General features: G+C 45.7%; 129 protein-coding genes (1 of these 129 running past the window's edge). 84 read left to right on the forward strand and 45 right to left on the reverse strand.

Features of this window, described 5'->3' with window-relative positions; all coding sequences use genetic code 11:
- Positions 1-264 carry the 5' end (the start) of a LysE family translocator gene (locus tag F9L33_RS08815; protein WP_152142386.1) on the reverse strand. It extends 339 nt beyond the left edge of the window, so the window shows 264 of its 603 coding nt (coding positions 1-264); it begins with the start codon at positions 262-264; the stop codon falls past the left edge of the window.
- Positions 261-620 carry an MmcQ/YjbR family DNA-binding protein gene (locus tag F9L33_RS08820; RefSeq protein ID WP_152142387.1) on the reverse strand — a complete coding sequence of 120 codons (360 nt, stop codon included), beginning with the start codon at positions 618-620 and terminating at the stop codon, positions 261-263. Before F9L33_RS08820 ends, F9L33_RS08815 begins: the two co-directional genes overlap by 4 nt.
- Positions 621-728: 108 nt before the next feature.
- Between F9L33_RS08820 and F9L33_RS08825 the strand changes: the two genes are divergently transcribed.
- Complete coding sequence (locus F9L33_RS08825; protein ID WP_152142388.1) at positions 729-1,817, forward strand: NADH:flavin oxidoreductase/NADH oxidase; 1,089 nt, start codon at positions 729-731, stop codon at positions 1,815-1,817.
- Here F9L33_RS08825 and F9L33_RS08830 read toward each other — a convergent pair.
- The 3 genes from F9L33_RS08830 to F9L33_RS08840 all read right to left on the reverse strand — a co-directional run bounded on the left by F9L33_RS08830 (position 1,814) and on the right by F9L33_RS08840 (position 4,377).
- Positions 1,814-2,263: a MarR family winged helix-turn-helix transcriptional regulator gene (locus F9L33_RS08830; RefSeq protein WP_152142389.1), complete on the reverse strand. Its 450-nt coding sequence runs from the start codon at positions 2,261-2,263 to the stop codon at positions 1,814-1,816. The genes F9L33_RS08825 and F9L33_RS08830 overlap by 4 nt on opposite strands.
- Before the next feature lie 129 nt (positions 2,264-2,392).
- The gene (locus F9L33_RS08835; RefSeq protein ID WP_152142390.1) at positions 2,393-3,928 is read right to left on the reverse strand and encodes a sodium:alanine symporter family protein; all 1,536 of its coding nucleotides are present in this window, start codon (positions 3,926-3,928) and stop codon (positions 2,393-2,395) included.
- Between the two features lie 11 nt (positions 3,929-3,939).
- On the reverse strand, positions 3,940-4,377 hold the full coding sequence (locus F9L33_RS08840) for a universal stress protein (RefSeq protein WP_152142391.1): 438 nt from the start codon (positions 4,375-4,377) through the stop codon (positions 3,940-3,942).
- Positions 4,378-4,590: 213 nt separating this feature from the next.
- Here F9L33_RS08840 and F9L33_RS08845 point away from each other — a divergent pair, with 213 nt between their 5' ends.
- Entirely contained in the window at positions 4,591-5,076 is a 486-nt protein-coding gene (locus F9L33_RS08845; RefSeq protein WP_152142392.1) for an Lrp/AsnC family transcriptional regulator, read from the forward strand.
- On the opposite strand, the gene F9L33_RS08850 is transcribed toward F9L33_RS08845, so the two are convergent.
- A complete protein-coding gene (locus F9L33_RS08850) occupies positions 5,073-5,516 on the reverse strand; it encodes a tRNA (cytidine(34)-2'-O)-methyltransferase (protein WP_152142393.1) in 444 nt (147 codons plus the stop codon). The genes F9L33_RS08845 and F9L33_RS08850 overlap by 4 nt on opposite strands.
- Positions 5,517-5,660: 144 nt before the next feature.
- Here F9L33_RS08850 and petA point away from each other — a divergent pair, with 144 nt between their 5' ends.
- The 5 genes from petA (at position 5,661) to F9L33_RS08875 (ending at position 10,350) form a co-directional block, all read left to right on the forward strand.
- Positions 5,661-6,221, forward strand: coding sequence for a ubiquinol-cytochrome c reductase iron-sulfur subunit (gene petA / locus F9L33_RS08855; RefSeq protein WP_370452099.1), 561 nt, complete (start codon positions 5,661-5,663; stop codon positions 6,219-6,221).
- A gap of 11 nt (positions 6,222-6,232) precedes the next feature.
- Positions 6,233-7,594 carry a cytochrome b N-terminal domain-containing protein gene (locus F9L33_RS08860; RefSeq protein ID WP_152142395.1) on the forward strand — a complete coding sequence of 454 codons (1,362 nt, stop codon included), beginning with the start codon at positions 6,233-6,235 and terminating at the stop codon, positions 7,592-7,594.
- 21 nt (positions 7,595-7,615) lie between these two features.
- Positions 7,616-8,404, forward strand: a complete 789-nt coding sequence (locus tag F9L33_RS08865; RefSeq protein WP_152142396.1) for a cytochrome c1 — start codon at positions 7,616-7,618, stop codon at positions 8,402-8,404.
- Positions 8,405-8,552: 148 nt separating this feature from the next.
- Positions 8,553-9,653, forward strand: coding sequence for a chorismate synthase (aroC, locus tag F9L33_RS08870; RefSeq protein ID WP_152142397.1), 1,101 nt, complete (start codon positions 8,553-8,555; stop codon positions 9,651-9,653).
- Between the two features lie 70 nt (positions 9,654-9,723).
- Positions 9,724-10,350, forward strand: coding sequence for a LysE family translocator (locus F9L33_RS08875; RefSeq protein WP_152142398.1), 627 nt, complete (start codon positions 9,724-9,726; stop codon positions 10,348-10,350).
- 70 nt (positions 10,351-10,420) lie between these two features.
- Here the strand turns inward: F9L33_RS08875 and F9L33_RS08880 are convergent, their stop codons facing one another.
- From F9L33_RS08880 to F9L33_RS08890, 3 genes are all read right to left on the reverse strand, one after another.
- The gene (locus tag F9L33_RS08880) at positions 10,421-10,711 is read right to left on the reverse strand and encodes an HU family DNA-binding protein (RefSeq protein WP_152142399.1); all 291 of its coding nucleotides are present in this window, start codon (positions 10,709-10,711) and stop codon (positions 10,421-10,423) included.
- A gap of 236 nt (positions 10,712-10,947) precedes the next feature.
- The gene (locus tag F9L33_RS08885; RefSeq protein ID WP_152142400.1) at positions 10,948-11,796 is read right to left on the reverse strand and encodes a caspase family protein; all 849 of its coding nucleotides are present in this window, start codon (positions 11,794-11,796) and stop codon (positions 10,948-10,950) included.
- A gap of 5 nt (positions 11,797-11,801) precedes the next feature.
- Positions 11,802-12,467 carry an OmpA family protein gene (locus F9L33_RS08890; RefSeq protein ID WP_152142401.1) on the reverse strand — a complete coding sequence of 222 codons (666 nt, stop codon included), beginning with the start codon at positions 12,465-12,467 and terminating at the stop codon, positions 11,802-11,804.
- Positions 12,468-12,635: 168 nt separating this feature from the next.
- Between F9L33_RS08890 and F9L33_RS08895 the strand changes: the two genes are divergently transcribed.
- From F9L33_RS08895 to F9L33_RS08925, 7 genes are all read left to right on the forward strand, one after another.
- Positions 12,636-13,775, forward strand: coding sequence for an acyltransferase (locus F9L33_RS08895; RefSeq protein WP_152142402.1), 1,140 nt, complete (start codon positions 12,636-12,638; stop codon positions 13,773-13,775).
- On the forward strand, positions 13,775-14,122 hold the full coding sequence (locus F9L33_RS08900) for an STAS domain-containing protein (protein ID WP_152142534.1): 348 nt from the start codon (positions 13,775-13,777) through the stop codon (positions 14,120-14,122). Before F9L33_RS08895 ends, F9L33_RS08900 begins: the two co-directional genes overlap by 1 nt.
- 57 nt (positions 14,123-14,179) lie before the next feature.
- A complete protein-coding gene (locus F9L33_RS08905) occupies positions 14,180-14,572 on the forward strand; it encodes an ATP-binding protein (RefSeq protein ID WP_193222005.1) in 393 nt (130 codons plus the stop codon).
- 114 nt (positions 14,573-14,686) lie between these two features.
- The gene (locus F9L33_RS08910; RefSeq protein ID WP_226804048.1) at positions 14,687-16,498 is read left to right on the forward strand and encodes a DUF3131 domain-containing protein; all 1,812 of its coding nucleotides are present in this window, start codon (positions 14,687-14,689) and stop codon (positions 16,496-16,498) included.
- Complete coding sequence (locus F9L33_RS08915) at positions 16,495-17,880, forward strand: hypothetical protein (protein WP_152142404.1); 1,386 nt, start codon at positions 16,495-16,497, stop codon at positions 17,878-17,880. Before F9L33_RS08910 ends, F9L33_RS08915 begins: the two co-directional genes overlap by 4 nt.
- A 19-nt stretch (positions 17,881-17,899) precedes the next feature.
- On the forward strand, positions 17,900-19,816 hold the full coding sequence (locus F9L33_RS08920) for an ATP-binding cassette domain-containing protein (RefSeq protein WP_152142405.1): 1,917 nt from the start codon (positions 17,900-17,902) through the stop codon (positions 19,814-19,816).
- Positions 19,817-21,172 (forward strand): biotin/lipoyl-binding protein, encoded by a 1,356-nt coding sequence (locus F9L33_RS08925; protein WP_152142406.1) that lies wholly within the window; start codon positions 19,817-19,819, stop codon positions 21,170-21,172.
- Here F9L33_RS08925 and cbiB read toward each other — a convergent pair.
- The 3 genes from cbiB to F9L33_RS08940 are packed head-to-tail and all read right to left on the reverse strand — an operon-like array spanning position 21,150 to position 23,394.
- The gene (gene cbiB, locus F9L33_RS08930) at positions 21,150-22,067 is read right to left on the reverse strand and encodes an adenosylcobinamide-phosphate synthase CbiB (protein WP_152142407.1); all 918 of its coding nucleotides are present in this window, start codon (positions 22,065-22,067) and stop codon (positions 21,150-21,152) included. The genes F9L33_RS08925 and cbiB overlap by 23 nt on opposite strands.
- A complete protein-coding gene (locus tag F9L33_RS08935) occupies positions 22,064-23,020 on the reverse strand; it encodes a threonine-phosphate decarboxylase (protein ID WP_152142408.1) in 957 nt (318 codons plus the stop codon). Before F9L33_RS08935 ends, cbiB begins: the two co-directional genes overlap by 4 nt.
- On the reverse strand, positions 23,017-23,394 hold the full coding sequence (locus F9L33_RS08940; protein WP_152142409.1) for a DUF1636 domain-containing protein: 378 nt from the start codon (positions 23,392-23,394) through the stop codon (positions 23,017-23,019). The genes F9L33_RS08935 and F9L33_RS08940 overlap by 4 nt, the downstream gene beginning before the upstream one ends.
- Before the next feature lie 144 nt (positions 23,395-23,538).
- Between F9L33_RS08940 and F9L33_RS08945 the strand changes: the two genes are divergently transcribed.
- Positions 23,539-23,904: a response regulator gene (locus tag F9L33_RS08945; RefSeq protein WP_152142410.1), complete on the forward strand. Its 366-nt coding sequence runs from the start codon at positions 23,539-23,541 to the stop codon at positions 23,902-23,904.
- Here F9L33_RS08945 and F9L33_RS08950 read toward each other — a convergent pair.
- Positions 23,901-24,872, reverse strand: a complete 972-nt coding sequence (locus F9L33_RS08950; RefSeq protein ID WP_152142411.1) for a glutathione S-transferase family protein — start codon at positions 24,870-24,872, stop codon at positions 23,901-23,903. The two genes, F9L33_RS08945 and F9L33_RS08950, sit on opposite strands and share 4 nt — an antisense overlap.
- Before the next feature lie 217 nt (positions 24,873-25,089).
- On the opposite strand from F9L33_RS08950, the gene F9L33_RS08955 reads away from it, so the two are divergent.
- The 11 genes from F9L33_RS08955 (at position 25,090) to F9L33_RS09005 (ending at position 35,153) form a co-directional block, all read left to right on the forward strand.
- Positions 25,090-25,386: a DUF6732 family protein gene (locus F9L33_RS08955; RefSeq protein ID WP_226804050.1), complete on the forward strand. Its 297-nt coding sequence runs from the start codon at positions 25,090-25,092 to the stop codon at positions 25,384-25,386.
- Entirely contained in the window at positions 25,383-26,492 is a 1,110-nt protein-coding gene (locus F9L33_RS08960; protein ID WP_152142413.1) for a sirohydrochlorin chelatase, read from the forward strand. Before F9L33_RS08955 ends, F9L33_RS08960 begins: the two co-directional genes overlap by 4 nt.
- Positions 26,489-27,154, forward strand: coding sequence for a precorrin-8X methylmutase (locus F9L33_RS08965; RefSeq protein ID WP_370452100.1), 666 nt, complete (start codon positions 26,489-26,491; stop codon positions 27,152-27,154). Before F9L33_RS08960 ends, F9L33_RS08965 begins: the two co-directional genes overlap by 4 nt.
- Positions 27,151-28,350 (forward strand): precorrin-6y C5,15-methyltransferase (decarboxylating) subunit CbiE, encoded by a 1,200-nt coding sequence (gene cbiE, locus F9L33_RS08970; protein ID WP_152142414.1) that lies wholly within the window; start codon positions 27,151-27,153, stop codon positions 28,348-28,350. Before F9L33_RS08965 ends, cbiE begins: the two co-directional genes overlap by 4 nt.
- Positions 28,347-29,048 (forward strand): precorrin-2 C(20)-methyltransferase, encoded by a 702-nt coding sequence (cobI, locus tag F9L33_RS08975; protein WP_152142415.1) that lies wholly within the window; start codon positions 28,347-28,349, stop codon positions 29,046-29,048. The genes cbiE and cobI overlap by 4 nt, the downstream gene beginning before the upstream one ends.
- Positions 29,039-30,838 carry a precorrin-3B C(17)-methyltransferase gene (cobJ, locus tag F9L33_RS08980; RefSeq protein ID WP_152142416.1) on the forward strand — a complete coding sequence of 600 codons (1,800 nt, stop codon included), beginning with the start codon at positions 29,039-29,041 and terminating at the stop codon, positions 30,836-30,838. Before cobI ends, cobJ begins: the two co-directional genes overlap by 10 nt.
- Entirely contained in the window at positions 30,835-31,626 is a 792-nt protein-coding gene (cobM, locus tag F9L33_RS08985) for a precorrin-4 C(11)-methyltransferase (RefSeq protein ID WP_152142417.1), read from the forward strand. The genes cobJ and cobM overlap by 4 nt, the downstream gene beginning before the upstream one ends.
- A 159-nt stretch (positions 31,627-31,785) precedes the next feature.
- Positions 31,786-32,130, forward strand: coding sequence for a hypothetical protein (locus F9L33_RS08990; RefSeq protein ID WP_152142418.1), 345 nt, complete (start codon positions 31,786-31,788; stop codon positions 32,128-32,130).
- Between the two features lie 178 nt (positions 32,131-32,308).
- Positions 32,309-33,310: an N-acetyltransferase DgcN gene (dgcN, locus tag F9L33_RS08995; protein WP_152142419.1), complete on the forward strand. Its 1,002-nt coding sequence runs from the start codon at positions 32,309-32,311 to the stop codon at positions 33,308-33,310.
- Positions 33,311-33,319: 9 nt separating this feature from the next.
- Positions 33,320-34,297: an N-acetyl-D-Glu racemase DgcA gene (gene dgcA, locus F9L33_RS09000; protein ID WP_370452101.1), complete on the forward strand. Its 978-nt coding sequence runs from the start codon at positions 33,320-33,322 to the stop codon at positions 34,295-34,297.
- A gap of 4 nt (positions 34,298-34,301) precedes the next feature.
- Complete coding sequence (locus F9L33_RS09005; RefSeq protein ID WP_152142420.1) at positions 34,302-35,153, forward strand: D-amino-acid transaminase; 852 nt, start codon at positions 34,302-34,304, stop codon at positions 35,151-35,153.
- Between the two features lie 58 nt (positions 35,154-35,211).
- Here F9L33_RS09005 and F9L33_RS09010 read toward each other — a convergent pair whose 3' ends face one another.
- A complete protein-coding gene (locus F9L33_RS09010) occupies positions 35,212-35,502 on the reverse strand; it encodes a DUF1244 domain-containing protein (RefSeq protein WP_152142421.1) in 291 nt (96 codons plus the stop codon).
- 1 nt (position 35,503) lies between these two features.
- Entirely contained in the window at positions 35,504-36,256 is a 753-nt protein-coding gene (locus tag F9L33_RS09015) for an N-formylglutamate amidohydrolase (protein WP_370452102.1), read from the reverse strand.
- Between the two features lie 130 nt (positions 36,257-36,386).
- Here F9L33_RS09015 and pyk point away from each other — a divergent pair, with 130 nt between their 5' ends.
- From pyk to F9L33_RS09055, 8 genes are all read left to right on the forward strand, one after another.
- Positions 36,387-37,838 (forward strand): pyruvate kinase, encoded by a 1,452-nt coding sequence (gene pyk / locus F9L33_RS09020; RefSeq protein WP_152142422.1) that lies wholly within the window; start codon positions 36,387-36,389, stop codon positions 37,836-37,838.
- A gap of 15 nt (positions 37,839-37,853) precedes the next feature.
- Complete coding sequence (locus tag F9L33_RS09025; protein ID WP_152142423.1) at positions 37,854-38,078, forward strand: hypothetical protein; 225 nt, start codon at positions 37,854-37,856, stop codon at positions 38,076-38,078.
- Between the two features lie 113 nt (positions 38,079-38,191).
- Positions 38,192-38,392, forward strand: a complete 201-nt coding sequence (rpmI, locus tag F9L33_RS09030; protein WP_152142424.1) for a 50S ribosomal protein L35 — start codon at positions 38,192-38,194, stop codon at positions 38,390-38,392.
- A gap of 12 nt (positions 38,393-38,404) precedes the next feature.
- Entirely contained in the window at positions 38,405-38,764 is a 360-nt protein-coding gene (gene rplT / locus F9L33_RS09035) for a 50S ribosomal protein L20 (RefSeq protein ID WP_152142425.1), read from the forward strand.
- 188 nt (positions 38,765-38,952) lie between these two features.
- Positions 38,953-40,026: a phenylalanine--tRNA ligase subunit alpha gene (pheS, locus tag F9L33_RS09040; RefSeq protein ID WP_152142539.1), complete on the forward strand. Its 1,074-nt coding sequence runs from the start codon at positions 38,953-38,955 to the stop codon at positions 40,024-40,026.
- A complete protein-coding gene (pheT, locus tag F9L33_RS09045) occupies positions 40,023-42,437 on the forward strand; it encodes a phenylalanine--tRNA ligase subunit beta (RefSeq protein WP_152142426.1) in 2,415 nt (804 codons plus the stop codon). Before pheS ends, pheT begins: the two co-directional genes overlap by 4 nt.
- Before the next feature lie 95 nt (positions 42,438-42,532).
- Positions 42,533-44,140, forward strand: coding sequence for a GMC family oxidoreductase (locus tag F9L33_RS09050; protein ID WP_152142427.1), 1,608 nt, complete (start codon positions 42,533-42,535; stop codon positions 44,138-44,140).
- Between the two features lie 32 nt (positions 44,141-44,172).
- The gene (locus F9L33_RS09055) at positions 44,173-44,622 is read left to right on the forward strand and encodes a YtoQ family protein (protein WP_152142428.1); all 450 of its coding nucleotides are present in this window, start codon (positions 44,173-44,175) and stop codon (positions 44,620-44,622) included.
- Here F9L33_RS09055 and F9L33_RS09060 read toward each other — a convergent pair whose 3' ends face one another.
- Entirely contained in the window at positions 44,623-45,324 is a 702-nt protein-coding gene (locus tag F9L33_RS09060) for a glutathione S-transferase N-terminal domain-containing protein (protein WP_152142429.1), read from the reverse strand.
- Between the two features lie 160 nt (positions 45,325-45,484).
- Here F9L33_RS09060 and mscL point away from each other — a divergent pair, with 160 nt between their 5' ends.
- Positions 45,485-45,871, forward strand: a complete 387-nt coding sequence (mscL, locus tag F9L33_RS09065) for a large conductance mechanosensitive channel protein MscL (protein ID WP_152142430.1) — start codon at positions 45,485-45,487, stop codon at positions 45,869-45,871.
- A gap of 52 nt (positions 45,872-45,923) precedes the next feature.
- Here the strand turns inward: mscL and ald are convergent, their stop codons facing one another.
- On the reverse strand, positions 45,924-47,042 hold the full coding sequence (ald, locus tag F9L33_RS09070) for an alanine dehydrogenase (protein ID WP_152142431.1): 1,119 nt from the start codon (positions 47,040-47,042) through the stop codon (positions 45,924-45,926).
- Positions 47,043-47,186: 144 nt separating this feature from the next.
- Here ald and F9L33_RS09075 point away from each other — a divergent pair, with 144 nt between their 5' ends.
- Positions 47,187-47,645, forward strand: coding sequence for an Lrp/AsnC family transcriptional regulator (locus F9L33_RS09075; RefSeq protein WP_152142432.1), 459 nt, complete (start codon positions 47,187-47,189; stop codon positions 47,643-47,645).
- On the opposite strand, the gene F9L33_RS09080 is transcribed toward F9L33_RS09075, so the two are convergent.
- Together F9L33_RS09080 and F9L33_RS09085 are read right to left on the reverse strand one after the other, a co-directional pair.
- Complete coding sequence (locus F9L33_RS09080; RefSeq protein WP_226804052.1) at positions 47,642-47,971, reverse strand: AzlD domain-containing protein; 330 nt, start codon at positions 47,969-47,971, stop codon at positions 47,642-47,644. The two genes, F9L33_RS09075 and F9L33_RS09080, sit on opposite strands and share 4 nt — an antisense overlap.
- Complete coding sequence (locus F9L33_RS09085; RefSeq protein WP_152142433.1) at positions 47,968-48,681, reverse strand: AzlC family ABC transporter permease; 714 nt, start codon at positions 48,679-48,681, stop codon at positions 47,968-47,970. Before F9L33_RS09085 ends, F9L33_RS09080 begins: the two co-directional genes overlap by 4 nt.
- Positions 48,682-48,784: 103 nt before the next feature.
- Between F9L33_RS09085 and F9L33_RS09090 the strand changes: the two genes are divergently transcribed.
- Genes F9L33_RS09090 through glp form a run of 4 tightly spaced genes read left to right on the forward strand, consistent with a single transcriptional unit; the run spans position 48,785 to position 51,985 of the window.
- Entirely contained in the window at positions 48,785-49,606 is an 822-nt protein-coding gene (locus F9L33_RS09090; RefSeq protein ID WP_193222009.1) for a formate dehydrogenase accessory sulfurtransferase FdhD, read from the forward strand.
- Positions 49,603-50,226 (forward strand): molybdenum cofactor guanylyltransferase MobA, encoded by a 624-nt coding sequence (gene mobA, locus F9L33_RS09095; RefSeq protein WP_152142434.1) that lies wholly within the window; start codon positions 49,603-49,605, stop codon positions 50,224-50,226. The genes F9L33_RS09090 and mobA overlap by 4 nt, the downstream gene beginning before the upstream one ends.
- Positions 50,223-50,720 carry a molybdopterin-guanine dinucleotide biosynthesis protein B gene (gene mobB, locus F9L33_RS09100; protein ID WP_152142435.1) on the forward strand — a complete coding sequence of 166 codons (498 nt, stop codon included), beginning with the start codon at positions 50,223-50,225 and terminating at the stop codon, positions 50,718-50,720. The genes mobA and mobB overlap by 4 nt, the downstream gene beginning before the upstream one ends.
- On the forward strand, positions 50,720-51,985 hold the full coding sequence (gene glp / locus F9L33_RS09105; RefSeq protein WP_152142436.1) for a gephyrin-like molybdotransferase Glp: 1,266 nt from the start codon (positions 50,720-50,722) through the stop codon (positions 51,983-51,985). Before mobB ends, glp begins: the two co-directional genes overlap by 1 nt.
- Here glp and F9L33_RS09110 read toward each other — a convergent pair.
- Both F9L33_RS09110 and greA read right to left on the reverse strand, forming a co-directional pair.
- Positions 51,982-52,986: a hypothetical protein gene (locus tag F9L33_RS09110; protein ID WP_152142437.1), complete on the reverse strand. Its 1,005-nt coding sequence runs from the start codon at positions 52,984-52,986 to the stop codon at positions 51,982-51,984. The genes glp and F9L33_RS09110 overlap by 4 nt on opposite strands.
- Before the next feature lie 35 nt (positions 52,987-53,021).
- Positions 53,022-53,492: a transcription elongation factor GreA gene (greA, locus tag F9L33_RS09115; protein ID WP_152142438.1), complete on the reverse strand. Its 471-nt coding sequence runs from the start codon at positions 53,490-53,492 to the stop codon at positions 53,022-53,024.
- A gap of 207 nt (positions 53,493-53,699) precedes the next feature.
- Between greA and F9L33_RS09120 the strand changes: the two genes are divergently transcribed.
- The 3 genes from F9L33_RS09120 (at position 53,700) to F9L33_RS09130 (ending at position 57,970) form a co-directional block, all read left to right on the forward strand.
- Positions 53,700-55,355, forward strand: a complete 1,656-nt coding sequence (locus tag F9L33_RS09120; protein ID WP_152142439.1) for an electron transfer flavoprotein-ubiquinone oxidoreductase — start codon at positions 53,700-53,702, stop codon at positions 55,353-55,355.
- Positions 55,356-55,467: 112 nt separating this feature from the next.
- Complete coding sequence (locus tag F9L33_RS09125) at positions 55,468-57,159, forward strand: tetratricopeptide repeat protein (protein WP_152142440.1); 1,692 nt, start codon at positions 55,468-55,470, stop codon at positions 57,157-57,159.
- Positions 57,149-57,970: a 4-(cytidine 5'-diphospho)-2-C-methyl-D-erythritol kinase gene (locus tag F9L33_RS09130; protein WP_152142441.1), complete on the forward strand. Its 822-nt coding sequence runs from the start codon at positions 57,149-57,151 to the stop codon at positions 57,968-57,970. Before F9L33_RS09125 ends, F9L33_RS09130 begins: the two co-directional genes overlap by 11 nt.
- Here F9L33_RS09130 and F9L33_RS09135 read toward each other — a convergent pair.
- On the reverse strand, positions 57,967-58,905 hold the full coding sequence (locus tag F9L33_RS09135) for a polyprenyl synthetase family protein (protein WP_152142542.1): 939 nt from the start codon (positions 58,903-58,905) through the stop codon (positions 57,967-57,969). The two genes, F9L33_RS09130 and F9L33_RS09135, sit on opposite strands and share 4 nt — an antisense overlap.
- 113 nt (positions 58,906-59,018) lie before the next feature.
- On the opposite strand from F9L33_RS09135, the gene F9L33_RS09140 reads away from it, so the two are divergent.
- The 3 genes from F9L33_RS09140 to F9L33_RS09150 all read left to right on the forward strand — a co-directional run bounded on the left by F9L33_RS09140 (position 59,019) and on the right by F9L33_RS09150 (position 60,243).
- Positions 59,019-59,240 carry a DUF2007 domain-containing protein gene (locus F9L33_RS09140; RefSeq protein WP_152142442.1) on the forward strand — a complete coding sequence of 74 codons (222 nt, stop codon included), beginning with the start codon at positions 59,019-59,021 and terminating at the stop codon, positions 59,238-59,240.
- Positions 59,237-59,998, forward strand: coding sequence for a tRNA1(Val) (adenine(37)-N6)-methyltransferase (locus F9L33_RS09145; RefSeq protein ID WP_152142443.1), 762 nt, complete (start codon positions 59,237-59,239; stop codon positions 59,996-59,998). Before F9L33_RS09140 ends, F9L33_RS09145 begins: the two co-directional genes overlap by 4 nt.
- An 80-nt stretch (positions 59,999-60,078) precedes the next feature.
- Positions 60,079-60,243, forward strand: a complete 165-nt coding sequence (locus F9L33_RS09150) for a YdcH family protein (protein ID WP_152142444.1) — start codon at positions 60,079-60,081, stop codon at positions 60,241-60,243.
- A gap of 71 nt (positions 60,244-60,314) precedes the next feature.
- Here the strand turns inward: F9L33_RS09150 and F9L33_RS09155 are convergent, their stop codons facing one another.
- Complete coding sequence (locus F9L33_RS09155) at positions 60,315-61,142, reverse strand: EAL domain-containing protein (RefSeq protein ID WP_370452106.1); 828 nt, start codon at positions 61,140-61,142, stop codon at positions 60,315-60,317.
- Between the two features lie 148 nt (positions 61,143-61,290).
- Here F9L33_RS09155 and F9L33_RS09160 point away from each other — a divergent pair, with 148 nt between their 5' ends.
- A complete protein-coding gene (locus F9L33_RS09160; RefSeq protein ID WP_152142446.1) occupies positions 61,291-61,863 on the forward strand; it encodes a DNA-3-methyladenine glycosylase I in 573 nt (190 codons plus the stop codon).
- A gap of 130 nt (positions 61,864-61,993) precedes the next feature.
- Complete coding sequence (locus F9L33_RS09165) at positions 61,994-63,211, forward strand: multidrug effflux MFS transporter (RefSeq protein ID WP_152142447.1); 1,218 nt, start codon at positions 61,994-61,996, stop codon at positions 63,209-63,211.
- An 86-nt stretch (positions 63,212-63,297) separates the two neighbouring features.
- Here the strand turns inward: F9L33_RS09165 and F9L33_RS09170 are convergent, their stop codons facing one another.
- On the reverse strand, positions 63,298-63,870 hold the full coding sequence (locus tag F9L33_RS09170; RefSeq protein ID WP_152142448.1) for a TlpA disulfide reductase family protein: 573 nt from the start codon (positions 63,868-63,870) through the stop codon (positions 63,298-63,300).
- Between the two features lie 29 nt (positions 63,871-63,899).
- On the opposite strand from F9L33_RS09170, the gene argH reads away from it, so the two are divergent.
- From argH to F9L33_RS09190, 5 genes are read left to right on the forward strand one after another with little or no spacing between them, the layout of a single operon-like run.
- On the forward strand, positions 63,900-65,294 hold the full coding sequence (argH, locus tag F9L33_RS09175; protein WP_152142449.1) for an argininosuccinate lyase: 1,395 nt from the start codon (positions 63,900-63,902) through the stop codon (positions 65,292-65,294).
- Positions 65,294-65,395, forward strand: coding sequence for a lipoprotein (locus F9L33_RS15900; RefSeq protein WP_226804054.1), 102 nt, complete (start codon positions 65,294-65,296; stop codon positions 65,393-65,395). The genes argH and F9L33_RS15900 overlap by 1 nt, the downstream gene beginning before the upstream one ends.
- A gap of 4 nt (positions 65,396-65,399) precedes the next feature.
- Positions 65,400-65,714 (forward strand): DUF2834 domain-containing protein, encoded by a 315-nt coding sequence (locus F9L33_RS09180; RefSeq protein ID WP_152142450.1) that lies wholly within the window; start codon positions 65,400-65,402, stop codon positions 65,712-65,714.
- A gap of 6 nt (positions 65,715-65,720) precedes the next feature.
- Positions 65,721-66,986 (forward strand): diaminopimelate decarboxylase, encoded by a 1,266-nt coding sequence (lysA, locus tag F9L33_RS09185; protein WP_152142451.1) that lies wholly within the window; start codon positions 65,721-65,723, stop codon positions 66,984-66,986.
- Between the two features lie 35 nt (positions 66,987-67,021).
- Positions 67,022-69,589, forward strand: a complete 2,568-nt coding sequence (locus tag F9L33_RS09190; RefSeq protein WP_152142452.1) for a TIGR02302 family protein — start codon at positions 67,022-67,024, stop codon at positions 69,587-69,589.
- 7 nt (positions 69,590-69,596) lie between these two features.
- Here F9L33_RS09190 and F9L33_RS09195 read toward each other — a convergent pair whose 3' ends face one another.
- Positions 69,597-71,000 carry a zinc-ribbon domain-containing protein gene (locus F9L33_RS09195; protein ID WP_152142453.1) on the reverse strand — a complete coding sequence of 468 codons (1,404 nt, stop codon included), beginning with the start codon at positions 70,998-71,000 and terminating at the stop codon, positions 69,597-69,599.
- Between the two features lie 160 nt (positions 71,001-71,160).
- Between F9L33_RS09195 and F9L33_RS09200 the strand changes: the two genes are divergently transcribed.
- Genes F9L33_RS09200 through F9L33_RS09215 form a run of 4 tightly spaced genes read left to right on the forward strand, consistent with a single transcriptional unit; the run spans position 71,161 to position 74,098 of the window.
- Positions 71,161-71,838, forward strand: a complete 678-nt coding sequence (locus F9L33_RS09200; RefSeq protein ID WP_152142454.1) for a cell division ATP-binding protein FtsE — start codon at positions 71,161-71,163, stop codon at positions 71,836-71,838.
- A gap of 38 nt (positions 71,839-71,876) precedes the next feature.
- Positions 71,877-72,749, forward strand: coding sequence for an ABC transporter permease (locus tag F9L33_RS09205; protein WP_152142543.1), 873 nt, complete (start codon positions 71,877-71,879; stop codon positions 72,747-72,749).
- 1 nt (position 72,750) lies between these two features.
- Positions 72,751-73,485, forward strand: a complete 735-nt coding sequence (locus tag F9L33_RS09210; protein ID WP_152142455.1) for a 1-acyl-sn-glycerol-3-phosphate acyltransferase — start codon at positions 72,751-72,753, stop codon at positions 73,483-73,485.
- A gap of 4 nt (positions 73,486-73,489) precedes the next feature.
- Positions 73,490-74,098 carry a pyridoxamine 5'-phosphate oxidase family protein gene (locus F9L33_RS09215; protein WP_152142456.1) on the forward strand — a complete coding sequence of 203 codons (609 nt, stop codon included), beginning with the start codon at positions 73,490-73,492 and terminating at the stop codon, positions 74,096-74,098.
- Positions 74,099-74,131: 33 nt separating this feature from the next.
- Here F9L33_RS09215 and F9L33_RS09220 read toward each other — a convergent pair whose 3' ends face one another.
- From F9L33_RS09220 to F9L33_RS09235, 4 genes are all read right to left on the reverse strand, one after another.
- Entirely contained in the window at positions 74,132-74,992 is an 861-nt protein-coding gene (locus tag F9L33_RS09220; RefSeq protein ID WP_152142457.1) for a DUF2189 domain-containing protein, read from the reverse strand.
- A gap of 225 nt (positions 74,993-75,217) precedes the next feature.
- On the reverse strand, positions 75,218-76,183 hold the full coding sequence (locus F9L33_RS09225; protein WP_152142458.1) for an acetyl-CoA carboxylase carboxyltransferase subunit alpha: 966 nt from the start codon (positions 76,181-76,183) through the stop codon (positions 75,218-75,220).
- A gap of 66 nt (positions 76,184-76,249) precedes the next feature.
- Positions 76,250-76,726, reverse strand: coding sequence for a murein L,D-transpeptidase family protein (locus tag F9L33_RS09230; protein ID WP_226804055.1), 477 nt, complete (start codon positions 76,724-76,726; stop codon positions 76,250-76,252).
- A 62-nt stretch (positions 76,727-76,788) separates the two neighbouring features.
- Positions 76,789-77,958 carry a MalY/PatB family protein gene (locus F9L33_RS09235; RefSeq protein ID WP_152142460.1) on the reverse strand — a complete coding sequence of 390 codons (1,170 nt, stop codon included), beginning with the start codon at positions 77,956-77,958 and terminating at the stop codon, positions 76,789-76,791.
- 122 nt (positions 77,959-78,080) lie between these two features.
- Here F9L33_RS09235 and def (F9L33_RS09240) point away from each other — a divergent pair, with 122 nt between their 5' ends.
- Genes def (F9L33_RS09240) through fmt form a run of 3 tightly spaced genes read left to right on the forward strand, consistent with a single transcriptional unit; the run spans position 78,081 to position 80,014 of the window.
- Positions 78,081-78,596: a peptide deformylase gene (def, locus tag F9L33_RS09240; RefSeq protein ID WP_152142461.1), complete on the forward strand. Its 516-nt coding sequence runs from the start codon at positions 78,081-78,083 to the stop codon at positions 78,594-78,596.
- A complete protein-coding gene (gene def / locus F9L33_RS09245) occupies positions 78,596-79,102 on the forward strand; it encodes a peptide deformylase (protein ID WP_152142462.1) in 507 nt (168 codons plus the stop codon). Before def (F9L33_RS09240) ends, def (F9L33_RS09245) begins: the two co-directional genes overlap by 1 nt.
- A 3-nt stretch (positions 79,103-79,105) precedes the next feature.
- Positions 79,106-80,014, forward strand: a complete 909-nt coding sequence (gene fmt, locus F9L33_RS09250) for a methionyl-tRNA formyltransferase (protein WP_152142463.1) — start codon at positions 79,106-79,108, stop codon at positions 80,012-80,014.
- Here fmt and F9L33_RS09255 read toward each other — a convergent pair.
- On the reverse strand, positions 80,011-80,574 hold the full coding sequence (locus tag F9L33_RS09255; protein WP_152142464.1) for a TetR/AcrR family transcriptional regulator: 564 nt from the start codon (positions 80,572-80,574) through the stop codon (positions 80,011-80,013). The two genes, fmt and F9L33_RS09255, sit on opposite strands and share 4 nt — an antisense overlap.
- Positions 80,575-80,745: 171 nt before the next feature.
- Between F9L33_RS09255 and F9L33_RS09260 the strand changes: the two genes are divergently transcribed.
- Together F9L33_RS09260 and F9L33_RS09265 are read left to right on the forward strand one after the other, a co-directional pair.
- Entirely contained in the window at positions 80,746-81,219 is a 474-nt protein-coding gene (locus F9L33_RS09260; RefSeq protein WP_152142465.1) for a YHS domain-containing (seleno)protein, read from the forward strand.
- Positions 81,220-81,314: 95 nt separating this feature from the next.
- Entirely contained in the window at positions 81,315-81,560 is a 246-nt protein-coding gene (locus F9L33_RS09265) for a GlsB/YeaQ/YmgE family stress response membrane protein (RefSeq protein ID WP_152142466.1), read from the forward strand.
- Here F9L33_RS09265 and arsH read toward each other — a convergent pair.
- Positions 81,553-82,245: an arsenical resistance protein ArsH gene (gene arsH / locus F9L33_RS09270; RefSeq protein ID WP_152142467.1), complete on the reverse strand. Its 693-nt coding sequence runs from the start codon at positions 82,243-82,245 to the stop codon at positions 81,553-81,555. The two genes, F9L33_RS09265 and arsH, sit on opposite strands and share 8 nt — an antisense overlap.
- Before the next feature lie 142 nt (positions 82,246-82,387).
- Here arsH and F9L33_RS09275 point away from each other — a divergent pair, with 142 nt between their 5' ends.
- A complete protein-coding gene (locus tag F9L33_RS09275) occupies positions 82,388-82,678 on the forward strand; it encodes a DUF1330 domain-containing protein (RefSeq protein WP_152142468.1) in 291 nt (96 codons plus the stop codon).
- Here the strand turns inward: F9L33_RS09275 and F9L33_RS09280 are convergent.
- The 5 genes from F9L33_RS09280 to F9L33_RS09300 all read right to left on the reverse strand — a co-directional run bounded on the left by F9L33_RS09280 (position 82,675) and on the right by F9L33_RS09300 (position 85,690).
- Complete coding sequence (locus tag F9L33_RS09280; protein ID WP_226804065.1) at positions 82,675-83,094, reverse strand: VOC family protein; 420 nt, start codon at positions 83,092-83,094, stop codon at positions 82,675-82,677. The genes F9L33_RS09275 and F9L33_RS09280 overlap by 4 nt on opposite strands.
- Positions 83,024-83,476 carry a ribonuclease HI gene (gene rnhA, locus F9L33_RS09285; protein ID WP_152142469.1) on the reverse strand — a complete coding sequence of 151 codons (453 nt, stop codon included), beginning with the start codon at positions 83,474-83,476 and terminating at the stop codon, positions 83,024-83,026. Before rnhA ends, F9L33_RS09280 begins: the two co-directional genes overlap by 71 nt.
- A complete protein-coding gene (locus tag F9L33_RS09290; RefSeq protein ID WP_152142470.1) occupies positions 83,469-84,059 on the reverse strand; it encodes a class I SAM-dependent methyltransferase in 591 nt (196 codons plus the stop codon). Before F9L33_RS09290 ends, rnhA begins: the two co-directional genes overlap by 8 nt.
- A 4-nt stretch (positions 84,060-84,063) precedes the next feature.
- Complete coding sequence (gene ispH / locus F9L33_RS09295) at positions 84,064-85,011, reverse strand: 4-hydroxy-3-methylbut-2-enyl diphosphate reductase (RefSeq protein WP_152142471.1); 948 nt, start codon at positions 85,009-85,011, stop codon at positions 84,064-84,066.
- Between the two features lie 97 nt (positions 85,012-85,108).
- A complete protein-coding gene (locus F9L33_RS09300) occupies positions 85,109-85,690 on the reverse strand; it encodes an NYN domain-containing protein (RefSeq protein WP_152142472.1) in 582 nt (193 codons plus the stop codon).
- Positions 85,691-85,797: 107 nt separating this feature from the next.
- On the opposite strand from F9L33_RS09300, the gene folK reads away from it, so the two are divergent.
- From folK to F9L33_RS09350, 10 genes are all read left to right on the forward strand, one after another.
- Positions 85,798-86,394 carry a 2-amino-4-hydroxy-6-hydroxymethyldihydropteridine diphosphokinase gene (gene folK / locus F9L33_RS09305; protein WP_152142473.1) on the forward strand — a complete coding sequence of 199 codons (597 nt, stop codon included), beginning with the start codon at positions 85,798-85,800 and terminating at the stop codon, positions 86,392-86,394.
- A gap of 80 nt (positions 86,395-86,474) precedes the next feature.
- Positions 86,475-86,825, forward strand: coding sequence for a DNA-directed RNA polymerase subunit omega (gene rpoZ, locus F9L33_RS09310; RefSeq protein ID WP_152142474.1), 351 nt, complete (start codon positions 86,475-86,477; stop codon positions 86,823-86,825).
- A 55-nt stretch (positions 86,826-86,880) separates the two neighbouring features.
- Complete coding sequence (locus F9L33_RS09315) at positions 86,881-89,046, forward strand: bifunctional (p)ppGpp synthetase/guanosine-3',5'-bis(diphosphate) 3'-pyrophosphohydrolase (protein ID WP_152142475.1); 2,166 nt, start codon at positions 86,881-86,883, stop codon at positions 89,044-89,046.
- 54 nt (positions 89,047-89,100) lie between these two features.
- A complete protein-coding gene (locus F9L33_RS09320) occupies positions 89,101-89,682 on the forward strand; it encodes a DUF2062 domain-containing protein (RefSeq protein WP_226804056.1) in 582 nt (193 codons plus the stop codon).
- Between the two features lie 38 nt (positions 89,683-89,720).
- On the forward strand, positions 89,721-90,467 hold the full coding sequence (locus F9L33_RS09325) for a pyridoxine 5'-phosphate synthase (RefSeq protein WP_152142477.1): 747 nt from the start codon (positions 89,721-89,723) through the stop codon (positions 90,465-90,467).
- A complete protein-coding gene (gene acpS / locus F9L33_RS09330; protein ID WP_152142478.1) occupies positions 90,464-90,865 on the forward strand; it encodes a holo-ACP synthase in 402 nt (133 codons plus the stop codon). The genes F9L33_RS09325 and acpS overlap by 4 nt, the downstream gene beginning before the upstream one ends.
- A gap of 52 nt (positions 90,866-90,917) precedes the next feature.
- Positions 90,918-91,697, forward strand: coding sequence for a signal peptidase I (lepB, locus tag F9L33_RS09335; protein WP_152142479.1), 780 nt, complete (start codon positions 90,918-90,920; stop codon positions 91,695-91,697).
- The gene (rnc, locus tag F9L33_RS09340; RefSeq protein ID WP_152142480.1) at positions 91,694-92,374 is read left to right on the forward strand and encodes a ribonuclease III; all 681 of its coding nucleotides are present in this window, start codon (positions 91,694-91,696) and stop codon (positions 92,372-92,374) included. Before lepB ends, rnc begins: the two co-directional genes overlap by 4 nt.
- Position 92,375: 1 nt before the next feature.
- Positions 92,376-93,290, forward strand: a complete 915-nt coding sequence (gene era, locus F9L33_RS09345; protein ID WP_152142481.1) for a GTPase Era — start codon at positions 92,376-92,378, stop codon at positions 93,288-93,290.
- Positions 93,287-93,616 carry a DUF1491 family protein gene (locus tag F9L33_RS09350; protein WP_152142482.1) on the forward strand — a complete coding sequence of 110 codons (330 nt, stop codon included), beginning with the start codon at positions 93,287-93,289 and terminating at the stop codon, positions 93,614-93,616. Before era ends, F9L33_RS09350 begins: the two co-directional genes overlap by 4 nt.
- A gap of 65 nt (positions 93,617-93,681) precedes the next feature.
- Here F9L33_RS09350 and F9L33_RS09355 read toward each other — a convergent pair whose 3' ends face one another.
- On the reverse strand, positions 93,682-94,062 hold the full coding sequence (locus F9L33_RS09355) for an antitoxin Xre/MbcA/ParS toxin-binding domain-containing protein (protein ID WP_152142483.1): 381 nt from the start codon (positions 94,060-94,062) through the stop codon (positions 93,682-93,684).
- Between the two features lie 463 nt (positions 94,063-94,525).
- Here F9L33_RS09355 and recO point away from each other — a divergent pair, with 463 nt between their 5' ends.
- Positions 94,526-95,263, forward strand: coding sequence for a DNA repair protein RecO (recO, locus tag F9L33_RS09360; protein ID WP_152142484.1), 738 nt, complete (start codon positions 94,526-94,528; stop codon positions 95,261-95,263).
- Here recO and F9L33_RS09365 read toward each other — a convergent pair.
- Together F9L33_RS09365 and F9L33_RS09370 are read right to left on the reverse strand one after the other, a co-directional pair.
- Positions 95,260-95,652: an META domain-containing protein gene (locus tag F9L33_RS09365; protein WP_152142485.1), complete on the reverse strand. Its 393-nt coding sequence runs from the start codon at positions 95,650-95,652 to the stop codon at positions 95,260-95,262. The two genes, recO and F9L33_RS09365, sit on opposite strands and share 4 nt — an antisense overlap.
- Positions 95,653-95,747: 95 nt before the next feature.
- Complete coding sequence (locus tag F9L33_RS09370) at positions 95,748-97,349, reverse strand: phosphoenolpyruvate carboxykinase (RefSeq protein ID WP_152142545.1); 1,602 nt, start codon at positions 97,347-97,349, stop codon at positions 95,748-95,750.
- A gap of 324 nt (positions 97,350-97,673) precedes the next feature.
- On the opposite strand from F9L33_RS09370, the gene F9L33_RS09375 reads away from it, so the two are divergent.
- From F9L33_RS09375 to F9L33_RS09410, 8 genes are all read left to right on the forward strand, one after another.
- Positions 97,674-98,384, forward strand: coding sequence for a response regulator transcription factor (locus F9L33_RS09375; RefSeq protein ID WP_152142486.1), 711 nt, complete (start codon positions 97,674-97,676; stop codon positions 98,382-98,384).
- Positions 98,323-100,041 carry an ATP-binding protein gene (locus F9L33_RS09380; RefSeq protein WP_152142487.1) on the forward strand — a complete coding sequence of 573 codons (1,719 nt, stop codon included), beginning with the start codon at positions 98,323-98,325 and terminating at the stop codon, positions 100,039-100,041. The genes F9L33_RS09375 and F9L33_RS09380 overlap by 62 nt, the downstream gene beginning before the upstream one ends.
- A complete protein-coding gene (locus tag F9L33_RS09385; protein WP_152142488.1) occupies positions 100,038-100,487 on the forward strand; it encodes an HPr kinase/phosphorylase in 450 nt (149 codons plus the stop codon). Before F9L33_RS09380 ends, F9L33_RS09385 begins: the two co-directional genes overlap by 4 nt.
- Positions 100,484-101,353: an RNase adapter RapZ gene (rapZ, locus tag F9L33_RS09390; protein ID WP_152142489.1), complete on the forward strand. Its 870-nt coding sequence runs from the start codon at positions 100,484-100,486 to the stop codon at positions 101,351-101,353. The genes F9L33_RS09385 and rapZ overlap by 4 nt, the downstream gene beginning before the upstream one ends.
- Before the next feature lie 25 nt (positions 101,354-101,378).
- The gene (locus F9L33_RS09395; protein ID WP_152142546.1) at positions 101,379-101,762 is read left to right on the forward strand and encodes a PTS sugar transporter subunit IIA; all 384 of its coding nucleotides are present in this window, start codon (positions 101,379-101,381) and stop codon (positions 101,760-101,762) included.
- A 19-nt stretch (positions 101,763-101,781) separates the two neighbouring features.
- Positions 101,782-102,048 (forward strand): HPr family phosphocarrier protein, encoded by a 267-nt coding sequence (locus F9L33_RS09400; RefSeq protein WP_152142490.1) that lies wholly within the window; start codon positions 101,782-101,784, stop codon positions 102,046-102,048.
- Positions 102,049-102,050: 2 nt separating this feature from the next.
- Positions 102,051-102,917: a 1-acyl-sn-glycerol-3-phosphate acyltransferase gene (locus F9L33_RS09405; RefSeq protein ID WP_152142491.1), complete on the forward strand. Its 867-nt coding sequence runs from the start codon at positions 102,051-102,053 to the stop codon at positions 102,915-102,917.
- A gap of 73 nt (positions 102,918-102,990) precedes the next feature.
- Positions 102,991-104,331 (forward strand): CoA transferase, encoded by a 1,341-nt coding sequence (locus tag F9L33_RS09410; RefSeq protein WP_152142492.1) that lies wholly within the window; start codon positions 102,991-102,993, stop codon positions 104,329-104,331.
- A 58-nt stretch (positions 104,332-104,389) separates the two neighbouring features.
- On the opposite strand, the gene F9L33_RS09415 is transcribed toward F9L33_RS09410, so the two are convergent.
- The 5 genes from F9L33_RS09415 to F9L33_RS09435 all read right to left on the reverse strand — a co-directional run bounded on the left by F9L33_RS09415 (position 104,390) and on the right by F9L33_RS09435 (position 107,951).
- Entirely contained in the window at positions 104,390-105,316 is a 927-nt protein-coding gene (locus F9L33_RS09415) for an electron transfer flavoprotein subunit alpha/FixB family protein (RefSeq protein WP_152142493.1), read from the reverse strand.
- Complete coding sequence (locus F9L33_RS09420) at positions 105,316-106,077, reverse strand: electron transfer flavoprotein subunit beta/FixA family protein (protein WP_152142494.1); 762 nt, start codon at positions 106,075-106,077, stop codon at positions 105,316-105,318. The genes F9L33_RS09415 and F9L33_RS09420 overlap by 1 nt, the downstream gene beginning before the upstream one ends.
- A 194-nt stretch (positions 106,078-106,271) precedes the next feature.
- Positions 106,272-106,844, reverse strand: a complete 573-nt coding sequence (locus tag F9L33_RS09425; protein ID WP_152142495.1) for a cob(I)yrinic acid a,c-diamide adenosyltransferase — start codon at positions 106,842-106,844, stop codon at positions 106,272-106,274.
- Between the two features lies 1 nt (position 106,845).
- Entirely contained in the window at positions 106,846-107,052 is a 207-nt protein-coding gene (locus tag F9L33_RS09430) for a twin transmembrane helix small protein (protein WP_152142496.1), read from the reverse strand.
- Between the two features lie 65 nt (positions 107,053-107,117).
- A complete protein-coding gene (locus F9L33_RS09435) occupies positions 107,118-107,951 on the reverse strand; it encodes an SDR family NAD(P)-dependent oxidoreductase (RefSeq protein WP_152142497.1) in 834 nt (277 codons plus the stop codon).
- Between the two features lie 93 nt (positions 107,952-108,044).
- On the opposite strand from F9L33_RS09435, the gene parC reads away from it, so the two are divergent.
- The gene (gene parC / locus F9L33_RS09440) at positions 108,045-110,297 is read left to right on the forward strand and encodes a DNA topoisomerase IV subunit A (protein WP_152142498.1); all 2,253 of its coding nucleotides are present in this window, start codon (positions 108,045-108,047) and stop codon (positions 110,295-110,297) included.
- A gap of 91 nt (positions 110,298-110,388) precedes the next feature.
- Here the strand turns inward: parC and F9L33_RS09445 are convergent, their stop codons facing one another.
- Complete coding sequence (locus tag F9L33_RS09445) at positions 110,389-111,753, reverse strand: cytochrome P450 (protein WP_152142499.1); 1,365 nt, start codon at positions 111,751-111,753, stop codon at positions 110,389-110,391.
- 170 nt (positions 111,754-111,923) lie between these two features.
- Between F9L33_RS09445 and F9L33_RS09450 the strand changes: the two genes are divergently transcribed.
- A partial coding sequence (locus F9L33_RS09450; protein WP_152141920.1) for a GTP-binding protein occupies positions 111,924-112,280 on the forward strand: 357 nt, incomplete at its 3' end.

Consider the following 112,280-nt stretch of genomic DNA (forward strand, 5'->3'; position numbering starts at 1 on the left):
GAAAGCGATATAGAGCAAGTAAACTGCGCCGATAATTTTTACGGCAGTGTAAGCCCATGGAAATATTTTAAAGACTGTATCCAAACCCAAGAGCGCCATAAGCGTCCACATAGCAGCGACTGATCCCAAACCAAACCCAAGAGCGATGCCGGCTGTGCGGCCTGCGTTTAACGTTGTGCGGATCATAACCAAAAAGGCAGGGCCGGGGCTGGCGAGTGCTGCTAATAATGCGATGTTAAATATGATGAGATGTTCAAAAGTCATTCTATAAAACCCAGTTCACGTTGTTTCTTTTTGGTCAGGCCTTCGATGACCAGCTCGTATGAATATGTCAGATGTTTTTTCAACTCTTCATCCGATAATCCTGGCTCTTCGTAATGCTGTATCCATTTCATGCCGCGTGATGCCAAATAGGGCGCTGGGCGTAATCCTGGCATGTCGGGCAAGATTTCGAATGCCATTTCGGTCACTTTGAATGTGAAAGCATCAGCCTCTTTGTTCCAGCCGCAAATAGCAAAGACCTTACCGCCGACTTTCCACACATCTGAGTTGCCCCACTGCATGACATGTGTCGTTTGCGGGAGGCTTTTGCAAAAAGTGTTGAATTCATCACGGGTCATAAAGGTAGCTTAGAAGTGAATTAGAGTGTTGCAAAGATGAATTTATAGGTCTTGCAGGATTTTGGTTGTGTTGATTAGGTGCTTTTAACAAAATTAAGGATCCAACCGATGTCAGCGCTTTTCACACCGTTCACAATAAAAGATATCACATTTCGCAACCGCATTGGGGTTTCCCCTATGTGCCAATATTCCTCTGTCGATGGTTTGGCGAATGATTGGCATATGGTGCATCTGGGATCGCGTGCCGTGGGGGGCGCTGGGCTGATTATTGCAGAGGCTACGGCTGTGCGGGCTGATGGGCGGATTACGCCAAGCTGTGCAGGGTTGTGGAATGATGCACAAGTCGAGGCGTTGATCCCGATTAACCGCTTTATTGCTGATCACGGTGCGGTTCCTGCTGTTCAAATTGGTCATGCAGGCCGCAAAGGATCGTCTGCACGTCCATGGGATGGGGGTGCGCACCTAAAGGATGAAGAGGGTGGATGGCCTATTATAGGGCCAGCCGGTGAAGCCTTTGATGATGACGGCGTGCGTTTGTGGAAAACGCCAAGTCAAATGTCCAAGGATGATATTGCGGATATGCAAAAGGCTTTTGTCGAGAGTGCAAAACGTGCTTTGGCGGCAGGATATCAAGTTTTGGAACTACATGGGGCGCATGGATATTTGTTGCACAGCTTTTTCACGCCTTTGGTGAATACGCGGGATGATGAATACGGCGGTGACACACGTGGGCGTGCCCGCATGATGTTGGAAACGGTTGATGCTGTGCGGGCTGTGTGGCCTGAAAATCTGCCATTGGGTGTGCGGTTATCTGCGGCGGATTGGATTGATGGTGGTTTAACCGTTCAGGATAATATTCAGATGTCAAAATGGCTGAAAGAACGCGGCGTTGATTTTGTGGATTGTTCTGGCGGCGGGGCAACCCCTGCGGCGCGTGCCTCTGTTGGGACGCGGACGGCTGATCAAGTTGGGTTGGCTGAACAAATTCGGGCAGAAGCGGGTATCGCAACGATGGCTGTTGGAGCGATTACAGATGCACAGCAAGCTGAACAGGTAATTGCAAGTGGTCAGGCGGATATGGTGCTGCTTGCACGTCAGATGTTACGCGATCCGTATTGGCCAATGCATGCAGCCCAAGAGTTGGGTGCAGATGTAAAAGCACACATCCCAGTGCAAAACGGGTTTTTTGTTGGTTAGGGTACGCTGTTTGCTTTGGCTTTGAATACTTTGACTTGTGCCAATAAAGCCTCTGCTTCATCCGCGTTAGCATTTAAGGCGCAGCCAAGGTCATGAGGAACTTGTAATGCTTTTTCGCGATATCCTTTGCCTTTGTCCGTTAGGAAAATATGGACGCGGCGTTCATCTTGTTTTGAGCGTTTGCGTTTGATTAGATCGAGCTTTTCCAATCGTTGAACCAGTGGTGTTGTGGTTGCGGGTTCTAATTCCAAGTATTGTGCAAGGGTCTTGATGGTGATGCCGTCCTGTTCCCATAAAACAAGTAAGGACAGATATTGTGGGTAGGTGATATCCATATCGGCCAGAATGGTTGCGTATTTCTTGGTGATTAAGCGAGATGTCGAATAGAGCGCGAAACAGAGCTGGTCTTCTAGACGCAGTGGATTTTGTGAATCGCAGTTTGACATGGGTTTGCCCTGTTCGTGGTATACTTAGTAACTGTAATAATTAGCGCACTAGGTAATGAATGGCAAATTCAAGCATTAGAGAAAGTTAGGGGCAACCCGAAGGCCGCCCCCATCAGGGATGTTAGCATTCTAGTGTTCGAATTTTTTGATTTCACCAGATGCTAGGCGCTCTTTGTATGAGTTGAACTCGTTTTTCACGACTGACATCAAGAAATACAAACCTGTGATATTCACAACGGCCATCGCAAAGATTGCTGCATCAGAGAAGTCGATGACTGGGCCAAGGCTGGCTGCGGCACCAATTACGATGAATACACAAAAGATGATTTTGAATGTAAGCTCAGAGTTTTTGCTTTCGCCAAACAGGTATGTCCATGCTTTCAAGCCGTAGTATGACCATGAGATCATTGTTGAGAATGCGAACAAAATCACTGCAACCGCTAGAACATATGGGAACCAGCTGAAGGCTGATGCAAAGGCCGCTGATGTCAGTGCAACACCAGATGTGCCGCCTACAGTTGCGATTTTACCTGCTTCGATTGCATAGTTACCAGTTGCGGGATCAACGATCAGCTGACCAGAGATTGTGATTACCAAAGCTGTCATTGTACAAATTACAACAGTATCGATGAACGGCTCTAGCAGGGATACAAAACCCTCTGTGATTGGCTCTTTTGTTCTCACCGCAGAGTGGGCAATCGCCGCTGAACCAACACCAGCTTCGTTAGAGAAGGCCGCACGTTTGAAACCTTGGATCAAGGCACCAACCATACCACCTGCAACACCTAGGCCAGTGAATGCGCCAGCAAAGATTTGGCCAAAAGCCCAACCGATTTGGTCAAAGTTCACCAATAGGATGATCAAAGCTGCTGTCACGTACATGACGCCCATGAATGGAACGACTTTTTCTGTTACGCGTGCGATTGATTTCACACCGCCAACGATCACAATGAACACGACTGCTGCAAATACGATGCCTGTGATCCAACCTGGGAAGTCACCGACAATGCCAGAGATTTGAGCATGTGCTTGGTTCGCTTGGAACATGTTACCACCACCAAGTGCACCCAAAATACAGAAGATTGCGAACAGCACGGCTAGGAATTTACCACCTGGTAAACCTTTTTCTGCGAAGCCCTTTGAAATGTAATACATTGGACCACCAGAAACGGTGCCGTCTGGATATTCATTCCTGTATTTTACGCCGAGCGTACATTCGGTGAATTTAGATGCCATGCCCAAAAGACCGGCAAGAATCATCCAGAATGTTGCACCTGGCCCACCGATGCCGACCGCCACTGCAACGCCTGCGATGTTACCCAAGCCGACCGTGCCAGAAAGAGCTGTTGCGAGAGCTTGGAAGTGACTAACTTCACCTGCGTCATTTGGATCAGAGTAATCACCCTTTACCAATGAAATGGCGTGTTTGAAGAATTTCAATTGCACGAAGCCAAAGTACAGTGTGAAAACTGTGGCTGCGATTACGAGCCACATCACGATCCATGGAAATGCTGTTCCTGGAATTGGCGCAAAGATAAAGCTTACGAATGGGCCTGTGAAGGCAGCGAAGGCTTCGTTTACTTGTTCGTCGATGCCTGCAGATGCTGGCATTGTCGATGCAGTTAATGCGCTTAAGGCAAGCGCTGGTGTGTACAGATTTTTCATAATTTCCCCCATTATCCGACAACGGTGACAGGCAAGCTGGCACTCATGACAAGATTTGCAGTAGAACTGCCAAAGATACGTTTGGCGAAGCCGCCTTCGGAAGAACGGCTGACGATAATTTGGTCGGCATTTTCTTCTACTGAAATTGCATTCAACGTGTCGGCAACGTCACCATGGCGCACCAATCCTTTGGCTTTCACGCCGTCATCTTTTAGCGCTTTGACAGCGGGGTCGATGATGCGTTCCATTGCTGTTGCAATTTCTTCCTCGCGACGTTTATGGCGCTGTGCGTTTTCTTCTGCTGTTTGGAATGAATATGGGGACCATTCGATAACATATACGATTAATAATTCGCATTTGCCGATCAGTCCTGCCATTCGTTTTGCATAAGCTAAGGCGCGATCACCAGACCCTTGCCCGTCTAAGCCTACTACTAAAGTTGTGGTCATATCAGTCTCTCCTACTGTTTTCCCAATTCGATCATCATCACGGAAAGCAACCAATATTCTTGCGAATATTGTTCTGATTCTGATCTCGATATTGTCTTTGATAGTCTTGCTTCCAATTATATTTTTAGGTATTATGTCTAGTAATAGGCACTTTAATTGGCATTATTATGGGAATAATGGCTTTATATAGGTTTAAAATAGGAAAAAAGACTATTGTATAGGAAGTTAGACTTAATTGATAAGAAGATTTTGGATGAACTTCAAAAAAATGGGCGCTTATCGATCGTTGATTTGGCGGAGAGGGTTAATTTGACTAAGACACCTTGTTCCGAACGTGTGAAGCGATTGGAAAAAGATGGTGTGATTGACAGCTACCGTGCGATTTTAAACCCAGCGATGGTCGGTATGAACCACGTGACGATGGTGCATATTAGTTTAAGCTCGATCAGCAATGAGTTGCTGATCGAATTTAATGAAGCGGTGAAAAAGATATCAGAGGTTCAAAGTTGCCTGATGATAGCTGGGCAATTTGATTACATGTTGATGGTACGATCTCGCGACATCGCGCATTTCCGAGATCTGTTGGGGGAAAAGATCAGTAAATTACCCGGTGTGAATCAGACCAATTCGTTTGCTGTTATGGAAACGGTGAAAGAAAGGGGCGGTATTAATATGACAGACATGAGGTCTGGGATCTAATACCGTATTTGCCGTAACCCTTCAGACACTGCCATCCCTGCACACATAGCAACATTCAGGCTGCGAGCGGTGCCTGACATCGCGAGCTTGATGTGGCTGTCACAGCGATTATGAACACTTTCAGGCACACCAGCACTTTCGCGGCCCATGACGATGGTATCCGTTGGTTCAAATGTGAAATCCCATAACGTATCGGATGCTTTTGTTGTCATTAAAACCAAACGGCCAGCAGTTTTGGTTTCTAGATACGTTTCCCACGAATCGTGCCGTGTCATGTCTGCGATATCGGCGTAATCCATGGCTGACCTGCGTAATGCTTTTAGGGATAAAGGGAATCCACAAGGTTCAATAATATCCAATGGGATGCCAAAACAAGCTGATAGACGGATCATGGCCCCTAAATTCAGGGCAATATCGGGTTGATATGCACATAAACGCATAAGAAATCCTAATTTCAAGGGTCTGCGGCGCAAAGTCCGCTAGACGTAGAGGGAAACGGGGTGTAGTTACCGCGCAGATTGCTCTCTTTTTAGTGAGCATATAAGGTTTAATTATGCCCCGACCTGGGGCTTGGCAAGGGAGAGATGTTCGTGTCCACTGACAGCGACCCACAAGGTACCCGCCGCGACTTTCTATACGTCGCAACTGCAGCAACTGGTGCTGTGGCTGGTGGAGCAGCGGTTTGGCCGCTCATCAACCAGATGAATCCAAGTGCTGATGTTGCAGCGCTTTCATCTATCGAAGTAGATGTATCAGGCGTAGAGCCAGGCACACAGATCACTGTAAAGTGGTTGGGTAAGCCTGTATTTATTCGCCGTCGTAATGCTGATGAAATTAAAGCAGCACGTGCAGATGATAATGCAAGCTTGCCAGACGGTGAAAGCCGTAATGCAAATACACCAGGTGACGCAGCTGACGCGAACCGTTCTTTGGACGAAAGCGGCGAATGGCTGGTCATGATGGGTGTGTGTACACACCTTGGTTGTGTGCCTTTGGGCGACGCTGGTGACTTTGGTGGTTGGTTCTGCCCATGTCACGGTTCACACTATGACACTGCTGGTCGTATCCGTAAGGGTCCAGCACCAGAGAACTTACCAGTTCCTGTTGCAAGCTTTGTCAACGACACAACAATCAAACTAGGCTAGGGGGAAAGATCATGGCTGGAATTCCACACGATCATTATGAGCCAAAGTCTGGCGGCGAAAAGTGGTTACACTCTCGTCTTCCGATTGTTGGCCTATTGTACGACACATTGATGATCCCAACACCAAAAAATCTGAACTGGATGTGGATTTGGGGTATCGTTTTGACATTCTGTCTGGCGATGCAAATCATCACTGGTATCGTTTTGGTTATGCACTACACGCCACACGTTGATTTGGCGTTTGACAGTGTTGAACACATCATGCGTGACGTGAACGGTGGTTGGGCATTGCGCTATATCCACACAAATGGCGCGTCATTGTTCTTTATCGCTGTATACGCTCACATTTTCCGTGGCCTATATTACGGTTCATATAAAGCGCCTCGCGAAATCACATGGATCATCGGTATGTTGATTTATCTTGCGATGATGGGCACTGCATTCATGGGCTACGTACTTCCATGGGGTCAGATGTCTTTCTGGGGTGCGACTGTTATCACTGGTTTGTTTGGTGCGATCCCAGGCATTGGCCCAATCATTCAAGAATGGTTGCTTGGCGGACCAGCGGTAGATAACGCTACATTGAACCGCTTCTTTAGCTTGCACTACTTACTACCGTTCGTAATTGCTGGTCTTGTAGCTGTTCACATCTGGGCATTCCACACAACAGGAAACAACAACCCAACGGGTGTTGAAGTTCGCCGTAAGTCGAAAGCCGAAGCAAACAAAGACACAGTGCCATTCTGGCCATACTTCGTGATCAAAGACTTGTTTGCACTTGTTGTGATCTTGGTTGGTTTCTTTGCAATCGTTGGCTTTATGCCAAACTATTTAGGTCACCCAGACAACTACATCGAAGCGAACGCATTGGCGACACCAGCGCACATTGTTCCTGAATGGTACTTCCTACCGTTCTACGCGATCTTGCGTGCGATTACTTTTGACGTCCTATTCTTGGATGCGAAGTTCCTAGGTGTGCTAGCGATGTTCGGTTCTATTGCGATCATGGCGCTTGCACCTTGGTTGGACACATCACCAGTTCGTTCTGGCCGTTACCGTCCATTGTTCAAGAAAGCATTCTGGATCTTGGGCGTCGTGTTCTTTATCCTAATGTGGTGTGGCGCTCAAAACCCTGATTTGGTTTTGATCGGTATGTCTGCTGATGGTCATATGTTGAAGATGGAATTGCCACACGCTGGTGATGAAATGAGCTTCTTCTACATCAACACAGCACGTCTGTCGCTTTGGGCTACGATCTACTGGTTCGGTTATTTCATCGTTATCTTGCCTCTATTGGGCATGATTGAGAAAACTGACGAAGTTCCTGAAACTATCGAAGCTGACTTCGATGCGCATTACCCGCCTAAGTCTTAAGCTAAGAGAAGGATTGATATTATGATTAAGAAAACACTCCTTACGGCTTTCGTAGCACTTGGTATGAGCTTTGGCACAACTGCAGTACTTGCTGCTGGTGGTGAGACGCACATCGAAGATTACGATTTCTCTTTCGAAGGTCCATTTGGTAAGTTTGATGAAAACCAACTTCAACGTGGTTTGAAAGTGTACACTGAAGTTTGTGCTGCTTGTCACGGTTTGCGCCAAGTAGCGTTCCGTACATTGGCTGACGAAGGTGGTCCAAATTTGCCAGAAGATCAGATGAAAGCTTATGCAGCTGAAATCGAAGTTTTCGACAAAGAGTTGGATGATACACGTTCGGCAAAACCATCAGACAAATTCCCAGGCAGCGCTTTAGAGAACGCCCCTGACTTGTCATTGATGGCAAAAGCACGTGCTGGTTTCCACGGCCCACACGGTTTGGGTATCAACCAAATCGTATTCGGCATGGGTGGCCCTGAGCATATCGCTTCTATTTTGACTGGTTACACAGGCAAAGAAAAAGAAGAAGCAGGTGCAACATTGTACGAAAACACTGCCTTCCCTGGCGGTTGGATCGCAATGGGTCCACCATTAGAAGACGAGCAAGTTGAGTTTGATGATGGCCACGCAAATGATATGGTAAGCATGGCAGAAGACGTATCAGCATTCCTAATGTGGACTGCGGAACCAAAAATGATGGCACGTAAGAAACTGGGCGTTCTGTCTGTTCTATTCCTAAGTTTCTTCTCTGTTTTGTTGTATCTCACAAACAAAAGAATTTGGGCGCCTGTGAAACGCAAGGACTAAGCGTTTGCATTCAAGATTTGAAAAGGGCGGGTTACTATCCCGCCTTTTTTTATGCGTGTTGAAAAAACCCGCTTCACTATAAACTTCAGTCTAAAGGCTTTTGCTTAAATCAGACTTGGGATAAAGCAGATGCCAAAGGAGCATTCAGATGTCATTTAACAGTTTCGGTCACTTATTCCGCGTTACCACTTGGGGCGAAAGCCACGGGCCCGCTTTGGGTGCGACTGTGGATGGTTGTCCGCCGAACATTCCGTTGAATGAAGAAATGCTTCAAATTTGGTTAGATAAACGTAAGCCAGGTCAGAATAAATACACTACGCAACGCCGTGAACCTGATCAGGTGGAAATCCTGTCTGGTGTGTTTGAAGGTAAGACAACTGGTACACCAATTCAGTTGATGATCCGTAATACGGATCAACGTTCTAAGGACTATGGGGATATCATTGAAAAGTTCCGCCCAGGTCATGCTGATATCACGTATTGGCAGAAATATGGTATCCGTGACTACCGTGGTGGCGGGCGCTCATCAGCACGCGAAACAGCGGCGCGCGTTGCCGCTGGCGGTGTTGCACGTGCTGTTTTGGATGTGTTGGCACCAGAGGTTAAGATTCTAGGTTACATGACGCAGATGGGTGCGAAACAGATCGATCGTGCGAATGTTGATCTGTCAGAGATTAACAACAACCCATTCTGGTCCCCAGATACACAGGCGGCAGATGATTGGGCGACTTATTTAGATGAGCTCCGCAAATCTGGCAATTCTGTGGGTGCAGTGATTGAGGTGATCGCACAAGGTGTACCAGCAGGATTGGGCGCACCTGTTTATGCGAAGCTGGATACGGATATCTCAACCGCGATGATGTCGATCAATGCTGTGAAGGGTGTTGAGATTGGTGCGGGTATGGGTGCCGCTGAGTTAACAGGCGAAGATAATGCTGATGAAATTACCATGGGACCGGATGGACCAGAGTATTCATCAAATCATGCTGGCGGTATTCTGGGTGGCATTTCAACGGGGCAAGATTTGGTCTGTCGCTTTGCGGTTAAACCAACATCGTCGATCTTGAAAACGCGTAAAACGATCACGAAATCTGGTGAAGATACAGAGATTGTTACCAAGGGCCGCCATGACCCATGTGTGGGTATTCGTGCGGTGCCAGTCGGCGAAGCAATGATGGCCTGCGTGGTATTGGATCACTGGTTATTGCACCGTGGTCAGATTGGCGAGAACCAAGGCAAAATCGGATAACATTTATTGACAGCAGTCATGGATTAAACGAGTCTTTGCAACAGACATAAAATTTATTGCGGAGAATTTCATGAGTATTGAAACATGGCTTCTATTTCTTATCGTAAGTTTGGCTCCTGTTATGAGCCCTGGACCAGGGATTTTATTCGGAATTACGAACGCACTTCGCTATGGTGTTAAGACGACGATTATCATTGGCATTGTGAATGCACTAGGTATCACAGCACTTGGATTGGCAGTTGGATTTGGTTTGGGTGCATTAATGAAAGCATCCATGCTTGCGTTCACAATCCTAAAGATATTTGGTGCGGGCTATTTGATCTGGCTTGGCATTAAGATTTGGCGAGATCGATCAGCCTTTGCAATTGATGCGGAACGATCAACCAAGGCCGCGCCTATGCGCCGCCTTATAGCACAAGCCTTAGCTATTTCCTTAACGAACCCTAAAGCGATGGTGGCGATTGCAGCATTGTTTCCCCCCTTTATTAATCAACATGCATCAACAGGGCTACAGATCATTATTCTAGCTGTAAGTTATGGTGCGTTATGTGCTGCAAACCATGTTCTGATTGCGTATTCTGGCAATTGGCTGCGCCGTTTTTTGACAACCGAAAAACGGGTGAAAAGATTGCGTCGTGTAACAGGTGGAATGTTTATCAGCTTTGGGACGGCGTTGGCTGTAAGCAGTCGACCATAAATCTGAATAACGTGAACATAAAAAAGGCCGCTTCAAAGAGCGGCCTTTTTATTAAATTTTTGTAATCCGCTTATGCGTTGATTACGTCTTTCAAAGCTTTCGCGATTGTTACTTTTGCAACGCGGTCAGCTGGTTTTTGGAATTGTTCGCCAGTTGCTGGGTTACGCACCATACGCTCTGGGCGTGCGCGGCATGCGAATTTGCCTAGGCCTGGAAGTGTAACTGCACCACCGGCTGCAACTTCGTTTGTGATGATAGATGTCAAAGTGCCAAGAAATGCGTCTGCTGATTTCTTATCTGAACCCATGCCTTCAGCGATTGCTGCTACAAGTTGGGTCTTTGTCATTGGTTTTTGTGACATGTTACTGCTCCTGTTAAAATAACTGCTTCGATTGTTGAAGCCTGCAGTAAATAAACTCGATTTTGGGCTGGATATCAACAAAAGACGGCATGAAAATGGGCTAAAAACCACAATATTTAGGTTTATTCGGGGGTTAGTAAGCTATTTGTTGTGCTTAAAACTATTAAAATGAGTGTTTTTGGTGAATTTTGGAAAATCTTACAGGTAAAAAATCACGCAATGATATACGTATGCCCTTATTTTATAGGCCCATCAGCGAGATCATCCAATAAAGGTTTATTGGAAAAACCTGTGCTAGAATAAGATTGTAATACTGTATGTGCAGGAGCGGCGTATTTGTATTTTATTGTCTGCCCTTTGAGCTCAAAGGGACGTGTGAGTGTCGACAATGTTATTGGCATTTGATGAGATCGCGATGCTTGTATAACGTCGGATCGGACAGATTGTATTGTGCGAATAAGGTCTGTTTCTTTTGCAACCAATTTATCTAATAAAGCACCGGAAAATAGGCTGTGTGAACCTGTGCCATCATAAGCAACCTGACCATAGGACGTTGCAAAAATGAAAGCTGTTTCGGGATATAAATTTGCAGGTAGAAGTATGCTTTTGGATGTGGCGTTTATACCATTCGGAATTTCTTCTAAGCAGGCATCTATAATAATGGCCTTTTGAGTAAATGGGTTTTTAAAATAATCTAATAAACCTGCGGCCGTAATTGCATTTTTAGCTGTTCTATTTGCATCAATGGGAAGAAGCGCAGCAACACCATCTTCGCTGTGCCCGTGCCCTGCAAAATAAATGATGACTTGATCTGCTTCTAAGGCTTGATTTGCGACAAAAGACAGAGTTTTTTTGAGATCCGCACTGGTGGTGTTCTGCGTAAGGAATACTGTGAACCCTAAGTCAGATAAAACCAGGGCAATAGCGGTGGCATCGCCCGCTGCATTTTTTAAATTAGGTAAGGTTTTATAATTTGAATTGCCGATAACAAGTGCAATTTTTATATGCTGTGGCTGAGCAATAGCGGTGCTGATAGGCATTGATATAAATACGATAAAAATAACCCATAAATGTTTTATAGACATGCAGGTTAGCTTTTGGAGATACAGTCATCTTCAACTGTTTTAGAAGAAAACTCTACACGACGATTGAATGGGCTACTTCCTGCTTTATCCGGCAATGGATGTGCTTCCCCCATAGCAGAAACAGATAATCGGTTTGGGTCTATATTATTCAGGGATTTTAAAAAACTATAAACAGATTTGGCGCGTCTATCAGACAGTTCTAAATTATATTTAGCGTCTCCAACGGTGTCTGTATGACCTGTGATTTTTACACAGTTTTTCACCATAGCATCGGAATTCAAAACGACAGCTAACCGTTTTAAATGATCACGATATTCTGTGGTTAAAACCTCTGAATCAAACGCAAAGTGAATGTAATATCCATTTTCTGATTTTGCCACACGGCGATCAATTTTCGGGCTTTTGATGTTTGGTTTTTTAGCGATTGCTACCTTTACATTAGGAAGCTGTAAAATTTGCTGTTGGGCTGCAGGTTCGGTGTCTACGTTTACGATCAAACCGCGTGATTGCCCCAAATGTGATGTATGTAAACATTCAGTGTTATTGTTGGGTTGTAAGGCATTTAAGATCGCACAATTGCTTGCATCAATGGGTAGGTTGACCTGCGCAATACTATAATGTGCATTCAACGTGGTGATCGCAATTACGGTTAAGAATGAGAAAATTTGCATCGCATGATCCTTTTTTGTTACATGCTTAAAACCAATGAATGAAGAATTCGTAAGCTGGTTTTTTTAATTCCATAAAATTTTAATTGGTAACGGTTTGATAGGAGAACTGTGGGAATAATCCCTGAGTATTTTGAAAAGGGTTTTATTATTACAACGGTTCCGCAAAGAATGATTTGGATTGACTGCTTGCGTTTGATCGCAAGTGTTTCGATGGTTGGGTTACATGCATCATCGGATATTAACGGGCAGCCCTTTTCTGCTTTTGAAGTATGGGATCGTACTGGGCCCGTTATCTTTCGATCTATTATGTATCTGGCGCGGACTGAGCTGTTTTTAATTATTTCCCTGTTTTTGCTCTTCATGTCTTTGGATTTGCGCCCACGTAATTATGGCCATGTTATTACAGAGCAAGCTAAACGCTTGATGAGGCCATTTTTATTTTGGGTTGTGGTTTATGCTTTTTATCGTTTGATGAAAGCATATGCATTTGGATATGAAGCAGAGATATGGGCGCAGCTTTTTGATCCTATGCGTTGGTTGGGCTACGTGGTTTTAGGCGATGTGCAATATCATATGCATTTTCTGCCGACGTTATTCGCGATGATCCTTTTGTTTCCAATATGTCTTATCGCGGTAGACGCACCATGGGTTGGCATCATTGTGTTAATGTGCCTGTTTGCGAAACGCGAAGCTGATGTGTGGTTGTGGGCACATAAGGATGTGGTCCCTGCTTTCGATTATATCGTTCGATTGGTGAAAGTTGTGACGTATATGGGATATGGCTTTATCGCAGCGTCTGCATATGGGCTTTATAAAACAATTGGGCGCCATGGTTTGTTTCGTTATTTTGGCGCGATGTTATTTGTAGGTTCTCTGCTGTACATTATAAAACTAGTATATAGTTTTCGAGTTATAGAATTCAGCAATTGGCAATATAATTATGAGCCGGCTTTCTGGGCTGATTTTTTGATGCCTTGTATATTATTCTTTTCATTTATGGCTTCCGCTAAAATTGAGTATTTTACAAAATTGTCTCAACTCGCACCTTATGGTTTTGGGATATATCTTATTCACCCGATTTTCTTAGATATTGCCGAAGTGATTTTGTGGAATTTGGCTTTAAATCCAATGGCTTTTATTATCATCAAGGTTTTTTGGGCCGTTGTATTGTCGTTCATAAGTGTATGGCTTTTATCTAAAACTGTCATGTTTGGTTGGGTCGTTGGGTTGGGCCAATTCCCAGAAATTAGTCAAATATCAAACATTCTAAACTTTAAAGGAAATCAGAAACCACCAAGGAATGAATGATGAAATTTGAAGAAACCAAACACGGGGTAATTACACAGATACAGTTGCATGAAACGAGGTTAGATGCGGCGCAATCTATCCGCTTTAAAGAGGCAATACGTGAAATTGTTGATGAGGGCGCTGAACATATCTTGTTAGATATGCAAGAAGTGAAGTTTATGGACAGCTCGGGCTTAGGAGCATTGGTGGCTATGATGAAGTATATGGGCGCTGAGAAAAAATTTGAACTTACTGGCCTTACTCCCATGGTAGAGAAAGTTTTTAAGTTAACGCGTATGGATGAGGTGTTTCAGGTTCACCCGTCTGTACAAGATGCCATTACTGCTGTTGAAGATGCATTGATATAAATGGATATGAACGCGCATAAAACGCATGCTTCGCCAAATTTTATCTTACGGCGAAGCATGACAAATTGTCAGGATTTGGTACCAAACTTATTAGACGAAATACAAGAATGGATGTGCACAGTTAATGTGCAAGAAGGCCATATTACCGATGTACAAATTGTCTTAGCCGAAGCTTTAAACAACGTTATTGAGCATGGCTTTGAACATGAGAATACTGGCGAGCTTGAGATAAAAATTGAAGTGTCCGAAGTGCAAATTATAGCACATATTTGCGATAATGGATTGGCATTCACACCCCCCGATAACTCTCAAACGCCTTTGCAGGTGGATGATGATCTAAAGACCTTGCCAGAAGGCGGGTTTGGTTGGTTTTTAATAAAAGAAGTGACATCACACTTTGAATTTCACAGGTGTGCGAATAAAAACCAATTGATTTTGTTTTTTGATTAAATTTTGGCTGTAATTTTAATGAATTAATCTAAGTAGTTATCAAGAAATTTACTGAATCAACTTAATCATAGTGCTGAGTTTAATGCCTTTAATAAGGCGAGATTGGAAAAGCACTTGCAGTTTAAAGTTTTAGAAATTCGAAAATTTGCAATTGGCGCTGGAGCCATTTTTGTTACATGCGGTTTTCTAGGCGCTATTGTCACACTTGGCCAAGAAGTTGGCGAAACAGTTGTTGGCAATATTAACAAAGAAAAAGAACGTGTGAAACGTGAAGTGGATCGTTTGGCCGAGGCTGAAAAAGTTCTCGCGAAACAACCGCTGGTTTTGAACTCACCACCAGATGTTTATGACACATCTGGGTTCGCGCTTGAAAAAACAGTTTTATCTAAGCAAACAGAAATAAACCTGAGGCAACTCCCCAGTTTAATGAGGGGCGCTATCCCATCGCAAACATTGTCATCTATCACAGGAAAAAAGCAAACCGCTAAAGCACCAAGAATGTGTGAGATGGACGAGGATTATTTTGAAAAGCTTAATCTCGGAGAAAACCTAACAGCGGGTTATTTAGATGACAATTCATATGTACGGAGCTTTAATCATCGGCGGGGTTTTTTAAACGAACGGGAAATGACAGCTGCAAAAGTTGCTTGGAAGTATTTTGAAAATTTCACACAAGAGGCAACTGGTATGGCGAATTCTGTTGGCGCATATCCTTCGACAACGCTTTGGGACACCGCGTCATACGTAAGCGGTTTAGTGGCAGCATATGAACTATGCCTTATTGAAAAGCCGGAATTTGATAAGCGTATTTTGAAACTGTTAACAACCTTCCGAAACTTAAAGCTGTTTCGAAATGAAATGCCCAACAAAGTATATAATACAAAAACTGGCGAGCAGGTTGATTATACAAATAAAGCAGGTGAAATTGGATATTCAGCATTAGATATTGGACGTTTCTTAGTGTGGATGCGTATTCTACGTAACCGCTATGCCCACCTTGCAAATACAATCGATAATTTGATTTTGCGTTGGGATTTTTCGAATATTCTAGACGAAGATGGCGTGATGTATGGTGCTTTAATTGATAAAGATACAAAAGAAACAGTTTACGCTCAAGAAGGGCGCTTAGGATATGAAGAATATGCAGCAAAGGGCTTTGCTTTATGGGGGTTCAAGCCATATTTTGCCCACCGTGCAGAACCGTACCTGACTACGAATATTTTTGACGTGCGTGTGCCCTACGATGGACGTGACCCACGTATATTCCATTCTCAAAATTATGTTGTCACAGAAAGCTACCTGTTGGATGGCCTAGAACTGAATTGGGATTTGCCACATGATGATATAACAGAGGACCGCGTTCATACTGATGGATGGCGTGCAGAGTTTGCCGATCGAATTTACCAAGTCCAGCATAATCGCTTTGAAGCCCAAGGATATATGACGGCGCGATCTGAGCATAACGTAAAAGGCCCTCCATACTTTACATACGATACAATTTTTTCGGATGGCTATCCATGGAATACTGTTACGCCTCGAGGCGACTACGCGCCGGAACATGCCGCTGTTGCAACAAAAGCTGCATTTGGTTTGTGGGCTTTATGGGACACTTATTACACAGATATTTTATACGAGGCCGTGATCGAATTGTTCAATCCAGAGCGAGGGTTTTACGAAGGGTTGTACGAAGGTGGCAATGGTCACATTGAAATCCAAACTGCCAATAATAACGGCATTTTACTGGCCGCTTTATTACACAAAGTGCAAGGGCGGATTTTGACAGCATCAAATGCCAAATCTGAAGTTTGGTTTACCCAATTTAGGGATCGCGACCTACGTATCAAGCGGGGTTTACCAGATCCTCCACAGAAATCAGATTGGTTGCCTGCCTATAAACACCCAGCCCAGATAAAGGAAACACAATGAAGAGATTTATATACGAATGTTTTACTGCACTGATGATGTTATCTGGGGCCCACTTTAATTTGGCTTATGCACAAGGCGATCCTGATGGTCGGTCTGAAAGTGCTGTGGCAATCTTAGATACTTCAATCCCCTTTGCCATTGGCGCACGAGAAGGGGAGCAAACTATACGTGGATCGTTTGGTTGGCCAACTTTTCAAGAGGGCTTTGTTGAGGGGGTTTACTTTCGATTTGATCCAGATGGTTATGCGCGTTTCAGTAAAAGCCCTCGGTTAGATGAAGATGTATTCGAGGTGCTTTGCGAAGTAGGTACTAAAAAATGCATTGCAAAAAAGAATGGTCTGGAAATAAGTTTAACAGATCGAGGCCAACCACATTTAAATATTTTGGGTTTAACGGTTAATGATCGCTTTTTCCTTTCAGATCGCAAAACAGAATTACCGCTTCCAAAATCGATTCTTGGCCCACTTGACCAAAGATTAGAAGCACTGCTTTCTTCTGATGGTGATCTCATTATCCGCCGTGAATTGGAAACCCTGCAAACGCTTTCTTTATCTGGCTTCCTTGCGACTGTGACATATTTAAGGTGGGTTGCTCAAAACCAAGCGTCTTTTATTTTTCCAAGGGGTTGGCCTGTTCCAAGTCAACAAGACGGTTTGCAGGGTAATAGAAGTCAAAATGCATCAACTAATTTGTCAAATGCAGTACAAAACCAAGAAAGTCGTTGGGGTGCTCTTAACGTTGAACAAAGCGTAAATACGCAACAACAATATGCAAATACATCCGTCCTTCAATCATTGCCTAATGAGTTGCCCGCAGTAGAGTTTGCACAACAGGCCCAAGGGCGCAGTTTGACATCAGATATTAACAAGTTCACTTTGCCATCTACTGCACCATTGTATAATCAAAATAGTGCTACATCTATTCCTGCTGATCAAAATCTTAGGTTAGAGCTTTCATACATAAATCGTGCGCTGGGGGCTTTAGAAATAAAATTAGACAATCTCTCTCAGATACTTACACATGATAAAGCGCAAGCGGTTAAATCTCATGTGGCGCAATCACCCAACAACCAATCCTTTGAAATATCACGGCAGAATAAATCGTTGACTTTGGACCACGAGCGCGATGGTGAGAAAATGCGAGAAGCTGTGATTAAGAGTATATTATCGGATGTTGAGAATGCCCCCAATAAGAACTCAGATACGCCAAACTCCGGTGAAGTTTCAGTCAAAAAAACAATCGTGGAAAGGCTCTTGGAAGAATTGGGTAGCACACAGCATGATGATGATTTGCGAGTAAAGGATAAGCCCATCACCAATGGCGGTTTCATTTCGCTTTCAGATTATATCAACAAAGTTATGCAAGAAGAAGCTAAGCCGTAATTCGCGGTAGGAGAATGATATGTTACAAGAATTATCTGTACCTAAGGAGAGTAATGTCGCAGCTTCAAAAGCGTCTTCAATGTATAACATACCGTCATGGATGCGAATTGCATCTGGAATTTTAGGGTTCTTAACAAGTTTCTTATTGGTAGGTTTGCCGGCAATTGCATTAATCATTTTTGATCGTGTTTTACCTTCTGCTGATAGCAGTGCTTTATGGACATTCCTGTATCTGGGCTTAACAACTGTTATCTGCGTTTGTTTAATTGAATTTATGCGTATGAAAGCACTGCAGGGTTACGTGGTGAATGTACGTGGTGTCATATTTTTTCAAGACTCATGCTTTGCAATTTTTTGGGCGATTTTGGTAGGGTTTATTCACCCATTATTAGCACTGCCATCAATTGTTTCTGCAGGTATTTTGTTTTTGGCTTGGCAATACCGGAAGCCGCTTAAAAAGGAACAAAAAAATGATTTAAATCTACCTGATTTCGAAGCGGAGGAAATCGATGCCTGTGGGCTTGGGCCAGCTTTTTATGAAATGGCGGCCCAAGGTGTGTTTCCATCTATTCAGCGTTTGGATTTTCAAACGCTCGGCCAATGGTTAACCACAAGTTTATTACGGAGAGCTACTTTTGTTTTTGTGTTGATTTTAAGCGCTTCCTTGGTGATCAATAATAATGTTTCTATGGGTACAGCAATAGCTACGGTGTTCTTGAACCAATTGAACCTAGAGGTGTTTATTCGTTGCTATCAAGTACAGTCATTGTCCACACCACGACGTGATGTCAGTCATTTAGAAAAGATATTATCGAAACAGGGTAATAACACCGTAACACCAAATGAAACAGTTCCCACAACAGGTTTTCTGTCCATTGACGATTTGAAAGGGGATGGGTTTGGTGCAATTTCTGCGGATGTATTTGCTGGTTTATGTCTGACGTTTATTGGGCCGTCAGGGTGTGGAAAATCACGTATTTTAAAAGCTATAGCGACCAATTCTTTTAATGCAGGGCGTGTTGAGTTTAATGGTAAAAAATTAGACCGAACAGTCCAAGGGGAACGGACGGTTGGGTATGTGCCACCTAGCCCGATTAACTTGCCTGGGACGTTTGTTGAAAATGTTACGGGGTTCGATCCACAAGCAGATATATACAAAGCACTTGAGTTGTTAATGCAACTTGACCCGTATGAAGATGTCTTCAGAGGCGAAGATTTGGTAAACGATCGCTTGGAGAATAACTTTAATGCACAGGGGCAGCTGGTGTCGATTGCACGAGCATTATATATGGAACCGTCCATTCTAATCATAGACTCCCCAGAATTGTTTTTGGATAAAGCATCAAAAGCTGCATTTTTAGCGTTGATCTTAAAGGCAAAGACTGAGGGTAAGATTGTATTGCTAGCAACAGATGACGACTATCTTATGTCAGCGGCTGATGAAGTTATAAAATTAGATCGTGGGATTGTAACGGACCGCGGGCCAATGGATGAAGTTTTGGCCAGACACCATGAAAGATGGGTCCGTGTCTCCTTTAAACCTAATAAGCGAGATGGGTTTAGATTAGGATTATGGCTTGATGCGCAATTAGGGCATCAATTTGATCATGGCTTTCGCGAGCGTGTGAAACTTGGGGCCAATGACCTTTTATTCTTAGCGCCGCGTGACAGCTTTGGTGTTCGTGATGAAGAAAGTCTTATTGACCTAAAGGTGGGTTTAAAAGATGTCGTTATAACGTTGCATGACCGCGGGGAAATTTTAGAAATGCCAGAATCTGATGGGGTAGTTTCTGATGTTGCGAACATGGAAGTATTGCGGCTTTTATCAAATACGGATCAGTTCCAACAAAGGTTAAAAGAGGGTTACCGCCAAATTACGGTTAGGTTTTCCCTAATGGAAAACGAAGTTCCAGTTGAGACTGCGATAGGTGCATAAATGTGGCAGTTTTTCAGGCGCAAAAAATCTATTCCAAAGGGCTTACTAAATGTCGAGAGTCTTGTTGCTGAAAACAATCAGAAGGTAAACTTACGTGCGCAAGGAAAAGCCGTATTGCTATTTGGAACTGCAATTATGGTGCTGTTGTTTTGCATGTTTGCCATGGGTGTTTATTTTTACAATGCGCGACTATCGTATTCGCAGGCAAGTTGGGTTCATGTTCGAAACTTAACGCCTGTGAAAAATATACCAGCACCAGTGACAGGTGTTCTCGATGAGATATATGTAAGCGCTGGGCAGTTTGTTCAAAAAGGGACTGTATTAGCATCGTTAAAAGTAGATGATGTCCAGCTTAATTATGATGAAACCAAAAGAAATTTTGCAGAAAAAGTTATTGAGCTACATTGCCTTGCTTCATTGAAGGCAAGTAAATCCACATTTAAGTTGCCATATGATGCGCAGCTGCTTGTCGATGAAATGACGACTGAATACAATGTAAAGTATAAAGTATCTAAATGCGAACGAGAGCTTTTTAAAAACATCAGATTGGATCAAGCAACAGAAGAAATGATCGCTTCGCTTGAAGATCAGGTAAGAGTTTTAGATCGCGTTGTAACTGTTCGGGGATTAATTACCACAGACCTAAGTGATGTAAACGAAGAGGAGTTTCCGTTTGGTGTAGATCAAGAAGCATTGCAAAAAGCTTATCGAGACAAGTATTTTCCATTGATGCAATTTGCAATCGCACAGCAGGATTTACGCGAAGTGCGCGCGTCATATTTTTCGCGACAGCTCGAAAAAGAAGAAGATTTAAATGCTGTGATTGAGCAAACGACCCAAGAAATGCGATACCTAAATCGCCGCTTGAGAGAGCTAGATCAAAAAATCAAAAACACTTATATTTATGCGTCTTTGGCGGGCACGGTTGTTGGTGTAAAGACAGCAGAAGCAGGTTTTGAATACTCAGCACAAGAGACTGTTTTCAAAATACAACCAATTCAAAGTGAATTTCAAGTTGGGATCATTTTACAAGATGGTAATGCGTCAAGGTTTTCTAATGGAACACCTACAAACCTCTCCTTAAGAAATGCTGGCAAAATCATTGGGGTTATTGAGGCCACATCAATTGGTGTTTTCAGGCAACCAAACGGGAAATTAGAAGCCTTATTTGATTTGGCTGGTCAGGCCGAAAAAAATGGTCAAATCATTTTAAATGCAGGATATAAGGGAGAGGGCGAACAACGTATCAAGGCAAACGTGACTGTAGGCAAAGAGCGGATTTGGAACTCAATATACAATTCTATGAGCCATATTTCCCATTTTATTCCTAGCTTTAGAATAACAGAACTAGAATAAATAACATGACTGCACACCCCGTCCATACGATATTCAATATAGATACCGAACGTCTTATATCTTCTGGGTTAAGTTGATGCCGCGCCTCTGCATTCATATATGGGTAATCCATTTTCTGATTATCGTAATATCGTGGTCCAGCAAGGGCGATGTTTAAGGCAGCTGCCATTGCAGCTTCTGGCCAGCCTGCATTTGGTGACCGGTGCAATGGCGCATCATCCAAAACGATGTCAAAACTATTGCGGGGTTTTGAAGTTAAGCAAATTAACACAGCTGATACGCGTGCCGGAACCCAATTCATGATATCATCCAACTTTGCAGCAGCAAAACCAAAGTCGCTATATTGTTCGTTTTTATATCCGATCATACTATCGGCAGTGTTGACAACCTTGTAAATTATTATGCCAGGCAAACCAAGAAACAAGTACCATAGGGCTGGAGCTATAACACCATCAGAAAAGTTTTCTGCAGCACTTTCAATTGCTGCACGAGATACATCACTTGGTTGCATATGATTTGTTGTGCGACCTACAATCTTTGCGACTTCAATGCGGCCTTGTTTTAAATCTTGGGCCAAGGCAATGCCAACATTCATAACATGTTGCACCAAGCTTTTGTGGGCCAATAAGATGGATACAACAATGACTTCGATTATACCAAAATCTGGTAATGCAGTCAAAACCCAACCCAACATTCCAGCGAGTATTACAAGAACAGCAATTGCGATGATACCTTTGGCTTTACGAATTGGCTCTACATTCAGTTTTTCATCAAGCCAACGGATAGCGTCTCCAACAATTGCAATTGGATGTGGAGCGCGGTTCCATAACCATTCGGGTTCACCGAATATAGCATCAAGGATAATTGCTAAAAGTAAAATCTCGATGTGGTTCATGCATAACTTCCTAGTGCCATTTGAACTCTATATAAATCGTGTTCATTGGCTGGTAAACCAAACCGGATCCAATTGTTTGAATAGGGAAAAACGCGTGTAAGAATATTATGCTTACAAAGGTGATCGTGCAATCGCACCGCGTTATCACATTGCGCAAGACGGAATAAATCGGTGCCACCTAAAACTGATAAGTTGCTTTGCGATATAATTGCATCAAGATTTCGAGCCATATTTTTTAAATCTATACGTGTGTTCGTAATCCATGCGGCATCTGACAAAGCCTGTGTTCCGATAAACTGTGCTGGACCAGAAATATTCCATGGACCCAAAAGCTGGCCAAGTTTTTCTGCGAGAACAGGTGTGGTGATTGCAAATCCCAAACGCATACCTGCAAGCCCCCAAAATTTACCTGTCCCTTTTAAAATGATGTAATCGGGTTGATCTGCAAGATGGATCAGACTTTTGTCTGGGCAAATATCACAAAAACTTTCATCGACGACCGTTAGAGATTGGTGTGCATTTGTAATTTCGTCTTGCGTAAATACGCGGCCATCAGGGTTATTGGGATGAACGCGGATTTGTGCTGGCGCAGTATCGGTAATATCCCAATTATGATCTCGAAAGGATGCTGCAAATTCATTATAAGTTGGGCCAATAATACTTACGCTTCTGGACCGTTTTAATAAGGGTAGTATTGCAATGATCGCAGATACACCTGAAGCGGGCACAATCACTGCATCCTTCGGGATGTTCCAAAGAGCGCGAGCTGCGTTTAAGAGTGCTTGTGTTGGCTGCGTGTCTGGTAAGCTGTGCCAAAATTTAAGAGGGATTTCAGGGATGGGGTATGGATTTGGATTAATACCTGTAGAGAGGTCAATCCAATCCGTGGGAACACCGCCATATTGATCAATGGCTGCATTTAATCCTCCACCATGGTCCCGCTTTTCGCTCATGCTTTATCAGTATTCAACACAGGGATGCGGGATACAAAATGGCCTTTTACAGCAGCAGGCCACTGTTTAAATGGTACTTGTCCAGAAGTACTTTTATCATGTAAAGTTGCATACTCAACGATACCATTCGCAGACTCTTCGTTTGGCTCGAAACGACCCATCACATATGTAAGCTTATCCTCTGCTTGAAGAGCAACGTTACATCCATGATTGCACCCCATAAGGCACGAATGCCTGCGAACTTCTACAGATTCATTGCCCTTTGCTGCAGCTTCGACAAGGGTAGCAAGTTTTGCACCATCTTTTTCTGGGGCATCTGGTGTTAGCGATGTCTCTGCTTTGCATGTATCGCAAACAGTAATGACTGTTGTCATTTTAGGCTCCTTATTCGTTTGTTACTTTAGAACAGAAGATTGCAAAAAAACACAATCAGAAACGACCTGTTTGGCCTAAATTAAGAAAATGTTAATAAATTTTGAACAAAAATTAACAGCGGGTGGGTGTTGCGAGGTGTGCGTATGAATACGCAAGTGTTAATAGTAGAATCTGATGAAAACCTAGGGAATACATGGCGTGGCTTTTTAGAACGCCATGGTTTTGATGTAGCTTTGGCGCAAACGCAAAAGCAAGCATTGGATAGCCTGCGTTTTGATATCTGCAACGTATTGATCATTGATCTTATGATGCCAGACAGCAGTTCTTTGGCGATCACCGATTTTGCAAGTTATAAAAATCCTGATATTTCCATCATTGTTGTTTCGGCAAGTAGTTTCTTTTCAGATGGATCTATCTTTGAGATTTTGCCCAATGCGCGCGGGTTCATGAATCAACCGATTGAACCGGATGATTTAGTCGCTGTCGTTGATCATTGCAGTGGATATTAACCCCGACCGTGCGGAGCATCCCAGTCAATATGTGGTGTGATTGGGATAATGCGGTTAGGACTGATCGTATCGTGGCTGTAATGATAATGACGAATGATGTGATCGAAATTCACCGTCTCAGATACGCCAGCATGTTGATACAATTCACGCGTATAGGCCCATAGATTTGGAAAGTCGACGATCCTGTTGCGATTACACTTGAAATGTAAAACATAGACGGGGTCAAAGCGCACAAGCGTGGTGAACAATCGCCAATCAGCCTCGGTAATTTGATCGCCTGCCAAATAGCGGCTTTGGCTTAAATGGTTTTCGACCCAATCCAATGCTTCAAACAATGTCTTCACAGCACCATCATAAGCAGATTGTGTTGTCGCGAAGCCCGCTTTGTAAACACCATTGTTGATGCTGGAATAAATACGGGTGTTGATCTCATCAATCTGTTCTTGCAGATGTTCAGGATAGTAATCCGAGGTGTCTCCTGTAACATCGTTGAACGCCGTATTGAACATGCGGATAATTTCAGAGGATTCATTGGACACAATCGTATTCGTATTTTTATCCCATAAGATAGGGACAGTTGTGCGCCCCGTCATGTCAGGTCTAGCTTTGGTATAAATATCGCGAATGAAAGACGAGCCATGCAAACGATCGCCTTGTGCAACCCCATTATGTTCAAACGTCCAGCCATCATCCAACATATCAGGATGAACGAAATCCACGGTAATATGATCTTCTAACTTTTTGAGCTTGCGAAAAATCAACGTGCGATGCGCCCACGGACAGGCGGCTGATACATATAAATGATACCGACCACTTTCAGCTTTAAACCCACCAATGCCAGACGATCCCGCAGACCCATCGGCTGTGATCCAATTGCGAAATGCCGCGATATCACGCACAAATGTTCCATCAGATTTTTTTGTGTCATACCATTCGGTTGACCACTTTCCATCGACAAGCTGACCCATATCATTTCTCCTATTTGCAAACAGGATAAACGAAGGAAGTGTTGTGTAAATGCGCACAAACAATACAAAGGGTGTTGATTAAACGCGCACATAATAATCAAATCGATGTCGCTCAAGTGCCGCATGTGGGCGTGAATCGGATTGCAACCAAACCACCCTATGCCTATACATCGATTCAACGAAGCCCGTAAGGGTCAGAGAGGAGCGTTTTGGCGCGTTGACCCAAACAGGGGATGCAACAAAACATCGTTATCCAAAAGACGCCCCTATTCTGTTTGAAATTAAAGGAGCGACTATGAAGAACTTTCTCATCATTTCATTCACATTACTGCCATCCACTGCTTTTGCGCATTACGGCCATCTTGGCGAGGCATTAGGTCACGACCATTGGCTGGGTGCTGCTGCTATTGGCACTGCCATCGCGCTGGGTTTGTTGAATGCTGTCAAAGGCAGCAAAAAACGTGATGAAGAAGAGCAAGAAGAAGTCTCCACAGAAGAGGGACAAGAAGCATGAGTGGCACACAAGAAAAAATTGGTGTGATGATTTGCGGGCATGGTTCCCGCAGTGAAGATGCTGTGCGTGAATTCTCTGTTCTTGCTGAACGTTTACCAGCTTATTTGCCACCAGAATGGCCTGTTGAATACGGTTACCTTGAATTTGCAAACCCTGTAATCCGTGTGGGTTTGGACAGTTTGCGCGACCAAGGCTGTACAAAAATCCTCGCCGTCCCTGGTATGTTATTTGCTGCGATGCATTCCAAAAATGATATTCCAACAGTGCTGAACAAGTACGCTGCTGAAAATGACATCGATGTCTCTTACGGCCGCGAACTGGGCGTTGACCCTAAAATGATCGCAGCCGCAGGTGGGCGCATTCAAGATGCTGTTGATAAAGCAAATGCAGAGCATGGTGAAGTGGCGATTGCAGACACAGCTTTGGTTGTTATCGGTCGTGGTGCATCAGATCCTGATGCGAATTCGAACGTGTCTAAAATTGCCCGCATGTTGTGGGAAGGTTTTGGTTTCGGTTGGTGCGAAGTTGGTTATTCAGGCGTGACATTCCCATTGGTGGAACCGTGTTTGGATCACGTGGCAAAGCTTGGTTACAAGCGTGTCATTGTTTTCCCATATTTCCTATTTTCAGGTATCTTGATCGACCGTATCTACGGTTTCACTGATAAATGTGCTGAAAAATATTCAGATATTGAATTCGTAAAAGCTGGTTATTTGAATGACCATGATAAAGTCATCGAAACTTTTGCTGAGCGCGTGACAGAACAAGTGGGTGAAATTCCTCCGCCAAACTGTGCGACCTGTAAATACCGCACACAGATTTTGGGCTTTGAAGATGAGGTTGGCGCACCACAAGAAAGCCACCATCACCATGTGGAAGGTCAAGGGGCAACAGCCCCTGGTTCAAACGTTGGGGATTGTAATTTGTGCGATACATTCTGTACGGGTGAATGTCGTTTGGATATGGACCATCACCACCATCATGACCACGACCATTCGCATGATCACGGACACAGCCATGACCATCACCATGATCATGACCATGCACATCCTGTTTACCCGCATGCAAAGCACCCACATGGCCCAGAAAGCACCCGTAAAAAGTGATCAAGGATACGCCGCATATCCGCAAGCTGCCTTATGAACGCTCACCAACTGCGATTTATAAGCAAAGCTTTGCCACGGTTCAAAAGGAAGCGCGATTAGACCGGTTTCCTGACGATCTGCATGCTGTTGCGACGCGTCTTATCCACGCGTGCGGTATGGTTGAAATTGCAGATCGTTTGAGCTTTTCACAAGATGCTGGTCAAGCAGGGCGTGATGCGTTGTTGGCAGGTAAACCGATACTGTGCGATTGTGAAATGGTCGGTGCGGGGATTATTCGCCGCTACTTGCCAAATGACAATCAGGTCATCGTGACGTTGAATGATCCATCTGTTCCTGATCTTGCAAAAGAGATTGAAAATACGCGCTCTGCTGCTGCCGTGGAATTATGGAAAAACCACTTGGATGGAGCTGTCGTAGCGATTGGCAATGCACCAACAGCTTTGTTCCATTTGCTGGAATTGATTGATGCAGGCTATCCAAAACCCGCTTGTATCCTTGGGTTCCCAGTGGGTTTTGTGGGGGCAGCAGAAAGCAAAGCTGAACTTGCAAGCAATTCGCGTGGTTGCGATTTCGTCGCATTGCGCGGGCGCAAGGGCGGATCCGCTATGGCCTCTGCTGCAGTCAATGCATTGGCGGCTGGCCTGATCGAGATTAAACAATGACCGCGTGGTTGCATATTGTCGGCATCGGCGAAGATGGTGTGGATGGTTTATCCCCTAAGGCGCGCGCGGCTGTCCAAAACGCAGACTATATCGTAGGCGGCAAACGTCATCATGCATTGATTGGCGATGTTTCTGCAGAACGCATCAACTGGCCTTCGCCCTTTGATGCGCTGATTTCTCAATTGCAATCTCTGCGGGGGGAAAATGTCGTGGTTCTGGCAACAGGTGATCCGCTGTGGTTCTCCGTTGGCAATAATATCGTGGCTGCATTCGATATGGCAGAGGTGCAATTTCATGCACATGTTGGCGCGTTTCAACTGGCTGCTGCGCAAATGGGCTGGGCATTGCAAGACGTGGATTGCCTCTCAGTGCATGGCCGCCCGATTGAACGGATAAAACCACTTTTGCAAAACGGCCGAAAACTGTTGTTGCTGACCAGCAATGGTGCCGCAGTTTCTGAGATTGCCGCTTTTCTGGAGGAAGCAGGGTTTGGGGATAGTCAGCTAACGGCGCTGTCTCATTTAGGTGGAGCTGATCAAACTCGTTTCGAAGGTAATGCAATGAATTGGGCGCATAAAGTTCCCGATCTAAACACACTTGCAATTGAATGCATCGCGGATGCTGTTGAGCATATCATGCCACAAGGTTCTGGCCTGCCTGATGATGCTTTTGAGCACGATGGCACAATGACCAAACAAGAGGTGCGTGCGATCACTTTGGCCAAACTGATGCCCATGCCAAATGCCCTGTTGTGGGACGTTGGCTGCGGTTGCGGATCGGTTGCCGTGGAATGGATGCGCAGCGCGCGCAATGCCCGTGCTATTGGTATCGAAACCCGCGCAGACCGCCGCGCTTTTGCCAAAGCGAATGCGTTGAATTTGGGTGGGTTCGACCTACCATTGATCGATCAGCCCGTACCAGATGCGCTGAATGATCTAGAGGCGCCTGATGCCATTTTTGTAGGTGGCGGATTAAGTGCGGAAACCTTTGAAGCATGCCTTGTCGCCCTAAAACCAATGGGCCGTTTGGTCTGCAACGCGGTGACGCTTGGATCTGAACAAGTGCTGTTGGATAAACACGCAGAACACGGGGGTGAGTTAAGCCGCCTACAGTTTTCCCGTGCTATCCCTGTCGGCAACAAAATGGGTTGGAAACCAGCAATGCCTGTCACCCAATATAGTCTGGTAAAAAGATGAACGGAAAACTTTACGGAATTGGTCTGGGTCCAGGTGATCCAGAATTGATGACGCTGAAAGCAGCGCGCCTAATTGGCAACGCGTCTTGTCTCGCGTATCCAACCTTGGACAGTGGTAGCAGCTTCGCGCGTTCCATCGCCGAAACCCATATTACTGATGGCACAAAAGAAATCGCAATCGAAATTCCAATGTCCGTGGCGCGTAAACCTGCCCAAGACGCCTATGATAAAGGTGCCGAAGAAATTCGCGCGGTTCTGGAAACTGGCAAAGACGTCGTGGTGTTATGCGAAGGTGATCCATTTTTCTATGGTTCCTTCATGTATTTGTTTTCCCGTCTGTCAGGTGATTTCGATGTGGAAATTGTACCAGGTGTAAACTCCGTCTCTGCCTGTGCATCTGTTGTAGAACGTCCATTGGTGGCGCGCAGCGAGGTACTGACAATCGTACCCGCGACCTTACCTGCCGAAGAACTTGCGCAAAAAATCGCGAATGCAGAAGCGATTTCCGTGATGAAGGTTGGACGACATCTGAGCAAGGTTAAAGCTATCCTAACTGATCAAAACCTCATGGAGTACGCGCACTATATCGAACGTGCGACCCTTCCAAACCAAAAGGTGATGCCGCTGGCGGATGCGCCAGAGAAAGCACCTTATTTTTCAATGATCCTCGTTTCAAAAGGAAATGACCCGTGGCTGTAAATCCTGTAATTCTTTGTCTGTCCCGCTCTGGCGAGACGACAGCCCATAAAATCGCGCAAACGTTTGGCTATGCAGTGCACGGCCGCGAAGGTCGCGTTGACCAAGCAGATGCATTCTTTGCAAATGCTTTGGATCATGTACGCGATCTATTTGCCGCCAAAACACCTGTGATTGGCGTATGTGCCAGTGGTATCTTGGTGCGCGGTGTAGCACCACTATTGAGCGACAAAACAGCAGAACCACCTGTTATCAGCGTGGCGGATGATGGTTCAACGGTCGTACCACTTTTGGGCGGGCACCGTGGTGCCAACCGTTTGGCAAAAGAACTGGCTGATGCGTTGTCTGGTCATGCGGCTGTGACAACAGCGGGTGATATCGCAATGGGTGTCGCATTGGATGAGCCCCCATTGGGATGGCGTTTGGCAAACTCTGAAAACGCAAAGGGTGCAATGGCGGCGATGCTGGCGGGTGATGGTGTTCAGATCGAAGGCGAAAATATCTGGGATTTGGAAACAACGCCAAACGGTGCGGTTAAATTAATCACAACGGACAAGCCAATTGCGGGGGATGATACGACACTGATTTATCACCCACAAAAATACACGCTTGGTGTGGGCTGTGCGCGAAATTGCGACCCGCAGGAGCTGTGGGGTTTGGTGCAAAAAACACTTGCCGATAATGACATTGCCCAAGGTTCAATCGCAGCCATCGGTTCGCTTGATCTAAAGGCGGATGAGCCTGCCATGAACCAACTGGCAAACCGTCTTGGCGTGCCGTTCCGTATTTTCACAGCGGCGGAATTAGAAGCGCATGCTGGCGATTTGGCAAACCCATCTGATGTGGTGTTTACAGAGGTCGGATGCCACGGTGTATCCGAAGGTGCTGCATTGGCATTGGGCGATAATGCAGTGCTGAAAATCGAAAAGCAAAAAACCAAAAACGCAACATGTGCATTGGCAGTTTCTGCGGAACCAGTCACAGAATTCAAAGGCCGTTCACGTGGTAAACTCTCGATCATTGGCATTGGACCAGGCCAAGCCTCATGGCGCACACCAGAAGCCAGCCAATTGGTCGCTGAAGCCGAAGAATTAGTTGGCTATGGCCTGTATATCGACCTGCTAGGCCCATTGGCCTACGGAAAAACACGATCTGATTTTCACCTTGGTGCTGAAGAAGATCGTTGTCGGTTTGCCCTAGAACAAGCCGCAAAAGGCAAAAACGTTGCGCTGATCTGTTCTGGTGATGCGGGCATCTATGCAATGGGCGCTTTGGTATTCGAATTGATGGACCGTGGCCCAGATGAAATGGGTGTGTCGGATGCTGCACACCGCGTTGAAGTGAAATGCACACCAGGTGTCAGTGCTCTGCAAGGGGCTGCCGCGCGTGCGGGTGCTCCATTAGGGCATGATTTCTGTGCAATCTCATTGTCTGATTTGTTGACGCACCGCACAGATATCATCAAACGTTTAAATGCAGCAGCTGAGGGCGATTTTGTGATTGCGTTCTACAACCCAGTTTCCATGAAGCGCCGCACATTACTGGCAGAAGCGCGCGATATTCTGTTGCAACACCGTCCAGCTGATACGCCTGTTATGTTGGCGCGCTCCTTGGGTCGCCCAGATGAAAGCGTTCGGTACCGTAAATTGTCAGAGCTTGAGGTGGATGAGGTCGATATGATGACTGTTGTTCTAGTGGGCTCATCAAACTCTAAACTTGCAGAATTGGGCGAAGGCCCGCGCATGTACACACCACGCGGTTATGCCCGCAAAATCGATGGAGATTTATCATGAAAGTTTACTTTATCGGTGCAGGCCCAGGTGACCCTGATCTGATCACAGTTAAGGCCAAAGGCCTGATCGAAAAATGCCCAGTGTGCCTGTTCGCGGGTTCCTTGGTGCCAGAGGCAGTTGTGGCGTTCGCGCCAAAAGATGCGATTGTCAAAGACACGGCAGCAATGACATTGGATGACACACATGCGGAAATTTTGGCGGCACGCGATCGTGATGAAGATGTGGCGCGTGTGCATTCTGGTGACCCCTCTTTATACGGTGCGATTGCCGAACAAATCCGTCGCCTGCGCAAAGACGGCATCGATTTTGAAATCATCCCAGGTGTGCCAGCCTATGCAGCAATGGCTGCTACGATTGGTCAAGAATTGACGATTCCAGAGGTGGCGCAATCCATCATTCTGACACGTATGTCGATGCAATCGACTGGTATGCCCGAAGGGGAAACATTGGATAACTTTGGGCGGACAGGTGCCACGATTGCGATCCATCTTGCTGTGCGTAACATGCGTGAAATCGAACGTCAGTTAATCCCACACTACGGCGAAGATTGCCCAGTGGTTGTCGGTTACCGTGTTGGTTGGCCAGATCAAATGATTATCCGTGGCACATTGGCGGACATCCGTAAAAAAGTCCGCAAAGAGAAAATCACGCGTACAGCTTTGATCCTTGTTGGTCCTGCCTTAGCTGCCTCAATCGACTTCAAAGATTCAGCGCTTTATGATCCGAAGATGCCGCATGTCTTACGCCCTGTTGTGGGTGTGGATTTGGTTGAGGATCACAATACTTAAGCAAATCGGCGTATGATGAAAAGTCATACGCCCTGTGCACAGGTTGTGCACGTGGATCATACAGGCCATTTGAGTGAAATAATGATGACGTTACTGTGTCAAAATGTTCATTGAAATGTAACATTGATCCGTCATGATGCACCCCATAAGGATGGTGTTATGGATACATATTTCTCAGCAGATATTTTAGCGGGCATGCGCCGCGCCGAAGATAAAGCACGCCGTAAAAAGAACCGTTTACGGATCAAAGCGGGCGAAGAAATTTACCCCGTTTTACGCAACTGGTCTGGTGGGTTTTCATTGCCGGCAGAACAGGCGCCAAACTTGCGTGGTTTTGTTGATTTATACGACGGTGCAAAGCATCTGTCGCAATGTCTGATCATATATTCCAAGGTCGAATCCGGTGAAATGATTTATGAATACAAACGCCACACAGCAGTTGGCGAAGCGATGCCTGTGGATTTCGTTCAAGATTCATTTAAGCCAGTTGCTTTGTTGACATAACGACTCATCAAATGTGAAGAAATCTGCGTTTGTGTGTTTTTATGTGCAAGATAATTAGTATTTTTAGGATATAATTAGTCGTATCTTCTAATTTAATCACATTAAGCGCGTTACTTTAGAACGTTCATTCAGCTGCTTTTGGTAAATAGCTCGAGAAACACAAATTCTCGAGGGCATCATGATCAAAACTCCATATCTATTATTCTTGGGCGACGCGCCTGACATGCTAGCAGCTAAAGTGGCTATCGGTATCAAGGACTGGCGTCCTGATGCGTCTGTTGGCCAATTCCGTATGGAAGGCTGCCAGGCTGATCTAGGTTTAACGGATATGACGATTGATGAAGCAGTCGCTGCTGGTGCCAAAACACTTGTGATCGGCGTTGCAAACCGTGGTGGTTATATTTCTGACAAATGGAAAACAGTGCTGATTGAAGCTTTGGAAAAAGGCATGGATATCGCATCTGGCTTGCATAACCTTTTACGCGACGAAGCAGATATCGCTGCGGCTGCAATGATGCATGGTCGTACATTGTTTGACGTGCGCGTTCCTATGGTTGAATTCCCAATCGCGAACGGTGTGAAGCGTACAGGTAAGCGTTGTTTGGCTGTTGGTACAGATTGTTCCGTTGGTAAAATGTACACTGGCCTTGCAATGGAAAAAACCATGCATGAGCGCAACATGAAAGCAACGTTCCGCCCAACAGGCCAAACAGGTATTTTGATCACAGGTGGCGGTATTCCTTTGGACGCTGTTGTTGCTGACTTTATGGCTGGTTCTGTTGAATATCTTACACCTGACAATGATGCGGATCACTGGGATCTGATCGAGGGTCAAGGCTCATTGTACCACGTGTCATACTCTGGTGTGACAATGGCATTGGTGCATGGCGGTCAACCTGATGCGTTGGTTCTATGCCATGAACCAACACGTACACACATGCGTGGCTTACCTGGCTACCAACAACCATCCTTGCAAGAGTTGCGCGACACTGCATTGGCATTGGCAAAAGTGGGTAACCCTGACTGTAAAGTGATTGGTATTTCAGTGAATACACAGCACCTATCTGATGACGAGTCAGCTGCGTATTTGGCGAAAGTCGAAGCTGAAATGGGATTGCCAACAGTTGATCCATTCCGCAATGGCGCTGACCGTCTGGTAGATGCTCTAGCTGACTGCTAGGGTGTCCAGATGAGTAAAATTGAAAAAGCTGTAAGCCAAGATAATTTCAAGCTCGCGCAGGTGTTTACCATCGCGCGCGGGTCGAAAACGCAAGCGGATGTGATCACGGTAACATTGAAACGTGGTGACCATACTGGGTATGGTGAATCCGTACCCTATGCACGCTACGGCGAAACGATGGACAGTGTAGAGGCAGAAGTGATGTCTCTACCCGCTGAATTTGATCGTGATACATTGCGTGATCTTTTGCCAGCGGGTGCTGCACGTAATGCAGTTGATTGTGCATTGTGGGATTTAGAAGCTAAAGAAGCAGGGAAACCTGCTTGGGAATTGGCGGGCATATCTGCGCCTTCTGCTGAAATTACAGCCTATACATTATCTTTAGAAACGCCTGAAAAGATGCAAGCACAAGCGGCTGAAAATGCATTTCGCCCTTTGCTGAAAACCAAATTAGGTGGCGGACAAGAAGACGTCGCAAGGATCAAAGCAGTGCGTGCTGGCGCGCCTGATAGCCGTATTATTGTGGATGCGAATGAAGGTTGGACGCCAGAACTCTACAAAGAGTTGGCGCCTGTCTTGGTTGATCTTGGTGTGGAGATGGTGGAACAACCATTCCCTGCTGGTGAAGACGATGCCTTGCTAACACTTGAACGTGTACTACCAGTGTGTGCGGATGAAAGTTGCCATGACAGCAGCAGTTTGGCTGAACTGAAAGGCAAATATGACATCATCAACGTGAAGCTGGATAAAACGGGCGGTTTGACCGAAGCGTTTAAACTGCGTGATGATGCTTTGGCACAGGGTTATAAAGTGATGGTGGGCTGCATGGTAGGGTCATCGTTGGCTATGGCGCCTGCTGTTTTAGTTGCACAGGGTGCAGCAATTGTTGATCTTGACGGTCCGCTTTTATTGGGCGAAGACCGTGAAAACCCGCTTTATTTCGATGAACAAGGTGTTCATCCTGCGGATGCGAACCTTTGGGGATAGACTGATGGAAAGAACTGTATTTTTAAACGGCGAATATTTACCAGAATCAGAAGCGAAGGTTTCTATTTTCGACCGTGGGTTCCTTATGGCGGATGCTGTTTACGAAGTGACGTCTGTTTTGGATGGTAAGCTTTTGGAATATGCGGGCCATTCAAAACGTTTGGAGCGTTCTTTGAGCGAACTGGGCATGGGCAAGCCAAAGGACTTCGACAACCTGCTGGAAATCCACCGCGAATTGGTGAAACGCAATGACCTACAAGAGGGTGGCATTTATTTACAAATCTCGCGCGGCTCTGCGGATCGTGATTTTGTATACCCAAAAGATGCAGAGCCAACATTGGTTTTGTTCACACAATCACGCCCAGTGATCGAAGTGCCTGCCGCGAAAACTGGTATGAAAGTGATTTCTGTTGAGGATCAACGTTGGGGGCGCCGTGACATTAAGACGGTTCAATTGCTGTTCCCATCTATGGCAAAAATGATGGCGAAGGCTGCTGATGCAGATGATGCATGGTTGGTGCAAGATGGCTTCGTGACAGAAGGCACATCAAACAACGCTTACATTGTTAAAGACGGTAAAATCATCACGCGTGAATTGTCGAATGACATTTTACATGGCATCACACGTGCATCAATTTTACGGGTCGCTAAAGAGGCGCAGATGGAAGTTGTGGAACGTAAGTTCACAGTAGAAGAAGCACAAAATGCGGATGAGGCCTTCATCACGTCAGCTTCTGCTTTTGCAATTCCAGTTGTCCAAATGGACGGTGAAACTGTTGGTGCTGGTGAACCTGGTCCAGTAGCTGCGCGTTTGCGTGAGATTTATATTGAGGAAAGCCGCAATAACGCGATCTAATAGGTCTTATTAGAATTACGAAAGCCGCCCATGCAACATGCATAGGGCGGCTTTTTTATTAGCTGTGTGATTTTGCAAAAGCTGCTTTTTGTTCTGCGGTTGCTTCTGTTTGGTATTTATCTTTCCATTCAGAAAACGGCATACCGTAAAATGCTTCGCGGCCTTCATCTTTGCTCATTTCAATGCCGCGTTCATTTGCAGCTTCTTGATACCAACGGCTAAGGCAATTACGACAAAAACCTGTGTCATTCATCATGTCGATGTTTTGCACATCGGTGCGTTTTTGCAGGTGATCACGTAGGCGGCGAAAGGCTGCTGCTTCGAGTTCCAATTGTGTTTGTGCGTCCATTTTAAGTCTCTTTGGATAAGGTTGCTTCAATCGCCTGAGCGATGATTGGTGCGAGCTTTTCTGCCCAGTGTTTTTGATTTATTTCTGTTTCAATCAGATCATTTCTGACCTCTATCAATACATGAATGCGCCCATGCTGCAATGCATGCCGATCCATTGTATCGCCTGTTAGTTTGCCATTGTATGGTTGGTTGTCGCCCACACAGATATCATCATGCGCATCACAAGCTGCTATAAGTGGTGCCGCCAAACGGTCATCATCAGCGTACAGAATGCCAACATGCCAAGGGCGAGGTGCATATCCGTTTAGCTGTTTAGTGAAGGAATGTATCGATAGAATGATTGGATCAGCGCGACCTGCAAGCACATGTGTAAGTGCATCGTGATAGGGATCGTAACAATACTCTGATCGCAGGTTTTTGTCTGTGTCGTTAATATGGCGGTTCGCAGGGATTATAGACCCGTCATAAAGGCGCATCACTCTGGTCGGGTCATCTGCGCCGCGATTGGGGTCGATTACGAGGCGCGAAAAATTAGAGCTGACAATGGGAGCATCCAAGAGCATAGCCAAATGCTGCGATACACCCAATGCACCGATGTCATAGGCGATGTGGCGCTGCATATCGGTTTCTAAAAGACCTAAGTCCCCGCCATTAACGAAATGTGGCACAGTATTGGTGGCGTGGTCGCAAATGATAACTGCTTGGCCCTCACGGTGGGCGCCCTCAATTTTATAAGCGGTATAATCCATCATCGGAAATATTCCATCGTCTGAAATTCATTCTGTCGTGTCTTTGTAACAATTGTCGGTTACTGGTCTTTCTGCCTACTGGCAATATCTGTCTAATCACTTTAAGACGGGTGTGAAATATTGGAGAGATGAATTGAGACGTCAAAGAAGTTTGAAAATTGTTGCTACATTAGGGCCAGCGTCCAGCACATATGAAACAATCAAAGCACTGTTCGAAGCAGGTGCTGACGTCTTTCGTCTTAACATGAGCCACAGTGTGCCCCCACATGATGATATTCGTGAAAAGCACCAGATTATTCGTGATTTAGAGCGTGATATTGGTCGCCCAATTGGTATCCTTGCTGATTTGCAGGGGCCGAAACTGCGGTGTGGCGTGTTTGCAAATGAAGCAGAGGATTTGGTTGAAGGGCAAGATTTCCGCTTTGACCTAGATGATGCTGCAGGTGATGCGAAACGTGTTCAACTGCCGCATAAAGAAATTTTTGAGGCATTGGAACCTGGAGCCACTTTGTTGGTGAATGACGGCAAGATTGCGTTGAAAGTTAAAGATTGCGGTGATGATTTTGCAAATTGTACGGTTGAAGTTGCTGGTAAGATTTCCAATCGTAAAGGTGTGAATGTTCCAGATGTTATCCTGCCCGTTGCCGCTTTGTCAGAGAAAGATAAAGGCGATCTGGAGTTTGTGTGTTCCTTGGGTGTCGATTGGTTGGCACTGTCGTTTGTGCAACGCTCTGAAGATGTGACCGAAGCACGCGAGATGGCGGCGGGTCGTGCAGCAATCTTGTCTAAGATCGAAAAACCAGCTGCGGTTGATAGTTTTGATAGCATTCTAGAAGTATCTGATGGCGTTATGGTTGCACGTGGTGATCTGGGTGTTGAACTGCCTGTTTATGCTGTGCCGCCAATTCAAAAACGTTTGATCCGTGCGTGTCGTGCGGTTGGTAAACCAGTGATCGTTGCGACGCAAATGATGGAAAGTATGATTGATAGTCCTGTGCCAACACGTGCCGAGGTATCAGATGTGGCGACTGCGATCTATGAGGGTGCTGACGCTGTTATGTTGTCTGCTGAATCTGCCGTTGGTGATTATGCGAACGAAGCAGTGGGTACAATGAATAATGTTGCAATCCAGGTAGAGCAGGACCCTAATTATCGTAAGGTGATTTCGGCATCGCGGACGCGTTCTAGCGCCACCATTCCAGAGGCTATAACCGTAGCTGCACGAGAAATTGCGGAAACGACAGATATTAAAGCGATTTGCTGTTTTACAGAATCGGGATCTACAGCTGTTTTGGCATCACGGGAAAAAGCGTTTGTACCGATTATTGCTTTAACCCCCAAAGTAGGAACTGCACGCCGTTTAGCGTTGGTTTGGGGCTTACATACTGTTGTCACAAACGAAGTGGCCCGATTTAAGTTGGCTGTTGTCAGTGCAGCACGCACTGCGCGTCGCTATAATTTTGCTTCAGAAGACGATAAGATTGTCGTTATTGCTGGTGTGCCGTTCAATACACCTGGATCGACTAATATTTTGCGTGTTGCTCCAGTGGATGAAAAAATGATTTTTTCTGCCGAGACTGAATGATTTAAGGAAAATAGCATGCAACCACATGATATATATTTCGTGGCTGGGGTGCTGCTATTTTTTTTAGGGATCATTGGGTATCTATCTGCACGGAGCGAAGGTGACGGTGTTCTTTCGCCAATTCTATTCGTCTTGATTGGAATAGGTGGTGTTGGCTATGCATATCTGTTGAATGGGCAGCTTTTGAAGCCTATTGATTTTATGGACAGTGCATTACGCATTTTTGCTGCGATATTCTAAGAGAATCCCTTGCATTCCTGATTAAGCAAGCATATAGGACGCAGATTGTTGGCGCGACCGGCCTAAAGGGTATGCCGAGTCGCGTATAAAACCAACTCAAGAAGGAGATGGAAATGCCCAAGATGAAGACTAAGTCTGGCGCTAAGAAGCGCTTTAAAGTGACTGCCTCTGGCAAAGTTAAATCAGGTCAAGCTGGTAAACGCCACGGTATGATCAAACGCTCACGTAAATTTATCCGTAACGCTCGCGGCACAACTGTGTTGACGAAAGCGGATGAGAACATCGTGAAAAAATATATGCCTTACGCGCGCTAGGAGATTTGAGATATGGCACGAGTTACATCTGGTAAAGTCACCCACGCACGTCACAAGAAAGTCATTAAAGCCGCTAAAGGTTATTATGGCCGTCGTAAAAACGCATTCCGCACAGCTACACAAGCAGTGGATAAAGCGAACCAATACGCAACACGCGACCGTAAGAATCGTAAGCGTAATTTCCGCGCACTTTGGATCCAGCGTATCAACGCTGCTGTTCGTGCGCATGACGAAGCAATGACATACAGCAAATTCATCAATTTATTGATGAAAGCTGGTATCGAAGTTGACCGTAAAGTTCTTGCTGATTTGGCCGTACACGAGCCAGAAGCATTTGGTGCGATCGTTGATCAAGCTAAAGCGGCAGCCTAAACTTTAGGTATAAAGAGTTTTGAAAAGCCCTGCCGTTAAGTCGGCGGGGCTTTTTTGTTTAAGCGGACTGTGCTGTGCACAGAAGACCCTTGAGCTGTCGATAAAACGACAGCGGATTGGGTTGCGAATTTAGGGGGCTGTGGTATCCATACCTCCAAGTTAATAAGGGATAAAAACCGATGGATGGTCTGGACGCATTAAAGTCAAAATATCTAGAGGGCATCATGGCGGCAGGCGATGAAAGCACTTTGGAAGATTTACGTGTAGCGGCAGTTGGTAAAAAGGGTGAAATTAGCCTCAAAATGCGCGAACTGGGTAAGATGACACCAGAGGAGCGCCAAGTGGCAGGCCCTGCGTTGAATGCTTTGAAAGATGAAGTGAACTCTGCGATTGCAGGAAAGAAAACAGCGTTGGCAGATGCTGCATTAAACGAGCGTTTGCAGTCTGAATGGATTGACGTGTCTTTGTCTGGCCGTCCACGCCGTCAAGGAACCATTCACCCAATTTCACAAGTAACGGACGAGGTTGTTGCGATCTTTGCATCCCTTGGGTTTGGTGTTGCTGAAGGTCCGCAGATCGAAAATGATCACTATAACTTTGATGCGTTGAATATCGCACCAGAACACCCTGCACGTCAGGAACACGATACGTTTTATATGCACCGCGCAGCGGATGATGATCGTCCGCCGCATGTTTTGCGTACGCACACATCACCTGTTCAAATCCGTCATATGGAAAAACATGGTGCGCCGTGTCGCATCATTTGTCCTGGCCGTGTGTACCGTGCGGATTATGACCAGACGCACACACCCATGTTCCACCAATACGAAGGTCTTTGCATCGACAAGGGCATCAGTATGGCGAATTTGAAATGGACTTTGGAAGAATTCTGCCGCGCGTTTTTCGAAGTGGATGATGTGGAGCTGCGCTTCCGCGCGTCACACTTCCCATTCACGGAACCATCCGCCGAGGTGGATATTCGGTGTTCATGGGACAAAGGCCAGTTGAAAATCGGCGAAGGCGACGATTGGATGGAAATCCTTGGCAGCGGCATGGTGCACCCGAAAGTACTGCAAGCGGGCGGGATCGATCCAAACGAATGGCAAGGCTTTGCCTTTGGTATGGGCATCGACCGTATTGCGATGCTGAAATACGGTATTCCTGATCTGCGCGCGTTCTTTGACAGCGACCTACGCTGGTTGCGCCACTATGGGTTTGCCTCACTTGATATGCCGAATTTGCATGGGGGGATTTCACGATGAAATTCACATTCTCTTGGTTGAAAGACCACCTCGACACTGATGCTTCTATGGATGACATTCTATACGCGCTGACAGACCTTGGTTTGGAAGTCGAAGATGTTGTAAACCCAATGGATACGCTGAAAGATTTCACTGTTGGGTATGTGAAGCATGCCGAAAAGCACCCTGATGCTGATAAGCTGCGGGTGTGCAAGGTGGACACGGATGAGGGTGAATTGCAGATCATCTGTGGTGCACCGAATGCGCGTGAAGGTATCCATGTGGTTGTCGCAAAGCCTGGCGTTTACGTGCCGGGTATTGATACGACAATCGGTGTCGGAAAAATCCGTGGGATTGAATCCTATGGCATGATGGCATCAGAGCGTGAGATGGAATTGTCTGACGAACATGATGGTATCATTGAGCTAGCGGATGAACCTGCTGTGGGCTCGAAATTTGTGGATTACTTGGCTGCAAATGCACCTGATAAAATTGACCCGATGATCGAAATTGCGATCACACCGAACCGTCCAGATGCGTTGGGTGTGCGTGGTATTGCGCGTGATTTGGCAGCACGTGGTTTGGGGGTGTTGAAACCTGAACCGACTGTTGAAATCAAAGGCGGGTTCAAGTCCGATATCAACGTGACCATTGATGCGGATGTTCAAGCCAAAGGTTGCCCTGTGTTCACAGGTCGTTTGATTAAAGGTGTTAAGAATGGCCCAAGCCCTGCATGGTTGCAGGCACGTTTGAAAGCGATTGGTTTGCGTCCGATCTCGACATTGGTCGATATCACGAACCTGTTCACATATGAATATAACCGCCCATTGCACGTGTTCGATGCGGATACGGTCAAAGGTGATCTGCGTGTGCATTTTGCGGCTGGTGGTGAAAAACTGATGGCGTTGGATGACAATGAATACACGTTTGATGCGGGTATGATGGCGATCTCTGATGATAACGGTGTGGAAAGCATTGCGGGCATCATGGGTGGTTTGCCATCTGGCTGTACGGATGACACGGTGAATGTCTTCCTTGAAAGCGCATATTGGGATCCGATCACGATTGCGATGACAGGTCGTAAACTAAAAATCAATTCAGATGCACGTTATCGTTTTGAGCGCGGTGTTGATCCTGAGTTCACGCCTAAAGGTTTGGATTTGGCTACGGCTTTGATTATAGAGCTATGTGGTGGTGAAGCGTCTGACATGATTGTGGCGGGCGACGTCCCAGATAGGACACGCAGTTATAAGTTGGATACAGACCGTGTTAAGTCATTGGTCGGGATGGATATTCCTGCTGATGAACAACGTGCAACGTTGACTGCTTTGGGTTTTGACCTGAAGGGTGAAGATGCGTTCGTCCCGAGCTGGCGCCCTGATGTATTAGGTGAGGCTGATTTGGTGGAAGAGATTGCACGTGTTGCATCTTTGACTAAGTTGCAAGGTGTGCCATTGCCGCCTTTGACGGAAGGTGTTCCAAAGCCTATTTTAACGCCAATGCAACGCCGTGAAACAATGGCGCGTCGTACAATTGCGGCTTTGGGCTACAATGAATGTGTGACTTACTCCTTCATCGATAAGCCAAGCGCTGAATTGTTTGGTGGTGGTTCTGATGCAGTAATGGTCGGTAACCCGATTTCATCTGATATGAGTCATATGCGTCCATCACTTTTGCCAGGTTTGTTACAGGCCGCTAGCCGTAATCAGGCACGTGGTATTATGGATATGGCTTTGTTCGAGGTTGGCCCAGTGTTTCACGGTGGCGAGCCAGAAGAACAAGAGGTTTTGGCAACAGGTTTGTTGATTGGTCACACTGGCCAACGTGATGCACACGGCAGTCGCCGTGCCGTGGATACTTATGATGCAAAAGCGGATGCAGAGGCAGTTTTGTCTGCCATTGGCGCGCCAGAAAAACTTATGGTTCTGCGTGGTGCGCGTGAATGGTGGCACCCAGGCCGTTCAGGCAAGTTGTCATTGGGCCCAAAGAATGTGCTGTGTGCTTTTGGTGAGGTTCACCCGAAAATCTTGGATGCAATGAATGTTAAAGGCCCAGCAGTCGCTTTTGCTGTACATGTGGCGAGGTCGCCGTTCCCGAAAGCAAAATCTGCAACACGTCCTGCGTTGAAGATTTCTGATTTGCAATCTGTTGAGCGTGATTTCGCATTTGTTGTGGATAGCGAAGTGGAAGTATTGGCAATGATCAATGCAGCCAAGGGTGCTGACAAAGCGTTAATCACGGATGCCTATGTGTTCGATGTGTTCAGCGGTGAAAAGGCCGAGGCACAGATGGGCGAAGGCAAGAAATCGGTTGCGATTTCTGTGCGCTTGCAACCAACTGATACGACGTTGACCGATAAAGATATCGAAGCGGTGAGTGCTAAGGTGATTGAGAAAGTCAGCAAAGCCACTGGTGGTACGTTGCGTGCATAAAGGAATGGGGCGTTGCTTGGTTGAGTGACGCCACGTTTACCCTTCAAGAAAGCCAAACCCTATTCTAGGCTCCGTCCATTCTGTGGGAGGAATAGATGGAATTTGATTATGTGATCGTTGGTGGTGGCTCTGCGGGTTCAGTACTTGCAAACCGTTTAAGCGCTAATCCAAAGACAACAGTCTGTCTGATAGAAGCAGGCGGTGGTGGCGATAGCATTCTGGTACGTGCACCTGCATTGGTCGCAACGATGGTTTCTGGACGACCGAAAATCAACAACTGGGCATTTACCACGGAACCGCAAAAACATTTGAACAACCGCATGGGATTTCAACCGCGTGGCAAGGCCTTGGGTGGTTCGAGTGCTATGAATGCCATGCTTTATGTACGTGGACATCAAAAGGATTATGATGAATGGCGCGACCTTGGCTGTGAAGGTTGGGGTTGGGATGATGTCCTGCCTTATTTTCTGAAAGCAGAAGGAAATGAGCGCGGCGCAGATGATTTACACAATGGCGACGGCCCGTTGAAAGTGCGGGATCAATCAGAACCGCGTGCGATCACGGATGCATTTATTAAGGCAGCGGAAAGTCTGCAAATTCGGTTTAATTCTGATTTGAACGGCGTGGATCAAGAAGGTTCTTGTATTCCACAGGTCACTCAGCATTTCGAAGGCGATAAAGTCGGCGAGCGTTGTTCAGCGGCATCTGCATATTTGTTTCCTGTTATGGCTTCGCGCCCTAATTTAAAAATCATGACCAAAACCCAAGTGAATAAGATTGTGATGGAAGGTAAGCGCACAACGGGAGTTGAGATAAAATCTGGAAATGGGTCAAAAAACATCAAAGCCCGTAAAGAAGTTATTCTTAGTGCAGGTGCATTTGGTTCACCGCAATTGTTGATGTTATCTGGTATTGGGCCAGTGGATGAATTGAAGAAACACGACATTGATGTTGTGCATCAGCTATCTGGTGTTGGTCAAAATTTGCAAGATCACTTGGATTATATCGTCAGTTATCATTCGAAGCGTTCTGATGTTGTCGGCCTAAACCCTGCTGGGTTGTTCCGATTAACCAAAGCAATGTTCCAATGGAAACGTGATGGAAGCGGGTTGTTTGCAACACCATTTGCTGAAGGCGGGGCGTTTGTTAAATCGGACCCTTCTATCGATCGTCCAGATCTACAGTTGCATTTCATTCCTGGGATTGTGGATGATCATATGCGGAAGATTCATTTTAAGGATGGTTTTAGCTGTCATGCTTGTGTTTTGCGCCCTAAAAGTCGGGGTGCGGTCGGGTTGAAAGATAAAGAACCAAGCTCTGCACCGCGTATTGATCCTAATTTCCTAAGCGATTCAGAAGATATGGAATTGCTGAAAAAAGGCGGTCGTATAGTTGAGCGTATTATGGAAACGGATGCGCTGGCGCCATGGCGTGGAAAAAGGCTTTATAAAAATGACGGTAGCGATGCCGCTTTAGAGGCTGACATTCGCAAACGTGCGGACACAATTTATCACCCCGTGGGGACTTGTAAGATGGGGGTTGATGAGATGGCTGTTGTTGATAGTGCCTGCCGCGTACATGGGGTTGATGGACTGCGGGTTGTGGATGCATCTGTTATGCCGCGTCTTGTTGGGGGAAACACGAACGCGCCTACAATTATGATTGGTGAAAAGGTTGCTGATATGATCTTGAACGGTGTATAGCGGCAGCAACGGAATTCATATTAGGAAATGTTATGTCTCTAAATGTTTATTTATCAGGTGAAATTCACACTGACTGGCGCGATCAAATTATCGAAGGGTCTGCTGGTTTGAATGTAACGTTCAACAGTCCTGTGACAGATCACGGCGCATCTGATGATTGCGGTGTTGCGATTTTGGGCGAAGAGCCAAATAAGTTTTGGCATGATCGCAAAGGCGCGCAAATCAATGCAATTCGGACCCGCAAAGGTATTGAAGAAGCTGACGTTGTTGTTGTGCGTTTTGGCGAAAAATACAAACAGTGGAATGCTGCATTTGATGCGGGTTACGCGGCTGCTTTGGGTAAGTCGCTGATTATCCTACATGGCGATGATCATCAACATGCATTGAAAGAGGTTGATGCGGCTGCATTAGCCGTGGCGCAAGAGCCGCATCAGGTTGTTGATATTCTGCGTTATGTTTTGCAGGGCACTTTGCCAGCTTAATCAATCGCGTGGTGGGGTGACGAGGCCAACTTTGACCGCAGGACGTTCCAAGAAGCGTTCCAAATATGCGGGGACGTTTTTCAAGTCACTCCAACTCACTAAATCGGCGGCATCATAGAAGCCGATGATGTTGCGCAGCCATGGGGCGATTGCAATATCGGCGATTGAATAGTCGCCTGTGACCCAGTCTTTGCCCTCTAATTGCTGATCTAATACTCTTAATATACGTGCGCTTTCGTTGGCATAGCGTTCTTTGGGGCGGGGGTCTTCGATGTCTTTTCCTGCAAATACGTTAAAGAAACCAAGTTGCCCGAACATTGGCCCCAGACCACCCATTTGGAACATCAACCATTGGATTGTTTCGTATCGTTTGGCTGGATCTTTGGACAGGAATAGTCCTGTTTTTTCCGCCAAATAGATTAAGATCGCACCGCTTTCCCATAGTGGTAATGGTTTTCCGTCTGGTCCATTCGGATCAATAATAGCGGGGATTTTATTGTTTGGGTTGAGCGACAAAAATTCAGGTGTCATCTGATCATTTGTATCAAAGCTCACCAGATGTGCTTCGTAAGGTAACCCTGTTTCCTCTAACATAATGGATGCTTTAACACCGTTTGGTGTTGTTAGAGAGTAAAGCTGAATGTGATCTGGGTTCTTTGCAGGCCACCGTTTTGTAATTGCGAATTTTGATAGATTTGACATGAAATTCTCCTAATTTATGGAAAACATCGTGATTTCAATAAGAAGATACAAGCTGATTTAGTTGTTTTAGAAGAAATACCTTGAAAAATGAGACTTTAACACCCAATTATAGCGCCACGTCCCCCAGACAACTGGAGGATGAATAAAACAGGGGAAGAGAATGTTAAACGAATTTAAGGATTTTATTGCCAAGGGCAATGTAATGGATATGGCTGTCGGTATCATCATCGGTGCCGCATTCACTGCAATCGTAGGATCATTGGTTGCGGATATTATCAACCCGATCATCGGCATCTTTATGGGTGGTATAGATTTTTCTGGCCTAAGTGCAAAAGTTGGTAGTGCTGAATTGACTTATGGTAACTTCATCATGGCAATCATCAATTTCTTGATCATTGCATTTGTTGTTTTCATGCTTGTACGCAAAGTGAACCAAATCAAAGAAGCAACTGCAAAAGCTGAAGAAGAAGCAGCACCTGCAGAGCCAGCTGGCCCAACAGACAACGAATTGTTGGCAGATATTTTGAAAGCTTTGAAGAAGAAGTAATCCCTTCTTCGATAATTTGAAAAGGCCCGCCTGTTTCAGCGGGCCTTTTTTATTACATTTTTAATGCAAGACTTGGCGCAGTTACATCCAAGCCTAAAGCTTTACCAACTGCGAAATATGTAAGCTTACCTGCATGTGTGTTTAGGCCGTTCAGCAGATGTTCATCATCTTCACAAGCTTGCTTCCAACCTTTGTTTGCCAAAGAAATCATGAATGGCATCGTGGCGTTGCCCAAAGCGATTGTTGATGTGCGTGCAACGGCACCTGGCATGTTGGCAACGCAGTAATGCATAATGCCATCAACCTCATAAATCGGATCATCGTGTGTTGTTGCTTTGGATGTTTCAAAACATCCACCTTGGTCAATGGCAACATCCACCAATACGGAACCCGGCTTCATTGTTGAAAGTTGCGCGCGGCTGACAAGTGTAGGGGCAGCAGCACCTGGGATAAGAACCGCACCAACAACGATGTCTGCTTGGGTGATGAGTTCCGCAGTGTTTTCACGAGATGCATAGCGTGTTTTAAACTCATTGCTGAATGCATCATCAAGGTAGCGCATACGTGGCATCGACATATCCAAAACAGTCACGTCAGCACCCATACCAGCGGCAACACGTGCTGCATGTGTACCAACCACACCACCGCCGATCACGGCAACAGTTGCGGGTTTAACGCCTGGTACACCGCCCATTAAAACACCCCGTCCGCCGTTTGCTTTTTGCAATGTCCAGCTGCCAACTTGTGGCGCAAGTTTCCCCGCAACTTCGGACATTGGGGCAAGCAAGGGCAATGCGCCATTGCGGTCTGTTACGGTTTCATAAGCGATAGCTGTAACACCACTTTCCAACAGGTCGTGTGTTTGTTCGGGGTCTGGTGCCAAGTGCAGATATGTAAAAAGGATCTGATTTTCACGCAATTGTTTGCGTTCTACAGCCTGTGGTTCTTTAACCTTAACAACCATATCTGCGGTCGCAAAAACCTCTGCTGCTGTGTCCACGATGCCAGCACCTGCTGCAACGTATGAAGCATCATCAAAGCCAGCACCTATGCCAGCATTCTTTTCGATGATAACTTTATGGCCATTGCTCACCGCTTCCATAGCAGCTGCTGGTGTCATCCCGACACGATACTCTTGATTTTTGATTTCTTTGGGGCATCCAATAAGCATGACGACTCCTGTTGCTTATACTAATTAATAACAAAACTATCACACAGGTTATTTAAAAATTATTTGTTATATTTCTAATAATTTTGCAATTATTCGAATAATCTATTATTTAAATCGTAAAACACGCTTAAAGGTTTCAATAATATGAATATTGATGAAATAGATCGTCGAATCCTAAATACGTTACAACGCTCTGGGCGTATGTCTAACGCTGATCTTGCGGAGAAGGTTAACCTATCTCCATCAGCCTGTCATCGCCGTGTTCAACAGCTTGAAAAAAAGAAAATCATCAAGGATTATGTAGCTCTTTTAGATGCTCGCGAAGTGGATCGCAAATCAACTATCTTTGTTGAAATTACTCTCTCTGGTCAGGCTGATGCGCTGCTTGAAGCATTTGAACGCGAAGTGAAGCTGATCCCTGATGTGTTGGAATGTCATCTTATGGCGGGTACAGCGGATTACTTGTTGAAAGTGGTTGCCGCAGACACCGAGGATTTTGCACGCATTCACCGCAAATATCTTGCGCGTTTACCTGGTGTCGCGCAACTGCAATCCAGTTTCGCGTTGCGCACCGTTTTTAAAACGACGGCACTGCCAATTTAACCTGTGAAATATTGCACTGCGTAAAGAACGCCAAAGCCAGCAACAACAGTACCAACAACACTGCGTTTCCAAACGCCGATTGTGATTGCGGCAATGGTTGCTAATATTCTGGATGCATCAGGTGACCCGCCTGTGGCTTCTGGCCATAGGATTAGGGGTGCAATCAAACCTGGTAAAATAGCAACGCCCACATAACGCAGATGACGTAAAAACCATTCTGGCAATTCGCGGTTTCCAAGAAGGCCAAGGAAGGAATAGCGTATGAACAATGTGCCGATGCCGAGACCCGCAATGACTGTCCAGATTTGCACTTGATTTGTAATCATTTCCGCCTCTCCAGTTTCAGTTCAGCATATGCGCCAACCATCATTGCAATGATGCCTGCGATGATCAGACCAAGGCTGTAAGGAACCCAAGTTAAGGATAATGCAGCTATTATGGATGTTAGAGCAGCCAATACTTGTGGCATGGTTTTAAGCATTGGGGCGACAAGGGCGATGAAACAAATTGGCACGGCGAAATCGAGTGAAAATGCATCAGGGATAGATGCGCCTAATGCTGCACCTAAATAAGTTGCAACGTACCAAAGCGGGGCAATGGCGAGTACAACGCCAAAGAAATAAGCGACTTTGTTCTCGACAGGTTGGTTTGGTTGTTCATCAAATTCTTTCGCTGTCAGGGCGTATGCTTGATCGACTAAGAAATAAGAGATTACAAGTTTTAGCCCAGTTTTCACTTTGCCAAAATGTGGAACCAGAGCGGCGGAATACATTGCCATGCGCAAGTTCACAGCCAATGAAGTTAGGATCACAATCACTGTTGGTGCGTTATCTGTCAGCAGTGCAAGGGCACTAAATTGGGATGCACCAGCAATGACCAAAACGGAAAACGACATAACCTGAAGAATGTTCAAGCCAGCTTCGGCACCCACAACGCCAAAAAGCGCGCCAAAAGGCACAACGATCAAGATAAAGGGCAAGCCTTCGCGAAAACCGCGCCAAAAGACGTTTTTCGTATGGGATTTCATGTCAGACATTCTAATATCGTGCTCTTGGAAGATGATCGTAATAGGTCTAAAGGATATCCACAGACCAAACCTTTTGGAGACAAGATTGTCCATAGCAAAAAACAACGGTGGTATGATTATTGCGCCCGATGCATCTGCGCCTCGGTTGACGCGTGCTGTTGTTGGTGTGGATGAGAACGGCGCAGACATTACGATGCCTGTTATCGAAGAACGTCCGTTGACGATTTTCCTGAATGGGCAAGAGATTGTTACGGCAATGACAATCGGGGATTATCCTGAGTATCTGGCATTAGGGTTCTTGCGTAATCAGCGGATGTTAAGTGCCGATGAAGATGTGCTTGGCGTGGATTATGATGAAGAGTTGGAAACGGTTGTTGTCAGAACTGCGACTGAGACCAATTACGAAGAAAAGCTGTCTAAAAAAACACGTACGTCTGGCTGTGCTGTTGGAACTGTTTTCGGGGACATAATGGATGGTTTGGATCAGGTATCCCTGCCGCAATCCAAAGTTCAAACATCATGGCTTTATGAATTATCCAAGAAGATCAACACGACACCTAGTTTGTATTTAGAAGCGGGCGCGGTACATGCTACAGTACTTTGCCAAGAGAACCGCCCTTTGGTTTATATGGAAGATGTTGGGCGTCATAACGCGGTGGATAAAATTTCGGGTTGGATGGTTTCTGAAAACATCACGCCTGAAGATAAGATTATGTATACAACGGGTCGTTTGACATCAGAAATGGTGATTAAAACGGCGCTAATGGGTATTCCAGTATTGGTATCGCGTTCTGGTTTTACGGCGTGGGGTGTAGAGCTGGCTAATCAAGTTGGATTGACGCTGATTGGGCGCATGAAGGGGAAACGTTTCATGTGTCTTAGTGGCAAGGAGCGTTTGATTTGGGATCACGCCTTTGATGGGGATGCAAAATGACTGTGATTGCAGGCATCGTGTTGGCGGGTGGCTTGTCTACGCGAATGGGCGGACAGGATAAGTGTTTGATGCAATTGGGTGAGCAAACCCTTTTGCAACAAACAATCAGCCGGCTATCGCCACAGGTGGATATGATTGCGGTAAATACGAATAGTGATGCTGCGGAATATGAACAAACTAATTTGCAGATTTTACCTGATACATTCGAAGGATTTGCTGGGCCTTTGGCTGGTGTTTTAACGGGTATGGAATGGGCTGCGGATAATGGCGCAGATTACATTGCAACTGTTGCTGCGGATACGCCATTTTTCCCAACAGATTTGGTGCAAGTTATGCGCAAAGCTTTGGCTGATCAGTCGGGTGCAATTGCAATTGCGGAAACACCTGCGGAAGATGCGCGATTTTACAATCACCCAACGTTTGGCCTATGGCCTGTTGCATTGAAAGATGACCTGCGTGATGCGCTAGAGAATGGTGTGCGTAAAGTGATACAATGGGCGAAACCACATGGTGTTGCGAAAGCGGCGTTTTCATCAGACCCGTTTGACCCATTTTTCAATGTGAATCGCCCAGAGGATTTCCAAAAGGCTCAGGAATTTTTAAAGGAATACAATCTATGAAAATCTTTGGGATCGTAGGGTGGAAAAACTCTGGTAAAACCACGATGGTTGCTGGGTTGGTGACAGAATTGAAGTCACGTGGGTATTCCGTCTCGACGGTGAAGCATGCCCATCATGCTTTTGACTTGGATCAACCAGGTCGTGACAGTTACAAGCACCGTGAAGCAGGTGCGCAAGAAGTGCTGATCAGCTCGGGCAATCGTTGGGCGTTGATGCATGAGTTGCAAGATGAAGAAGAGTTTCAGCTGGATGAGCTTTTGATCAAAATGGCTGCAGTAGACTTGGTATTGGTCGAGGGTTTCAAGAAAGAACCGCATCAGAAAATTGAATGTCACCGCGAAACATCTGAGATGCCATTGATTTGTGCAAAAGATGATACGATTGTTGGGGTCGCTACAGATGTAGAGGTGGACACGCTTGATTTGCCTGCATTGGATTTGAATGATGTTCCTGCTGTGGCTGATTTTGTTTTGAAACAGGTTGGATTAAAATAATGGCTGTGCCTCCACTCAAAAACAACTGTTTTGCAATGCCTGCGGGTGTTGAGTGGACACCTGTTGATGATGCGTTGGATCATATCAAAAGCGGTCTACATCCTGTTGTTGAGCCTGAAATGGTTTCTGTCAAAGATGCTTTGGGCCGTGTGGTTGCAGATACAGTTTTAGCAAAACGAAACAATCCACCAATGGCCAATTCTGCCGTGGATGGCTATGGTTTTGCCTATGATTGTTTGCCAGATAATGATGTTATAGAACTACCGCTGCAATCTGGTGTGGCTGCTGCGGGCATTCCGTACAGTGGTATCGTGAAAGCGGGACAGGCGATACGTATTTTAACAGGTGCGATTGTACCTGCCGGCGTTGATACTATCGTTTTGGAAGAAGACATTGTTTTCAATGATGCCGAAACGGGTATCGTTTTTAGATCTGGTTTAAAACGCGGTGCCAATATGCGCCGCGCGGCAGAGGATTTTGCGACTGGTGATGCTGTATTTGATGCGGGGCATGTATTGCGCCCACAAGACTTGGCATTGTTAGCAGCTGCAGGGGTTTCAGAGTTATCAGTATATAAGCCTTTGCGCGTTGCTGTTATCTCTACTGGTACAGAGCTTGTCGAAGTTGGTAAGGTTGCACGTCCAGATCAGATATTTGATGCGAATAAACCAATGCTTTTAAGTTTGATCAAACGTTGGGGGTTTGTCCCAGTTGACGGTGGCCATTTTGAAGATGACCCTGATGTGATCCGCGAAGGGTTTAATCAGGCAGCTCAAAACGCAGATGCAATTTTGATTTCTGGTGGGGCATCAGCGGGTGATGAAGACTATGTTTCAAAGCTGCTGGGTAATGAGGGTGTTTTGCACACTTGGCGTGTTGCTGTGAAACCAGGACGCCCTATTGCAATGGCATTATGGAACGGCGTCCCTGCATTTGGATTCCCTGGAAATCCTGTTGCCGCATTTGTGTGTGCTTTGATTTTTGGCCTGCCAACTTTGAAAGTGTTGTCAGGACAATCCAAGACAACAATTCAATCCTTCCAAGTTCCTGCTGCATTTGAGAAATCGAAAAAGGCAGGGCGACGTGAATATTTGCGCGCCCGCATGAATGATGATGGACACGTAGAGGTGTTCAAATCAGAAGGGTCTGGACGTATCTCTGGGTTGTCTTGGTCGAATGGTTTGGTTGAGCTACCAGATGAAGCGCTGAAAGTTTCAAAAGGGGATTTGGTAACTTATATCCCTTATACGTCTTTTGGAATTTAACGCGCGTTAAACGCACCTGATACACGACCCAAAAGCATAAAGGCCAAAGCACTGCGTGTTTTACCCATTTCTGTTAGCTCTGTATTTTCAGCCGTTTTTTCAAACTCACGTAGAACCGCATCAAACTGCGTAAGGAATGTGTGTACGGTTTCACGAAATTCAATATCATGCTTTAGGCGGGTATTGGCCAAAGTTAATGCTGTGCGGTCGCGCACCATACCCAATGCTGCAACATCTTTGCCGCGAATGCCTTTTGCAAAACTACGCCATGCAGACGCGGCTGGTTTTTCCACACGTAGATCATCAACGTAAATGCCGTCTTGTGACAGCATGGTCAAAACATTCTGCGCTTCTGAAATCAGTTTAGATGTTGTGTGATCACCTTTGGCACGACGCAAAGCTTGGAAACCATCGACATCGTGTTCGTTGTCAGGGAAGTTTAATGCTTTGATCAATTCGCGAATTGTGATGGGTGCATTTGATGTTTTCTTGTCATTTGGTAATGGCAAATTTGCCTGATTTTCATCTACAACTTCTGCGATCTTTTGAGATAATGCCGAAGTGTTGCGCGGTGCAGGGATTTCATCACGTTCAGCAAGTGTTTTCTCTGTTAGAATGCTTAAACGGTGATCTGTTTGTTTTGTCATTGCAGTAATTTGTGCAAGCTGACTTTGTATCCACCGATCACGTGTTTCTGATTCTTCTGCGACCTGAATTTGCAATGTCTTGCGCATCTTTTCCACGGATGTCCGCATGTCATTTGTTTCTCGGCGCATCGTTAAAAGGGACTTTGCGATAAGTGCGGCCATCCATAAAAGGATGATTGGTAGTAATAATCCAACAAGAACAAGTGCAGTTAAGCTTTGATCGCGACTCAGTTCGTGGATTACATTTGGGTACGCCAAATACATCACAAGGCCACCAAGAGCCCAAATCACAGTCAGGGCGAGCGCAATATAAACTGCCGCTTTTTCGCCGTTGGTATCAGATGTACTCTTCATGCTAGCAAGGCCAGTTCTTGTAAAATTAGGGTCGTTTACACAAACTTTACGCTTACGATTTCATAGTATTTCGTGCCACCCGGTGTGCGTACCTCGACACTATCGCCTTCTTCTTTACCAATCAATGCGCGTGCGATAGGTGAATTCAAATTTAAAAGCGCACGTTCAATGTTTGCTTCGGTTTCCCCAACGATTTGGAATGTTTTTTCTTCGTCAGTGTCCTCGTCTGCAATGGTAACTGTTGCGCCAAATTTTATCGTGCCAGATAATTTTGACACATCAATGATTTGCGCAAGGCCAATAATGCCTTCCAGTTCTTTAATCCGGCCCTCAATGTGGCTCTGTTGTTCACGTGCGGCATGGTATTCAGCGTTTTCGGACAAGTCACCATGTTCACGTGCCTCAGCAATCGCTTTGATCACGGCGGGTCTTTCAACAGACTTCAACTGTTTAAGTTCTGCATCAGCTTCATTAAAGCCGCGCGCTGTCATAGGTATTTTATCCATACTGCCCTGCTGTATCTTTATTTTCAGTAGCGCACTGTAAAATCGCTTGAACTCTAGTGCAAGCGAAAGCTTTAGGGAAAAAACGTGAAAAATGGTGATATTTTTTCATTTTACGTCGCGTTGACGTTTTCATTTGGCTTGAAAACTTGGTAAGAGCCTTGTCTAAGTTATGAATATTCAGCGGTGCATTTGTAGAGGGAGTCCAAGATGGCCGAAATAGAACGTGAATCCATGGAGTATGACGTTGTCATCGTAGGGGCAGGACCAGCTGGTCTGTCAGCCGCTATTCGATTGAAGCAGTTAGACGCCAATTTGGAAGTAGTTGTCTTGGAAAAAGGGTCAGAAGTCGGCGCTCATATCCTGTCTGGTGCTGTATTAGATCCAGCGGGTTTGAATGCACTTATCCCTGATTGGAAGGAAAAAGGCGCGCCGATTAAAGTGGAAGTTAAAGAAGATAACTTCCTGAAGTTGTCCGAAGGTGGAAGCTCTAAGTTGCCAAACGCAATGATGCCACCATTGATGAACAATCACGGCAACTACATTGTTTCTATGGCAAACGTATGTCGTTGGATGGCGGAACAAGCAGAAGGCATGGGCGTAGAAATATTCCCAGGTATGGCCTGTTCTGAATTGGTTTATGGCGACAATGGTGAGCTTAAAGGCGTTGTTGCTGGTGAATTTGGTAAAGCCAAAGATGGATCAGAAGGCGCTGGTTATGAACCTGGCATGGAATTGCATGGTAAATATGTGTTCTTGTCCGAAGGCGCACGTGGTTCATTGTCTAAGCAAGTGATTGCGAAATACGACCTTGCAAAAGATGCGGACCATCAAAAATACGGCCTTGGTATGAAAGAAATCTGGGAAGTGAAGCCAGAGAACCATAACGAAGGCGAAGTCACACACACTATGGGTTGGCCTTTGGGCGACGCGACTGGTGGCTCATTCATGTACCACATTGACAACAATCAAGTGTATGTTGGGTTCATCGTAGATTTGAACTACAAAAACCCACATATGTTCCCATACATGGAATTCCAACGTTGGAAACACCACCCAGCAATTGCTAAGGTTCTAGAAGGTGGTAAACGCGTATCTTATGGTGCACGTGTTGTGACCAAAGGTGGCATCCAATCTATTCCAAAAGCATGTTTCCCAGGTGGCGCATTGTTGGGTTGTTCTGCAGGTGGCTTGGTAAACTTGCCACGCATCAAGGGTAACCATAACGCGATGCATTCTGGTAAAGCGGCTGCTGAAGCCGCTTACGAAGCAATCCAAGCGGGTCGTTCAGGTGATGAACTGACAGGCTATGATACTGAATTGCGCGAAGGTCCAGTTGGTCAAGACTTGAAGCCTGTGCGTAACGTTGCACCATTGAACGGTAAATACGGCCCTAAACTTGGCATGATGTTGGGTGGCTTCGATATGTGGTGCCAAACATTGTTTAAGTTCAGCCTATTTGGTACGGTTTCACACGGTAAAGACGATGCAGGCTCTACAGGCAAAGCATCAGATTATGCACCGATTGAATACCCAAAACCAGATGGCAAACTGAGCTTTGACCGTCTGACAAACGTAAGCTTCTCTGGTACAAACCACGAAGAAGAGCAGCCGTGTCACCTTCAATTAGCGGATGTGAAAATCCCTGTTGATGTGAACTTGGCTGAGTTTGCAGAACCTGCACAACGTTATTGCCCCGCAGGTGTTTACGAGATCATTCGTGACGATGATGGATCAAATCCAAAATTCCAAATCAATGCGCAAAACTGCGTGCATTGTAAGACTTGTGATATCAAAGACCCAAGTCGGAACATCACATGGGCAACGCCACAAGGTGGCGAAGGTCCAAACTACCCTAATATGTAATCACATATTTGCAATTCACGGCCGAGTTTCCAAAAGTTGATGGAAGCTCGGTTGTATTGCTGACTTATCGCAGCTAGGCTTTGTTTCGAAACTTATTCAGGAACCTCGCAGAATGCGTATAAAGCCACTATTACCTCTTCTTTTGGCCACTAGTTTTATCAGCGCTCCTATAGCCTCTTTTGGTGAAGGTGTTGCAGGATCATATTTGTCTGCAAACCAAGCAAACAGAAGTAATGATTATGCGGCAGCGGCTGAGTATTATTCAAAGGCTTTATTGCAAGACCCTGATGATGGTTTTATCTTACAAAACGCACTGTTGGCTTATGTTGCCATTGGCGAAATGGACAGTGCGATACAGCTGTCCGATGAAATCATAAAGCTAAAATTTGGTAGTCAATTATCAGATTTAATGCTTTTAGCGTCTCAAACCAAAACAAAGAAATATGATGAAGCACTGGGTTTATTGGAAGAATCCAAAGATCGTATCAGCCCATTATTAAGCGGTTTGTTGATTGGCTGGATACATGTTGGTGCAGGGGATATGTCTGCTGCCACTCAGCATTTCGATAGCATGAAAGAACCAGATGCATTGCGTATTTTTGGCCAATACCACAAAGCATTGGCTGTTGCGACAGCTGGTGATTTTGAGCTTGCGGATAAGTTGATTCATGCGGATGGCGAAAACACATTGCATGTTAACCGTGGCAGCATCATTGCCCATGCACAAATCATGTCACAGCTTGGTAAGTTCGAAGAAGCAGAAGCTTTAGTAACACGTAGTTTAAGTGGTACAGCCGATCAACAATTGCGAAGCTTACTGCAGAAAATGCAAGCCAAAGAAGCCGTACCTTTTACATTCGTTAAGACGGCAGGTGACGGTATTTCAGAAGCATTTCTTACGCTGGCCAGCGTATTAAGCGGTGAAGATGATGAGCGTTTATCTTTAATATATGGGCGGATTGCACAATTCTTGCGTCCCGATAACATTCAAGCGATTTTATTGCTTTCTGATATTTTACAGGGCCAAGAACAATTTGACTTGGCAACAGGTTTATTAGCAAAAGTGCCAACGACTCATCCACTATATTTGAATGCAGAAATCAGCCGTGCAGATACTTTGCTGTCTGCGGATAAACCTGATGCAGCTATTGCTGTATTGCAAGGATTGGCGAATTCCCATCCGAATGTTGCACGTGTCCAAATGGTACTGGGTGATGTCTATAGTGATGAGAAAAAATTCCGCGAAGCCAGTAAGGCGTATTCAAAAACGATTTCAATGCTTGAAGATGAAGGAGGGGCGCAATGGTTTCTTTATTACGCTCGCGCAGTTTCATTTGAACGGCTGGATGAATGGGACCGTGCAGAAACAGACTTCAGAAAAGCATTGGAGTTATCACCAGATCAACCCGCTGTTTTGAACTACCTTGGGTATTCCTTGGTTGAAAAACGCATGAAGCTCGAAGAGGCTCAAGAGATGATTGAGCGTGCTGTGAAAAGCCGTCCAAATGATGGTTTTGTAACAGATAGCCTTGGATGGGTTTTATATCGCGTCGGCAAATTTGAAGAGGCGGTCGCCCCAATGGAGCGTGCAGTAGAGCTTGTGCCAACGGACCCGATCATCAATGACCATTTAGGAGATGTGTATTGGAAAGTTGGCCGTACACGTGAAGCACGTTTTCAATGGAGCCGGGCGTTGTCATTTAATCCAGAAGATGAAGATGCCGTTCGCATTCGTCGTAAGTTAGATGTTGGTTTGGATGAGGTTTTGTCACAGGAAGAGGCTGAAGTCTCAAATGCGAATTAACGAGTTAGCTCGAGCTAAGATTAATCTTTGCCTGCATGTTACTGGACAACGAGATGATGGGTATCATTTGTTAGATAGTCTTGTTGTTTTCGCGGATACTGGGGATGATATTTCAATTAAAGCGTCCGTTGGGTTTTCATTGGAAATTGATGGACCTTTTGCTGAAGGGCTAAGCGCTGGTTATGATAACCTTGTATTAAAAGCTGCAAAGCTTTTTGAACCTCATTGTGAGGGGGCTGCAATAACTTTGACGAAGAATCTGCCAGTGGCTTCTGGTATTGGTGGCGGTTCAGCGGATGCCGCAGCAACTTTGCGTGCAATGGCCAAGATGACGGGCGCAGAGTTGCCTAAAGATGCAGGATTGTCATTAGGCGCTGATGTACCTGTTTGTTTGGCAGAGCAAAGTTGTCGGATGCAGGGTATTGGTGATCAGATCACACCTATACAAAATGTACCCCAGATGGCTGCTGTGTTAGTGCGCCCGAATATTGCCGTATCAACGCCAGTGATTTTTAAGGCGATAAGTAATAAAAATAATACAGGTATCATGGATTATGATCATACTGATATTATTAAGTATCTTAAGAAACAGCGTAATGATTTAGAGTTACCCGCACGCGCCTTTGCGCCAGAAATCGGTATGTGCTTACAAGCCTTAAAAGATCTAGGTGCGTTATTGGCGCGAATGTCGGGATCTGGGGCTACGTGTTTCGGTATTTTTGAAACTAAAAAAGATGCAACAGACGCCTCAAATAAACTTGCAAAAGCTCATCCAGATTGGTGGGTAAAAGCATGTTGCTTAGGTGATTAAACCGCGCGTTCAACCACGTAATCGGTCAAATCGCCCAACAAGTCACGCATTTCAGATTGTGGTAGATCAACCAAAGCGGCTTTTGCTTTATTACCCCAATAAATTGCAGCATCACGTGTCTCTTCCAATGTGCCGTGCTTTTTCAATAACTCCATTGCGTGTTCAAGGTCACCATCTTTTTGCTCGCCCTTGGCAATGGTGCGATCCCAAAACGCACGTTCACCAGCATCTGCCTTTGCAATTGCCTTGATCACAGGAAGCGTCAATTTACGTTCACGGAAGTCATCGCCTGTATTTTTTCCAAGTGATGCACTTGCACCACCATAGTCCAATAGATCATCTACGATTTGGAAACTAATCCCCAAAGCATCGCCATATGCGTGTAACGCAGTTGTTTCTTTGTCGCTTGCAGAAGCAATCACACCACCAACTTCTGTAGCTGCAGAAAACAGAGCGGCTGTTTTGCCGCGAATGACTTTAAAGTACACCTCTTCGGTCGTGTTCGTATCTTGAGCGGCTGTTAATTGCAGAACTTCGCCTTCAGCAATCGTAGCAGATGCATTGGCCAGAATATCCAGAACACGTAGCGAACCTGTTTCCACCATCAATTGAAATGAACGAGAGAATAGGTAATCCCCTACAAGGATCGAAGATTTATTGTCCCATAAAAGATTAGCTGTCTTTTTTCCGCGACGCATATCGCTTTCATCAACAACATCATCATGAAGTAGTGTCGCTGTATGAATAAATTCTACAGTCGCTGCTAAGTGCACGTGATATTTGCCTTCATAACCACAAATATGTGCTCCAGCTAAAGTCAACATTGGGCGTAAACGTTTGCCACCTGCTTCAACCAAATGAGCAGTTACTTCTGGAATGCGTGGTGCATTTTCGGATGCCATGCGCCCTTTAATCAAGGTATTTACAGAAGCCATATCATCGGCAAGTAATTCAGTCAGGCGTTCAACAGGTTTCTTCACGTTTTATTTCCCACTCATATTCATGCCGAAGCTCGACAAACTTGCTTTCATCAGGTTAATCATTCCCTATGAAAGAACTCTTTAGAACCACCGACCCGACTCTTATACCATTCGCATCAGCAATGCTCCGCGCAGAGGGTATAGAATGCTTTGACCTAGACGTCCATATGAGCATTCTAGAAGGCTCAATAGGGGTGATGCCAAGGCGCTTGATGGTAGCAGACCAAAATTATTTTCGGGCCAGTGCAATTTTGCGTGATAATGACGTAGAAATTTCAGACAAGCCATGAGACAAATAGGCAGCGATATTACCCAAGATGCTTTTCTTGGTGGCGCGTTGCAAATACGGCAACCAAAAGTGGGATATCGAGCGGCAACGGACCCTGTTTTCCTAGCTGCAAGCGTTCCTGTTAATTCTGGCCAGACGGTTTTGGAATTGGGGTGTGGTGTTGGTGTGGCTATGTTGTGCCTTGGTTTTCGAGTGCCTGATTGCAGTATTACAGGCTTAGAAATTCAACCTGAATATGCAGAATTAGCACGTGAAAATGCATGTATGAACAATATTGACGCGGCGATCGTATCTGGTGATTTGATGCAAATGCCACAAGAGTTACGCGATCAAAGTTTTGACCATGTGATGTTTAATCCCCCATTTTATGATGAAGGTAAAGTTACTACACCTAATGATAGTGGGAAATCGCAAGCCTTTGTTATGAGCCTAGATATTTCTGATTGGGTCAAGGTTGCGATGAAACGCTTAAAACCCAAAGGGCGCTTAACATTTATACACCGTATTGATGTATTACCCAAAGCTTTGGGTGCATTGGATGAAATTGCTGGTGATATAACCATAAAGCCATTGGTTTCACGCGAAGATCAGTCAGCAAAGCGTATCATAGTTACATGTCGAAAGGGAACAAATGGGCCGCCCATATTACGGCCCCCTTTCGTCATTCACAATTCAGAAACACATGATGCAGATGCAGGCGCGTACTCTAAAGTTGCGGAAGGTGTTTTGCGAAATGGTGATGCTTTACCGATTTCATAAGTAGATAACATATTCAACCGTGACACGACTCGTTTTTTGTGCTCAACTTTATTTGTTCATTTAAAAGAAAGAGGTGCTACATGAGTAAGGGTTCCCATATTATCGAACTCCAAAGAAAACACGAAAACCTTTCCGATCAAGTGGAAAAAATACAAAGCCGACCAAGTGCAGATCCGCTGCAGGTCGTGTCTTTGAAGAAGCAAAAGCTTAAGATTAAAGAACAAATTGAACGATTATCAGTCTAAATGAAAGCCGGGGTTGCCCGCCGCGTTTACTGAAAACAACTATGCCAAACGTGGCGCACCCCGAAATATATCTAGATATACTGTTGTAATGTAGTTTCGTGCTCTCGCCAGACAGGAACAGTTTCTGGGCGACCGATCACATATCCTTGCAAACAGTCAAGCCCGAGGTTTTGTAAAAAAGACATTTCCTCTGGTGTCTCCACACATTCAGCAACAGAAAGCATATCAAACTGATTTGCGATGGCGACTAAGGCGGTCGTTAAGACCTGATTGTCTGGGTCTTCGTTAATGTCACGTATGAACTGTCCATCGATTTTAACAATGTCAAAATGAAACTGTTTTAAAAACCGAAACGCAGTGAAACCCGCACCAAAATCATCCAAGGCAAAAGAGATGCCGCGTTTGTGTAGGTTGGCCATGAACACCTTGACCAATTCAGGCATCATCATTGCGCTATCTTCCGTGATCTCAAGAATTAATCGTTCGGCAATTGTGCCATCCATTGATAGCCCTTTTTCAAGCGTTTCCATCCAGCGGGGATACCCGATGCTACGCGCAGACATATTAATGGCCAAGCGTAGTGTTGGGCATTCTGACAAAGCATTCAAACCCATTTCTAACGCCAAACAATCAATGATGCGCCCTGTTTCCAGCGTTTCAACGATAGAGATGAAGTCGCGCGCTGGGATGATTTCACGCGTGTCATCCATTATACGAATAAGTCCTTCGTAAAAGGCGGGCTTCAAAGGGTTACTAGCATGTACAATGGGTTGATAGGCCAACATGACATTCCTGCGAGCAATTGCGCGAGTGACCGTATCAATGATTGGTTCCTTACGCTTCTTTTGGGCATAGTCCAGCGGGCTACTTGGGTTTTTGGTGTTATAAAAATCGTCAATCTTTGGCACTTTAACATGCTCCCATCAGGTCTATTTCTTTCTGATATGACGGTTTCTTTCCTAATTTGACGTTAAATGTTCCAATTTTGTTCTAATTTTAGTAAACTGTACTACGAATATGCAATATATTGAAAAAAAAGGATATATTATGGTAAACCGCTGCGAATGGGTTGGAAAAGAAGCAATTTATATAAAATACCATGATGAAGAATGGGGTATCCCAGAGCATGATCCACGCGCTTTGTGGGAAAAATTGGTACTTGAAGGGTTTCAAGCAGGGCTAAGTTGGATCACGATCTTAAGAAAGCGCGAAGGGTTTCGCGCTGCTTTTGCCGACTTTGACCCGCATAAAGTAGCAGAATTTACCGAAGAAGATGTTGAAAGATTGCTTCAGGACGAGGGCATTGTGCGCCACCGTGGTAAAATCAATGCGACAATCAAAGGGGCACGTATTTGGCAAGAGATCGAGGCGGATATTGGTTTTGATAAATACATTTGGGATTTTGTGGACGGCAAACCCATTCAAAATGAATGCACCAGTTTAAAGGATGTACCTGCCTCAACTGACCTGTCCACACATATGTCAAAGACCCTCAAAAAACGTGGGTTTAATTTTTGCGGGCCTACGATCATCTATGCCTTTATGCAGGCCGTTGGGATGGTGAATGATCATACGACGGATTGCCATTGTTATGAAAAAGTCAGAGCAATGGGGCGTTAACCTTTATCAAAAACCTAAAAATGAGCCGTATGCTTTGCGTATGGCTCCTGTATGGAAAGCGTATGGCACTTATATGGGCGCCATAGATTAACCATTGCTTTGGTTTGATAAATCATCCAACGATGCCAGCATGAATAATAATCCCAAACATCGCTCTTTGGCCGAGTTTACAATCATGCTGGCCTTCATGATTTCCATCGTTGCGATGTCAACGGATGTCATGCTGCCCGCCTTATCTCTTATTGCAACAGACCTTGAATTGGAAAATTTGAACGACAGTCATTTCACTGTCTCATCTCTATTCCTAGGGTTTGCATTTGGGCAAATGTTTGTGGGGCCTTTATCCGATAGCTTTGGGCGAAAACCGATCGTTTATATCAGTTATATCATTTTTATTGTCGGGTGTTTGCTTGCTATTTTTGCAACCAGTTTCACTGTGCTTCTTATTGGGCGCGTTTTGCAAGGTATAGGTGCTGCGGGCCCGCGGATTATTTGCACGGCTATTGTGCGCGATGGATTTGAAGGGCGTGCGATGGCGCGGATTATGTCATTTATAATGGCGGTCTTTATTATCGTGCCTGCAATTGCCCCCGCGATTGGGCAAGGCGTGATATACATATCAGGATGGCGCGCCACATTTGTAATGCTTTTGGCGATGGCTGTTATTTCGTTTCTATGGTTCGGATTGCGTCAACCTGAAACCTTACCCAAGGCCGCGCGCAGAGAATTTTCATTCAAATCGGTCTGGTCAGGTGTCGTTGAGATCACAAAAATTCGCACGGCATTTGGTTATGCCATTACCACGGGTTTTATCTTTGGACCCTTTCTTGGATACCTTGGATCAGCCCAAGCAATTTTCCAAGAAACATATGGAGCAGGGTCATATTTCGCGCTTTATTTTGGAATGGCGGCTTTGGCTATTGGGTCAGCATCATTGTTGAACTCTGCATTGGTCATGCGCTTTGGTATGCAATTTTTAACCCTATGCGCCATTTTAAGCGGCATTCTTATTTCAATAACTTTTCTATGCATTGTTGCCAGCATGTCAGGTGTTCCGCCTTTATGGGCGTTTATGATGTGGCTAATTCCGACCTTCTTTTGTGTTGGTATTTTATTTGGAAACCTGAATGCTTTGGCGATGGAACCTCTGGGCGATATGGCAGGGCTTGGATCAGCTTTTGTTGGGGCAACATCGACAATTATCAGCTTGCCGATTGGTTTGATGATTAGTGATCAGTTCTCTGGAACTGTCATGCCATTGGTTCTGGGATTCGCAATCTTTAACATTATCGCTTTGATGATGATGAACTGGTCAAGAAGTGTACCAATTCTTACCCTAAAAATATAACGCCCAAACCCGAGCATAAGCGAGGGCCACGCCCAACGGGAGCAAGGCATCTTTGATGCCGCAGTCGACGGGCGGGAGGGGTTGCTTTAGCTTGTTGTTGGCATCAGCGCCTTTAAAACAGTCATGGCTTCTGGTGAATGCCAATCCGCATCCCCCAGCATACGGCCAATTTCCTGGCCTTCTGCGTTCAGGATCAGCGTTGTTGGAAGGCCAAAGACAGAATTTCCACGCCCCATAGATTGATCAGGGTCCAAAAGGATTGGCAGGTGTGTCACGTTCACTTTGTCAAAGAAGCGTTTCACCATTGGCACAGGGTTTCTGCCTGTTGCCACAGGCACAACAGCAAAGTGATCGCCACCAAGCTCTGCTTGCAGCGCATCAATCGCTGGCATTTCTTCGCGGCAAGGCGCACACCATGTGGCCCAGAAGTTCAGCAGAACAACTTTACCTTTGTAATCATCCAAGGATACTTCGTTTCCATCCACGTCTAAAAAGGTTTTGACTTTGATCTCACGTGGTTCGGAATGGAATACGAGCTTTTTCATATCACCTTCGCGCAATTCAGAGACGGCAGACAAATCTATCTTTTCTGCAAACACAGGATTTGCACCTAGCGTTAGGGCAGCGTATAGGATGCTGAATAGAAACTTACGGGTCATATTGGCCTTCTTGAATTACGGTTACGAACATGTCGGACAAAAAACAATCGAATGCAATGTGGGGCGGACGCTTTGCCAGCGGCCCAGACGCGATTATGGAGGCGATTAATGCCTCTATCGATTTTGATCAGCGCATGGCGCGTCAGGATATCGAAGGGTCACGTGCACATGCAGCGATGTTAGCCCAACAGGGTATTATCACAGATAGCGATGCTGAGGCCATTCGTGAAGGCCTGCTCACGGTATTGTCAGAGATTGAAACTGGGACGTTTAAGTATTCCAAAGCATTAGAAGACATTCATATGAATGTGGAAGCGCGTTTGAAAGAGATTGTGGGTGAACCTGCGGGTCGTTTACATACGGGTCGTTCGCGCAATGACCAAGTGGCATTGGACTTTAAGCTATGGACGCGTGATCAATTTGATGCGGCGATTTCAGGTTTGGATGCACTGATTAAAGCGCTTTTGGTTCAGGCCGAAGAACATGCCGATGTTGTGATGCCAGGGTTTACACACCTGCAAGTGGCGCAACCTGTAACATGGGGTCATCATATGATGGCCTATGTTGAGATGTTTGCCCGTGATAAATCCCGTATGATGGACGCACGCGCCCGTATGAACGAATCGCCATTGGGTGCGGCAGCCCTTGCTGGAACTGGTTTCAACATTGATCGGGATATGACAGCGAAAGCGCTTGGCTTTGATCGTCCATCTGCGAATTCATTGGATGCCGTGTCCGATCGTGATTTCGCGTTGGAATTCCTATCGTCATCATCAATCTGTGCGACTCACCTAAGTCGTTTTGCAGAAGAGCTGGTGATTTGGTCGTCCGCGCAATTCCGTTTTGTGGTTTTATCGGATCGTTTCTCAACGGGTTCTTCGATCATGCCGCAAAAGAAAAACCCTGATGCGGCAGAATTGATCCGCGCCAAGGTTGGTCGGATCAATGGGTCGTTGGTTGGCTTGCTTACTGTGATGAAAGGTCTGCCTTTGGCGTACTCCAAAGACATGCAAGAAGACAAAGAACAGGTGTTTGATGCGGCTGACAGTCTGATGCTGGCGTTGGCCGCGATGACAGGCATGGTTGGCGATATGAAGCCAAACGTTGAAAGCCTCGAAGTGGCGGCAGCCAGTGGATTTTCAACAGCGACTGATTTGGCCGACTGGTTGGTGCGCGAATTGGGCATGCCGTTCCGTGATGCCCACCACGTAACAGGTGCGCTTGTGAAAATGGCAGAGGACGGTGGTGTTGATCTGCCTGATCTGACATTGGAACAGATGCAATCTGTACATGCGGATATCACTGATGCCGTGTTTGGCGTGTTAGGGGTTCACAACTCGGTTGCCAGCCGTCTAAGCTATGGTGGTACAGCGCCAAAACGTGTGCGTGAACAAGTGGCGCGTTGGACAAAGGAATTGGGGTAATGGCAGTTCGTTTACTGGTTGTTATGGCTTTAAGCCTTGGTGTTGTGGCTTGCGGGGTAAAGGGTGATCCTTTGCCACGCACAGAGACATCTGAGGAATAAGCAGATGTTGCGCATGATCTACCTTGCATTGGCGGTGGTTGGAACGATCCAGCCTATGCGCTATTTTTTGCAATGGTTTAACGAAAACGGCTATGATCTGATGGCGATGGTGGATGCGTGGCATGTGAATGCGGCGACCAGTGGTTTGGTTTGGGATCTAACGATTGCCGCTGCTGCCCTGACCATCTGGATTTTAGCAGAAGTTTATGTGCGCAAGGATTATTGGGTGGCACCGATTTGTATTGGTGCTACGTTCTGTATTGGCGTCTCTTGTGGGTTGCCATTGTATTTGTATTTGCGCACGCGCCCGATCAAGTAGGACATCATGGATCATTTTATTTACAGAGATGGCGTGTTGCACGCCGAAGATGTGGCAGTGACTGAAATTGCTGCAACTGTTGGTACACCGTTTTATGCGTATTCAGAGGCAACTTTGGCACGCCATTTCCGCGTGTTTGACGAAGCTTTGGACGGTATGGATCATCTGATCTGTTATGCTGTGAAAGCGAACTCTAATGTAGCGGTTTTGAAAATTCTTGGCGACTTAGGCGCTGGTATGGATGTTGTCTCTGGCGGTGAGTATCTGCGTGCGAAAGCCGCGGGTGTTCCGGGTGATCGCATTGTATTTTCTGGTGTTGGAAAAACACGCGAAGAAATGCGTATGGTTCTGACAGGCGGTATTCGTCAGTTCAATGTTGAGTCTGAGCCCGAGCTGGCTGTGCTGAATGAAGTGGCTCAGGAATTGGGCGTAGTTGCGCCAATTACATTGCGTGTGAACCCCGATGTCGATGCGAAAACACACGCAAAAATTGCGACAGGGAAATCGGATAATAAGTTTGGTATTCCTATTGCAAAGTCGCGCGCAGTTTATGCGCAAGCCGCTGAAATGGCTGGGATCGAGGTTGTGGGCGTGGATGTTCACATTGGCAGTCAATTGACGGACCTTGAACCGTTTCGAAACGCATTCCTGAAAGTGCGCGAATTGACCGAAGAACTGCGTGCCGATGGCCACAACATTCGCCGCCTCGATTTGGGCGGTGGTTTGGGTATTCCTTATGCCCGTTCCAATGAAGCACCACCTTTGCCGATGGATTATGGCCAAGTGATCAAAGATACTGTTGGTGATATGGGCGTTGAGATTGAAATTGAGCCAGGCCGTTTGGTGGCTGGCAACGCAGGTATCATGGTGACCTCTGTTATTTACAACAAAGAAGGCGAAGGTCGTGATTTCCTGATTGTGGATGCTGCGATGAATGATTTGATCCGTCCTGCGATGTATGAAGCGCATCATGATATTATCCCTGTTCTGGAGCCAGAAGTGGGCGCCGATAAGGTAGAGGTTGATATTGTTGGCCCTGTTTGTGAAACGGGGGATACATTTGCCAAACACCGTATGATGCATCCTGTGGCGGATGGTGGCTTGGTGGCTTTCCGTTCTGCGGGGGCTTATGGCGCGGTTATGTCGTCGGAATACAACACGCGCCCAATGATCCCAGAGGTTTTGGTGAAAGGTGATCAATTTGCTGTCATTCGAGAGCGTCCGACGTTTGACGAAATGATAAATCGCGATAAGGTTCCAGAGTGGCTTTAGGGAATTTCCCCTGATCCCTTTTGGAAAGGCGGCTGATGGCTGAGCCTCAACCAGATAAGAAAAATACTACGCCTTCTTTGAGTAGATCATTGAGGGTTAAGATTCGGCTGTCTGGATTTGGGTTAACACTTGAACGGATTTGGCAGGCATTTTGGCCTGCGATGACAACAATTGTTTTGTTGATCAGTTTGATCCTTTGGGATGCGCATTTATATATGGATCATCCGATTGGGTTGATCATTTACAGTGCTTTGGCGTGCCTATCTTTGACCTTGATTGGAACAGGGTTTCGGAATTTTCAACGCAGCACAATGGATGATGCGGTTGCGCGATTAGATGCGAATGTTGCAGGGAAACCAGTAACAGCTTTGATGGACCGGCCCCTGATTGGCTCGCAAGATGCCGAAGCACAAGAATTATGGGCACTACACCAACAGCGTATGGAGGCGAAAGCGGCTGCGGTTGATGTGCCTGTACCCAATGCACGATTGGCGCGAAAAGACCCTTGGGGTTTGCGCCTTATCGCATTGGTGTTTCTAGGGTCAGCACTTTTATTCGCGCGTATGAACTCTGACGAAAGTCTATTGGATACTTTGCAAGATTTAGCTAGTGGAACAACAGAAACATCTGTGAGTTATGAAGCTTGGGCAGAACCACCTGCCTATACGGGATTTCCATCAATTTATTTGAATGACCTTGAAAAAGGAGCTGCATTGGAGTTGCCCGAAGGTACGCAATTTATTCTGCGCAGTTATGGGACATCTGCATTAAACATTGAAAGTGAAGTCGCGGATATGGCCGAAGGCCAAGAGGTCTTGGAAGGCGAGGCGAGTTTTAGTTTGCAAAGAAGCGGGGAATTGCGACTGAAGAAAGGATTTCGCACAGTTGGAATTTGGGATGTGACTATGATCCCTGATTTAGCACCAACTGTTTCGTTGACCGAAGATATCACACGGACTGTACAGGGATCATTGCAGATGGCTTATGCTGCAGGTGATGATTACGGCATTACGGGGGGACATGTTACGATTGCCTTGGAACTGGACAAGGTGGACCGGCGTCATGGTTTAATTCTGTCACCAGAAATAACAGATCCTGTAATTCTTGAGGTGCCTTTACCATTCAATGCAGATGTTAAAGATTTCGAGGAAACCTTGATCGAAGATTTAGCAGAACATCCGTGGGCTGGTTTACCTGTTACCATCACTTTGACTGTAGTGGATGCTGCAGGGAATTCTGCATCTATTAAACCTGTATCAGTTCCAATGCCAGGTAAACGGTTTTTTGATACACTGGCTGCTGCATTGGCTGAGCAGCGCCGTGATATTTTGTGGAATCGTGATAATGTTGAACGCGCGGATTTAATCTTAAAATCGTTGACGCATTTACCTGAGCGTGGATTCCAAAATGTGCGTGCCTATTTGATGGTGCGCTCAGTTATTCGTCGTTTGGGATATGATATGAACCGCCCGATTGATGATGTTTTGCAAGGGGATATTGCCAAAACTATCTGGCGGGCTGCGCTGCTGATTGAAGATGGTGATCTGTCGAATGCGGCGGAACGCTTGAAACGAGCACAAGAACGATTGTCTGAAGCTATGAAAAATGGTGCGACAGATGAAGAGATTGCCGAATTGATGGACGAACTGCGCGAAGCTACGGATGAATATATACGCGAGTTGGCAGAAAATGCGCAAAACCAAGACCGACAACAAGCACAGAATGAAAATGCACGTGAAGTTTCACCTGATATGCTTCAAGAAATGATGGATCGTATTCAGGAGTTGATGGAACAAGGGCGCATGGATGAAGCACAAGCATTGTTGCAACAACTTCAGCAGATGATGGAAAACATGCAAGTTACGCAAGGCGATCCACAAGGCGGTGGAGAACGGCAGGACGGCAATGAAGGTTTGCAAGATACTTTGCGCGAGCAACAGGAGTTGGCAGACGAGAACTTTCAACAGATGCAGGATGATTTTAATCGCAATCAGCGTGGCCAAAAACCAAACGGTCAGCAAAATGATCAACAGGGTTCGCAACAAGGGCAAGGTGGTCAAGACCCAACACAACAAAAACGCGGCGAAAATAGTAATGATGGTGAGGCTGGCGGTTTATCAGAACGCCAAGAAGCATTGCGTGAACTGATGCAACAGCAGTTGGATCAATTGGGTGAAGATGGATCAGAAGCAGGGCAAGCGGCGCGTGAAGCTTTGGAAGAGGCTGAACGTAAAATGGGTGAAGCTCGTGATAATTTGGAAGAAGGCAATGGTGCTGAGGCATTGAATAACCAGGCAGATGCTGTCGAAGCGTTACGCCAAGGAATGCGTCAGTTGGGTGAAGCTGAGAATCAGCAAGCACGTGAAGGCCAAGCCCGTGATGGGCAACAAGGCGGGGAAAGCAAAGGACCAGAGGGAGAAGATCCGCTTGGGCGTTCGTCTGCGGATGGTGGTACTGCTGGAAACAATGACCGATTGCTAAAGGACGGTTCTGATTTTCTTAAGTCCAAAGAGCTATTGGATGAAATTCGTCGCCGTTCAGGGGAACGTACACGTCCACAATTGGAATTGGATTATTTAGACAGATTGTTAGATAGATTTTAAACCCACCTTATCCAATCAAACCCCTTACTAAATCTATAAGAGGGCTTGCTGCACTCAAAAGTTGATCCACTAAACCAGTCACAATTTCTAAAACACCGGCCGCTTGTGGTACGTATTCTGTGATCACAGGTGCAAGCATATATAACGCGCCGATGATAATACAAAATAGGATCGCAAGCGTGAAGCCACGTAGAAAACCGCCAGATTTGGTTTTCGTGGTTTGCACTTCTTGTTCGTGTTCTGGAACACTTTCCGCATCTTGGACCAATTCAGATGTAAGTTCGTCTACGTCAGGGAACATGTCTTTAGCTGCAGTTGAAGAAGCGCCATAAAGTGTATCTGGTTCTGTATCTCCAGTTGGGAAAGCGCGTGGTTTTATTTTACGTGCTGACCGAGTTGTGTTCGCTTCAGCCTCGTTCTGTTCTGCGACTAGATCGGCGATTTCAGCATCTATCGTTGTCTCAGGCTCTGTAGCCCCAAGTTCAAAGTTTGAAGGTTCTACAATCTCTGAAACGTCTTCTTCTACTGGTATATTTGACTCGTAAAGATCATCTGATTTTGTGGGTTCAGGTTCCACTTCGGTGGTATCTGCTACACGTGAGCCGGAGCGTGTGGGCCGTGTGAATGGATTATCTGCACTGGATGGGCGTGCGGGAATTGGCTCGTCCACTGTTAATGGTGCTTCAATGGGCCCTAGGTCGGGAATGACTAGATCTTCTGGCGTACCAGTTTGCGCGTCTTCGGGAGCTTGTTCGTCTACAACATCTTCTATTGCAGCGTCTTCTGAACTCTCCAATTCCATGATGCGACGGCGGATTTCATCCATATCATCAGGTTCATCTAAAGCTTCTTCAGGTTCAGGGGGCGCAATGTCTTCTTCCTCTTCAACAAGAGGTGCCATTTCTGGTTCGGTTGTTTCTGGTAAGTCGGGCAAATCGTCCAAGATATCATCTAGGTTTAGGTCATCATCTTGCCCTGTTTCTTCAATAGCAGGAGCGTCTTCTTCGGCAGCGGGTGGTTTTTCCCCACTTGAAAACTCGGCCTCTTCACGGATCATATCCAAAGCATCTTGGTCCATACGGCTGGATGGTGCAGGCGGTTCTTGTTCGATTTGGAAATCGTCGCGTGGCTCTTCGGGTTCCAGATCATCAGGATTTGGAGCAACGTTTGCACGCGCACTTGCGAATGGTGTTGAAAGCTTTCCTTCAAGATCATTGAACAATTCAGGCGGCACATCGCTGTCTGGATCACCTACACCTAAAGGTGCTTCTGTATCTGCGGAAAACATCTGAATGGAGTCTTGGAACCAGTTATGACCACAGTTCGCGCATTGCACATCGCGGCCTTCTGGCGGAATAACATCTTGGTCTACTTCGTACTGTGCTACGCAGTTCGGGCAAATTAGCCTCATATTAACCCCATTCTTTTGTATGATTCTTGTTGGTCGAATCTTTGCTCATAACCCTTTTAGACACGAAAACCGCTTATTCCAAGCTTTTGTAGGGTTTTGTAGTGATTGCAACAGGCGGCAAGGTGATAGATATTAGCCAAAACAAGATTCGGAGCAGGCAGTGCTGCATTTACAGGAAGCAGGGTTCAGCTACGGTGGGCGAGAGATTTTATCTGGTGTAAATCTAGATGTTGCCCCTGGTAGCTTTTATTTTCTAACAGGCCCTTCTGGGGCAGGTAAAACAACGTTTTTACGCCTTTGTTATCAGGCTTTAATGCCAACCAAAGGGGTGGTGCGTATTCTGGATCGTGACGTGCGTGGTTTGCATCGCGAAGATATCGCACAAATCCGCCGTCGTATTGGTGTGGTGCACCAAGACTGTCAATTTGTGGACCATATGAATATGGAAGATAATATTCGTATGCCGTTACAAGTTTCAGGCCGAAACACGGAATTAGACGACAGAAGTTTTCAAGATTTGATTTCATGGGTGGGGTTATCTGCCCATATGAGCGCATTGCCGCCTGAGTTATCCAGTGGTGAACGTCAGCGTGCAGCATTGGCGCGTGCGGTTGTGATGTCTCCTGATTTGATCCTTGCTGATGAGCCCACGGGTAATTTGGATTGGGAAATGGCGCAGAAAATTCTGACGCTTTTGATTGAGCTGAACAAAATGGGTAAGACGGTGATCGTGGCGACCCATGATTTACAGCTGATCCGTATGGCAAAATCAAAAGTATCAACGCGGGTTCTGCGCCTTGCAAATAACAAAGTGCAATTGGCGGGGGTAGACCTGTGAACCGATTGAGCGCTTTGATCAATAATATTCGTGACTTGATGCAGGGTGATTTAACTGCTGATAGTGTTGTACCACCTTCTGGATACACGGCCAATCTTACGACATTCACGGCTGGTGCTATGGCATTTCTGGCTGTGTTCGCTTTGGCGTTATCTTTGGCAACAGGTCGTTTGGCTGATCGTTGGTCGGATGAATTGGCGCGTACAACAACCATTCGTATTTCAGCACCAGAAGGTCAGATGCAAGCGCAGCTGGATGCTGTGATTAATGTGTTGAACACGACATCAGGCATTGAATCATCAAGTGTGATGTCTGATGAAGCACAACGTCGTTTGTTGGAACCTTGGTTTGGACCAGATTTGCCAATTGAAACATTGCCTATTCCACGTTTGGTGGAAGTGATTGAAAAAGACAGCGGGCCAGATATGGAAGGGCTGCGTTTACGTTTAAGTGCAGAAGCGCCTGGTGCGGTTTTAGATGACCATACACGCTGGCGGCGCCCATTGGTGAATGCGGCACAACGGTTGCGGACGTTGGGGACATTCTCGATATTACTCATCATGGGTGCAACGGCTGCGATGATTACATTGGCTGCGCAATCTGCATTGGCGGCGAATGGTCAGGTTATATCTGTACTGCGCTTGGTTGGTGCGCGGGATGTTTACATTGCACGTGCTTTTGTACGCCGCTTTACAGTACGCGCTTTGTTGGGTGCTGCTGTTGGTACGGGTTTGGGTATGGTTGCGATGGTTTTTCTGCCTTCTGCGGCAGAGGAAGGTGCGTTTTTAACAGGGCTTGGGTTTCAAGGGTGGCATTGGTTAATCCCTGCTTTGATCCCACCATTGGCGGCGATTGTTGCATTTTGGGCGACACGCGGTGCAGCATTACGGGCATTAGCAAGGATTTCTTAAGATGCGTTTGATTTGGCAATATATATGCTCGGTAACATTTATTGTTCTGATGTATATTTGGATGTTGGTGCTGGGGCTTCTTGGGGCAATACCTGCTGCGTTTTCTGCAAAATGGGCAGGCAAAATCTTACAGATGTATTGTAAGCACATACTGTGGTTGGTGCGTGTGCTGTGTGGCATTACATATGAAGTACGTGGCGAAGTTCCTTTGGGAGATGTGGTTATAGCATCAAAGCACCAATCTTTTTTAGATGTGATTATGCATACGTATCTGTCACCGCGTGTCAATTTTGTGATGAAACAGGAATTGAAGTGGGCACCTATATTGGGGTTTTATGCGATGCGTATCGGGGCGGCTCCTGTGAAGCGTGGAGATAAATCCAAAGCGGTCAATCAGATGATGAAAGGTGTGGAAGCGCAGTTCAAGGAACCAAAACAGTTGGTGATTTACCCACAAGGCACGCGTGTGGCACCAGGTGATTTTAAACCTTATAAAGTTGGTGCTGCGGTGATCAGCGAACGCCAAGGCAAGCCATGTATTCCTGTGGCAACCAATGCAGGTGTGCTTTGGCCAAAACATGGATTACTGCGTAAACGCGGTAATGTTGTGTTTGAATATTTAGAGCCGATGCCAAAAGATTTATCTGTGGAAGATTTCACCAAAGAATTAGAAGCGCGTATCGAACCCGCATCAAATGCATTGATGGCGGAAGCTGGATTTGTAAAAAAGGATTAGCGACATGACTGTGATCAAAACGGTAGCTGAGATTGAAGTCATTTATGGCAAACCGAAAGCACCGTCATTGGTTAAAGTTGCTGATCATATCACCCCTGAATATCGTAAATGGGTTGCCTCCAGTAATTTCTGCGCTTTGGCGACAGTTGGACCAGAAGGCGTGGATGCATCACCACGTGGTGATGAGGGTGAAGTTGTTTTTGAGCTGGATGAGAAAACATTGGCGATGCCTGACAGGCGGGGCAACAACCGCATGGACAGTTTGCGCAATATCGTACGGGATGGTCGTGTAGCATTGATGCTGCTGACCAAAGGGTCAAGTACGGTTACGCGGATCAATGGACGTGCAGAGGTATCTGTTGATCCTGCGTTAATAGAACGGTTCATGATGAAAGGCCAAGCACCGCGATCTGTGATCGTTATTCATATCGAAGAGGTTTATTTCCAATGCGCGCGCGCTGTGATGCGGGCTGGTTTATGGGATAATGATAAATGGCCTGATATTAGTGATCTGCCAACGGCTGGGGATATTTTGAAGGCGCAGACAGGTGACTTTGATGGCGAGACATATGATAAAGAATGGCCTGAAAAGGCAAAAGCAACCATGTGGTGATGGTTGCTTTTATCTAGAGTGTATAGCTGCGTTTTAGTACTCGCTGACTGCTTTTCTAAACAGATGCCATGTCGCGTGACCAATGATTGGCATAACGAAAACCAAACCGATTAGAGCAGGGATAGACCCAAGGATTAACGCAGCTGCAACGATCAAACCCCATGTTGCGATTGTGCGAGGGTTCTTTGCTGTTAATGCGATGGATGTTTTTACCGCAGAACGCACGCTGATTTTACGATCCAAAAGCAATGGGAATGATACGACACTTGTTGCTAAAACAACTGCTGCGAAGATAAAGCCAACGCTGATACCAATGGCGATCATGGCCCAACCTGCTGGTGTTGATAGGGCATCTGTAATGAATGCAGCTGTTGAGGCAGGTAGTTCTGGACCCATAGTTTGTGCATAAATAAATATTGATGCGTTTAACCATGCAACGAATGCCAATGCATGGAATAGGCCAAGAATAAAGACAGCCATGATACGTGAAGATTTGATCACATCAAATAAGACCAGCCAGTTGGCATGTTCACCCTGTTCACGGCGGCGACTCATTTCATACAGGCCAACGGCCGCGAAAGGGCCGATGAGGGCGAAGCCTGAAAGGATTGGGAAAATCAATTGCGGGACGCTGCCATTTAATGTGGCCCAAACCATCAATGCGCCGATGAATGGGTATAGTAAGCTTGCAAACAGAACATCTGTGCGGAATGCTGTGAAATCTTCATATCCTTTTTTCAATGCGTCTTTCAGATCATCCGTTGTGATTTCACGCACTTTTGGCATGCTGTCATTCTGCGAGCTTAGTGTTTCTGGAATGTTGCTGGCGTGTTTAAAAGTCGTGCTTAATGCGTTTGCAAAGTAAGATATTGGGTTTCCTATTATATGTGCCATCTGGGCCTCCTATGCGTCTCATCATCTATGGCCGTAGGCGTTATATTGGTGCCATTGGCGTATAATGATCATAGGACGGATTGCGATAACGATGTGGTCACAAGCCTGCTGGGTTTTTGTAACATAAAACGGAAAAAGCGCCTTAAATCCTTTATTATTAAGGGTTTTATAAGCGCTTTTAAATGTTCGTTACGTAAGGTTAAGTGCTGTAATCAGGTGCGAATTTTATGCAACCAATGATTTGCTGCCCAAATCTAAAAACTTTTTGCGACGCGCCGTGATCAAGTCTTTGCCCGATGTTTTGCTTAAATCTTTAAGCAGCTTATCGATGGCTACGCGGACGTTTTCCAATGTTGCGTCTTTATCGCGCTGAGCACCGCCCAGCGGTTCATCAACGATCACATCTGCAACGCCAAGTTTTTTCAAATCTTGAGCTGTCAGGCGTAACGCTTCTGCGGCTTCGCGCATTTTTTCAGCGTCTTTCCATAGAATAGAAGCACAACCCTCTGGTGAGATCACAGAGTAAACAGAGTGCTCTAGCATCACCAAACGGTCGGCAGATGCGAATGCAACAGCACCACCAGAACCACCTTCGCCGATGATGATAGAAATCAATGGAACGCCCACTTGCAGACATTTTTCAGTAGAACGTGCAATCGCTTCTGATTGTCCGCGCTCTTCGGCACCTTTGCCAGGGAATGCACCTGGTGTGTCCACAAGTGTAATGATCGGCAGGCCAAAACGATCAGCCATTTCCATCAAACGGATGGCTTTGCGGTAGCCTTCTGGGCGTGCCATACCAAAGTTGTGGTGCAGGCGTGAATTTGTGTCTTTGCCTTTTTCGTGACCGATCACCACAACAGGTTGATCACCAAAACGGGCCAAGCCGCCCATAACAGCACTGTCGTCAGCAAAGTTACGATCGCCTGCAAGCGGTGTGTATTCTGTGAAAAGAGCGTCGATATAATCAGAGCAATGTGGGCGGTCTGCGTGACGGGCCACTTGGCATTTGCGCCATGGTGTCAGGTCTTTGTACAAGTCTTTAAGCATTTTATCTGCTTTTTTATCCAAAGCAGCCGCTTCTTTTTCAACGTCCACGTCATCTTCGCTTTGTTCAGCCATTGCTCGTAATTCGGCAGCTTTGCCTTCGATTTCAGCCAATGGTTTTTCAAATTCAAGATAGTTTTTCATGTGTACATCTTTGCTTGTGTAATCGTTCATCCATATATGGCGAAGCCGCAGATGAATTGCAACGCTTTAAGGGCGTATTTCGATGGGGGTTCCGATTGGTACAGCATCCCAAAGTTCGCGCATTTCAACGTTGGAAACAGCAATACATCCCGCAGTCCAGTCCCCTGTCAGCGTCAACTTATCTAACAATCGGTTGGGCTGCCCATGGATGAATATATCACCACCTGGGTCATAGTTACCTTCACGTGCACGTTCTAAATCTTTGGGCAGGGGATAATTCAGGCCAAGTGATAACGTGTAGCTGCTTTGTGGGTTGCGACGGTTTATTTTATACAAACCCTCTGGGGTTTTCCCATCACCTTGTTTAACTTTGTCACCGCTTGGGGCAAAGCCAAGGGAAATGGGGTATTCGCGCACAGGTTTGCCTGATTGATAAACTGTCATAACCCGTTTTGTTTTTTCCACCAAAATATGATCGATATACCCTATGATGGGCGCTTTGGGTTGTTCTGGTGGAATAACAGGCGCAACAGGATATTTCATCCACACCCAGATGCCACAAAGCGTGATAGTGAGGAGTATTAAGAGCTTACGCATATCGTGTATTATTGCAGATCAGAAAAAGCTTTTTGCAAACGACTGACGGCTTCTTCGATCACAGAGCGAGGGGCTCCTAGGTTAAAGCGTAAGAAACTATCGCCACCTAATCCAAAGGTTGTGCCGTCGTTCGGGGCGATTTTGGCAACCTTTCGGACGCGATTGATGAACTCTTCAGTTGCCATACCTGTGCCAGAAAAATCGACCCATGCAAGGTATGTGGCTTCTAGGTTCATCGACTTAAGGCCAGGTATGGCGTTTACACCTTCGTCGAATACGCGTTTGTTTTCTGCTAAATAAGCTACCAGTTCGTCAACCCATGCGTCACCGCCTGTATAGGCTGCTTCTGCCATGTAAAGGCCAAAGCTGTTGGCGGATATACCACCTGCAACCATTGTGGTCGCAAATTTTTCACGCAGAGATTTGTCATGGACGATAACGTTGCCTGTATGATTGCCTGCGATATTGAAGGTCTTGCTGGGGGCGGTCATTATCACCAGACGGTCGCTGATTTCGGGAACAGCGTTAGGCATAGGGATATGCTTGTTTTCACCAAATACCAGATCGTGATGGATTTCGTCAGACACAAGGATGAGGTCATGTTTCACGCAAAAATCTGCCACACCTTGAAGTTCTTCTTGTGTCCAAACGCGTCCACCTGGGTTATGGGGTGAACAGAACATGAGCATCTTCTCTTTGCCCGTTAGAACGTCGTCATAGGCATCGAAATCCATCGTGTAATGCCCATCGGTGTTGACCATTTCGCATTCGGTAATCGTGCGCCCCGCTGCTTTGATATACTTGGCAAAAGCATGGTAAACAGGTGTGAATAATACGACTGCATCGCCTGGATCAGTAAAAGCTGCAGTGCATAAGGCTGTGCCATTCCCTAATCCGTGGGCTGTAAATATGGATTCAGGATCAACCGCCCAATTATGGCGGCGTTCCATCCAGCCGCAAATTGCAGCGCGATAAGATGCTTCATCTGCATAATAACCAAATACACCATGATCTGTCATTCCTATGATAGCATCCAGTACGCATTGGGGCGGTTTGAAATCCATGTCAGCGACCCACATGGCCAATCCATCGTCTGGGCTGACGCCATAGATTGGTTCCATCATATCCCATTTACTGGAGTGCGTATTGCGGCGGTCGATGATTTCGTCAAAACTCATAGTGGTCTCCTTTATGCGGAAGCTTATCTAATGCCAGAATGGGGGCAAGCATGATTTTGTACCAATTTTACGGTACAATGAAGGTTCTTGAACCCGCGCCGTGTTTCGCATAAATCGCTGATATGATTTTACCGATCCTAATACACCCCGACCCCCGCTTGAAAAAGCTGTGCGACCCATTTGATGGGGTTGATGATGATGCGCGTGCTATGGCTGATGCTATGTTAGAGACTATGTATGATGCGCCCGGCGTTGGGTTGGCCGCTCCACAGATTGGTAAGACCGTGCGTATGTTCGTGATGGATTGTGCCAAAGATGAAGAAGACCCAAACCCAATGGCGTTGTTCAACCCTGTTGTGACATGGGCTAGCGAAGAGAAAAATGTGCATGAAGAGGGATGTTTGTCTATTCCAGGGCAGTTCGAAGATGTGACACGTCCAGCGGAAGTGAAAGTTGGCTTCATTGATAAAGACGGTAAAGAGCAAGAAGAGCATTTTACTGGGCTTTGGGCGACATGTGCGCAGCATGAAATTGATCATTTGGATGGTATTTTATTCGTGGATTATTTGAGCCGTATGAAACGATCAATGATCACAAAGAAGATGCAGAAACTGAAAAAAGAATTGGCAGCTGGGTAATGCCAAAGCGTCCATTCCTTGCCTATCCTGACAAGCGGTTGAAAACAGCTTGTGTGCCTGTAGAGGCAATCACAGATGAAGTCAGAAGCATTTGGCAAGATATGTTGGACAGTATGTATGCGATGCCGGGTGTTGGTTTGGGTGCCAATCAGATTGGTGAAAGCTTGGCTTTGGCAGTTGTGGATTGTTCTGAGAATTATGATCAACCTGTGCGCATGGCGAACCCAAAGGTTCTGCACGCATCTGCGAAGATGCGCACCCATGAAGAAGGTAGCCCGAATTTGCCAGGACTTTGGGCGAAGCTGGATCGTCCACGTGCAGTGACTGTAGAATACATGGACGAGCATGGTGCGATTGTTGAAAAGGACTTTGTTGGCCTGTGGGCAACGTCTGTCCAACATCAAATCGATCATTTGGACGGCAAAATGTTTTTTGACCGTTTAAGCCCTGTTAAACGTAAGATGCTTTTGGCGAAAGCTGCTAAGCAAGCGAAGCGGAAGGGGTAGGATATGCGTATTGTCTTTATGGGAACCCCAGATTTTTCTGTACCAGTTTTGGATGCATTGGTGAAAGCTGGACATGAAGTTGTAGGTGTTTACAGCCAACCACCACGTCCTGCGGGGCGCGGTAAAAAAGAACGCCCATCGCCTGTACAAGCCTTTGCCGAAACGCTTGGATTGCCTGTCTATCATCCGTTGAATTTCAAGGATGCGGCTGACGTTGCTACATTTGAAGCACTCAATGCTGATGTCGCGGTTGTTGTGGCTTATGGTTTGATCTTGCCACAAGTGTTGCTGGATGCGCCTAAGTTTGGATGTCTGAATATCCATGCTTCACTCTTACCGCGTTGGCGGGGCGCTGCACCCATTCACCGCGCGATAATGGCAGGTGATACGCAAACGGGTGTTTGTATTATGCAGATGGAAGCTGGGCTGGATACGGGGCCAGTTTTGCTGCGCGATCAAACGGATATTTTGACGTCTGACACGACATTGGTTTTACATGATCGTCTGGCAGATATGGGCGCGGATTTGATTTTACGTGCTTTAGATGAATTGCCAGATTTAAAGCCTGAAGTTCAAAGCGCTGATGGCGTTACCTTTGCTGAGAAGATTGATAAAGCTGAGGCAAAGATTGATTGGGCGCAGGATGCAGAGACAGTTGATCGTTTGATCCGTGGCTTATCCCCATTCCCTGGGGCTTGGTGCCAGATCGATGGGCAACGCGTGAAGGTTTTGAACAGCTGCATTGCGGATGACAACGGTACAGCAGGTGTTGCATTAGATGATGCGCTGACAGTTGCCTGTGGTACAGGTGCGGTTCAATTGTTGCGTTTGCAGCGTGCAGGCAAAGGTGCGATGGATACGGCTGATTTTATGCGTGGATTGCCTGTCGCCAAAGGTACCCAGTTGAGTTAATCGACGATTGCTTTGATCGTCACTAAATATCCTGACAAATCATTCCCTGCTTTGCTGAGTGCTTGGGCGCCATAATAAAGCTGTAGTAAAGCTTGTGCCTGTGCTTTGGCTGTCTCAGTGTCTTTGCCAGCATCCTCTAATATATCTTGTAAAGTTGAAGCGATTGCGGCTGACATACGTGCGGCAGCATCTGCTATTTCAGGGTTGGTTGTTCCAAATTCGACCATTGCATTACAGATGAAACAGCCACGACGATTTTCAATTGGACCTGAATTGTCGATCTGATTGAAGAGATAAAGCAGACGTTCCGCAAGTGGGATATCTGGGGATTGGGCTTTTAGCTCTTCTAATAATTTCGCCAGATACACATTTTCGTACCGATCAAGGGCCGCGATATAGGCGAGGTGTTTATCAGTGAAGGCTGCATAGAATGACCCGCGTGATAATTCCATCGCGTTTAAAAGATCAGGAAGGTTGGTCGACCCATAGCCCTGTTTCCAGAAAATGTTAATTGCACCATCTAATGCGGTGTCTTGGTCAAACTCTCTTGGGCGTGCCATTTATAATCTTTCATTTACTCACGATTATGTGTTTTGTACCATTTGGTTTATAATGATACCACATCTTTAATCAGAAGGGCGATAGAAATTTTATAAAGCTATCGCAGTCTCCTCTGACCTTACAATTTAATAGTTCAAACACTGGCTTTGAGCCAGAAAAGGAGAAATAAAATGAAATCATTTATTCGTGCAGCCGTATTAGGTGTAGCAGTAGCAACTACAACTGTAACAAGCGCATTCGCTGTTGATGAGCTAAATGTAACAGCAACTGGCTTGGCTATGCGTGGTTATGACCCTGTGTCATATTTCAATGGTGGCCCACAAGAAGGTGCATTCAACATCACAGCAGTGCATGAAGAAGCAACTTACCGTTTCGCATCTGAAGAGAACAAGAAAACATTCTTGGCTAACCCAGAAGCATATACACCAGCATTCGGTGGTTACTGTGCATATGGTCTGTCTGTAGGTTCTAAGTTCGATGGCGATCCAAACGTTTGGGCAATTGTTGATGACAAACTTTACCTGAACCTTTCAGCACCAGTTCAAAAATTATGGAACAAAGATCAAGCTGAGCATTTGGTTAATGGTAATGCAAACTGGGAAAAGATCGAACACACAGCCGTAGCTGATACACTACCAAAATAATACAGTCCTGTATTAACCTGCTTTCTGAAAGGCGGTGCATATTGATATGTACCGCCTTTTTACTATGTAATATGTATACCTTGTAGGAGATACATATGCCGTTTTTACTAACTATGATTGTGGGCGCTGCAGCTGGATTATTAGCTGTACGCTTTATGAATGTTCAAGCCAGTGCGTTGGTCGCCGTGGCGATTGGTGTTCTGGGCGCAATCGTAGGCGGTATTGTTTTACGTGTCTTAGCGGCAGCCTTTATTGGTACATCTAGTGTGTTAAGTATTTTTATCGGCGGTTTATTAGGGGCTGTTGCCCTAATCTGGATATACCGCCGATACTTTAAATAGACTTTTGGTTCACACGTTTTGAAAGCTCTTCGCGTGTTTCGACACGTTCACTGTAACGATCAACCAGATAATCTTTGCGGTCTTTGGTCAGTACGGTGAATTTTACCAGTTCTTCCATCACATCGACCATGCGGTTGTAAAACGGGCTTGGCTTCATGCGGTCATTATCGTCGAACTCTAAAAATGCTTTTGGTACGGATGATTGGTTTGGAATTGTCAGCAATCGCATCCAACGCCCCAAGATGCGCAATTGGTTTACAGTGTTGAAACTTTGTGACCCGCCGTTGACCTGCATCACAGCCAGTGTTTTCCCTTGGGTTGGGCGCACGCCACCGATAGGTGCTAATGGAATCCAATCGATTTGTGTTTTCATAATACCAGTCATGGCACCGTGGCGTTCTGGTGAACACCAAACCATGCCATCTGACCACATTACAAGATCGCGTAATTCTTGCACTTTGGGGTGCGTCTCATCGTGATCGTCTGGCAAAGGTAATCCAGAAGGATCGAATATTTTGGTTTCAGCGCCATAGCGATTTAACACACGTGCAGCTTCTTCGGTCATCAAGCGACTGAAAGAGCGATCACGTAGTGAGCCGTAGAGTAACAGGATTTTTGGCGCGGTTTCTGAGTTGCTTTCAATCGCATGAAAACAAGCATCATTTATGTTTGGTGTATCAGACATAGTGGCATCCTTTTGTTGCGACGGTCTTTGATGATTTGGAGATGCAAGTCAAGTTTGCCATCTGCGAATTCGGTTGGATTGTTCTGCACGCCAGTATAGCATTTTTGTAAAAGTTATTTGTCAAACCTAAAGGAAATTCAAAATGGTTGCTTATGTTGTTGTTGATACCAAGATTACCAATGCAGAAGTTTATGAAACCTATAAAGCACAGGCAAAACCGATTGCCGAGAAATACGGCGGCGTTTACCGCACGCGTGGTGGCGAAATGGATGTGTTGGAAAATGATCTGTGGGCACCAACACGTATTGTGATTGTGGAGTTCCCATCCATGCAAGCGGCACGTGACTTTGTACATTCAGAAGAATACCAACCTGTGAAAGCAATCCGCCACGCGAATGCAGAATGTACGTTGGCCATTGTGGACGGCGTTTAGATATCTTCTTTACAAATGGCGCGATCAATTTCCATCAGCTCAACGGGCGCGCCATTTACTTCAATAAAGGCCACTAGCAAGCCGTCTATAGGGCTATTGGGTTCAATAATAACAGTCATCCCTTTTAAGGCTTCTGCTAAATTATCAACTTCAAAAGCAACATGTGGAACGGTCTTAACCAAATCAGGATAAGGGGCATTGTCATGGTATCGTTGCCATTGAATGCCGAATGGGTTGTTTTTGTGATCGCTGACGGTCATTCCAAGATGTTTTAGAACAATTTCGCCGTCAAAATCATCAGTTGTCGGAATGCCAATGTGATTAAATTTCATATCAGTCCATTGATTAAGGTTTAAACGGTTCCATACCAGCACGCGCCAATTCATCGGCACGTTCGTTTTCAGCATGCCCTGCATGCCCTTTAATCCACTCCCAAGTGACTTGGTGGCGTTTGGTGGCCTCATCTAAACGTTTCCAAAGGTCTGCGTTTTTAACAGGTTTTTTAGAGGCGTTTTTCCAGCCGTTTTTCTTCCAACCGAAAATCCAACTGGTGATGCCGTCTTTGACATAAGAACTGTCTGTCACCACTGTAATCGCGCTGGGCTTGCCAAGTGTTTCCAATGCTGTGATTGCTGCCATCAATTCCATTTGGTTATTTGTTGTATGTTCTGAGCCGCCTTTTAATTCGCGCTCTTTGATGACTTTGTCGCCCTCTTTTGCAAACAATAAAACACCCCATCCCCCTGGACCTGGATTGCCTGAGCAGGCGCCGTCTGTGTATGCGTATAGATCAGGCATGGGCGGTTACAATCATGAAAGGGTCTTTGGTGCCAGCCATGCCTTTTTCGGCGCTGTGGCGTGTGGTGAGAATGGTAAAGCCAGCGTCAGTCATTAAATCGTGCAACTCGTGCTCTTCGTAATATGTATACATACGCTCCAGATCATCGCGTTCTGAACCTGTCCCTGTTTTCAGACCAATATGAAAGTGCCCTGATGGTTTTAAAGCTTTATAGATGGCGGACAGATGACGTGGCATATCAGCTTTTGGGGCATGCAACAGGCTGAAATTTGCCCAGATGCCATCATATTTAGCTTCTGCAATTAGGTCATCGAATGTGGCAAGTCTCGCATTCACGCCGAATTTGGTCTTTGCCATTTTGACCATTTCAGAAGAGGCATCAATCGCATCTACAACCAGTCCTGTGTCTTGCATCATCATTGCGGAATTGCCTGGGCCGCAGCCCAAGTCCAATACCGCCCCACCTTTGGGAACAGCATCCAGAAAGTTTTGCAAATCTTGGTCTGGCATGGTGCGACTGACCAATTCGACATAAGTCTGTGCGCGCTTATTATAAGTATCGATCGTCTGTTTATCTGGCATACGCTTAAGCGGGCTCTCTTAGAACGCGAGGAACTTTGAATTCTACATTCTCAACAGCAGTTTCAACAATCTCTGTTGTAACGTCGTAGCGATCTTTGAATGCATCAATAACTTCATTGATTAGAATTTCAGGAGCAGAAGCGCCCGCAGTGATGCCAACGGATTTCACGCCATCCATAGCGCGCCAATCAATGTCTTTTGCGCGTTGAACCAATTGAGAATAGTTGCAACCTGCGTTTGAGCCAACTTCAACAAGACGTTTTGAGTTTGAAGAGTTTGGTGCGCCAATTACCAGAAGCGCGTCAATTTTTGGGGCAACAGCCTTTACCGCTTCTTGGCGGTTGGTTGTGGCGTAACAAATGTCTTCTTTGTGTGGGCCAACGATATTAGGGAAACGGTTTTGCAGGGCTTTTACGATTTCCACAGTGTCATCCACACTTAAAGTAGTCTGTGTGATATAAGCCAGCTTATCTTCATCACGTGGTGTAAGTGTAGCAACATCCGCTGGTGTTTCCACAAGCAGAACTTCACCTTCTGGCAATTGACCCATTGTGCCGATGGTTTCTGGGTGGCCTGCGTGGCCAATCATTACCATTTGCAAGCCGTTCTGATTATGACGATCCGCCTCGATGTGCACTTTGGAGACCAAAGGGCAAGTTGCATCGACATAGATCATGTTGCGATGTTCAGCGGCAGCTGGCACAGATTTTGGAACGCCGTGGGCTGAAAAAATCACAGGGCGATCTGTTGGGCATTCGTCCAGTTCTTCGACAAAGACGGCTCCTTTGTCACGCAAACCATCGACGACGTATTTATTGTGTACGATTTCATGGCGCACATAAACAGGCGCGCCCCATTTTTCGATCGCCATCTCAACGATCTTAATGGCACGGTCAACACCAGCGCAAAAGCCGCGCGGTGCTGCTAAGTAAAGATTCAATTTCTGTTTCATAAAAAGGGATATGCCACAGTTCCTGAAATGATTTAAGCCCCAAACTTACGTTCGGAGCTTAGCTTATTAGTCTTTATATTTTTACAGGTCAGAGATGTTAATCAACTGGCTCTGGATCTGGATACATTGCCGGAGCGTTTTCGTCTTCTGGACGTGGTGGGCGACCCACAACATCGCGCAACTCATCCAATTCGATAAAGTTGTCAGCCTGACGGCGCAATTCGTCTGAAATCATTGGTGGTTGCGAACGGATTGTAGACACAACAGAAACGCGCACGCCTTGGCGTTGTAGCGATTCAATCAACGGACGATAGTCGCCGTCACCAGAGAAGATCACCATATGATCAACGTGTGGTGCAAGTTCCATAGCATTCACGGCCAATTCGATGTCCATATTGCCTTTGACTTTTTTGCGGCCCATAGAATCAGTGTATTCTTTGGCTGCTTTTGTCACCATTGTGAAACCGTTGTAGTTCAGCCAATCGACCAATGGACGGATTGGTGAATATTCATCGTTTTCTAAAAGTGCTGTGTAGTAAAAGGCGCGTAATAGTTTGCCTCTGCGCATAAACTCAGTTCGTAATAGCTTATAGTCTATATCAAAACCAAGCGATTTGGCTGCGGCATATAAGTTTGAGCCGTCGATAAAGAGGGCTAATCGCTCGTCGCGGTAAAACATAATGTTTCCTTTTTAAAGTTTCTTTCGTAATGAAGCTCAACCAATGAATTGTAGTATTGCGTGTACCCAAGGAGGCAGAACTTGCCTGAACATAAGGGGTTAAGTGTATGCATCAAGTAAAAAAAACCGAAACTAACCTAAAGATAGCTTATATTGCCCTAGGGTCAAATTTGAGTAGTGAATTGGGCGATTCGGTATCTCTTGTAAAATCTGCATATGAATTATTACTACAGCAAAGCATAATAATTGATAAAAGTAGTCCCATTTATGAAACACCTGCATTTCCAGCAGGAAATGGCCCAAATTACGTAAATACAGTTATAAAAATCAAAACCGCATTGAAACCAGACGCTTTATTAAGGGTTTTGCATAGCATTGAAGATGATTTGGGCCGCACGCGTGAAGTACGTTGGGGGGCTCGCGTTATTGATATCGATTTGTTGGATTATGATGGGTTATTGCTGCCTAACACAGGAATTTATGAGAAATGGCGTAATATGCCGCTAGAACAGCAAATTTCCACTTGGCCGGAAGGATTGATTCTTCCTCATCCGCGAATTGAAGATCGTGCTTTCGTACTTGTTCCGTTAAAGTCAATTGAACCTGATTGGGTGCACCCCGTGACCAAAGAGACTTTGGACGTATTGATCGCCCGTATTCCGCCACATGATTTAGATGCTGTCGTACTAATTTCAGATTGCTAAGATTGCGGCTATTGCCCTTGCCATTCTAATCGAAAACGCATATGTAGCCGTTTCATTCACACCATGTTTTGGAGTTCACAATGGCTCGTGTCACAGTTGAAGATTGCGTAGATAAAGTTTCTAACCGTTTTGATTTGGTTCTATTGGCGGCACATCGCGCGCGCGAATTGTCTACAGGCGCTGAAATTACAGTCCCACGCGATAACGATAAGAACCCTGTTGTAGCGTTGCGTGAAATCGCTGACGAAACTTTGACAGCTGAGCAGCTTCGCGAAGCAGCGATTGAAAGCCACCAAACACAAATTGAAGTGGATGAGCCAGAAGAAGATCAAATGGCACTTCTTATGGGTGAAGAAACAGACAAAGCGGATGACGATATGTCAGAAGAAAATCTGTTGCGCGCTTTGATGGAAGCACAAGAAATGAAGTAAGGACAAACTGTCAAGCCTTTGGCTTGGCACGGCGCCCAGATAAGGAGCAGCCGAAATGATTCCTGTTGAAGAACTTGTAGATCACGTCCGCACTTATAACCCTAATACAAACGTCAAACTCATAACTAATGCGTATGAGTATGGTAAGCTTATGCACGAAGGCCAGTTTAGGCATTCTGGCGAACCATATTTCACACATCCTATCGAAGTGGCTGTTTTGCTGTCGCAACAAAGTTTGGATGATTCAACAATTGTGACAGCCTTGCTGCATGATGTAATTGAAGACACAAAATCAACCTACAAAGAAGTTGCGAAGCGTTTCGGTGTAGAAGTCGCGCAATTGGTCGATGGCGTTACTAAACTTACCAATCTTGAGCTGACGTCAAAGGATGCAAAGCAAGCAGAAAATGTGCGTAAACTTCTATTGGCGATGTCCAAAGATGTACGTGTTATTCTTGTTAAGTTGGGTGACCGTTTGCATAATATGCGGACGATCAAACATATGCGTCCTGAGAAGCAGCAGCAAAAAGCACGCGAGACGATGGATATCTTTGCCCCATTGGCGGGGCGTATGGGTATGCAATGGATGCGTGATGAGTTGGAGGATTTGTCGTTTCGTGTGCTGAATCCTGAAGCGCGAAATTCCATTTTGCGCCGTTTCCTGACATTGCGAAACCAAACTGAAGATGTAATTCCGCAAATCACGCAAGATATTCGTGATGTATTACAAAAAGCTGAAATTGAAGCTGAAGTCGTCGGGCGCGAAAAGAAACCTTATTCCGTTTGGCGTAAGATGCAGGAAAAAAACGAAGGATTTTCACGGCTCTCTGATATTTATGCATTTCGTATTATTACCAATAACGAAGAAGACATATACCGTGCTTTGGGTGCTGTTCATAAACGCTGGACGGCTGTACCAGGACGTTTCAAAGACTACTTAAGCCAACCAAAATCGAACGGCTATCGCTCTGTACATACCACTGTATCAGGGCGCGATGGCAAGCGTGTGGAAATCCAGATGCGTACACGCCAGATGCATGATGTTGCTGAAACAGGTGTTGCGGCGCATTGGTCCTATAAAGATGGTCGTCGTGTTGAAAACCCATTTACGGTTGACCCCTTTACTTGGCTTGCTTCTTTAACAGAACGCTTTGATAAAAATGATGAACAAGACCATGAAGAGTTTCTTGAGCATGTGAAACTTGAGATGTTTTCGGACCAAGTTTTCTGTTTTACGCCAAAAGGTGATGTAATTCAGTTGCCGCGTGGGGCGACACCGATTGATTTTGCCTATGCTATCCATACACGTATTGGTGCTGCTTGTGTTGGTGCAAAAGTAGACGGTCGCCGTGTCCCGCTTTGGACTCGTTTACGTAATGGCCAATCGGTTTTGGTTACCACGGCAGAAGGGCAACGCCCTCAGCCAAGTTGGATTGATACGGTTGTGACGGGGCGCGCGAAGACAGCTATTAGACGTGCCTTACGAGAGGAACACCGTGAAGGGTATATTCGTCTTGGCAAAGAATTGGCGCGTGTGGCGCTTGAACATGTAGGTAAAAAATCCAGCGACAAGGCTTTGACAACGGCTTCGAATAAGATGGGCTTGAAGGATAAAGATGATCTTTTGGCACGATTGGGCAGTGCCGAAATGACGGGTTCTGATTTAGTGAGTGTCTTGTACCCAGAACTTATGAGCGAAGATAAGCAAGACATTGATCTTCCAGAAGCAAAGATCATTGGTCTTGACCCAGGACAATTTGCACAACCAGGTACATGCTGCCAACCATTGCCTGGTGAGCGTATTGTTGGAATTGCAACGCGCGGTAAGGGTGTTGTGTTTCATACTATGCATTGCGAACGTTTGGCGGAATATGAAGATCAAACAAGCCGTTGGATGGATTTGCAATGGACAAATGGACGAACTGAACCTGTAAACAATGCAACGATTGCAGTGACGATGGCAAATGATGCGGGCGTATTGGGGCGGATTTGTACTTTAGTGGGTGAGCAAAACGCGAATATATCCAACTTAGAGTTTACAGAAAGAAAGCCTGATTTTTATAGAATGATGATTGAAATACAGGTGCGGGATGTGGAACATCTGCACAATGTAATGACTGCGGTTGAGGCTGATTCGGATGTTGCCACTGTTAAAAGAAAACGTGGACGCAGATCTGATAGTATGAAATCGCAGAACCCTGTTGGTGTGACGGAGCAATAAGGCGTGTTTAAACGCAGGAATAAACAAAGCTACTGGCAAGGATTTGTCGAGTTTATGTATCCGCGCAAAGGGTGGAGAAGGGGGATTGATTATATCAGTCACCGTTTGAAACGTTTGCCCGATACACCGCACCGAATTGCGCTTGGGATCGCAGTTGGGGTCTTCATATCGTTTTCCCCACTCTTCGGTCTGCATTTCTTAGCCGCTTGGTGGCTTGCACTGTTGGTTCGTGCAAATGTGTTTGCTGCATTGTTAGGTACATTTTTTGGCAACCCGTTAACATTCCCGTTTATTGCAGCGACCAGTTACCAACTGGGCCTTCGTATGTTGGGAAAGACAAAAGAACAAACAACCGCTTGGGTGCGATTGGTTGATTCCTTTGAAGAGGCCTTTGGAACGATCTTAGGAAACATCAAATCTTTGTTTGGACATAAGCAAAGCAGTTGGGATGGGTTTATGGAATTCACCCAAGATGTATTCATGCCGTATTTGATTGGTGGGATCATACCTGGGTTTATTGCGGCTGTTGTTTGTTACGTTTTCTCAAAACCCCTTATTGCGACTTATCAAAAACGGCGTAAGCTGAAGATGGAAGAACGCAAAGCCCGTAAATTGGCGGAACGCGACACTGAGTAACTTAAAGTCTGCTTAATTTAGCAAAGTGAGGCCTTTATATGGACACACAACATAATAAAATCCGCCTTGGTGTAAACATTGATCACGTAGCAACTGTGCGGAATGCACGTGGTGGAGCAGTACCTGATCCAATGCGTGCAGCATTATTGGCAGAAAAAGCTGGTGCGGATGGTATTACCGCACATTTACGTGAAGACCGCCGTCACATCGTGGATGCAGATATTGATGCATTAATGGCAAATCTTACCGTTCCATTGAATTTTGAAATGGCTGCGACTGACGAGATGCAAAAAATTGCATTGCGTCATAAACCACACGCTGTTTGTCTGGTTCCTGAAAAACGTGAGGAACGTACGACTGAGGGTGGCTTAGAAGTCGTGCGCGAAGAAAACAAGCTTGCACGTTATATTGCGCCATTGCGTGATGCTGGATGCCGCGTTTCGATTTTTATAGCAGCAGATCAGAAACAAATTGAAGCGGCTCACCGAATTGGAGCACCTGTCATTGAATTACACACAGGTGCTTATTGCGATGCCCATGCCGAAAGACGCTTTGATGAACGCGATGCAGAGCTAGAACGTTTGCGTGATATGTGTGCCTTTGCAACTTCATTAGGTTTAGAAGTACATGCGGGACATGGTTTGACCTATGATACGGTTCAACCAATTGCAGCGTTTCCAGATATTGTGGAATTGAATATTGGGCATTTTTTGATTGGTGAAGCGGTTTTTGATGGACTGGAAACAGTCATTGGTAAAATGCGTAAACTTATGGACGACGCATGATCCTTGGTGTTGGAACAGATCTTGCAAATATTGAACGTATCCAAGGTACTTTGGAGCGATTTGGCGATCGTTTTAAAAACAGAGTTTTTACGGAAATAGAACAAACTAAAGCAGAGCGCCGAAAAGACGTTGCTGGAACCTATGCAAAGCGTTGGGCGGCAAAAGAAGCCTGTTCAAAAGCTTTGGGTACAGGGTTAGCAATGGGGATATCTTGGAAAGATATGGCCGTGAAGAATTTAAGCACTGGGCAACCAACAATGGAGTTATCTGGCTGGGCAGAAGAACGGCTTTTGGAAATGACACCCGAAGGACATGATGCGTTTGTTCACGTAACATTGACTGATGATCACCCGTGGGCACAGGCGTTTGTTGTTATTGAAGCACGCCCCAAAGCTTGACTATTACTGTATCTAGGGCCATGAAGCTGGCATAACAATAAGGGTTTATGAAATGGCTGAAAAGCAATCAGAAGGTATTGGAGAAACGATCAAAACGATTGTGTATGCATTACTTATCGCAGGTGTCATTCGGACACTCTTCTTTCAACCATTTTGGATTCCATCGGGTTCTATGAAATCGACACTATTGGTTGGTGATTTCATGTTTGTGAATAAAATGGCATATGGGTATTCTAAGTATTCATGCCCTTGGGCACTGTGCCCAATCTCTGGCCGTATTTTATCGAGTGAACCAGAGCGCGGTGATATCATTGTCTTTAAACATCCAACACGTGGTGTGGATTACATCAAACGTTTGATTGGCCTTCCAGGTGATAAGGTGCAGATGAAAGCGGGCCAACTTTATATCAATGATAAAGCGGCACCATTGAAAACTATAGATAATTTTATAGAGGTTAAGTTACCACAAGGACCATTGGGCAGCACGCCAGCTTGTTATAATCAACCAGTTGCATTGGGCGGTTCATGTGAAAAAGAGGCGTTCAAAGAGACGTTACCAAATGGTGTAGAGCATACTGTTTTGAATGTACGAACTGCGCGTTCTGATGATACGCCTGTATTCAATGTACCCGCAGGCCATTATTTCTTTATGGGTGATAATCGTGACAATTCCCAAGATAGCCGTGTCCCATTAAGCTTGGGGGGTGTTGGTTACGTGCCTGCAGAATATTTGATTGGTCGCGCGGACCGTGTGATTTTCTCATCAGCTGGTAAACGTATGTTGTATTTCTGGACATGGCGTGCAGATCGTTTTTTCAAGGGGCTTGAGTGAAACTCGCGAGTGAACTGAAAGATTTTTGCGAACGGTTGGGACACCAGTTTTCCCAACCAGAATTGCTGATAGAGGCGACAACGCATTCGTCCCTGAGTTCGGCAACGCGATCTGATAATCAACGGCTTGAGTTTCTGGGTGACCGTGTATTGGCACTGGTCATCGCGCAAGCGCTGTTGAATAAAGACAAAGAGGCAAGTGAAGGTTTGTTGGCGCCACGATTTAATGCGTTGGTGCGTAAAGAAGCTTGTGCTGATGTTGCCGTGCAAATTGATTTAGGCTCGGCGCTAAAGCTTGGTCGCTCTGAAATGTTATCAGGTGGCCGTAAAAAAATAGCCATCCTTGGGGACGCGATGGAAGCTGTGATTGCTGCGATCTATTTGGATGCGGGTTTTGATGTTGCCGAAGAGGTAATTTTACGCCTTTGGGGGGGGCGGATTAACGCTGCAAAGGATGATGCACGTGATCCGAAGACCACATTGCAAGAGTGGGCACAAGGGCAAAAGATGCCTCCGCCGAAGTATGTTGAAATTGGGCGCAGTGGCCCTGACCATGCTCCCATCTTTGAAATAGAAGCGCAGCTTTCGAATGGGGGCTCAGCCTCAGCCAGCGCATCGTCAAAACGCCAAGCACAGCAAATGGCTGCGGCGAAATTATTAGAACAGGTAGACACTTAAAATGACCGATACACGTTGTGGATATGTTTCCCTGATTGGTGAACCAAATGCAGGTAAATCTACGTTGATGAACCATTTGGTAGGCGCCAAAGTTTCGATTGTGACGCACAAGGTTCAAACCACACGTGCCCGTATTCGGGGTATTGCAATGGAAGATAATGCGCAGTTGGTGTTTGTTGATACACCAGGGCTATTTCAAACACGCCGCAATCTGGACAAAGCAATGGTGGCTGCGGCTTGGTCTGGTGCCAATGATGGTGACATCGTGGTTTTGATGATCGAAGCGCATCGTGGGATTACACCTGGTGTTGAAATGATCCTTGATGGACTTGAGGGCCGCATTCACAAAAAACAACGTGTCATCCTTGCGATCAATAAAATCGACATGGTGAAGTCAGAAAAGCTTTTGGCACTGACCAAAGAGATGAATGACAAATACCCGTTTGAAGAAACCTTTATGGTGTCCGCGGAAAAGGGATTTGGAATAAAAGAACTGCGCGCTTATTTTGCGAAGAATGTTCCAGAAGGGCCTTGGTTGTATCCAGAAGATCAGATTGCAGATGTTCCATTACGTTTGATTGCAGCGGAAACCACGCGTGAAAAACTGATGCTGCGGTTGCACCAAGAACTGCCGTATTTCCTGACGGTTGAGACTGTGGGCTGGGAGCAGAAAAAAGATGGTTCTGTGCGCATTGACCAAGTTGTCTATGTGATCCGCGAACGTCACAAAGGTATTGCGTTAGGGCCAAAGGGCCAGACAATGAAAGCGGTCAGTATTGCATCGCGGACAGAATTGAAGAACCTTGTTGGTTCAGAAGTGCACTTGTTTATTCAGGTGAAAGTGCGTCCGAAATGGGAAAACGAGGCAGAGCGCTTTACGGAAATGGGTCTGGATTTTTCAGACACGCGTAAATGACACCACGCCTGACCAGCGACTTATGGGTGAGTGCGTATTTAAAGCGTCTCCAGCTGGTTAACATTCCTGCTTTTGTGATTTCCAAAGGTGACGCTACGGCGGGCGCTGTGATTATCAAATTGAATACGCTGGACGGTGCTGCGCGTGCGTTTCACCGCAGTTATGATTTGGATGGCAACCGCGTATGGGCGATTTTATCCGAAGGGGATGAACGTGAGGTGGATGAAAGCCTGACCAAGCAACGGTCGTTTGATCCTGATATTTGGATGATTGAAGTCGAAGATCGTGATGGGCGTCATTTGTTGGATGAAGAGGGGTTGAATTGATGAGGCCGTGTAAAACGGTGTGAGTTGACTTTAACGCTGCTCATGGAAATGTTCGCTTTGATCCTTCATCTACCTAGTCGAGCTATAAAACTTTGGAAACAATGCCTACCCCTTCGCTGTGCTCGAAGTTGTCTTGGTGTAGCGCCACCTAACATGTGATTTGGCCTATCCATCCATTCAACCATACTTTCAAGATTTCCATTAAGTGCATGTTTGCGTAACCAAGGGACAAAATCTATATCAATATTTAATGCCTTTGCATATTCGACATCATCATGCGTAGCATATCTTTTCCGAGCGGCTTCCCACCGCTGGGGAGAATACGGTTTTTCTTTTTGTAGTATCTTGACCATCGCTTTAAAATCTTGATCAACCTTGAGAGTTTTTTGGTTTATAAATGTGTGTTCTTGGCTGTGTTTATTTTTAAAGGGATTATAATTTGCCACGGATTTCACCTATTACATTTAATTTTTTTAAACACATAAACATCATAGCAGACAATAGTAAATGAACGTCCGCTTTGTCCCCCATAGCTGACGTTAGTGATGGTGAATGCGGTTTGCGTTTTCATAACGAGCTAACACAAGACATACCTATTGCCCCGTCACCATCATTGGCTGGCGGGGTTTTGCATTATCGTATTATGTAAGTTGTAAAAGGTGGCGCCACCTAAGTGCGGTTATACGTGCCGAACAGGGACTTTATCCCCTGCACCTAATAAAACGTTGTTTCGGTGATTTTCGCATTTGATGCTGTCACACACCCTTTGAAAACCCATGAACCACTTTGCTAGCGGGGTTAGTTATACAGCTTATATGGTTAACGTCGGTTTATAGCTGCGTACGCTGGGGTTATATCCGTTGCGTTAGAGCATTTATTGATAGGATAGTTTGTGTATAACTGCATCTTATGGAATGGCAGGGTACAGGCGTAATTATCTCGGTTCGTAAGCACGGTGAAACATCTACGATTGTGGATGTTCTGACCGAGGATTATGGACGCCATGCGGGTATTGTGCGCGGTGGGGCATCGCGCAAGCTTGCCCCGATATTACAACCCGGAACACAGGTGGATGCGGAATGGCGTGCGCGGCTAGAGGAACACCTTGGCAGTTACAAACTGGAACCTGTGCAATCACGCGCTACGATTTTATCGGATCGTTTGGCATTGGCGGCAATGGGGTCGGTTTGCGCATTGATCAGTTTTGCCTTTCCAGAACGCATGTCGTTTCCACGTTTGTATGTGGCGACAGTAAATTTATTGGATCAGATGAGTGCAGGGCAGGCGTGGTTGTCGGATTATGCCTTATGGGAACATGCTGTGTTAGAAGAGCTTGGCTATGGTTTGGATTTAGACAGTTGTGCTGCCACGGGGGACATGCAGGATTTGATTTATGTATCCCCAAAATCAGGGCGTGCTGTCAGTCGTAAGGCAGGTGCACAATGGGCTGATCGAATGTTACCTTTGCCGCGTTTTTTGCGGGCACAAACGGCCACGAAAGAGGCGCAAGAGGTGCTTGATGCACTGAAGACCACAGGCTACTTTTTAGAAAGACGTTTGGCGCCAGCATTGGGGAATAGGCCATTGCCAGAGGCGCGTGGGCGATTTGTGACGGTACTTACGAAGACAGTAAATAAAGGTGATTAGTCTTTTTTATAAACCATTACGACTTCAAAGCCTGTAACTGATCTTAAAACCAGTGTGTCACCTATGACTTCAACTGACGACATTATGCGTAGGTTCTCAAAGTACTCTTGTTCTTGCTTTAGGGCTGGGCACGCAACTTTAGTAGCGCCTATATCTCCGATTTCGAACCAAGGAAGCGGTGCTGATTGTGTTGCAAAGTAGCGGTTACAAGGTGCGCGACCTGAAATGCGGCCTTCTTCAGGAAACTCTAAGGTTATTCTCTCTGTGATAGCTTCATCATTGACCGATTGCAGAACCCACACATCAGTTGTTTCTGTCTGGCTTGATACGGTTTCGTCCGGAGAACAAAAGCTCAGAATAGCGGTTAAAATAAGAGAAGCACGTAACATATCAATAGGTTTTCAGAGTATGGGCCATATTTCAAGGCAATAAAAAACCGCGCTGACAACAACGCGGTTTTTCATGGTGTCAATTTTGGTGTGTCTTAAGCGCCGATTTTGATTGCCAATACATCTTCGCTAACGTGGCTTTCATATTGGCCGAAGTTGTCAGAGAACATTGTAACCAATTTAGAAGCATTCGCATCATATGCTTCGCCATCTGTCCATGTTGAGCGTGGATCAAGCAATGCATCATCAACACCAGGAACGCTTACGGGAACGTCGAAGCCAAAGTTTGCGTCTTTGCGGAATTCAGCGTTGTTCAATGAACCGTCTAGCGCTGCTGTTAGCAATGCGCGTGTTGCTTTGATTGGCATACGAGAGCCCGTGCCGTAAGCGCCGCCAGTCCAACCTGTGTTGACCAACCAGCATTTAGCGCCTGTTGAAGCGATCTTGTCACGCAACAATGCGCCATATGCTTCTGGGCGACGTGGCATGAATGGAGACCCAAAACATGTTGAGAATGTTGGTTGTGGTTCTGTTACACCGCGTTCTGTACCAGCCACTTTAGATGTGAATCCTGATAGGAAGTGGTACATGGCTTGTGCTGGTGTCAAACGTGCGATTGGAGGCAGAACACCAAACGCATCGCATGTTAGCATGATGATGTTCTTTGGTTGACCACCAAGAGCTGTTTCAGATGCGTTTGAAATGTAGTGCAATGGATACGCACACCGCATGTTTGCTGTCAGGCTGTCGTCCTCAAAGTCCAATTCTTTGGTGTATTTGTCGTACACCATGTTTTCGATGACTGTGCCGAACTTTGATGTTGTTGCAAAAATCTCTGGTTCTGCTTTTTCAGACAGAGAGATTGTTTTCGCGTAACAACCACCCTCAAAATTGAATGTAGTTGTATCTGACCAACCATGTTCGTCATCACCGATTAGGATACGGTTTGGATCGGCTGATAGTGTTGTTTTACCTGTACCTGATAGGCCAAAGAAAACGGCTGTGTCTTGCTCGTCGCCAATCGCGTGGTTGGCTGAACAGTGCATCGGCATAACGCCTTTTTCTGGCAGTAGGTAGTTCAGGATTGAGAAAACAGATTTTTTGTTTTCGCCAGCATACTCAGTGCCGCCGATTAGGATTAGTTTTTGCTCGAAAGAAATCGCGATGATCACATCTGAGCGACAGCCGTGTTTTGCTGGGTCTGCTTTGAAGGTCGGGCAATTCACAACTGTGAATTCTGGTGTGAATGTGTCCAGTTCTTCTGCTTCAGGGCGACGCAACATTGTGCGGATGAATAGGGAATGCCAAGCAAGCTCTGTAATCACGCGTGTATTCAAACGGTATGCTGGGTCTGAACCACCGAATAGGTCTTGTACGAAGTATTCGCCGCCAGCCATGTGCGCGAACATATCCTTTTTCAACTGTTCAAAAGCGTCCATTGCCATTGGCGGGTTGTTTTCCCACCAAATGCTGTCTTTTACAGATGGCTCATCAACAACAAATTTATCTTTTGGGGAACGACCTGTGTATTCACCTGTTGAAACCAGGAAAGCACCACCTTTGCCAAGATCACCTTCGCCCTTTTGTAGAGCTGCTTGTACCAAAGCAGGCTCCAATAGATTGTAGTGAACGGACTTAAGACCAGAAATGCCTGTTTTTTCCAACGTTTGTGCTGGGTTAACGCGACCTGTTTCCATGTTTTCGGTGCTCCTTGGGCAAATTTTGTGATCTGCCATTAGTTTTTTCGTGCCCAAAAGTGCCGAGCACGTAGAATTTACGAAACTTTCCTATATGAAAGTTGCCGCTGTATAACATGTGAGAATTTGAATGGAACGCCCGTTTTTGGTCAATTTCGCGCAGTTAACGTTAACGTTTGTACGTTATTTTGGCCAATTGTGATGAAAAAATGACACGATTGTGCCGTCTTCGACAAATTTAAGTTGATTCTGCGACTCAGGTAGCGGAATATAAAGAAAATAAAAATAATAAATAATGCAGTGCAGGCAATATCAGAGGGCAGTATGGCTAAAATAGCTTTGGTTGATGACGACCGTAATATTCTTACGTCGGTTTCTATGACGTTAGAAGCAGAAGGGTATGACGTTTCTACATATAATGACGGATTGCAGGCGTTAAACGCCTTCAACGAAACAATGCCGGATATGGCAGTGTTGGATATTAAGATGCCACGTATGGATGGCATGGACTTGTTGGGACGTCTTCGTCAGAAAACGGATATGCCAGTGATCTTCCTTACATCTAAAGATGATGAGATTGATGAGGTTCTTGGGCTTCGTATGGGTGCAGATGATTATGTACGCAAACCATTCTCGCAACGTTTGTTGGTAGAACGCATTCGTGCAATCCTGCGTCGCCAAGAAGCACGCCTTTCGGATGCAGGTTCTCCTATTGCAGAAGAAGCAAATGAAAGTTTGATCGAACGCGGTGAATTGACAATGGATCCAATGCGCCATGCGGTGACTTGGAAAGGTCAGGCTGTTTCGCTGACAGTAACAGAATTCCTTTTACTTCAAGCACTTGCAACGCGCCCAGGTTTTGTAAAAAGCCGCGACCAGTTGATGGATGTTGCGTATGATGATCAGGTTTATGTGGATGACCGTACAATTGATAGCCACATCAAACGCCTACGCAAAAAGATGCGTTCTGTAGATGATGATTTTAGCGCCATTGAAACGCTTTATGGCATCGGCTACCGTTACAACGAACAATAAGATCATGGCAAACGCAGAGATAGATATGGCTTCGGATATGAACGTATCTGATAGTGGTCGTGATGAATCGAAAAAGAAGCCTACGGGTTTCAAACGTTTTTTTTGGTCGTCAGCATTGGCTCGTCGGATTATCGCATTTAACTTGATTGCGCTTTGTACGCTTCTTTTAGGGATGCTGTACCTGAGTCAATTTAGCAATAATATTGCGGATGAACGCTTTGCAGCATTAAAGGTTGAAACAAATCTTTATGCACAAATCTTACAAGAACGCGCTGCGAATAATACAGAATCTACATCTGCAAATGATGCTTTGCTAAGCGCAATGGTGGATAGTTTACCATCGGCTGGTGCCACCGAAGTTCGTATTTTTGATGCAAATAACGTGGCTTTGACAACAATCGCTGCTGATGAAGCGGCTGTTTTATCGCATGAAAGCTCTAAATTCGGTGAGTTTTTAGATAGCATTTTAGGTAGTTTAGTTGCGCCCTTTAAAAGCCCTGCTGATGCTACACAAGCACGAGATGCAGATGAGATTTCTGAAAGCCTAGCAGTTAAAGTCCAAGCAAGTGGTGCGCAAACGCTGAAAGATACAACACAGGCAGGGCAAGAAATTGTTGCTGCGGGGCAAGTGATCACTGTGGATGGTACTGTTGTTGGTTCTGTTGTGGCATCTACACCTGCAGGTTTGATGGATGATTTACGTGCACAAGAACGTAATAATATCCTGCGCTTATTCGTTTTTGCCGCTGTATTATCGGTTGTTCTATCACTGGTTCTTGCGAATACAATTGCGAACCCGATCCATGTTTTGGCTTCTGCCATGGATGCAGGTACAACATCGAAGTTACGCAAAGACAGTCCTGACCGTGTGCGTATTCCTGATATGACAGGTCGTGATGATGAGATTGGCCATTTGTCTAGTGCAATGCGCAATATGACATCTGCATTGTATCACCGCATCGAAACGAATGAGCAGTTTGCAGCGGATGTGGCGCATGAAATTAAAAACCCATTAGCGTCTTTACGGTCTGCAATTGAAACTTTGCGTATCGCTCCAGAGGGTGAAAAACGTAATCGTTTGCTGGATGTTGTTGAACATGATGTCCGTCGTTTGGACCGTCTTGTATCGGACATCTCAAACGCATCCCGCTTAGATTCAGAACTGGTTAAAGAAGAAGAAGACAATTTTGACCTGACATTAATGCTAGAACGCATCGTTGACTTCCACACTATGGAAGCAAAAGAATCTGGTGTTGAAATGTTGTTTGATAAGCCTGATGAAAAGATATTTATCGATGGCTTAGAGGAACGTCTTGCTCAGGTTTTTGTGAACTTGATCACTAACGCAGTTTCGTTTTGTGAAAAAGGTGATGCAGTTCGTTTGTGGGCACGTCGTGTTGAGAACCGTGTTTTGATCGTGGTCGAAGACACGGGTGAAGGCATTCCTGATGATAGCTTGGCGAAAGTTTTCAAACGCTTTTATTCAAACCGCTCCGCAGAAAACTTTGGAAACAACTCTGGCCTTGGCTTATCCATTTCAAAAGAAATCGTTGAAGCGCATGGTGGTGTAATCTGGGCGGAAAACATTCGTGCTAAAGGAGCCGATGAAGATACTGCTCCTTTAGGTGCGCGTTTTGTTGTTGGGTTGCCAGGGTGATCACGAAGCTGGATCTTGGATTAGTCCACGGGTCCTGTGTTGATTTTGACGGAAAAAGTATCCTCGCAATAGGACCATCGGGTGTGGGCAAGTCATCACTTGCTTTACAACTGATTGCGCTGGGCGGTGTTTTGGTTGCGGATGATCAAGTTGTTTTATCATCTGGTGAAAAAGGTGTATTTGTTTCAACTCCGCAAAATATTCATGGACAGATTGAAGTCAGAGGTGTTGGTCTTTTGAAATGCCCAAATCTTGATAAGTCGCAGCTAAATCTTGTCGTAGATATGACATTAGAACAAACTAAACGCTTACCTGACCCAAAAACTGTTGCGATCGGTTCACATCATATCAATTTTATAGCGGGAAAAGATGTGCAAAACTTGCCTATAGCTGCCAAGATACTTAATTTATTTGGATATAGTCAGCTAATGGACACTCTCAAGTGAATAGCCAAAAACAAAATACGAATATCGTACTGGTAACAGGTCCGTCTGGTGCGGGGCGCAGTACGGCGATTAATGTATTTGAAGACATTGGCTATGAAACGATAGATAATATGCCTTTGTCACTATTACCGAAGCTTTTGTCAGGACAACCAACTGGTCGTCAAATGGCGCTTGGTGTCGATATAAGAACCCGCGATTTTAATGTTGGTACCGTTTTGGATATCCATGAAGAGATAAATCAAACTGAAGGGTTTTATAGTACGATATTATACTTGGACTGCGGTACGGATGTTTTGGTTCGCCGTTATAGTGAAACACGCAGGCGGCACCCTTTATTACCTGATGATGCACCAGAGTTTGGGATTGCTGGAGAAAAAAAGATACTATCCAAACTGCAAGCGATGGCAGACACGTTGATTGATACATCAAGATTGTCTCCACATGACCTAAAAACAGAGTTGATAAAGTGGTATGGGGATGCGGTGCGTGATCATATGTCTATTACGTTACATTCGTTTTCTTACAAACGAGGGGCGCCGCGTGGAGTGGATATGACATTTGATTGCCGGTTCTTAAAAAATCCGTATTGGGACAAGTCATTACGAGATTTGAATGGTCTGGACAATCGTGTTGTAGATTATGTAAAAACAGATGATAGGTTTTCTGAATTTTTCGATCGTTTGAATGGGTTATGTGGGTTTCTATTGCCTGCATACATCGACGAAGGGAAAGCTCATTTCTCTATAGGCTTAGGCTGTACGGGCGGGCAACACCGCTCGGTTTGCGTGACGGAAGCTTTGGGGAAAAGCCTTGCAGACTCAGGTTGGCATGTATCTATACGCCACAGAGAGTTGGAAAGACAGTAATGCGTATCGTAAGAGAGGCACAGATTTGATCGGGGTTGTGATCGTTGCACATGGCGGGTTGGCTAAAGAGTATTTAGCGGCAGTTGAGCATGTTGTTGGGAAGCAAGAAGGCATTCAAGCTATTTCCATTGCTGCCGAATGTGACCGTATGGCAAAGCAAGAAGAAATTTGTGCTGTCGCGGATAAATTAGATACTGGAGACGGTGTAATCGTTGTTGTTGATATGTTTGGTGGTTCTCCTGCAAATCTCTCTATGATGGCCTGCTCGGCAAAGAAACGTAAAATCCTCTATGGTGCAAACTTACCGATGTTGGTTAAACTGGCTAAATCACGAAACCTGCCCGTTGAACAAGCCATAGAGACGAGTATGGCTGCAGGTAAAAAATACATGAACTGCTGTAATTGCTAAACGATAAAGGCAGCTCAAAATGACGAAGACCCTTACGATTATAAATGAAAAAGGCCTACATGCGCGGGCATCAGCCAAATTTGTTGAAATGGTTGAAAATTTTGATGCTGATGCTGAAGTTAGTAAAGATGGCATGACAGTAGCTGGAAATTCCATTATGGGTCTGATGATGTTGGCGGCGTCCAAAGGAAGCACGATCGATGTGACCACCTCGGGAGAACAGGCAGAGGCTTTAGCGGACGCTTTAGAAATGCTTGTGGGGGATTATTTTGGTGAGGGCCAATAGATATGACTGAAGCAAATACACAAAGCGAAGCAGAGCAGATCAAACTGTATGATCGATCTGAACTGACTTATGCGAACTCATTTCCTAATTTCTGGAAACGTTTATTTATTAAAACGGTTGAGACCTTCACAGCACGTTTACCATTGTTGTGGCATATGCGTCAGTGGGAAAAAGACCCTAATAAAGATCCACACTTTTGGACGTCCGTTCTGGATCAGATGAGCATTAAGGTTACAACCCCAGAGGATCAAAGAAATAATATCCCAGAAACGGGCCCAGTTGTGGTCGTATGTAACCATCCGCATGGTTTGGTTGACGGTTTGGTCTTGGCGTGGTTGCTGTCAAAGCGTCGCGAGGATTTTCAGATCATTACTCGTGCCTTGTTGAATGGTGTTGATGTTGCTGCGAAGAACTTACTGTCTGTAAGTTTTCCTCATGAAGAAGACGCCGTTCGTAAAAACTTAAAGACGCGCAAAGATGCAGTTACAAGCGTTAAAGATGGCCACTGTGTTGGTGTATTTCCTGCCGGCACTGTATGCACTAGTAAAACAGCGTTTGGGCCTGTGGTCGAAGCTGATTGGGGCACATTCACATCAAAGCTTATCTTGCAAACTGATGCACAAGTTGTGCCAATCTTTTTCCAAGGTTCAAACTCACGTGCGTTTCAGATTGCCAACCGTATTGCGGATACATGTCGCCAAAGCTTATTAATGTATGAAATTAAACGTGCTTTTGGCAAGGAACAGGCGCCTATAGTGGGAAAACCAATTGGTCGCGACGTTTTGGATAAGTATAAAACTGATGCCGAGGGCTTGATGGCATTTTTGCGCCAAGAGACATTAAATTTAGACCCGAAAGCAAAACACTAACCACGAGAAAGCCCTGAGCATCTGTATTTATTTAAGTTTATAACATAAGCTTATTTTATTACGGAGAATGTATATGAGCTTGGCATTTCTTGATGAGATATTTGCTGCCTTTGATGTAAGTGATAATCATTTATCGAAAATCACTGTATCGAATACGGATGAGAATTTACCGTCATGGTTTGAAACATCTGATTTAGCTGTCGCAACTATGGCTGCGGCTGGTGTAATGGCCTCGCGGGTCTTATCCGACGATCATTCAGAAGTGATTATAAATAAACGCTTAGCGTCATTGTGGTTTGATATGACTCTACGGCCAATTGGCTGGTCGCTCCCTCCGATTTGGGATGCAATTGCAGGTGATTACCAAACTGCAGATGGTTGGATAAGGTTACACACAAATGCGCCGCATCATAGAAAGGCAGCATTATCTGTTTTAGGTGATTATTCAGACAGGGAAAGCCTAAGGCCTGTTGTTGCTGGCTGGAAAAAAGATGACTTAGAGCTGGCTATTGTTTCAGAAAATGGATGTGCGGCCTCTATGCACGATATGGTAACTTGGGCAAATCACCCGCAAGGGCAGGCTGTTGCATCAGAGCCATTAGTGGAGTTCATCAAACGAGGCGAGGTCGCGCCAACCGACAGATCTTTGAGTGGTCTTAAGGTGCTAGATTTAACACGTGTATTGGCTGGGCCTATTGCAACGCGTTTCTTAGCAGGTTTGGGTGCAGATGTATTGCGTATTGATCCACTTGACTGGGAAGAGGACAGCGTTGCGCCAGAAGTTACATTGGGTAAACGCTGTGCTGGGCTGGACTTGCGTGAAAGAGATGATCGAAAGATATTTGAAGAGCTGTTAAAACAAGCTGATGTATTGGTGCATGGATATCGTGCAGATGCTTTAAAAGGTTTAGGGTATAGCCCAGAGGCTTTACGTATATATAACCCAAAACTGGTTGATGTCTGTCTGAACGCATATGGTTGGACTGGGCCGTGGGCTATGCGGCGTGGCTTTGATAGTTTGATCCAGATGAGCAGTGGTATTGCAGATTATGGGATGAAAATGAGTGGTGCGAACAAACCTACACCTTTACCAGTACAAGCACTCGACCACGGTACGGGTTATTTGATTGCCAGTGCTGTTTTAAGATGTCTTCAGGAAAGAGCACAAACTGGAACCGTGATGTCGGCCCGATTGTCATTGGCACGTGTGGCACACTTATTATCCAGTTCTAAACGTACGGATATTCATAATACTACGGTGTCTACAAATGCTAATGACTATGCAGATGAAATTGAAAAGACGGTTTGGGGAAATGGCCAACGTATTTCGTTTCCATTACAGATTAATGACGTTGAGTTCGATTGGGCATATCCAGCTGGGCCTTTAAGATCATCACATGCGAAGTGGTTGTAATGTAATAAAAAAGGCCCGCGAAAATCGCAGGCCTTTCAAATTATATATCTTTATTTGTTTACAGCGCGTCAGTTAGCTCTGGAACCGCGTCAAACAAATCTGCAACCAGACCGTAGTCAGCAACTTGGAAAATAGGTGCTTCTTCGTCTTTGTTGATTGCAACGATAACTTTACTGTCTTTCATACCAGCAAGGTGCTGAATAGCGCCTGAGATACCTGCAGCGATGTACAGATCAGGAGCAACAACTTTACCAGTTTGGCCAACTTGCCAATCGTTTGGTGCGTAACCGCTGTCTACAGCCGCACGAGATGCGCCAACAGCAGCGTTTAGTTTGTCAGCCAAAGCTTCGATGATTTTGAAGCTTTCTTCTGAACCAACACCACGACCACCAGATACAACCACTTTCGCAGATGTTAGTTCTGGGCGATCAGATGACTGAACCTTGTCTTCAATCCATTCTGACAAACCAGGGTTTGCAGCAGCTGCGATTGTTTCAACAGAAGCTGAACCGCTTTCGTCAGCAGCGTCGAAACCAGCTGTACGGATAGAAACAACTTTCTTACCGTCAGATGATTTAACAGTTTGGATTGCGTTACCTGCGTAGATTGGGCGCTCAAATGTGTCGCCATCAACAACACCAGTGATGTCAGAGATAACCATAACGTCCAACAATGCCGCTACACGTGGTAGGATGTTTTTTGCAGATGCAGTCGCTGGAGCTACGATGTGATCGTAGTCGCCTGCTAGTGAAACGATAAGGTCAGCGATTGGCTCTGCAAGACCGTTGCCATAAGCAGCGTCGTCTGCACAAAGAACTTTAGCAACACCGTTTAGTTTTGCTGCTTCCGCAGCTGCGTCAGCACAGCCAGCAGATGCACAAAGAACAGTAACATCACCCAAAGCCTGAGCAGCTGTTACAGCTTTACCAGTTTGGTCTAGTGAGATTTCGCCACCAGCAACTTCAGCTAATAATAGAACAGCCATTATAGTACTCCCGCTTCGTCTTTAAGTTTCGCAACCAACTCAGCAACGCTACCCACTTTGATACCAGCGGCGCGTTCTGCTGGCTCTGATGTGCCAACAACTGCCAAACGAGGTGCTACATCAACGCCAAGATCGGCTGGTGATTTCTCGTCCAATGGTTTTTTCTTTGCTTTCATGATGTTTGGCAAAGAAGCGTAACGTGGTTCGTTCAAACGTAGGTCAACTGAAACGATCGCAGGCATTTTCACCTTGATTGTTTGAAGACCGCCATCGATTTCACGTGTTACTGTCGCGCTGTCGCCGTCTACTGATAGCTCAGATGCGAATGTTGCTTGTGACCAACCCAATAGAGCTGACAACATTTGGCCTGTGGCGTTCATGTCGTTGTCGATTGCTTGTTTACCACAAAGAACCAAGCCTGGTTGTTCTTCGTCGATCACAGCTTTTAGCAATTTAGCAACTGCCAAAGGTTCGATGTCTGTGTGTACGTCATCTGTCGCTTCGATCAGAATGGCACGGTCAGCGCCCATAGCCAATGCTGTACGCAAAGTCTCTTGTGATTGTTTCACACCGATAGACACGGCTACAATCTCATCAGCTTTGCCAGCTTCTCTTAGACGGATCGCTTCTTCTACAGCGATTTCATCAAAAGGGTTCATGGACATTTTGACGTTTGCAAGATCAACACCGCTGCCGTCCGCTTTTACGCGTACTTTTACGTTATAGTCGATCACGCGTTTGACAGGTACTAGCACCTTCATTTGCGACTCTCCGAGTTAAATAAAGTCTCAATAATTATGAGACACCAAAATTATTCCACACGTTTAAGCCAAGAATGATTGTAAATAAAGACAATATTCGTCTTAAAATGCAGACGTTACGTCGTGTTTGTTACAGTTTTACGTCGCTTTTATGCTGTGAAAAAATAAATGAAAATTTCACGCTTATGAAATTGCTACTGATTCCCTCCAGGAACCCAAAGTACGTCATTTATACCGTTATTGTTTGCGACACGTGAGGCCACAAAAAACCAATCAGATAAGCGATTTAAATATTTAACCGCAGAGGCATTAACATCTTCTTGGCCAGCAAGAGTAACAGCTAAACGTTCGGCACGTCGCGAAACTGTTCGGCACAGGTGCAATTGCGCTGCAAGGGCGGAACCACCTGGCAGAACAAAGCTGCGTAAAGGCTCTAAATTTGCATTCATTGCGTCGATTTCTGCCTCAAGACGATCGACTTGTTTTGGGAGAATGCGCAAAGGCGTATATTCAGCATCTTTGTCTTTTGCCATGTCTGGGCGGCAAAAATCAGCACCAAGATCGAATAGATCATTTTGAATACGTGAAAGGGCGGTATCCATATCACCATCAGCGTGTTGACGCGCAAGGCCGACAGTCGCGTTAGTTTCATCGACTGTGCCATAAGCATCGACACGGGCTGAATCTTTTGCAACGCGTGTGCCATTGCCAAGCGCCGTTTCACCTTTGTCACCTGTACGTGTGTAAATTTTATTTAGTACAACCATATCAACCACCATTTCCGCGAAGCATTACATAAAGCAGGATCAAAGCCACAGCAAAAGCTTGTGCAATAATACGCCACCTCATTAATTTATTGGCATATTTACGATTGAAATCGCCACCCGTTGTAAAACCGCCAAGACCGATCATTAGGATTACTAAGACAAGCAAAATTGCGATAACGACGATAGCATATAAAACGCTTACAGGCATAATAGAATCCTTGTTCTGTTTATCGGAACTTAATCCGATGATAGGGCAAGTCTAGGCGTATTTATCTACATGCGACTAAACACGTAATCTAGGGCGCGTGTTGAAAGGATACGTTTTAAAAAGCCAGAAATATAGGTTGGTGTTGTAACATAGTATCGTGGCCTTGGGCGAGGCGATTCAAGTGCATGGATTAATTTCTTGGTTACAGCGGATGAGGGCAATTCACCCGGATCAGGTTTCGTATCTTTGGCGTACAGACGTGGGATAAGGCTGGTTTCGTACATCTTGCGCCCTAACGAGTTTTCCCAGTCGATCCATTTTTCAAACTGTGGCTGTGCTTTGACACGGATATCTGTGGTAATCGGGCCCGGTTCTACAAGGATGATATCGATTGGGTGATCGCGTAACTCTAGACGTAATGTATCTGTAAGGCCCTCCATTGCGAATTTGGTGGAGTTGTAAGCGCCGCGCCCACGCATGGCAGTTAGGCCAAGAACGGAAGAACAGTTGATGATCCGTCCGTGGCCTTGTTTATGCATTACAGGCAGCAGTTGATTGATCAGATCGAAATATCCAAAGAGATTTGCCTCAAAGATTGCACGCAATGCATCGCGTGGTAAATCTTGGGTGAAGCCAGGGACGGCATAGGCGCCGTTGTTGTAAAGCGCGTCTAGTGTGCCACCTGTGCGCTTCAATGTTTCTTTAACTGCGGCCTTAACACTGGTTTCGTCTTCATAATCCAGTTCAAAACTTTCCAAACCCTCATCCCGTAAACGTTCGCAGTCTTCAGGTTTACGGCAAGTGGCAAAAACGCGCCAACCACGTTTGTGCAACGTATGGGCGCAATCATACCCGATTCCAGAAGAGCATCCCGTGATGAGAATTGTTTTTTGTGCCATGTCCCCGCCCATTTATAAGTTTTCTTGCAAGAAAGTCGTCGAAAACCGCGCAAAGGTCTAGACCCTTTATCATCGACCGATTACACATCATCTATGGCTGATATTATTGATGACAACAACATGTCCGACGATGCTGGTGGATTGACCACATCTGAACCTTTACGCCGCGCTATTGGGGATCGTTACCTGACCTATGCGCTGTCTACGATTATGCACCGTGCTTTGCCCGATGCGCGTGACGGATTAAAACCTGTTCACCGCCGCATTATGTATGCCATGCGCGGTTTGAAACTTGATCCAGCGGGATCATTCCGTAAATGTGCGAAGATCGTGGGTGAGGTGATGGGTAATTATCACCCACACGGCGACCAAGCGATTTATGATGCTTTGGCGCGTTTGGCTCAAGATTTTAACGTGCGCTATCCGTTGGTGGATGGTCAGGGTAACTTTGGGAATATCGATGGCGATAACCCTGCTGCCCAACGTTATACTGAGGCGCGTTTGACGGAAGCGGCCCAAGCTTTGATGGTTGGCTTGTCTGAGAATGCTGTGGATTTTCGTCCGAACTATGATGGGTCTGAGAATGAACCAGAGGTATTACCAGCGACTTATCCAAACCTGTTGGCAAATGGCTCATCAGGTATTGCTGTTGGTATGGCGACAAATATTGCGCCGCATAACTTGGGCGAACTTTGCGATGCTGCGATCCATTTGATCAAAGCCCCGAATGCGCGTGATGAAACTTTGTTGGATTATGTGCCAGGGCCAGATTTTCCAACAGGTGGTATTTTGATTGAACCGCGTGAGAACATTCTGGAAGCGTACCGCACAGGGCGTGGTTCTTTCCGTTTGCGTGCGCGCTGGGATACAGAAGATTTGGGTCGTGGGCAGTGGCAGATTGTAGTCACAGAAATTCCGTATCAGGTTCAGAAGTCAAAGCTGATCGAAAAAATTGCTGAACTGATCCAGTTGAAAAAGATACCGATCCTTGCAGACGTGCGCGATGAAAGTGCCGAAGACATTCGTTTGGTTCTAGAGCCTCGTGCAAAGACGGTTGACCCTGCGGTTCTGATGGAAACGTTATTCAAGCTTTGTGATTTGGAAATTCGTTTCAGCTTGAACATGAACGTGTTGATTGATGGGCGCACGCCAAAAGTGTGCTCCATGAAAGAAGTGCTGCGCGCCTTCTTGGATCACCGCCGTGAAGTTTTGCAGCGCCGTTCTAAACATCGTTTGGATAAGATTGATCGCCGTTTGGAAGTGCTCGAAGGCTATATCGTTGCCTTCTTAAACTTGGATCGTGTGATTGAGATTATCCGGAATGAAGATGAGCCAAAACAAATCATGATGGCAGAGTTTGAACTGACGGATGTTCAGGCCGAAGCTATTTTGAACATGCGCTTACGTGCATTACGTAAATTGGAAGAGATGGAATTGCGTAAAGAACGTGATGATCTTCTAGTGGAGCGTGCTGATCTTGATGACTTGCTTGGTAATGAAGATTTACAGTGGAGTAGCATTACAGAGCAGTTACGTGAAACGCGTGATAAGTTTGGCAAGAAATCTGAAGGCGGTGAACGCCGTACAGAATTGGCAGATGCCCCTGAGGTGGAAGAAGTGCCGATTGAGGCGATGATCGAAAAAGAACCGATCACGATTGTTTGTTCTGCGATGGGTTGGATACGGGCCATGAAAGGTCACATTGATCTGGGCCAAGAGTTGAAGTTCAAAGACGGGGATGAAAGCCGTTTTGTGTTCCATGCTGAAACGACGGATCGTTTGTTACTACTTGGCGCAAATGGTCGTTTCTACACATTGCCATGCAGCCAGCTGCCTGGTGGTCGTGGGATGGGTGAACCTGTACGCTTGATGGTTGATTTGCCGAATGAGGCAGAGATGATTGATTTGTTTATCTATAAACCTGGTGGAAAGATGTTGGTTGCATCCTCTGCTGGTGATGGTTTTGTGGTGAATACGGATGATGTATTGGCGCAAACACGCACAGGCAAGCAAGTGCTAAACGTTCGTGGTGAAACGAAAGCACATGTATGTAGACCTGTTGTTGGGGATCATATCGCTTGTGTTGGCGAAAACCGCAAAGTTCTGATTTTCCCAATTGATGAATTGCCAGAAATGGGACGCGGTAAAGGTGTGCGTTTGCAAAAGTATAAAGATGGTGGTTTGAATGATGCTACGACCTTTACTTTGACCGAAGGGTTAAGTTGGCTAGATCCTGCGGGCCGTACGCGCACTGAAGCTGAACTGAATGAATGGATTGGCAAACGCGCCTCAGCGGGCCGTATGGCCCCGCGTGGTTTCCCAAGAGATAATAAGTTCAATCTCTAAATTCAGGCCGTTTGAACCTCGAAAGTCATGACAGTATTATCTTTATGTCAATCACTTATCTACATGTCCCAGTTGGGGCGTGTAGACAATTTTAAAGCGGCGTAACCTTCAGTGGAACCCCACCATCTGGTCGTAGAGTGATAATCATGACAGGTTTAGGAGTTTTACCAGCGATCTTTTCGAATTTGTAACGCGAGATAAGCGTGGCCAGTATTATCTTGGCTTCGATCATAGCGAATTGTGCACCAATACAAATACGAGGACCATCCCCGAATGGTAAGTAAGCATAACGTTCTGGTTTATAGTTATCGGCAAAGCGTTCTGGATCAAATTGATCGGGGTTGTTCCACAATGATTGATGTCTGTGCAGCGCATAAATTGGCAACATAACCGTATCTTTGGGCTGTATTGGTCGTTTGCACAATTCATCATGCTCTTGTGCGGTGCGGGATACCAAGGCTGCTGGGGGATAAAGTCGTAAGGTTTCTTTGATCACTTGCTCTGTATAAGGTAAGGCATCGCAATCTTCGGCAGTTGCAATGCGGCCATCTAAAACACTTTGTGCTTCGGCACGGAGTTTATCTTGTACTTCTTCATCAAACGCACAAAGATAAAGCGCCCATGCTAATGTAAGGGCTGTCGTTTCATGGCCCGCAACGATGAAGGTTAACAAGTTATCTCGTAACTCCGCTGTATTCATCTTGCGTTTTGTCTCAGCGTCTTCGCCCTCTAACAACAAATCGAGAAGGTCGGGAATGTCTTTACCGCCCTCATCTTTACGCCGTTGAATAGCTTCATTTGCTAAGGCCTGCATGCGCTTCAAAGAGTTGGGGCGAAACATGCGTGATGGGCGAGGCACCCATGTCGGTAAGCCGATAATGTCAAATAAAGACATCTTGGCGGTTTGCTCGATGTAATTATCAATGGCTTTATGGATGTCAGAACTGTCCACGGTATCTGCTGAGCTGAAGGTCACGTTTGAGATTACTTCAAAAGTTGCGGCAACCATTTCTTCAAACAAATCGGCCTGACCATTGGCTTTGTCTAAACGTTCACAGGTTGTTTCTGCCGCAGCAGACATAATGGGTGCAAGATTTGAAATATTGCGGTGTGTGAAAACGGGGGAAGCTGCACGCCGTTGCCAACGCCAATGCGCCCCTTCTGCAATAAACATGCTTTCGCCGATTGCGGGTTTCAGCATGTTTTTTGTAATGTCAGACTTGGGGTAAATATCCAGTTTTTCTTTTAACATGCGACCAATAGCAGTTGGATCCATTACCATATGCCAGCGAACACTGCCCATTTTTCCAGAAACGATGGGCTGTTTCGTAGCAATCAGCGGTATAATTTCCAGAACATTACGCCTTGCTGCCATTAAGGACTGAATAGGCCCCCAAACATCAGTTACAAGTTTTACTTTTGGGGGTTCAATGCCTGCATCTAAAATCTTTGTCATAATATGACCCATAGGAGGTTGTGTCAGTATTTAAGCTAGCACAACCAAAAGGAATGACCAGACAGGTTTGAAAATATTAAATTGACCGTTGATTTTTGTTGAAAATAGCAGTACCGCAACTGCATTGAAATGTAGGGACCTACGTGGCCCGACGACTTAGGAGAGCCACAATGGCAAAAGAAAAGTTTGAACGTAATAAGCCGCACGTTAACATTGGCACAATTGGCCACGTTGACCACGGTAAGACAACATTGACAGCAGCGATTACAAAGCAGTTTTCGGACAGCTTTAAAGCGTATGATGAAATTGACGGCGCACCAGAAGAAAAAGCACGTGGTATCACGATTTCTACTGCACACGTTGAGTATGAAACAGAAGGTCGTCACTACGCCCACGTTGATTGCCCAGGTCACGCTGACTATGTGAAAAACATGATCACTGGTGCGGCTCAAATGGACGGCGCTATTTTGGTTGTGAACGCAGCTGATGGTCCTATGCCACAAACACGTGAGCACATTTTGTTGGGT

This window comes from Amylibacter sp. SFDW26 (genome assembly GCF_009184395.1).
Classification (GTDB): domain Bacteria; phylum Pseudomonadota; class Alphaproteobacteria; order Rhodobacterales; family Rhodobacteraceae; genus Amylibacter.

Bases quoted from the DNA above. Each gene is read 5' to 3' on its own strand.
- F9L33_RS09445 (WP_152142499.1), bottom strand. From the start codon at position 111,753: ATGACAAAGATTTTAGATGCAGGCATTGAACCCCCAAAAGTAAAACTT.
- def (WP_152142462.1), top strand. From the start codon at position 78,596: ATGCCAAAGCGTCCATTCCTTGCCTATCCTGACAAGCGGTTGAAAACA.
- F9L33_RS08925 (WP_152142406.1), top strand. From the start codon at position 19,817: ATGTGGCAGTTTTTCAGGCGCAAAAAATCTATTCCAAAGGGCTTACTA.
- recO (WP_152142484.1), top strand. From the start codon at position 94,526: ATGGAATGGCAGGGTACAGGCGTAATTATCTCGGTTCGTAAGCACGGT.
- aroC (WP_152142397.1), top strand. From the start codon at position 8,553: ATGTCATTTAACAGTTTCGGTCACTTATTCCGCGTTACCACTTGGGGC.
- F9L33_RS09180 (WP_152142450.1), top strand. From the start codon at position 65,400: ATGTTGCGCATGATCTACCTTGCATTGGCGGTGGTTGGAACGATCCAG.
- F9L33_RS08895 (WP_152142402.1), top strand. From the start codon at position 12,636: ATGATTTGGATTGACTGCTTGCGTTTGATCGCAAGTGTTTCGATGGTT.
- F9L33_RS09120 (WP_152142439.1), top strand. From the start codon at position 53,700: ATGGCCGAAATAGAACGTGAATCCATGGAGTATGACGTTGTCATCGTA.
- F9L33_RS15900 (WP_226804054.1), top strand. From the start codon at position 65,294: ATGGCAGTTCGTTTACTGGTTGTTATGGCTTTAAGCCTTGGTGTTGTG.
- F9L33_RS09060 (WP_152142429.1), bottom strand. From the start codon at position 45,324: ATGTCAAATCTATCAAAATTCGCAATTACAAAACGGTGGCCTGCAAAG.
- F9L33_RS09125 (WP_152142440.1), top strand. From the start codon at position 55,468: ATGCGTATAAAGCCACTATTACCTCTTCTTTTGGCCACTAGTTTTATC.
- folK (WP_152142473.1), top strand. From the start codon at position 85,798: ATGCATCAAGTAAAAAAAACCGAAACTAACCTAAAGATAGCTTATATT.
- F9L33_RS09140 (WP_152142442.1), top strand. From the start codon at position 59,019: ATGAAAGAACTCTTTAGAACCACCGACCCGACTCTTATACCATTCGCA.
- F9L33_RS09375 (WP_152142486.1), top strand. From the start codon at position 97,674: ATGGCTAAAATAGCTTTGGTTGATGACGACCGTAATATTCTTACGTCG.
- F9L33_RS09195 (WP_152142453.1), bottom strand. From the start codon at position 71,000: ATGAGGCTAATTTGCCCGAACTGCGTAGCACAGTACGAAGTAGACCAA.
- F9L33_RS09380 (WP_152142487.1), top strand. From the start codon at position 98,323: ATGATGATTTTAGCGCCATTGAAACGCTTTATGGCATCGGCTACCGTT.
- F9L33_RS09320 (WP_226804056.1), top strand. From the start codon at position 89,101: ATGTATCCGCGCAAAGGGTGGAGAAGGGGGATTGATTATATCAGTCAC.
- dgcA (WP_370452101.1), top strand. From the start codon at position 33,320: ATGAGTAAAATTGAAAAAGCTGTAAGCCAAGATAATTTCAAGCTCGCG.
- F9L33_RS09435 (WP_152142497.1), bottom strand. From the start codon at position 107,951: ATGGCACAAAAAACAATTCTCATCACGGGATGCTCTTCTGGAATCGGG.
- F9L33_RS09230 (WP_226804055.1), bottom strand. From the start codon at position 76,726: ATGAAATATCCTGTTGCGCCTGTTATTCCACCAGAACAACCCAAAGCG.
- rnhA (WP_152142469.1), bottom strand. From the start codon at position 83,476: ATGCCTGATCTATACGCATACACAGACGGCGCCTGCTCAGGCAATCCA.
- F9L33_RS09410 (WP_152142492.1), top strand. From the start codon at position 102,991: ATGAGCTTGGCATTTCTTGATGAGATATTTGCTGCCTTTGATGTAAGT.
- F9L33_RS08880 (WP_152142399.1), bottom strand. From the start codon at position 10,711: ATGTCACAAAAACCAATGACAAAGACCCAACTTGTAGCAGCAATCGCT.
- mscL (WP_152142430.1), top strand. From the start codon at position 45,485: ATGTTAAACGAATTTAAGGATTTTATTGCCAAGGGCAATGTAATGGAT.
- F9L33_RS08945 (WP_152142410.1), top strand. From the start codon at position 23,539: ATGAATACGCAAGTGTTAATAGTAGAATCTGATGAAAACCTAGGGAAT.
- era (WP_152142481.1), top strand. From the start codon at position 92,376: ATGACCGATACACGTTGTGGATATGTTTCCCTGATTGGTGAACCAAAT.
- cbiB (WP_152142407.1), bottom strand. From the start codon at position 22,067: ATGAACCACATCGAGATTTTACTTTTAGCAATTATCCTTGATGCTATA.
- F9L33_RS09260 (WP_152142465.1), top strand. From the start codon at position 80,746: ATGAAATCATTTATTCGTGCAGCCGTATTAGGTGTAGCAGTAGCAACT.
- F9L33_RS08865 (WP_152142396.1), top strand. From the start codon at position 7,616: ATGATTAAGAAAACACTCCTTACGGCTTTCGTAGCACTTGGTATGAGC.
- F9L33_RS09150 (WP_152142444.1), top strand. From the start codon at position 60,079: ATGAGTAAGGGTTCCCATATTATCGAACTCCAAAGAAAACACGAAAAC.
- F9L33_RS08875 (WP_152142398.1), top strand. From the start codon at position 9,724: ATGAGTATTGAAACATGGCTTCTATTTCTTATCGTAAGTTTGGCTCCT.
- F9L33_RS08905 (WP_193222005.1), top strand. From the start codon at position 14,180: ATGACAAATTGTCAGGATTTGGTACCAAACTTATTAGACGAAATACAA.
- F9L33_RS09080 (WP_226804052.1), bottom strand. From the start codon at position 47,971: ATGATTACAAATCAAGTGCAAATCTGGACAGTCATTGCGGGTCTCGGC.
- def (WP_152142461.1), top strand. From the start codon at position 78,081: ATGATTTTACCGATCCTAATACACCCCGACCCCCGCTTGAAAAAGCTG.
- F9L33_RS09265 (WP_152142466.1), top strand. From the start codon at position 81,315: ATGCCGTTTTTACTAACTATGATTGTGGGCGCTGCAGCTGGATTATTA.
- F9L33_RS09145 (WP_152142443.1), top strand. From the start codon at position 59,237: ATGAGACAAATAGGCAGCGATATTACCCAAGATGCTTTTCTTGGTGGC.
- mobA (WP_152142434.1), top strand. From the start codon at position 49,603: ATGACTGTGATTGCAGGCATCGTGTTGGCGGGTGGCTTGTCTACGCGA.
- F9L33_RS09235 (WP_152142460.1), bottom strand. From the start codon at position 77,958: ATGAGTTTTGACGAAATCATCGACCGCCGCAATACGCACTCCAGTAAA.
- F9L33_RS08825 (WP_152142388.1), top strand. From the start codon at position 729: ATGTCAGCGCTTTTCACACCGTTCACAATAAAAGATATCACATTTCGC.
- F9L33_RS08960 (WP_152142413.1), top strand. From the start codon at position 25,383: ATGAGTGGCACACAAGAAAAAATTGGTGTGATGATTTGCGGGCATGGT.
- F9L33_RS09415 (WP_152142493.1), bottom strand. From the start codon at position 105,316: ATGGCTGTTCTATTATTAGCTGAAGTTGCTGGTGGCGAAATCTCACTA.
- F9L33_RS08890 (WP_152142401.1), bottom strand. From the start codon at position 12,467: ATGCAAATTTTCTCATTCTTAACCGTAATTGCGATCACCACGTTGAAT.
- F9L33_RS09190 (WP_152142452.1), top strand. From the start codon at position 67,022: ATGGCTGAGCCTCAACCAGATAAGAAAAATACTACGCCTTCTTTGAGT.
- F9L33_RS09315 (WP_152142475.1), top strand. From the start codon at position 86,881: ATGATTCCTGTTGAAGAACTTGTAGATCACGTCCGCACTTATAACCCT.
- F9L33_RS09365 (WP_152142485.1), bottom strand. From the start codon at position 95,652: ATGTTACGTGCTTCTCTTATTTTAACCGCTATTCTGAGCTTTTGTTCT.
- F9L33_RS09160 (WP_152142446.1), top strand. From the start codon at position 61,291: ATGGTAAACCGCTGCGAATGGGTTGGAAAAGAAGCAATTTATATAAAA.
- F9L33_RS09075 (WP_152142432.1), top strand. From the start codon at position 47,187: ATGAATATTGATGAAATAGATCGTCGAATCCTAAATACGTTACAACGC.
- F9L33_RS09050 (WP_152142427.1), top strand. From the start codon at position 42,533: ATGGAATTTGATTATGTGATCGTTGGTGGTGGCTCTGCGGGTTCAGTA.
- F9L33_RS09210 (WP_152142455.1), top strand. From the start codon at position 72,751: ATGCGTTTGATTTGGCAATATATATGCTCGGTAACATTTATTGTTCTG.
- F9L33_RS08835 (WP_152142390.1), bottom strand. From the start codon at position 3,928: ATGAAAAATCTGTACACACCAGCGCTTGCCTTAAGCGCATTAACTGCA.
- F9L33_RS09215 (WP_152142456.1), top strand. From the start codon at position 73,490: ATGACTGTGATCAAAACGGTAGCTGAGATTGAAGTCATTTATGGCAAA.
- F9L33_RS09420 (WP_152142494.1), bottom strand. From the start codon at position 106,077: ATGAAGGTGCTAGTACCTGTCAAACGCGTGATCGACTATAACGTAAAA.
- pheT (WP_152142426.1), top strand. From the start codon at position 40,023: ATGAAATTCACATTCTCTTGGTTGAAAGACCACCTCGACACTGATGCT.
- cbiE (WP_152142414.1), top strand. From the start codon at position 27,151: ATGACCGCGTGGTTGCATATTGTCGGCATCGGCGAAGATGGTGTGGAT.
- F9L33_RS09130 (WP_152142441.1), top strand. From the start codon at position 57,149: ATGCGAATTAACGAGTTAGCTCGAGCTAAGATTAATCTTTGCCTGCAT.
- F9L33_RS08990 (WP_152142418.1), top strand. From the start codon at position 31,786: ATGGATACATATTTCTCAGCAGATATTTTAGCGGGCATGCGCCGCGCC.
- F9L33_RS09280 (WP_226804065.1), bottom strand. From the start codon at position 83,094: ATGCAGGGCATGCTGAAAACGAACGTGCCGATGAATTGGCGCGTGCTG.
- dgcN (WP_152142419.1), top strand. From the start codon at position 32,309: ATGATCAAAACTCCATATCTATTATTCTTGGGCGACGCGCCTGACATG.
- F9L33_RS08950 (WP_152142411.1), bottom strand. From the start codon at position 24,872: ATGGGTCAGCTTGTCGATGGAAAGTGGTCAACCGAATGGTATGACACA.
- rpoZ (WP_152142474.1), top strand. From the start codon at position 86,475: ATGGCTCGTGTCACAGTTGAAGATTGCGTAGATAAAGTTTCTAACCGT.
- F9L33_RS09275 (WP_152142468.1), top strand. From the start codon at position 82,388: ATGGTTGCTTATGTTGTTGTTGATACCAAGATTACCAATGCAGAAGTT.
- F9L33_RS09135 (WP_152142542.1), bottom strand. From the start codon at position 58,905: ATGGCTTCTGTAAATACCTTGATTAAAGGGCGCATGGCATCCGAAAAT.
- F9L33_RS08840 (WP_152142391.1), bottom strand. From the start codon at position 4,377: ATGACCACAACTTTAGTAGTAGGCTTAGACGGGCAAGGGTCTGGTGAT.
- F9L33_RS09015 (WP_370452102.1), bottom strand. From the start codon at position 36,256: ATGATGGATTATACCGCTTATAAAATTGAGGGCGCCCACCGTGAGGGC.
- F9L33_RS09055 (WP_152142428.1), top strand. From the start codon at position 44,173: ATGTCTCTAAATGTTTATTTATCAGGTGAAATTCACACTGACTGGCGC.
- F9L33_RS08900 (WP_152142534.1), top strand. From the start codon at position 13,775: ATGAAATTTGAAGAAACCAAACACGGGGTAATTACACAGATACAGTTG.
- F9L33_RS08820 (WP_152142387.1), bottom strand. From the start codon at position 620: ATGACCCGTGATGAATTCAACACTTTTTGCAAAAGCCTCCCGCAAACG.
- argH (WP_152142449.1), top strand. From the start codon at position 63,900: ATGTCGGACAAAAAACAATCGAATGCAATGTGGGGCGGACGCTTTGCC.
- F9L33_RS09010 (WP_152142421.1), bottom strand. From the start codon at position 35,502: ATGGACGCACAAACACAATTGGAACTCGAAGCAGCAGCCTTTCGCCGC.
- F9L33_RS09225 (WP_152142458.1), bottom strand. From the start codon at position 76,183: ATGAAAAACTATCTTGAATTTGAAAAACCATTGGCTGAAATCGAAGGC.
- F9L33_RS09400 (WP_152142490.1), top strand. From the start codon at position 101,782: ATGACGAAGACCCTTACGATTATAAATGAAAAAGGCCTACATGCGCGG.
- F9L33_RS09425 (WP_152142495.1), bottom strand. From the start codon at position 106,844: ATGGTTGTACTAAATAAAATTTACACACGTACAGGTGACAAAGGTGAA.
- F9L33_RS09205 (WP_152142543.1), top strand. From the start codon at position 71,877: ATGCAGGGTGATTTAACTGCTGATAGTGTTGTACCACCTTCTGGATAC.
- rpmI (WP_152142424.1), top strand. From the start codon at position 38,192: ATGCCCAAGATGAAGACTAAGTCTGGCGCTAAGAAGCGCTTTAAAGTG.
- ispH (WP_152142471.1), bottom strand. From the start codon at position 85,011: ATGAAACAGAAATTGAATCTTTACTTAGCAGCACCGCGCGGCTTTTGC.
- F9L33_RS09325 (WP_152142477.1), top strand. From the start codon at position 89,721: ATGGACACACAACATAATAAAATCCGCCTTGGTGTAAACATTGATCAC.
- lysA (WP_152142451.1), top strand. From the start codon at position 65,721: ATGGATCATTTTATTTACAGAGATGGCGTGTTGCACGCCGAAGATGTG.
- petA (WP_370452099.1), top strand. From the start codon at position 5,661: ATGTTCGTGTCCACTGACAGCGACCCACAAGGTACCCGCCGCGACTTT.
- F9L33_RS09165 (WP_152142447.1), top strand. From the start codon at position 61,994: ATGAATAATAATCCCAAACATCGCTCTTTGGCCGAGTTTACAATCATG.
- F9L33_RS09350 (WP_152142482.1), top strand. From the start codon at position 93,287: ATGACACCACGCCTGACCAGCGACTTATGGGTGAGTGCGTATTTAAAG.
- F9L33_RS08935 (WP_152142408.1), bottom strand. From the start codon at position 23,020: ATGAGCGAAAAGCGGGACCATGGTGGAGGATTAAATGCAGCCATTGAT.
- F9L33_RS09290 (WP_152142470.1), bottom strand. From the start codon at position 84,059: ATGCCAGATAAACAGACGATCGATACTTATAATAAGCGCGCACAGACT.
- F9L33_RS08830 (WP_152142389.1), bottom strand. From the start codon at position 2,263: ATGTCAAACTGCGATTCACAAAATCCACTGCGTCTAGAAGACCAGCTC.
- rplT (WP_152142425.1), top strand. From the start codon at position 38,405: ATGGCACGAGTTACATCTGGTAAAGTCACCCACGCACGTCACAAGAAA.
- F9L33_RS09110 (WP_152142437.1), bottom strand. From the start codon at position 52,986: ATGAAGAGTACATCTGATACCAACGGCGAAAAAGCGGCAGTTTATATT.
- F9L33_RS08850 (WP_152142393.1), bottom strand. From the start codon at position 5,516: ATGCGTTTATGTGCATATCAACCCGATATTGCCCTGAATTTAGGGGCC.
- F9L33_RS08940 (WP_152142409.1), bottom strand. From the start codon at position 23,394: ATGACAACAGTCATTACTGTTTGCGATACATGCAAAGCAGAGACATCG.
- ald (WP_152142431.1), bottom strand. From the start codon at position 47,042: ATGCTTATTGGATGCCCCAAAGAAATCAAAAATCAAGAGTATCGTGTC.
- mobB (WP_152142435.1), top strand. From the start codon at position 50,223: ATGAAAATCTTTGGGATCGTAGGGTGGAAAAACTCTGGTAAAACCACG.
- arsH (WP_152142467.1), bottom strand. From the start codon at position 82,245: ATGTCTGATACACCAAACATAAATGATGCTTGTTTTCATGCGATTGAA.
- cobI (WP_152142415.1), top strand. From the start codon at position 28,347: ATGAACGGAAAACTTTACGGAATTGGTCTGGGTCCAGGTGATCCAGAA.
- glp (WP_152142436.1), top strand. From the start codon at position 50,720: ATGGCTGTGCCTCCACTCAAAAACAACTGTTTTGCAATGCCTGCGGGT.
- F9L33_RS09170 (WP_152142448.1), bottom strand. From the start codon at position 63,870: ATGACCCGTAAGTTTCTATTCAGCATCCTATACGCTGCCCTAACGCTA.
- cobM (WP_152142417.1), top strand. From the start codon at position 30,835: ATGAAAGTTTACTTTATCGGTGCAGGCCCAGGTGACCCTGATCTGATC.
- parC (WP_152142498.1), top strand. From the start codon at position 108,045: ATGGCTGATATTATTGATGACAACAACATGTCCGACGATGCTGGTGGA.
- F9L33_RS09220 (WP_152142457.1), bottom strand. From the start codon at position 74,992: ATGGCACATATAATAGGAAACCCAATATCTTACTTTGCAAACGCATTA.
- F9L33_RS08920 (WP_152142405.1), top strand. From the start codon at position 17,900: ATGTTACAAGAATTATCTGTACCTAAGGAGAGTAATGTCGCAGCTTCA.
- F9L33_RS09085 (WP_152142433.1), bottom strand. From the start codon at position 48,681: ATGTCTGACATGAAATCCCATACGAAAAACGTCTTTTGGCGCGGTTTT.
- F9L33_RS09405 (WP_152142491.1), top strand. From the start codon at position 102,051: ATGACTGAAGCAAATACACAAAGCGAAGCAGAGCAGATCAAACTGTAT.
- greA (WP_152142438.1), bottom strand. From the start codon at position 53,492: ATGGATAAAATACCTATGACAGCGCGCGGCTTTAATGAAGCTGATGCA.
- F9L33_RS09090 (WP_193222009.1), top strand. From the start codon at position 48,785: ATGATTATTGCGCCCGATGCATCTGCGCCTCGGTTGACGCGTGCTGTT.
- F9L33_RS09255 (WP_152142464.1), bottom strand. From the start codon at position 80,574: ATGGCACGCCCAAGAGAGTTTGACCAAGACACCGCATTAGATGGTGCA.
- F9L33_RS08885 (WP_152142400.1), bottom strand. From the start codon at position 11,796: ATGTCTATAAAACATTTATGGGTTATTTTTATCGTATTTATATCAATG.
- lepB (WP_152142479.1), top strand. From the start codon at position 90,918: ATGGCTGAAAAGCAATCAGAAGGTATTGGAGAAACGATCAAAACGATT.
- acpS (WP_152142478.1), top strand. From the start codon at position 90,464: ATGATCCTTGGTGTTGGAACAGATCTTGCAAATATTGAACGTATCCAA.
- fmt (WP_152142463.1), top strand. From the start codon at position 79,106: ATGCGTATTGTCTTTATGGGAACCCCAGATTTTTCTGTACCAGTTTTG.
- F9L33_RS09370 (WP_152142545.1), bottom strand. From the start codon at position 97,349: ATGGAAACAGGTCGCGTTAACCCAGCACAAACGTTGGAAAAAACAGGC.
- F9L33_RS09005 (WP_152142420.1), top strand. From the start codon at position 34,302: ATGGAAAGAACTGTATTTTTAAACGGCGAATATTTACCAGAATCAGAA.
- F9L33_RS08915 (WP_152142404.1), top strand. From the start codon at position 16,495: ATGAAGAGATTTATATACGAATGTTTTACTGCACTGATGATGTTATCT.
- F9L33_RS08860 (WP_152142395.1), top strand. From the start codon at position 6,233: ATGGCTGGAATTCCACACGATCATTATGAGCCAAAGTCTGGCGGCGAA.
- F9L33_RS09025 (WP_152142423.1), top strand. From the start codon at position 37,854: ATGCAACCACATGATATATATTTCGTGGCTGGGGTGCTGCTATTTTTT.
- F9L33_RS09430 (WP_152142496.1), bottom strand. From the start codon at position 107,052: ATGCCTGTAAGCGTTTTATATGCTATCGTCGTTATCGCAATTTTGCTT.
- F9L33_RS09300 (WP_152142472.1), bottom strand. From the start codon at position 85,690: ATGTTTTACCGCGACGAGCGATTAGCCCTCTTTATCGACGGCTCAAAC.